Raw genomic sequence first — 111,482 nt, 5'->3', positions numbered from 1 at the left:
GCGCACCAGCTCCGGAATCTGGTTGATGCCCGGCTGCGGCTCGGTGTCCGGCGTCTGGCCGTCCGCGCGCAGCACGCCGAGCAACCGCTGCATGTCCGTGATCGCGCTGCGGGCGGCCTCGCCGACCTCGGCGAACTCCTCCTTCGCCGCGTCGGACAAGTCGGTGATCCGATAGGGAGCCGTCTCACATCGCACCACCACGTTCGACATGTGGTGCGCCACGATGTCGTGCATCTCGCGGGCGATCCGCGCCCGTTCGACCAGCGCGCCCTTCTCGGCCTTCTCCTCCTCGATCTGCTGCTCGGCACGTCCGCGCGCGCCGAACAGGTAGCCGACGACCGCGATCACCAGCACCGCGAGCATCGACCAGGTGACCACCTCCTCGGTCTCCCTGCCGCGGAACGCCAGCATGACGAGTTCGGTGAACACCAGCGTGGTGATCACCACACCGCGCGAGTAGAACAGCGCCAGCGAGGCCAGCACCGGCACGTACATGCACCACTGCCACGCCGTGAGCGGCGCCTCGTAGTAGTAGCTCAGCCCGCCCTCGACCAGCACCGCGACCGTGGCGAGCCGCCACGCGGCCAGCGGTGACCGGGTGAGCAGCACGTAGGTTCCCACGGTCAGCGCGAAGAAGAGGGGCCAGTAACCGTCGGGTTCGTCGTACTTGACGTACTCTGCGCTGCCGATGATCGCGATGATCACCCCGTACAGCAGGAACGCCCAGTTCGCGTAACGCTTGTACCGGCCGAAGAGCTGGGCGAACACGCGCGTCGGGTCCGGGAGGAGCAGGACCTGTGCCAGTGTGCGCATCACGTCCCGATGCTAGGTCGCCGCGCGGGTCCGCACATTGGACCTGGGAGTGACATACCTCGGTAGCACTCTGATCAAGATGGGGCATTGCGGCAGTGGAAGGGCAAGCGGTAGGCAGTAGGGCAGAGGATCCCGGTGTCCGGCGGAAGATGAGGCGATGCAACCGCAGCAAGATCCAGACCGCTGGTCCCGGCTCACGGCCGTGGCCGGTGAGGCGCTGGCCGCGGCCAAGGCCGGGGAGGACGCGGTCGCGGTTGACCTCGTGACCGGCTACCTGAGCGGTTCGCCCGAGGGCAACGAGGAGATCAGGGAGCTGGTCCTGCTGCTGTTCGCCGAGTGCAGCTCGATGGTCGGCTCGCTCGGCTCCGGCGGCGCGACGCCGGTCAAGATGCAGGTGTTCGACGAGGAGGGCCACGAGGTCCAGATCGACGACGCCGACCCGCCCGTCCGCACGGCCATCAGAGCTTTGCTGGCCGAGGTGCACGGCGACCAGGACGCCGCGTCCGAGCAGATCGAGATCGCGCTGGCCAACGGCGCGCCGCAGGAGCTGGCCACGGTCGTGCTCCAAGCGCTGCGGTGGACGTTGAAGCTCGCCATCGAATGTGAGACGCGTGACCTCCCGGTGGCTCCGTGGATCACTGACTCGCTGGACGACCAGCCGTAGGGTGAGATCCATGCGCACAGCTCTGGTCGGCTACGGACTCGGTGGGGCGGCTTTCCACGCCCCGTTCATCGCATCGACGCCCGGACTGACGCTGAGCGCGGTGGTCACCTCGAACCCGGCCCGCCAGGCCGAGGTGCGCGAGCGCTACCCGTCGACGGCCGTGCTGTCCTCGTTGGACGAGGTGTGGTCCGGTTCCTACGACCTGGTCGTGGTCACCACGCCCAACCGCTTCCACGCCTCGCACGCGCGGGCCGCGCTCGAGCACGGCCTGCCCGCCGTCGTGGACAAGCCGTTCGCCGGCTCGGCGGGCGAGGCCCGTGCGCTGGCCAGCATGGCGTCGCAGAAGGGCCTGATGCTGGCCCCGTTCCACAACCGCCGCTGGGACGGTGACTTCCGGACGGTCCGCAAGCTGGTCGAGGCCAAGGCGCTCGGCGACGTGCACCGCTTCGAGTCGCGGTTCGAGCGCTGGCGTCCGGAGATCAAGGCGACGTGGAAGGAGTCCGGCGACCCCGCGGACCTGGGCAGCATCCTGTTCGACCTCGGCACGCACCTGATCGACCAGGCCGTCGCGCTGTTCGGGCGGCCGTTGTCCGTGCACGCCGAGATCTCCACGCTGCGCGCCGGTGCCCGTGCGGACGACGACGCGTTCCTGTCGCTGCAGCACGAGGGCGGCGTGCGTTCCCACCTGTGGATGAGCGCGCTGGCCGCCGACCTCGGGCCGCGGTTCCGCGTGCTGGGCACCGAGTCCGCGTACGTGAAGCACGGCATGGACCCGCAGGAGGAGCTGCTGAAGGCTGGCGCCACGCCCGGCGGTCCCGGCTGGGGCGAGGAGGAGCCCGCGGCGTGGGGACGTCTCGGCGGCGAGCCCTACCGCACCGAGCCCGGCGCGTACCAGGAGTTCTACGCCTCCGTGGCGGCCGGCGTCGCGCCCGTGGAGCCGCAGGACGCGGTTACCGGCCTGGACGTCATCGAGGCCGCCCAGCTCTCCTCGATCTCGGGCAACACCGTCTCACTGCGCTGACCCTCGTGAGTGATTGGGAGTGCTATAGCGCTCCCAATCACTCACGACCTGACCAGGGGTGGGTGGAGAGTCGCGGCTGGGCCTCGGCGGTAGAGCTGTGCCGGGCGGCCGCCGTCCCGCGTGGTGGTCTCACCTGTCGGTTCCAACAGGCCCGGTACGCCGGTGACCTTGCGGTGGAAGTTGCGCGCGTCCAGCGCCGTGCCCCACACCAGTTCATAGACGCGGCGCAGCTCGGCGACCGTGAAGTCCGGCGCGCAGAACGCCGTGCCGAGCGGCGTGTACTCCAGCTTGGACCGCGCCCGCTCCACCCCGTCGGCCAGGATCCGGCCGTGGTCGAACGCGAGCTTGCCCGCCGTGTCCACGGGTGACCAGCGCGCCTCGGAGGCGTCCGTACCGGCCACCGGCACCGGCAGATCGGGCGCCAAGGCCAGGTAGGCGACGCTGACGACCCTCATCCGCGGGTCGCGGCGCGGGTCGCCGTAGCTGCCCAACTGTTCCAAGTGGACGCGGTCCAGCCCGGTCTCCTCGGCCAGCTCCCGCGCGGCCGCCGCGTCCAGCGACTCGTCCTCCCGCACGAACCCGCCCGGCAGCGCCCACCTGCCCTTGTGCGGTGCCTCGCCGCGCCGGACGAGCAGCGCGCACAGCTCGTCGGACCGCAGCGTCAGCACGACGAGGTCGACCGTGACCGCGAAGGGAGGGAAATCACTTGGCCGGTACATGGGACCCATCGTAGTGTTATCGTCAGACTGACGATAAGGAGAGATCGATGGCGGACATCAGCGGCTACCCCGGACTGCGGCACCTCAGAGGAGCACCGACGGTCCACGTGAGACACGTGCGCAACGGCAAGGTCGTCCACGAGGGAACGGGCCTGAGCTTCTGGTTCCGCCCGCGCACGGCGGTGCTGAGCGAGATCCCGGTCGACGACCGCGAGCTGCCGATGCTGTTCCACGCGCGGACGAAGGACTTTCAGGACGTCACGGTCCAGCTCACCGTCACCTACCGCTTCACCGACCCGGACACGGCGGCCGCGCGCATCGACTTCTCGATCGACCCGGACGAGGGCGACTGGCGCGGCGACCCGTTGAACCAGGTCGCGGGCCTGCTGACGGAGAGCACGCAGCAGCACGCGCTCCAGTTGCTCACCAAGACCACGCTGGAGACCGCGCTGATCGACGGCGTCGAGACGGTCAAGCAGACCGTCACCGCGGGCATGGCGGGCGACCCGCGCTTCGAGGAGACGGGGCTGCGCGTGATCGACGTCCGCGTCGTCGCGATCAGGCCGGACGCGGACATGGAGAAGGCGCTGCAGACGACCGTGCGCGAGAAGGTGCAGCAGGACGCGGACAAGGCCACCTACGAGCGCCGGGCCATGGCCGTCGAGCGGGAGCGTTCGATCAGCGAGAACGAGCTGCAGAACCAGATCGAGCTGGCCAGGCGCGAGGAGCAGCTGGTCGTCCAGCGCGGCGCCAACGCGCTGAAGACCGCGCAGGACAACGCGAACGCCGCACGCATCGCGCACGACGCCAAGGCCGAGGGCATCCGCAAGCTCGCCGAGGCCGAGGCCGCCGGTGAGGCTGCGCGTCTCGACGCCTACCGCGACCTGCCGGAGAAGGTCCTCTTCGGGCTGGCCGCGCAGGAGTTCGCCAAGAACGTGCCGGACATCAGCAGCATCACGATCACGCCGGACGTGGTGACGTCGCTGGTGAACAAGCTGACGTCATGACACTCGCACCGCGGATCGTGCTGGTGCACCGCAGGACCGAGCTGACGGACCTGCTCGCCAGGCACGGCACCAGAGGACAGGTCGAGTTCTTCCTGCGGTCGCGGGACCGCAGCCTCGAGGAAGTGGAGCACCGTGATCACCAGGCCAGGCACGCGCGCAGGGTCGTCGAAGCCGCCATCCCGATGGACTGGCGCCGCGGCGTAGTCGAACGCGACGACCTCAGCCGGTTCCTGTTCGCACCGGAGGACGTCGTTGTGATCGTCGGCCAGGACGGGCTGGTCGCGAACGTCGCGAAGTACCTCGACGGCCAGCCCGTCATCGGCATCAACCCGGAACGGGGAGTGCTCGCCCGGCACTCCCCCGAGGACGCCCGCTCGCTGCTGCACAGCAGGGAGGTCGAGGAGCGCACCATGGTCGAGGCGCGCACCGACGACGGCCAGACCCTGTTGGCGCTCAACGAGATCTACGTCGGCCACCCGACGCACCAGACCGCCCGCTACCGCATCGCCGACGAACGCCAGGCGTCCAGCGGCGTCCTGATCGGCACCGGCACGGGCGCGACCGGCTGGTGCAGCTCGGTGCACCGCGAACGGCACAGCGAGATCGCACTCCCCACCCCGACCGAACGCAGGCTCGTGTGGTTCGTCCGCGAGGCGTGGCCGTCACCGGGCACCGGCGTCACCCGCACCGAGGGCGAACTCGGCGACCCGCTCGGCATCGACGTCGAGTCCGACGGCCTCGTCGCGTTCGGCGACGGCATCGAGTCCGACGCGCTACGCCTCGGCTGGGGTCAACGGCTGACGATCGGACTCGCCACGCGCAGGCTCCACCTCGTGCGTTGACCCGATCGTGAGCAGGCACGCGACGCTCACCGCGGCACCGAAGATCAGGTACACGGCGATGGGCCACGCGCCGAGCTTGAACCCGAGCAGCCACTGCGCGACGAACGGCGACAGCCCGCCGCCCAGCACCGCGCCGAGCTGGTAGCTCAGCGCCACGCCGGTGTACCGCACGCGCGTGGCGAACAGCTCGGCGTAGTAGGCGGCGGTCGGCCCGAACAACGCGCCGGAACCGACGAAGCCGAGCACCATCGCGAGCACGACGTACCGCGCGTCCAGCAGCCAGAACATCGGGAACGCGAACACGCCGATGAAGATCGCCCCGCCGAGCATCACCGGCAGCCTGCCGATCCGGTCGGACAGCCGCGCGAACAGCGGCACGGTCAGCGCCTGCCCCAGCGAGCCGATGACCGTGGCCATCAGCATCGTGTTCGCGGGAACGCTCAACTCCCTGCGCCCGTAGGAGATCAGCCACGCCGACAGCACGAAGATGAAGATCTGGAAGCCGAAGTTCACGCCCGCCGCGAGCAGCACCCGCCGCCACGACTCCCGCAGCACCCGCGCGACCGGCAGCTTCACCGCCTCCTCGCGTTCGAACAGCGGGCTCTCGTCGACGCGCAGCCGCACGTACAGGCCGATGCCGACCAGCACGATGCTGAACAGGAACGGGATCCGCCAGCCCCACACGAGGAAGTCCGGGCCGGACCACCTGGTCGCCAGGAACATCGCGACGTTCGCCAGGATCAGGCCGACCGGCGAGCCGATGAACACCCAGCTGCCGTACCAGCCCCGGCGGCCCGGCGGGGCGTGCTCGACCGCCATCAGCGACGCGCCGCCCTGTTCACCGCCCATGAAGAAGCCCTGCAGCACGCGCAGCGCCACCAGCATGAGCGGCGCCGCGATGCCCGCCGACGCGTAGGTCGGCAGCACGCCGATCAACGCCGTCGCGAGCCCGGTCGCGGAGAGCGTGATCACGAGCATGGTGCGCCGCCCGACGCGGTCGCCGAAGTGGCCGATCACCACGCCGCCCAGCGGGCGCGCGAAGAAGCCGGCGCCGAACGTCAGGAACGCCAGCAGCACGCCGACGCGGCTGTCGAACTGCGGAAAGAAGATCTTGTCGAACACCAGGGCGGACGCCGTGCCGTAGAGCAGGAAGTCGTACAGCTCAACCGCGTTCCCCACCGAGCTCGCCACTGCCGCCTTGCGGACCCCCGTCATCCCTCCAGGGTGCCCGCAAGTATTGACAGCGCGCAATCATCCGGTCACCCTTCGTCTCACGTACCTACTCCAGAGTAACGAGGTAGCAATGACGCGCCGAGTGACTGTGGTTGCCCTGCTCACGACCATGATCGCTGCCCTGCTCGTGCCGACCGCCAGCGCCGCACCGAGGTACCGGAACTACGTCTCCCTCGGTGACTCGTTCGTCTCCGGACCGTTCATCCCCCTCCAGAGACTCGACCCGCTGAGCTGCTTCAAGTCGACGCAGAACTACCCATCGGTGCTGACCAGGCGGCTGAGGATCGAGAAGTTCACCGACATCTCGTGCGGTGGCGCCCAGACCAAGGACATGTTCGCCGCGCAGAGCGGCTTCCCCGGCCAGAGCGTCGCGCAGCTGAGTGCGCTCAGCGCGTCGACCGACCTCGTCACGGTGTCGATCGGCGGCAACGACATCGGGTTCTCCGACATCATCACGACCTGCGCGAGCAAGAGCGTCACCGACCCGCACGGCGCGCCCTGCAAGGCGGCGTTCGGCGACGAGCTCGCCCAGCGCATCGCCGCCACCGCGCCGAAGATCGCGAACGTGCTCGCGGGCATCAAGCAGCGCGCACCGAAGGCCAAGGTCGTGGTCGTCGGCTACCTGCGGGTCATGCCACCGTCGCAGGGCTGCTGGCCGGTCGTGCCCGTGGCGAAGGGCGACGTGCCGTTCCTCGACGGCGTGCAGCAGCAGCTCAACGGCATGCTCGGCACGCAGGCGCAGCTCGCGGGCGCCGCGTTCGTCAACCCGTACGACATCAGCCTCGGCCACGACGTCTGCGCGCTGCCGTGGAAGAAGTACGTCGAGGGCATCATCCCCACCTCGCTCGCGTCCCCGGTGCACCCCAACGCGGCGGGCATGGCCGCTGTGGGTAACCAGGTGGCCGGCACGCTCACGACCGGGTGATCCATGAGGGAAGGCCTTCATGGACCTCAGGTCTACAAAGGCCTCCCCTCATCGATTTCGGCGACGGTGGTTGTGCACGGGCGGTTGCACGGTGAGCGGCGAGGTACACGATCCGGTGTTACCGCTGAGTTGGCTGGAGTTTCAGGTTTTGGCCGTCCACTGTGAAGACATGGCCAGGACTCGAATCTTGTTTGCGTGCCTCATGCTGGCCGCACCGCTCATGGGCGTCATCCCGGCAGGCGCCGCCACACAGTCGTCACTGGTGCTCTCCTTGCGCCAGCAGGCACAGACGTCGCTCAGCACCGCGCAGCTGAAGTGCGAACCGCCCGGCGGTACGCACCAATCGGCCGAGGAGGCCTGCGACAGGATCGCCGAGGCCGAAGGCGACTTCAACAACCTCCCCGGCAGGTCGGACTCGGTCCTCTGCACGATGGAGTTCAACGAGACGACCGTTGCCGCACGCGGTAAGTGGCGCGGCAAGAGGGTCAGCTACCGCGAGACCTTCGCGAACCCGTGCCTCGCCCACGCGGCGACGTCCGGAGTGTTCCACTTCTCAGACTGACGTATCTGGGCAAGTGCCCCCGCCTCCGTTACAGCGGGGGGCGTTTCTGCTCGCCGGGGCCCCACCGCACCGCCGTCGCAGTGGGACCCCGGCGATGCATCACACCGGCAGACCCCACGGGGCTGCCGGGGCGCCGATGACCGGTCCGACGTTGAGGTCGGGCCGGTCGCCGCGCTTGTGGACCACGGCCGTCTCGCCGCGCCGCAGGTCGATCCTGAGATCGCCGTTGGGCAGCACGGTGAACCGCTTCGGCCGCCCGTACCGGTCGCGCACCTCCGGGTCGGTGATCGCGACGCGCAGCACGCACGGCGCGCCCGCCTCGCTGTGCACCTTGACCCACCGCGTGGTGCCGCCCTGCCGGGACGCGCTGAGCAGGAACGCGCCCTGCGTGCGGAAGTCGTCCAGCGAGATGTCGCCCCACGAGGCGGGCACGGCCGGGAACACCCGGATCACGTCGCCCCAGCTCTGGCAGAGCATGTCGTACATCGACTGCACCGCGGAGAGCGGCGTCTCGATGACCGGGCCGCTCTCCTGGTACATCGTGTTCGGCTTGATGTACCTGCGCATCAGCTCGCCGAGGTAGAACTCGGCCTTGTCGCCGCGCAGCATCTGCGCCGAGATCGACGCCGCACCCGTGAACGTGTAGCCCTGGAGCGCGCCCTCGAAGCTGATCCAGTGGTTGAGCGAGGTCTCGATCAGCTGCCGGTTCGCCGCGTTCTCCCAGGTGACCTCGTACAGCGGGTAGACCTGCAGCAGGTGCGAGTAGTGCCGGTGCGACTTCGCGAACGGCACGCCCGCGCCGATCATGTAGCCGTTCTGGTCGACCGGGTACGGCGTCAGCGTGTCGAGCACCTCGCGCCACTTGCCCGCGAGCGGGTCGTTGATGCGCAGGGTCTTCGCCGAGTCGATCAGCGTCTGGCAGCCCCAGCGGATCAGCGACAGGTCGTAGTTGCAGTCCGCCGCGTTCACGCCGTACTCGGGCGAGAACGTGAACGGCAGGTGCAGCTTGCCGTCGGCGCCCTTGGTGAGGAAGTGGAAGTAGTAGTTGATCGCCCTGCGCAGCAACGGGAACAGCACGTTGCGCAGGATCCGCTCGTCCATGGTGTGCCGGTAGCTGAGCCAGACGTTGTGCATCGTCCACGCGAGGTTGCCGACCTCGGGCGTGGGAACGTCCTTGCCGGGAATGCCGACGCCGTACCCGGAGTTGCCGATGCCGGCGCCGTTGTTGACGGTCATGTCCGTCGTGCGCGGCACACCGGCCGAGTCGTGCCGGTACTCCGCGGGCACCTGCTCGACGAGCGCGTCGCGGTACTTGTCGATCGAGTGCGTGACGGCGTCGAGCTCGAGGTGGTTGGAGCCGTGGATGAGCCAGTACTCCAGCTGCACGTTGAGGTTCCACCACGTCGCGGGCCACGGCGTGTTCTCCAGCCACGGACCGCACGTCGCCATCGCGGGCGCGTCCTTCCGCGCGGCGCTGGCGAGCTTGTAGAACTGGATCCAGTAGAAGCTCTGCAGCTTCTTGTCCGGAATGGACAGAAAGCTGTGCTGGTAGTAGTCGTGCCACCACATCCGGTGCTGCACGGCCATCGACTCGACCGAACCGCACCTGAGGTTCTGCAACGCGCGCCGCACGGACGTCTTGTCCGGGTGCGACCACGTGACGGTCGTGTAGAGCGTGCGACGTGTTCCTCGGGTGTCCTCGCGCCACGCGGTGACGTGCTCGCCGCCCGCGTTCAACGGCTGCACGGCCAGCTTCACGTCACCGCTGCTGGTGAGCTGCACCGGCGGGTTGTCGGTGAAGCCGACGGGCGGGGGCCGGTTCCACTTGGGGTCGGTGCGCGGGCTGATCGCCTTGGCGGGGTTGAAGACCCACTTGAAGGCGCGCTCGCCGTCCGTCGCCTGCACGTCGACCGCGAACACGTCGCGTCTGCTGTGGATGAACGCCCGGATGCGCAGGCTGCCCGCCGCCGTGGTGATCGTGCCCACCAGCTCGGCGTTCCACAGGTCGAGCCGCAGGTCGATCGCCGTGATCGCGCCGACCGGTTCGAGGGTGAAGTACCCGATGGGCAGCCGGGCGAGGCCGAACAGCGCACCGAACTCCGGCCGGTGGTCCTGCACCTGCGAGTGCTGGACGTTGAAGCGGATCGCGTTCTTGCCGGGCTCCTGGTAGATGCCCGACCCGAGGAAGCCGTTGCCGAGGAACGGCCCGTCGAACCAGGTCGTCGGCATCTTCTTCCAGATCATGTCGGAAGAGCCGATGAAGTCCTTCCAGCTGAAGCCGTCTCGCGCGTGCGCGAGGTCGGGCAGGAGAGCGCTTCCCGCTACACCGGCCAACGCGCCGCCGATGAGCGTGCGTCGGTTCACCTCTACCACCGTGGCTCCTCACTTCGCTGTGCAGGGCGGCGATTCATCGGATCTTTCGTGACCTGGGACACCCCGTCAAGGGGCATTCACGTACTTGAACCGAGAGGTTCGTCCGATGTATGGGACTCTCAGTAAAGGTGATCTAGCCTGCGGAAACGTGAACGACTTCCTGCTGTACACGGTCGGCGTACCTGTCACGTTCGTGTTGCTCATCCTGGGCATGGCGCTGGCCGCGCGGAGAATCCTCGGCCTGCGGATCGGCCTGGTCCGGACGGCGATCGCGTGCCTGCTCGGCCTGTCGTTCACCTCCGGAATTTTCAGTGCGACGCGGATCGAGCAGGCCGGGTCCGCGCTGGCCTCCGTGCAGCTCGGCATCACGCTGCTGATGGTGATCGGTCTGCTGACGTTCGCGGAAATCATCGTCCCAACTGGCTCCATCCCGCCGCCGACCGACTGGTGGCGCGCGTTGCGCCGGCGGATCGCGCGCACCCGCCGGTACTCGCGCATCACGTCCATCGCGTTCCAGCACGGGCTCGGCCCTTACCTGCGCGGGCGCGAACGCACGTCGTCCGGGCTGGCGCGGTCGCTGCGGCTCGCGCTGGAGGACGGGGGCGTGACGTTCGTGAAGCTCGGCCAGGTGCTGTCGACGCGGCCGGACCTGCTGGCACCCGAGTTCGTCGACGAGCTGTCGTTGTTGCAGGACAACGTTCCCGCCGCGCCGTGGGACCAGGTGCGGGAGGTATTGAAGGCCGAGCTCGGCGACGTCTTCGACGAGTTCGACGAGGTGCCGATCGCCGCGGCGTCCATCGCCCAGGTGCACCGCGCTCGGCTGAAGAGCGGCGCCGAGGTGGTCGTGAAGGTGCAGCGGCCGGGCGTCCGGCGCGTCGCCGAAGGTGACCTCGACATCGTCGACCGGCTCGCGAACACGTTGCAGCGCACCAGGTGGGGCCGCGCGATGGGCGTGCGCGACCTGGCAGCCGGGTTCGCCGTCGCGTTGCGCGAGGAGCTGGACTTCCGGGTCGAGGCGCGCAACATCGCCGCGGTGACCGCGACGTCGAGCGACGCCGTCGGACTCCCCCGCGTGCACGAGGAGCTGTGCACCGCACGGGTTCTGGTGATGGACCGGCTGGACGGCGTCCCGTTGCGCGCCGCGTCGCTCGACGACGCGGACCTCGCGCGCACGCTGCTCCAGTTCGTGCTGCGCCAGGTGATGCTCGACGGCGTCTTCCACGCGGACCCGCACCCCGGCAACGTCATGCTGCTGTCCGACGGACGGCTCGGCATGCTCGACTTCGGCTCCGTCGGCCGCATCGACAGCATGCTACGCGCGGCGCTGCAACGGCTGCTGCTCGCCATCGACCGCGGCGACCCGGCCGGACTCACGGACTCGTTGCTGGAACTGGTGAACCGGCCGGAGGAGATCGACGAGCAACGCCTCGAACGCGCGCTGGGACAGTTCATGGCGCGGCACCTGAGCGCCGGGATGCGGCCGGACGTCGAGATGTTCGGCGACCTGTTCAAGCTCGTCCACCGGTACGGGCTGAGCATCCCGCCGGAGATCGCGGCCGTGTTCCGCGCGCTGGCGACGCTGGAGGGCACGCTCGGCGTGATCGCGCCGGGCTTCAACATCGTCGTCGAGTCGCGGGCGTTCGCCGGCGCGCAGATCAGCGAGCACCTGACGCCGGAGTCGTTGCGCCGCAACGTGACCGAGGAACTGCACTCGATGCTGCCGATGCTGCGCCGGCTGCCGCGCCGGGTCGAACGCATCACCAGCGCGCTCGAACAGGGCCGCCTCGGGCTGTCCATCCGGCTGTTCTCCGACGAGCGCGACCGGTCGTTCGTCACCGGGCTGCTGCACCAGGTCATGCTCACCGTCCTCGGCGCCACCGCGGGCCTGATGGGCGTCCTCCTGCTGGGTTCGGCAGGCGGACCGCAGGTCGGCTCGGAGATCACCCTGTACCAGGTGTTCGGCTACAACCTGCTGGTCATCAGCGTGCTGCTGGGCCTCCGCGTGGTGGTCACCATCTTCCGACCGCGCGCTTGACAGCGTCAGGTTTGCAATGCAAACCTGATTGCGTCATGGCGAAGTTGGGGGATGACACATGACCGATGATCCGAAAGTGCTGCTCGAAGAGCTGTCCGGCCTGCGCAAACGTGTGCGCCACGACCGGCACGGCTACTGGTTCCCACTGCTCCTGTTCGGCGTGCTGACGTTCGCGGCCATGCCGCTGTACGCACCGAAGGAGCTCCCGGTCGGAGGCGTCCACGTCGATTACGGCGTCGGCTGGCGGCTGTTCGGCACGTACGTCGACCCGTTCCGGCTCTACTACCCGGTCATCGAACCGCTGGAGCATCCGCTGGCGCTCGGCCTGTACTGGACGGCCGTGCTGGTGCTCGGCTTCCTCGCGACCGTGCGGTGGTACCGGTGGCGCGCCCAGCGGACCGGGGTCGAGACCCCGACCCGCACGTACGCGGTGGCGACGTCGCTCGCACTCGCCGTACCGCTGGTCGGTGTGCCGGTGCTCTGGTTCGTCAGCGCGACCGTCAACATCATGGGCTGGTGGCTGAACGGCGCCCGCACGGCGGTCGCGGCACTGCTGCTGGTGGCCGTCGTCGTCGCGATCGTCGCGATGAGGCGGAACCCGTCGCGCCGGGTCGCGCTCGCGGTGTGCGTGCCCGCGGTGCTGGTCAGCACGACGTTGCTCGTCGCGCTGAGCATGGTGGGGCACGGGCAGTTCCTCGTGCTGGCCGTCGGACTGCTCGCGCTGGCGTGGGTGGAGCGCAGCACCCTGTTCGCCGTGATCGCGCTGGTGTTCACGATCAGCGCGCTGCTCACGACGCTCTACACGATGGAGAACGTGTTCTGGCGGCTCGGCCTCCCGCAGTTCGTCGGTGACGACGTCCTGCTCCCGGCAGCAGTGCTTCTGCTCGGCGGCGTCGCCGGGCTGGCCGCTCAGGCGGTGAGCCGTGAACAGCACTGATCCCAAGGGGTTGCTGGACGAGCTGGCCCGGCTGCGCGCGCGGGCCCGTGACGACCGGCACGGCTACTGGGCCCCGTTCCTGCTGTTCGCGGCCCTGATCGTGGGAGCGGTCCCGTTCTACCTGCGGCCGGAGTGCCCGCCGGGGTGCTCGTGGTCGTCGAACGGCATGCCGGAGCTGTGGCACTGGCTGCACCCGACCGGTCAGGGCATGCGGATCGGCGGGTACTTCCCGTCGCTGGCGCAGGACTTCTACTGGCTCGCCGCGCTCGCGGTGGGGTTCCTGGCGACCGTGTGGTGGTACCGGTGGCGAGCCGGGCGAGTGGGCGTCGAGACCTCGACGCGCCTCTACGCGCAGGTGACGCTGTTCGTGCTCGCGCTGCCGCTGCTCGGTGTCCCGGTGCTCAGCGAGCTGTTCTTCAACCGGCTCGGCTGGCCGCTGGCGCTGGCGGCGGTCGTGGTGGCGGTGACCGCGGCGACGCTGCTGTCCAAGCGCAAGCTCCGCACCGCGGTCGCGATCCTGCTGCTGATCCTCGTCGCGCACTTCCTCACGGTCATCCCGGCCGGGCAGCTGCTGGTGATCGTCGTGGGCGTGCTGGGGCTCGCGTGGGTCGAGCGGAGCACGCTGTGCACGGTGTTCGCGTGGCTCTTCACCGCCACGGTCGCACTCGTGGTGGTGGCGCCGATCTGGTTCTACGACTGGCCGCCGTTGCCCGCCGCGCTGTACGACTCCGCGGACCTGGTGCTGCCCGCCGCGGTGCTCGCGATCGGCGGGATCAGCGGACTGGTCGCGGCCTGGGCCCGTCGTAAGGTCTCGCCGTGACCGAGCATCCGACCGCCGGCATCGACGAGACCGTCCACCAGCGGCACCGGCTGGGCATCCTGACCATCGCGGCCGAGGCGAAGCGCGTGGAGTTCGGGTACCTGAAGTCCACTTTGGAGCTCACCGCGGGCAACCTCTCCCGGCACATCACGGTGCTGGAGGAAGCGGGCTTGCTGGAGGTCGAGAAGGGCTACGACGGCAAACGGCCCAAGACCTGGGTGAGCATCACGAACAAGGGCCGGGAGGCGCTCGCCGCCGAGATGGCGGCGCTGCGGGCTCTGCTGGACCGGCACGACCGGGGGTGAGAGAGCCGGGACGCGACCGCTGGGGGTGGCCGCGTCCCGGTTCAGTACTGGCGCAGGTAGACGGACACGTCGTCGCGCCACACCCCTTGACCGTCCGAAGCGGACTGGATGATGGTCATCTCGTTCAGGTTGCCGAGAATGCGCCACGCCCGCGCCACCGGCGTCGGGCCCACGTAGGCGATCGTGCAGAAGCGCCGCGGCTCGATGACCGTGCGCACGCGGTCGACCCGGCCGACGGTCATCGGCGTGTCGCCGTTGAGGTCCAGCGCGTAGCCGGTGCGGATGGGATCACCGGACCCGAGGATCCCTTCGATGCTGACGACCAGGCGGTCGCCGTCGAGCCTCAGGTCGTAGTGCCCGGATCTCGGTGGGACACCGCCGGAATAAGCGCTGCGTGAGGGGTCCATCACCCAGTGCCCCAGAAAGGGCACGAGATCGTCGCTCATTCGTGTCTCCTTCGCGGAAGTCCGCCATTGGCGGATTGTCCGGCGCGGACTGCCGGGCGACCATCACCCGATGAGTTATGAGACGGGAGTCCGCTGGAAGTTGCTCCCGTTCGTCGTGCTCGGCTTCGTGCTGCTGAGCTGGATCGTCTTCGAGGCGTTCGGCATCATCGACTTCGAAGGCGTGGTGCAACGGGTGCGGGCGGTCGACCCGGCGACGACAGCGGCGGTGATACTCGCGCTGCTGGTGGTGGACGTGCTGCTCCCAGTTCCGAGCACGCCGCTGATCGTGCTCGCCGGCACAGCGCTCGGCGTGCCCGGAGGGGTGGCACTCGCGGTCGCGGGATCTATGGGTTCCTCGGCCGCAGCGTACGCGCTGGGACGGTGGGCCCGCCCGTGGCTCGTGCGCAAGGTCGTCACCCTCGAGGAGCTGCACGACATGAGCCGCTGGTGGCGCACGTTCGGACCGTGGCTGTTCGGCGTCGCCCGCGGCGTGCCGATGATGGCCGAAACCGTCGGTGTGTCGGCGGGAGTCAGCCGCACCCCGTTCCACGTCTTCTTCTGGTACACGCTGCTCGGCACCGTGCCGATCTGCGTGGCGTACGTCGTCGCCGGCTCCTACGCCGAGACCGTCGAACAGATCGTGATGATCTCGGCCGTCGGCTTCCTCGCCATGGTCGGTGTTGGGTACTTGCTGCGCAGGAGGCTTCGGTGACACCAGACGCGATCTTCCAGGTGGCCTACGGGTTCACCGCCGCCAAGACGTTGCTCGCGTGCAGCGAGCTCGGCATGTTCGAGGCGCTCGCCGAATCCACGCTCACGTCGGAGGAACTGGCGGATCGGATGGGCGTTCCGGAGCGCTCGGCGTCGCTGCTGGCGAACGCCATGGTGGCGCTCGGGTTCGTCGAGCTCGCCGACGGCGGTTACCGGAACAGCCCGGTGTCGGAGAAGTTCCTCAGCGGCACCACGCAGGCGGACCTCCGGCCGATGCTGCGCTTCATGAACCGCATCACCTATCCGCAGTGGGGCGAGCTGGAGGTCGCCGCGCGCACCGGTGAGCGATCCACTGTGGACTACCCGACCGAGGTCTATTCAACGGGTATGGAAGCGATCAACGCGGGCACGGCCGCCGCGCTGACCGCCGTGTACGACTTCGCACCGCACCACCGCGTGCTCGACGTCGGCGGCGGCACCGGCTCGTTCCTCACCGCGATCATCCACCGGCACCCGCACATCCACGGCACGCTGTTCGAGAGACCGGAGGTCGTGACGCTGGCCAGACCGGGGGTCGACCTGGTGGCCGGTGACTACCTGGTCGACCCCCTGCCGTCCGGCCACGACGCGGTGATCCTGGCCAACGTCGCGCACCACCTGTCCGAGACGCAGACGGTCCAGCTGCTGGAGAACGTCCGCAGCTCGTGCTCGTCCGACGCCAGGCTGCTGCTGATCGACTTCTGGACCGACCCGACGCACACGCAGCCGATGATCGCCGCGCTCACGGGGGCCCAGTTCCTGCTGTCCAGCGAGGTCGGGCGGCTGCACAGCGCCGACGAGATGACCGGCTGGCTCGGCAGGGCGGGCTGGACGTTCGACCGGCACGTCCCCCTGAACGGCGCGACCAGCCTGATCGTCGCTCAGGCCGCCTGACGCCACCTGCGGGTGGCCTCGGCGACGCGGCGGCCGAGGTGCTCGGCCGTCGCGATGTCGGCCTTGTGCACGCCCTCAGGCCCCTCGTCGCTGTTCGTCTGCGCGCCCGCGCCGAGGAAGATGCCGAGCCGGTTGAGGTCGTTCTCGGAACCCTGGGTGCTGTTCCAGCCGGGGTGCAGGCCGAGGTTGACCCAGTTCATGCCGTGCTGCGCGGCCAGGATCGAGAAGAACTGCAGCGTGTGCACCTTGTCGCCGCTCTTGGAGCCGGAGTTGGTGAACCCGGCGGCGATCTTGTCCTTCCAGGCCTGGGAGAACCAGCGCTTCGACGACTCCTCGGCGAACGCGTGGAACGCGCCGGACGCGGTGCCCATGTAGGTCGGCGACCCGAACACGATCGCGTCGGAGGCGTCCAGGAGCTCCCACTGCTCCTCGGTCAGCTGGTCGACCGGGAGCACGTGAACGGTCGCGCCCGCGTCCGCGGCGCCGTCGCGCACGGCCTCGGCGAGCACCGCCGTGTGGCCGAAACCCGAGTGGTAGGCGATCGAAACGATCATCGGTGTGACTCCTCGTGAGGGGTGGTGTGTCCCGAACGAGTTGAGCACAAACTTTTCGAAAGCGCAAACTTCTAGTTAGCGCTATCCTTCAGACATGGAGTTCAACGTGTTCGCGAGCGGGTGCCCGTCGCGCCCCACGCTGGAGCACGTCACCGGCCGGTGGGGCAGCCTGACCGTGGGCGCGCTGCGCGAGGGGCCGCTGCGGTTCAACGAGCTGCGCCGCCGCGTCGACGGCGTGAGCGAGAAGATGCTGGCCCAGACGTTGCACGCGCTCGAACGCGACGGTCTGGTGCACCGCGACGCGCAGCCGACGAACCCGCCGCGCGTCGACTACAGCCTGACACCGCTCGGGCACGAGACGGCCGAGCGGCTGAAGGCGTTGATCGATCTCGTGGAGAGCCGGATGCCCGAGGTGCTCGAGGCGCAGGAGCGCTACGACAGCCGCTTGGCCTGACGTTCACCGACCCGAGGTGTACACCCGGCCCGCGGGGTGTCACGCTGACTGGGATGACCCAGACATTTCCCCGCCAGGGCAGCGAGTTCGCTGAGCTGTCCCGCGTGATCAAGAAGGCCGGTCTGCTCCGCAGGCGAAGCGGGCACTACATCCTGCGCATGACGCTCAACCTCGTGGTGTTCGCCGGCACCTGGGTCGCTTTCGCGTTCCTCGGGGACTCGTGGTGGCAGATGTTCACCGCGGCCGTGCTCGCGGTGATGTGCACCCAGCTCGCGTTCATCGGGCACGACGCGGGGCACAAGCAGATCTTCAGCGCTCGCCAGTGGAACGACGTGACGGGCCTGGTCCACGGTGGACTCACCGGGGTCAGCTACGGGTGGTGGGTGAACAAGCACAACCGCCACCACGCGAACCCGAACCACGAGGACGAGGACCCGGACGTCGACATCTCCGTCCTGGCCTTCACCACCCGCCAGGGCGCCGAGAAGCGCGGCCTGCTGCGCTGGATGAGCAGGCACCAGGCGTGGCTGTTCTTCCCGTTGCTGCTGCTCGAGGGCATCGCGCTGCACTGGTCGAGCATCAGCAAGTCGCGGCCGTTCGAGCGGGTGCTGATGATCGGCCACGTCGTGGTGTACCTGGCCGCGGTGTTCTACGTGCTGTCACCGGGCCTCGCGGTCGCGTTCATCGCGGTCCACCAGGGCCTGTGGGGCCTCTACATGGGCTGCTCGTTCGCGCCCAACCACAAGGGCATGCCGATCCTCACCGCCGATCACAACCTGGACTTCCTGCGCAAGCAGGTGCTGACGTCGCGGAACGTGCGCGGCGGCTGGCTGGTGGACTTCACGCTCGGCGGCCTGAACTACCAGATCGAGCACCACCTGTTCCCGAACATGCCGCGCCCGCACCTCCGGCGCGCACAGACGATCGTGCGCGACTTCTGCGCGGAACGCGGCATCGACTACGCCCAATGTGGACTGTTCAGGTCCTTCGGATACGTCCTGCAGCACCTCAGCGAGGTCAGCCGGGCGATCCCCACGCGACCCGAAGGCCGAGTGGACCACGCATGTTGAGGTTGGGCAGGTACTCGATCTCCTGATCGGGTACCAGCCTCAGCGACGGCAGCCGCCTGGTCAGCTGCTCCAGCGCCACCTTGGCCTCCATCCGCGCGAGGGCGGCACCGAGGCAGTAGTGCGCACCCGCGCCGAGCGTGAGGTGCGCCGAGGCGCCCTTGCGCGCCGGGCAGAAGGACTCGGGGTCTTCGAACACGGCTTCGTCGTGGTTCGCGGACCCGAGCAGCACCTGCACCATCTGCCCTTTGAGGATCTGCCTGCCGCCGACCTCGACGTCCTCCTGCGCCTGCCGGATCAGCGACACCACCGGCCCGTCGAACCGCAGCGCCTCCTCGACGACGGCCGGGATGCCTGACGGATCGTCGACGATCGCCTGCCAGTGCGCGCGGTCGGTCAGCAGCTCGCGCAGCGCCAGCCCGAGCAGCTTCACCGTCGTCTCGAAACCCGCCAGCAGCAACAGCTGGAGCAGGCCCGCGATCTGGTCGTCGTCGAGCGACGACTCGATCAGCGCGGTCGTCAGGTCGTCACCGGGCTCGCTGCGGCGACGCTCGACGATGTCGTAGACGTGGTTCTTGAAGTCCAGCGCGCTCTTCGCGTACGGCAGCTCCTCGTCCTCCGACATCGAGCCGAGCATCATCGCCATGATGTCGTCGGACCACCGCTGGAGGTGGTGCCAGTCCTGCTCGGGCACGCCCATGAGGTGCCCGATGACCATCATCGGGAACGGCTCGGAGAACATCTTCATGAAGTCGCCATCGCCGGACGCTCCGAACCGGTCGATCAACCGGTCGGCGAACGCCCGGATCACCGGCTCGAGCGACGAGACCCGCCGCGCGGAGAACCCCTTCATGATCGCGCCGCGCAGCTGCGTGTGGTCCGGTGGGTCGACCTCCTGCAGCGACGGCACCATGACGCTGTCGCCGAGGATCGCCCGCACCTGCTCGGACTGCTGCCGCGCGGAGAGGTTGCTCGCTGTGAAGCGCCGGTAGTCCTTCAGCACTGCGGCGGCGTCGTCGTACCTGCTGACGACCCAGTAGCCCAGCTGCTCGCTGAAGAACACGGGTTCCTGTGCGCGGGCCTCGGCGAAGAACGGGTAGGGGTTGGCGACGTGCTCGTCGCTGAACGGTGCGTAGGTGCTGCCGATTGACATGACAACGGAGTGTGCGGGCGATGCATGTGGCCGAAAGTCCTTGTCTCACCTGGAGTAGCGGTCCCACTACGCCCGAACAGGTCGTCTGCGAACTGCAGGTCCGATCTCCGCCAGACCTTCAGCCGCACGTCAGACAGGCTGTGAGACATGAACATCCTCGAAGGCAAGGCGGCTCTGGTGACCGGCGGCAGCCGCGGCATTGGAAAGTCGGTGGCGTCTCGGCTGGCCGAGCTCGGCGCCGACGTCGCCATCACGCACCGCAGCGCCGAAATCGAGCCGACGAAGGCGCTCGCCATCCGCGCCGACAGCGCGGACGCCGACGAGATCGTTGCGGCCGTTGACGAAGCCGCCGCCGCGTTCGGCCGCCTCGACATCCTCGTGAACAACGCGGCGGAGTTCATCGTCGGCCCGCTGGAAGAGCTCGGGCTCGCCGAGTTCGAGCGCACCGTCGCCGTCAACGTCCGCGCGCCGTTCCTCGCGTCCAGGAGCGCGGCCCGGCACATGACCGAAGGCGGCCGGATCATCAGCATCGGCAGCAACGTCGCCGTGCACGCACCGTTCCCCGGCTTCACGCTGTACTCGATGAGCAAGACCGCGCTCGTCGGCATGACCAAGGGACTCGCGCGGGACCTGGGACCGCGCGGCATCACGGCGAACATCGTCAACCCCGGCGCCACCGACACGGACCTGAACCCGGCGTCCGGTCCGATGGCCGAGGCGATCAACGGCATCACCGCGCTCGGCCGCTACGCCCAGCCGGACGAGATCGCCGACGTGGTCGCGTTCCTCGCCGGGCCGGGCAGCGCGTACGTGACCGGCGCCTCGTTCAATGTGGACGGTGGGTTCACCGTGTGAATCAAGTGGACACCGGGTCGTAGCCTGGACGTATGGACCTCGACCGCGTCTTCGCCGACGTGCCGCGCGTCGGCGCGGTGGACGGCTGCACGTACTGCTACGCGCAGTCGGACCTCGACGCACTCGGCGGCGACCCCGCACTCGTGCCGCGGGACCTCGTCGGCAGCTTCGCGCGCGAGGTCACGAGCCACTGGAACGCCGACCAGTACGGGTTGCTGTGGCGCGGGCTGGCACCGAGGATCCTGCGGCTCCTCGAAGAGCTGCCCGACCCGATCTTGTTGAAGGGCTTGAGCTTCGCCCGCTTCTCGACGTGGCCCGCCGACGAACAACAGGCCGTCCGCGAGGCGCTGCGCGGGATGCTGACCCGCAACCTCACGGGCGACCTGCTGTGCGCGGCCGCGCACGTGGACTCCGACCTGGGGCCGTGGCTGCGGTTCGTCGACGCGCTGCCCGACGACGAAGCGGTCGCCGGCCTCGCCCGGTACTGGGCGAACGACCTCGCGCACGGCGGTGAGCCGAGCCTCTGGTGGTTCCCGGAGGACCCGGCCGCACCGATCCGCGACTGGCTCTACAGCGATGCCCTGTGGGAGCGGCTGCGCCGCATCGGCGACGTCGACACGCAGATCGCCATCTCAGACCTCTAGCACTCGATGACGTTCACGGCGAGGCCGCCGCGCGCGGTCTCCTTGTACTTCACCGACATGTCCTTGCCGGTCTCCCGCATGGTCTTGATGACCTTGTCCAGCGAGACGAAGTGCGAGCCGTCGCCCCGCAGCGCCATGCGGGCGGCGGTGATCGCCTTGATCGACGCCAGCGCGTTGCGCTCGATGCACGGGATCTGCACGAGCCCGCCGATCGGGTCGCACGTCAGACCGAGGTTGTGCTCCATGGCGATCTCGGCCGCGTTCTCGACCTGCTCCGGCGTGCCGCCGAGCACCTCGGCGAGACCACCGGCGGCCATCGAGCACGCCGAACCGACCTCGCCCTGGCAGCCGACCTCGGCACCGGAGATCGACGCGTTCTCCTTGAACAGCACGCCGATCGCGGCCGCCGTGAGCATGAACCGCACCACACCGTCGTCGGACGCGCCCGGCACGAACCTCGTGTAGTAGTGCAGCACCGCGGGCACGATGCCCGCCGCGCCGTTGGTCGGCGCGGTGACGACCCGGCCGCCCGCGGCGTTCTCCTCGTTGACCGCCAGCGCGAACAGCGTCACCCAGTCCATGACCCGCAACGGGTCCGTGGCGAAGTGCTCGCCCTCCAACGTGCGCCGCATGTCCGCGGCACGACGGCGCACCTTCAGCCCACCGGGGAGCTCGCCGTGCTCGTTGCAGCCGCGTTCGACGCACTCCTGCATCACCCGCCAGATGTGCAGCAGCCCGGACCGGATCTCCTCCTCGGAACGCCACGCCTGCTCGTTGGCGAGCATGATCTCGCTGATCGACAGCCCGGTCTCGCGCGTGCGCGCCAGCAGGTCGTCGCCGGTGAGGAACGGGTGCGGCAGCTGCGTCTCGTCCTGCTTGATCCGGTCGGTGCCGGTCGCGGTCTCGTCGACGACGAAGCCGCCGCCGATCGAGTAGTACACCGCACTGTCCAGTGAGGACTCGCCGTCGAACGCCTCGAAGCTCATCCCGTTGGGGTGCAGCGGAAGCGACTTGCGCCGGTGCATGACGAGGTCGACGTCGGACTGGAAGGCGATCTCCTTCTCACCGCCGAGCAGCAGCCGTCCGGTCGCGAGGACCTGCTCGACCCGCAGCGCGGCGGCGGCCGGGTCGACCTCCTCGGGGTGGTTGCCCTCCAGTCCCAGCAGCACGGCCTTCGGGCTGCCGTGCCCGTAGCCGGTCGCGCCGAGCGAGCCGAACAGCTCGACGTGCACCCGGTCGGTGTGCGCGAGCAGCCCGGACGACCGCAGCCGGTCGACGAACATCACGGCGGCCCGCATCGGGCCGACCGTGTGCGAGCTGGACGGGCCGATGCCGACCGAGAACAGGTCGAAAACGCTGATCGCCACGATCAGTCCTGGGTCAGTTCGGCGTACTTGGCCGCCGTGAGCAGGCCCTCGGCCGACTCGACCTTCACCTTGAACAGCCAGCCCTCGCCGTACGGGTCGGAGTTCACCAGCGCGGGATCGGCGACGACGGCCTCGTTGACCGCGATGATCTCGCCGCTGACCGGGGAGAACAGATCGCTGACGGACTTCGTCGACTCGAGCTCGCCGCACACCTTGCCGGACACGACCTGCTCGCCGACGGTCGGCAGCTGCACGAAGACGATGTCGCCGAGCGAGTCCGCGGCGTACGAGGTGATGCCGACGGTCAGCGGGTCCTGGGTGCCCGGCGTCCAGTCGACCCACTCGTGCTCGGGCGTGTACAGGAGGTTCTCGGGGTAGGTCACGGCAGCGCTCCTAGGGAGTTCGGATGAGTCCCCCTCCGCCGTGCAGAGTTGCCTCACCCGAGAGGTCTTGCTGCCTGAGAGTGTGCGGGATTGCCCCTTCGGCGCCCCGCACGACAGGCGGGGTCTCTCCCACTCGGGTTGTGGTGCCGGTCAGCACCGCGGCCGATCTTCAGTTGGGAACGGGTGAACGCTATGTCCGGTACCGGGCAGGTGTCAACGCGACCCGTTGACACCCGATGAGGACTCCTGCTAGGCCATACATCGGATGAATCATCGTTACATCGGCCGATGAAGTCCCTTGGGCGCATCAGACATCGGAGGGCCAATGAAGAGAGCGTTCGCCACGAGCATGGTGTTGCTCGCCTCGCTCCTCACCGCCGCAGCCGCCACCGCCGCTCCAGCGCCGCACCCCCTACCTGTGGCGCTCGACCGGTACTTCGACAACGACGGCATCGACACCGCCCAACTCAAGGACGGCAACTTCGACGGGTCCGGACACACCTTCCCCAGCGAGGCGCTGCCGACCGGGCGCATCGTCGTCGACGGCATCCCCCACCAGTTCCCCGCGCATCAGGGGAAGAACAACGTCGTCGCGCTGGGACAGCGGATCGAGCTGCCGAAGGGCAACTACGTCTCGGCGCACTTCCTGCTCGCGTCCAGCTGGGACGGGGCGAGCGGCACGGCGACCGTCCACTACGCGGACGGCTCGACCACGACCGCGGGGCTCGGCGCCGCGGACTGGTACTCGGGCAGCGGCCCGGTGTCGGCGCCGTACCGCTACACGCCGACCGGGGTCGACCAGCACCCGGTGTCGATCGCGACCGCGCAGGTGTGGGCGGATCCGAAACGCGAGGCCGTCGCGATCACGCTGCCGGTCACGCACCCGGCCGAGGAGGGCAAGTCGGCCCTGCACGTGTTCGCGTTGACCATGCAGCCCGTCACGCACGGCAAAGCGCTCGCGGTGCGCGGCGCGCGGTCCACGACCAAGATCCCCGGACGCGGTGCGCAGGCGGTCGAGGCGACCGTGGTCAACCTGGGCGACACGTGGCTCGACGACGTCTCGGTGCACCTGAACGCGCCCGGCGCGATCACCGTGAAGCCCGCGTTCGTCACCAGACTGGCTCCCGGCGAGGAGGCCCGCGTCCGCATCGGCGTCACGACCACCCGCAAGTCCACGGTGGACGGCACCGTCGTTGCGCGGGCGATCGGGGCGAGAGCCGAGCAGAACGCGAAGTTCACGCTCGGCGTCGCGGACTACCAGCCGACCGACGCGTCGCTGGGCACCCACGAGTCGCCGTACTGGTTCGACGACGCCAAGTTCGGCATCTTCATCCACTGGGGCCTGTACTCCGCGCCCGCCTGGTCGCCGCCCGGTGAGCAGTACGCCGAGTGGTACTGGCAGTGGATGCAGGACCCGAAGAACGCCGTGCACCCGTACCACGCGCAGAACTTCGGCAAGGACTTCTCGTACGACGAGTTCATCGAGCAGTTCACCGCGGCGAAGTTCGACCCGAAGGACTGGGTGCAGCTCTTCGAGCAGGCAGGCGCGCGGTACTACGTGCTGACCTCCAAGCACCACGAGGGTTTCGCGCTGTGGGACTCGAAGGTGTCCGGCCGCGACTCGGTCGACCTCGGCCCGAAGCGCGACCTGGTGAAGGAGCTGTTCGACGCGTCCCGCAAGTACACGCCGCAGCTGCGCAACGGCCTGTACTTCTCGATGCCCGAGTGGTTCAACCCGGACAAGCCGTGGAGCGGCCACGGCCCGCGCAACCCGTACACCGGCGCGGCCGAGCCCTACACCGGCTACCAGGCGGGCCGCGACTTCGTGAAGGACTACCAGGGCCCGCAGATGACCGAACTGGTCGACGGCTACGACCCGGACGTCATCTGGTGCGACATCGGCGGCGCGAACGACAGCCGCCGGGTGTTCGCGGACTACTTCAACAAAGCCAAGAACCGGCCGAGGCCCAAGGACGTCACGGTCGACGACCGGTGCGGCATCCCGACGCACGACTTCACCACGCCGGAGTACGCCTCGTACCCCAACACCGTGGTGCAGAAGTGGGAGGCGAGCCGCGGACTCGACCCGCGCTCCTACGGCTGGAACCGGGCCACGCCGGACCACATGTACATGACCGCGAACGAGGTCGTGGACACGCTGGTCGACACGACGTCCAAGAACGGCAACTTCCTGCTGGACATCGGGCCGCGCGCGGACGGCACCATCCCGGAGATCATGCAGCAGCGGCTGCGCGAGACCGGGGCGTGGCTGCGGACCAACGGCGAGTCGATCTACGGCACGACGTACTGGTCGCGCATGGCCCAGCAGGGGAACCTGCGGTTCACGGTCAAGCAGAACGAGGCGTTCTACGTCACCTCGCTCGTCGACCCCGGCAGCCGGCTGGTGGTGGACGCTCCCGTGCCGATCAAGCCGGGTGACCGGGTCACGCTGCTCGGCCACGACCAGCCGCTGACCTGGGGGTGGCAGGGAGGCAAGCTGACCGTGGACCTGCCTGCCAACGCCGGGCAGCACGCCTGGGTGTTCAAAATTGGCCCAAAGCAAGGGTGATTTGTGCCAACTGAACAATAGGGAACCCCCCAGATAGTGCGATCCGCACGGTGACACACCTTTCTCACTGCCTCACCTTTGGGTAGAGACAGCCCGTCCTGAGAGGAGCCACCGTGCGGATCAGCGTTCCCCGCGAGATCAAGAACCACGAGTACCGCGTCGCACTGACCCCCGCCGGTGCCCACGAGCTGACCAGCCGCGGCCACGACGTCTTCGTCGAGGCCGGCGCCGGTCTCGGCTCGGCCATCACGGACGAGGAGTACCTGGCCGCCGGTGCCAAGGTCCTCGCGTCGGTCGAGGACGTGTGGAACGAGGGCGAGCTCGTCCTCAAGGTCAAGGAGCCGATCGCGGAGGAGTACCCGCGGCTGCGCAAGGACCAGACCCTCTTCACCTACCTGCACCTCGCCGCGGACAAGCCGCTGACCGAGGCGCTCATGAGCTCCGGCACCACCGCCATCGCGTACGAGACCGTGCAGCTGCCCTCCGGTGCGCTGCCGCTGCTCGCCCCGATGTCCGAGGTCGCCGGCCGTCTCGCCCCGCAGGTCGGCGCGTTCTCGCTGATGAAGCCCTCCGGTGGCCGCGGCGTCCTGCCCGGTGGCGTCCCCGGTGTCGCTCCGGCGCGCGTCGTCGTCATCGGTGGTGGCGTCGCCGGCCTGAACGCCGCCACGATCGCCGTCGGCATGGGCGCTGACGTGCAGATCCTCGACACGAACGTGGACCGCCTGCGCCAGATCGACGCCCAGTTCCAGGGCCGCCTGCGCACGCTCGCGTCCAACAGCTTCGCGATCGAGCAGGCCGTCAAGGAGGCCGACCTGGTCATCGGCGCGGTGCTCGTGCCCGGCGCGAAGGCGCCGAAGCTGGTGACCAACGCGCTCGTCGCCGACATGAAGCCCGGTTCGGTGCTCGTCGACATCGCGATCGACCAGGGCGGCTGCTTCGAGGACTCGCGGCCGACCACGCACGCCGAGCCCACCTACGAGGTGCACAACTCGGTCTTCTACTGCGTCGCGAACATGCCCGGCGCCGTGCCGCGCACGTCCACCTACGCGCTGACCAACGTGACGCTGCCCTACGCGGTCGCGCTGGCCGACAAGGGCTGGGAGGCCGCGCTCAAGGCCGACCGCTCGCTCGCGCTGGGCCTGAACGTCCACGACGGACACCTGACCAACGGTCCGGTCGCCGAGGCCACCGGCCTCGCGCACACCCCGCTGGAGACGTTCATCTGAGCGCTCCGACGCTGGCCCTGATGCCGGCGACGACGCACTCGAGGCCGAAGTCGAACTGCTTGTCCACGGACCACAGTTCGGCTTCGGCCATCGTTTCGGCGTAGTACGGGAACTTCTCGGCGTACAACGAATGCAGCTTCGACACGTCGATCTGGTCCACCGCGCCGTTCGCGTTGAAGTTGACCTCCGCGCCGACGAACCCGATCACGAAGCTCGACAGCGCGCTGGACGACCGGGACGCCTCGACCACGGACATGCCCGCGTCGCGCATGACCTTCAGCATCCCGTCGGCCATCGCGACCGCGTTCGGGCCCACCGTCATGTACGAGCCGACGAGCTTGACCCACCACGGGTGGCGCAGCGCGATCATCCGCATGGAGTGCATCAGCCCGCGTGCGGCGACGTCCCACGTGACGCCCTCGTCGACCGGCTCGAGCTCGCTGAACGGGTGGTCCAGTGCGAGCTCGAGCAGCGCGTCCTTCGTCGGCACGTGCCAGTAGAGCGACATCGGGGCCGCGCCGAGCTGCGCGGCCAGCTTGCGCATCGACAGCGCCCCGAGCCCGTGCTCGTCCAGCATCTCGACCGCCTTGCGGACGATCAGCTCCCGGCTGAGACCGGGGTGCTGACCGCCGCCAGACTTCGGTTTGCCGAACCACACGCTCTCCGTCACAGCGGAAATCCTAGGCGCGGCGCAGCAGCACACTCGATACGACGCCGCCCAGGAACACCGCCAGCGCACCGATCAGCAGGCTGGTCGTCATGCCGCCCGCGAACGCCTCCCGCACCACCGTGATGTCCGCGCCGCTGTGCAACGCCCCCGTCAGCGACCGCGACGGCACGCCGTCCGGCAGCGACGCGGCGAACCTCGCACTCAGCAGGGCACCCAGGACCGCGATGCCGAACGAGTTGCCCAGCTCGGTCAGCGTGCCGCTGAGCCCGGACGCGATGCCCGCTCGTTCCGGCGGGATCGAGCCCATCAGCGCGTTGACCGCCACCGGCTGCGCGATGCCGACACCCACACCGATCAGGATCAGGCCGGCGAGCGTCGGGCCGTAGCTTCCGCCGTACGCGAGCAGCACCACGCCACCGGACACGATCGTCATGCCGAGCAGCATCGCCCTGCCCGCGCCCAGCTTCATGGTGATCGGGCCCAGCACGTTGGACGTGACCAGCAGCGCGATCGCCATCGGCGCCACCCTGATGCCCGCCTCCAGCGGCGTGTAGCCGAGCACGCCCTGCAGGTGCTGGGTCAGCAGGAACAGCGACCCGCCCATGCCGAACGAGGCCAGCACGCCGGACGCCACCGCGCCGGTGAACCGGCGGTCCTTGAAGAAACCCAGGTCCAGCATGGGTTCCGGCGTGCGCCGCTCCCACAGCGCGAACGCCGTCATCGCGACCACGCCGATGCCGAGCGAGGTGAGCACCCGGACGCTTCCCCAGCCGTGCTCGGGGATCGAGATGACCGACCACACCAGCGCGACCATGCCGATGGTCGACAGCACCGACCCCAGCACGTCCGGCTTGCGCACGGTCGGGTCCTTCGACTCCGGCACCAGCAACGCCACCGCCGCGATGGCCGCGATCGCCACCGGGACGTTGATCAGGAACACCGAACCCCACCAGAAGTGGTTGATCAGGAACCCGCCGATCACCGGTCCCGCCGCGAAACCGAGGCTGGTGACCGCCGCCCAGATGCCGATGGCCTTCGGCCGTTCCTTCTCGTCGAACAGCTGCATCAGCACGGCGAGCGTGCCCGGCATCAGGAACGCCGCGCCCAGCCCCATGAAGCCGCGTGCCGCGATCAGCGCCTCGGACGAGCCCGCGTAGGCCGCGACCGCGCTTCCGGCGCCGAACAGCAGCAGGCCGCCGAGCAGCGAGCGCTTGCGGCCGAACCGGTCCGACAGCGCGCCGGTCGTCAGCAGCAGGCCGGCGAGCACCAGCGAGTACGCGTTGATCATCCACTGGATGTCCGCGGTGCTGGCGCCGAGCCCGGTGGAGATCGACGGGATCGCCACGTTGAGCACGGTGTTGTCCAGCACCACGACCATCACGGACAGGCACAGCACCCCCAGCACCGCCCAGCGCTGCGGATGCGGGTGAACCCCGACCTTCTCGTCGGTCGTCGTCATGTCGTCCCCCTTACGATGTACGAGCAACTTACACCGTACGAGAACGGAGGACAACGAGAGTCCACCGGCCGCGAAACCGAGTGGCATGGAGTGATGGCCGAGCGAAGCGACGGCCGAAGCGGGGGTCCGGGGGCGGAGCCCGCCGGCTGGGGGTCTGGGGGCTCGGCCCCCAGAAGGCGCCTTTTCTGCAAGGCGGGAGGGTGATGGCGAAGCCGAACCCGAACAGCCTCGCGGAGAAGAAAAGCGGCGACCCGCTCAACCAGCCTGGGGGTCACTGGGAGCGGGCCGCCTCCACAAGCTTAGCGGGCACTCCGGCGCCTCGCCCAGCACCCCCCGCGAATCGGGACCGAAAAGTTTCCCCGAGTGGACCACTCCCCGAGTTCAGCGGCTCAAGCAAACGAGTGAATTCGGGTCTGTGACGCTGCTCCTACCCGCGAGTTCGACCGATGAACCTGGAGTCGGGCGTACCTCGAAGGAGATCAAGTGGCTGAACCACAGGGGTGGATCCACTGTCACGACCCGTTCGGCCGGGACCGGTCCATGACCGTTCTGGTGGAGAATGACCGAGTTCTGCTCGTCGCACCGCCTGGTGAGGCGGCTGTGATGTCGGCCACCCAGACCCGTCGACTGCAGAGCCTGCTCGACCAAGCGTCGACGAAGATGTGACCGCCGTGGACCAGACGCTGCGCGACGCGGTGCTGCAGAGACTCGCGCTGCTGGACAAGGTCGCCGAGCACGGCGAGGCCGAGGCGCTGGTGCCGCTGGCCCGCGCGGAGATCCACCGGCTGGCGGACGGCTGGCGGTTGCTGCTGACCGTGCACCAGCCCGACGACGACGGCCGCTGCAAGGCGTGTCCCGGCTGGCTGCGCAGGCGCAAGTGGCCGTGCCAGGTGTGGAACATGGCGCATCAGCACCTCATCGGCGAGGGTGTGCAGCACCGCGACCGGAGGCGCCCGTTGCGCAATCCGTTCACCCGCAGCGGCGTGACGTCGGAGGTGCCCGCCGAGACGCCCGCGGAGCTGACGACCGAGCTGCCGCTGGTGCTGGACGACGCACCGCAGCTGCTGGACGAGGCGCCGTTGTCGCTGGACGACGTACCGCAGATCCCCGAGCCGATCCACCGGGCGCCGGTGGTGAATCGCCCGAAACACGCGCTTCCCGACTGATCGAGTCCGTCCGTTTGGCAGGATGGCCGGCACATGCCCGCCAACGGGAGGATCTCGTGCACGACGGCAGCGGCCGCATCGTGGTGCAGAACCTGACCAAGCAGTTCGGTCCGGTCACCGCGGTGCAGAACCTGAGCTTCACCGTGGAACCGGGCAGCGTCACCGGCTTCCTCGGCCCCAACGGCGCCGGGAAGACGACGACGCTGCGCATGCTGCTCGGTCTCGTCAGCCCGACGGCCGGTTTCGCGACGATCAACGGCAGCCCGTTCGGCAGGCTCGGGCAGCCGGGCCGGGTCGTGGGCGCGGTGCTGGAGGCGCAGGGGTTCCACCCCAAGCGCACGGCCAGAAATCACCTGAAGGTGTACGCCTCGGCGGTGGGTGTGCCGGACCAGCGCGCCGACCAGGTGCTGCAGCTCGTCGGGCTGGGTTCCGCCGGTGACCGCAAGGTCGGCGGCTACTCGCTCGGCATGAAGCAGCGGCTCGCTCTGGCGACCGCGCTGCTGGGCGACCCGCAGGTGCTCGTTCTCGACGAGCCCGCGAACGGTCTCGACCCCGAGGGCATCGCCTGGCTGCGCACGTTCCTGCAGTCCTACGCGCGCAGCGGCCGCACCGTGCTGATCTCCAGCCACCTGCTGGCGGAGGTCGAGCAGACGGTCGACCAGGTCGTGATCATCAGCCGCGGCCAGACCATGTACTACGGGCCGCTCGATCACCTGAGGCAGTCGCAGCAGAGCCGGGTGATCGTGCAGCCGTCCGACGTCGGCGCGCTGGTCACCGCACTGCGCGCGGAGGGCGTGCAGGCGATCGAGCAGCTGCCCGACGGCAGGCTCGCGGTGGCGGGCGTGACGTCCAAGTACATCGCCGACGCCGCGTTGAAGGCGGGCGTGTCGGTCTACGGCATGCAGGAGGAGCAGATCGACCTCGAGCGGCTGTTCTTCCAGCTCACCAGCGGGCAGTACGCCGCACCCGGCTACCCCGGAACTGGTTACTACGTGCAGCAGCAGCCACCTCAGCAGGGCGGATGGGCTTGATGGGCAACCTTCTGCAGTCGGAGTTCCGCAAGACGATCACGACCGGCCTGTGGTGGGGCCTGATGATCCCCACCGTGCTGCTCGCGTTCGGCTGGGGACTCGGCACCGGTTTCCTCGGCAAGGGCTTCGTCGACCTGGCCTCGCAGAGCGACGTCGAGCAGCTGTCCGACATCTTCGGCATCACGCCGGACCAGTGGCGGGTGTCGCTGTTCGGCATCGCGCGCAGCATCAACGTCGCGACGATCTTCCCGATGATCTTCGGCGGCCTGGCGATCGCGAACGAGATCAACCGCCGGACGATCACCACGACGTTCCTCACCTCGTCGTCGCGCGGGGCGGCGCTCTCCGCGAAGATGCTGGTCTACATCCTGTGGGGCGCGATCTTCGGCCTCGCGATCGTCCTGTCCGTCGCGCTCGGCGTGATCCTGTCCTCGGACAGCAGCCAGCTCCCGGACGCGTCCGGCTGGCTCGCGCTCGCCACCGCAGGGCTCGTGGCGTCGGTGCTGATGACGATGTTCGGCGTCGGCGTCGGCGCGCTGATGACCAGCGTCGTCGGGACGACCGTCGTGCTGCTGCTGTACATGCTGCTGGTCGAGAACGGCCTCAGCCTGGTGCTCAGCATCAACGGGCTCGAGCAGGTCATCGGGTTCCTGCCCAACGGGTCCGTCAACGGGATCACCGGATCGGTCGCCGCCGACCTGTTCATGAGCTCGGCCGGTGTCGTCCCGGACGAGTTGCAGCTGGCACTGCGGTACATGGCGGGTGCCGGCGGCGCGTTCGACTGGTGGCTCTCCGGTCTGATCTTCCTGTCGTGGACGGCGATCGCCTTCGTCGGCGGCTGGGCGGCAACGGCCCGCAAGGACATCACCTGAGCAGGCGTTTTCTCGAATTGTCGTAGCTCGTCCGTAGCCTGGCTCTCGTGGGGACAGGCTGGATTCGCAGACTCTCGGCAGCTTGCTGGCAGCACCGCCGTCTGGTGGTGCTGTCAGTGGTGGCCGCCGTCGTCGGCGTCGGGCTCCAGGCGGCAGGCCCGCTGCTGCTGAAAACGGCCGTGGACGACTCGGTCGGCGGCCGCACGGACCGCCTGTTGCTCGTGGTGGCGATCCTGGTCGGCCTGGAGGTGCTCGCGTTCGGCAGCGCGTTCCTGCGCCGGTACCTCGGCGGCAGACTCGCGCTCGACGTGCAGCACGACCTGCGCCGCAAGGTGTTCTCGTCGGTGCAGCGCCTGGACGGGGCGAAGCAGGACGCGATGCGCACCGGCCAGGTCGTGTCCCGGTCGATCACCGACCTGCAGCTGGTGCACTCGCTGCTGTCGATGGTCCCGCTCGCGGTGGGCACGGTCGTGTTCGCGCTGGCGGCGGTCGGCGCGATGCTGTGGCTGTCGCCCCCGCTGACGATCATCGCGTTGCTCGTGCTGCCCGCGGTGGCGTGGTTCGCGGGCCGCAGCAGGCTGACGTTGTTCCCCGCCACCTGGTCCGCGCAGCAGCGCGCGGCCGACCTCGCCCAGCACGTCGAGGAGACCGTGACGGGCGTGCGGGTCGTGAAGGGCTTCGGGCAGGAGATGCGCGAGGTCGGCAGGCTCGAGAACCAGGCCCGCAAGCTGTTCTCGGAACGCATGCGCGCGGCGCGGCTGAGCTCGAAGCCGCTCGCGACGGTGACGGCTCTGCCCGCGATCGGCCAGGTCGCGGTGCTCGCGCTGGGCGGCTGGCTGGCGCTGCACCAGCAGGTCAGCCTCGGCACGTTCCTGGCGTTCGCCACGTACGTCGCGAACCTCGTCGGCCCGACCAGGCTGCTGTCGAGCATGGTCGTGAACGCGCAGCTGGCGCGGGCGGGCATCGAGCGGGTGTACGAGCTGATCGACTCGCAGCCCGAGGTCAGTTCCGGTCCGGACGAGGTGCCGGACGGCCCGGTCGGCGTGTCGCTCGACGGCGTCACGTTCGGCTACACGCGGTCGGATCCGGTGCTGTGCGACCTGTCCGTGTCCGTCGCGCCCGGCGAGACGCTGGCGCTGGTCGGCACGGCCGGCTCGGGCAAGTCGACGGTGTCCTTGCTGCTGCCCAGGTTCTACGACGTGCACTCCGGTTCGGTCCGCGTCGGCGGTGCCGACGTGCGGACGTTGCAGCTGAGTTCGTTGCGCCGCACCGTGGGCGTGGTGTTCGAGGAGGCGTTCCTCTTCTCGGACACGGTGTTCTCGAACATCGCCTACGGCCGCCCGGACGCGTCGCTCGACGACGTCGTGCGCGCCGCGAAGTCCGCTGAGGCGCACGACTTCATCACCGCGCTGCCGGACGGCTACGACACCGTGGTCGGCGAACGCGGCTTGACGCTGTCCGGCGGCCAGCGCCAACGCGTCGCACTCGCCCGAGCTCTGCTGTCCGACCCGCGCGTGCTCGTGCTGGACGACGCGACTTCGGCCGTGGACAACGCGACCGAGGCCGCCATCCACGCGACGCTGGCGTCCGTCACCGCGGAGCGCACGACCCTGCTGATCGCGCACCGCCGGTCGTCACTGGCGCTGGCGGACCGGATCGCGGTGCTGGACCAGGGGCGTCTCGTCGACGTCGGCACGGATGCCGAGCTCCGCTCGCGGTGCGCGTTGTACCGCGACCTGCTGGCCGGCCCCGGCGAGGCGATCGAGTCCCCGGTGGCGCCGGTGTCGTCCACGAACCTGTGGCCGGAGCTGACCCAGGAGGACGCTGACCGCCAGCTGCTCTCGTCGTCGCGCCCAGGCGCACCGACGGGTGGCGGCGGCGCCAAGGGCGGTGGCGGCACGAACGCTGCGCTGATCGGCGGGCCGCCGACCCCCGAGCTGCTGGAGAAGGTCCGCGCTCTCCCACCCGCGACCGAGCAGGTACCGCTGACCGTCGAGGATCCGCGCGCACCCGATCCGGAGTTCCGCCTGCGCACCCTGCTGCGCCCGGTCCGCCGGGCGTTGCTCGTGGTGGGCGCGCTGGTCGTGCTCGACGCGCTGGTCGGCATGGGCCTGCCCGCACTCGTGCGGCTCGGTGTCGACGGCGGTGTCGTCGGTGGCCGCACGTCCGCGCTGTGGCTGGCGGCCGCGCTCGGCCTGGCGCTGGTCGCGATCGGCTGGGTCACGACGTCCGCGAGCACCGTGTTCACCGCGCGTCTCGGCGAGCGACAGCTCTACGTGCTGCGCGTGCGCAGCTACGCGCACCTGCAACGCCTCGGCCTCGACTACTACGAGCGCGAGATGGCGGGCCGGATCATGACCAGGATGACGACGGACGTGGACGCCCTGTCGTCGTTCCTCCAGACCGGCCTCATCACCGCCGTGGTCAGCCTGCTGACCGTCGTGGGCATCACGGTCGCCCTGGTGGTGACCGACCCGTCCCTGGCCGCGATCGCACTGGCCGCGTTGCCGGTGCTGCTGATCGCCACCGTGGTCTTCCAGCGCGTGTCGTCCGTCGCCTACGCCGAAGCGCGCGAACGCGTCAGCGCGGTCAACGCCGACCTCCAGGAGAACGTGTCGGGCCTGCGCGTCTCCCAGGCCTACACCCGCGAGGAGCACTCGGCCGAGGCGTTCGCCGAGCGCAGCGACGCCTACCGCCGCTCCCGCCTGCGCGCCCAGCGCTACATCGCGACCTACTTCCCGTTCGTCTCGATGCTGTCCGGCGTGGCCCAGGCCGTGGTGCTCGCGGTCGGCGCCCACCGGGTCGCGGCGGGCACGCTCACCCCCGGCGTGCTGCTGGCGTTCCTCCTCTACCTGGGCCTGTTCTTCTCGCCGGTGCAACAGCTGTCCGGCGTGTTCGACGGCTACCAGCAGGCCCGCGTCGGCCTGCGCCGCATCGGCGACCTCCTGCGCACCCCGAGCACCGTCGCCCCACCCGATGCGCCCGTCCCGGTCCCACCCCGCCTGCGCGGCGCGGTCGAACTGCGCGACGTGACCTTCCGCTACCCCGGCACCGACACCCCGGCCTTGGACCGCGTGTCCCTGACGGTCACCCCAGGCGAAACCGTCGCCCTGGTCGGCGAGACCGGCGCGGGCAAGTCGACCCTGGTCAAACTCGTGGCCCGCTTCTACGACGCCACGTCGGGCCAGGTCCTGGTCGACGGCGTGGACATCCGCACCTACGACCTGCCCGCGTACCGCCAACGCCTGGGCGTCGTGCCGCAGGAGGCCCACCTGTTCGGCGGCGACGTGGCGGAGAACGTCAGCTACGGCCGCCCCACCGCCTCGCAGCCCGAGATCGAACAGGCCGTGGCCGCCGTAGGCGCCCTGCCGATGGTCGCGTCCCTGCCGTCCGGCTTCCACCAACAGGTAGGCGAACGCGGCAACGGCCTCTCCGCGGGCCAACGCCAACTGATCGCCCTCGCCCGCGCCGAACTGGTCGACCCGGACCTGCTCCTGCTCGACGAGGCCACCGCGGCCCTGGACCCGGCCACCGAGTCCGCAGTCCTCGCCGCCAGCGACCACTTGGCCGGCTCCCGCACCACCTTCGTGGTCGCCCACCGCCTCGCCACCGCGGCCCGCGCCGACCGCATCGTGGTGCTGGCCAACGGCCGCGTCATCGAGCAGGGCAGCCACACCGACCTGCTCGAAGCGGGCGGCGCCTACGCCCGCCTCTGGCACCACGGCACCACCGAGGGCGAAGCCGCCTAACCGCGGTCGCCCGGCCCCTGCCATCAAGCGAGCTGCGCAGGACTCCGCCGCGACCACGGGCGAACTGCCCGAGCACTGACGCACGCCGCGCTCAGCGCGTGGTCTCTGCCTGCTGATCTCTGCCCCGCGGTCTCTGCCCCGCGACCCGTGGCCGCTGGCCGATCGAAGCGGCCAGAGGTGCGCAGCCCTGCGCCAGCTGGCGGCTACCGGCACCTCACGCGTGCGAAGCACTCTGGGCGCACGCACCCGCACCTTCACCCACGCAGGCCCAACCCTGTTCCCCAGCGAGCCAGCCCTTTCAGCCCAAGTCCTTCAGGCCCAGGTCCTCAGCCCTCACTCAACTCTGGCCCTGGCCTCGCCCGGCCCAGCCCCAGCCCCGAACCAACCCGGCTTTCAGCGGCGAACCCAGCCCTCAGCACCGAGCCCGGCCCAGCCGGGCTCCGCCTTGGCCCAGCCCCAGCCGAGCCCCTGTCCTGCCCTGCCGTGGCCGCACCCGCGGCCCAACCGCGACCAAGTGAGCCAGGCGTGATCAATGCCACCACTGAGCAACCGGCCCGCCACGACAACGCCCCACCCGGACACCCGGAGTGAACGGGAGAGTGCCCAACGTGCGTATGCCTCTCCGTACCAGCACCATGATCCAGAGACCAGTTGAGACAGGAACATCAAGAGATGCTCAATACCGGTTAACTAGGAGGCCGTCCTGATCGATCCTGTGACTGAGCACTCCTTGCCAGGCTGCTCCCGTGTATGAAGGTCAGCCAGCGGGGGACTAGCCTGACTAACGCATGAGTCAACACCAAGAGCGAGATGGATAGAGGCGAGCGCCAGCCGTGTCCAGCAGCAGTCCTGCGTCACAGTTCGGGCCGAACGAGTGGCTTGTCGAGGAGATGTACGAGCAGTTCCTCGCCGACCCGTCATCCGTAGACCCGGCATGGCATGACTTCTTTGCCGACTACAAGCCGACGCAGCGCGCGGCCGGCAACGGCAACACCGCCGCGGCCTCCGTCGCCGCGCCGAGCACCCCGGAGAACGGTCAGGCGGCAACCGCCACGACCACGGCTCCGAAGAAGGCTCCCGCACCCCCTGCCGCGAAGCCCGCGACGCTGCCGCAGACCGGCAAGCCCGCGCCGCAGCAGGCCGCGAAGGCCGCCCCCGTCAAGCAGGGTGCGGGTCCCGAGCAGAAGCAGCTCCGCGGCGCTGGCGCCGCCATCGCGAAGAACATGGAGCTGTCGCTCACCGTTCCCACCGCGACGAGCGTGCGCGCCGTGCCCGCCAAGCTGCTGGCCGACAACCGCATCGTGATCAACAACCACCTGAAGCGGACGCGTGGCGGGAAGGTCTCCTTCACGCACGTGATCGGCTACGCGGTGGTCCGGGCGCTCCAGGCGTACCCGAACATGAACCGGCACTACGCCGAGGTCGACGGCAAGCCGTTCGTGGTGACGCCGGAGCACGTGAACTTCGGTCTCGCGATCGACCTGCCCGGCAAGGACGGCAGCCGCACGCTGGTCGTCGCGTCGGTCAAGGCCTGCGAGAACATGACGTTCACGCAGTTCTGGCAGGCCTACGAGGACCTGATCCGCAAGGCCCGCGGCGGCTCGCTGACCGCAGACGACTTCTCCGGCACCACGATCTCGCTGACCAACCCCGGCACGATCGGCACGAACCACTCGGTGCCGCGTCTGCAGGCGGGCCAGGGCGCGATCGTCGGCGTCGGCGCGATGGAGTACCCCGCGCACTTCCAGGGCACCAGCGAGCAGGCGCTCGTCGAGATGGGCGTCAGCAAGATCATCACGCTGACGAGCACCTACGACCACCGCATCATCCAGGGTGCGGAGTCGGGCGAGTTCCTCAAGCGCATCCACCAGCTGCTGCTCGGTGAGGACGGCTTCTACGACGACATCTTCGCGTCGCTGCGGCTGCCCTACGAGCCGATCCGCTGGGTCGCGGACATCCCCGAGGGCGCGGTCGACAAGACGGCCCGCGTCATCGAGCTGATCGACGCGTTCCGCACGCGCGGTCATCTCATGGCGGACACGGACCCGCTGAACTACCGCCAGCGCAGCCACGCGGACCTGGACGTGCTGAGCCACGGCCTGACGCTGTGGGATTTGGACCGCGAGTTCCCCGTCGGCGGCTTCGCTGGCAAGGAGCGGATGAAGCTCCGCGACATCCTGGGCGTGCTGCGCAACTCCTACTGCCGCACGATCGGCGTGGAGTACATGCACATCCTCGAGCCGGAGGAGCGCCTCTGGATCCAGGAGCGCGTCGAGGTCCCGCACGAGAAGCCGCCGGCCACCGTGCAGAAGTACATCCTCAGCAAGCTCAACGCGGCTGAGGCCTTCGAGACCTTCCTGCAGACGAAGTACGTCGGCCAGAAGCGCTTCTCGCTCGAGGGCGGCGAGACCGTGATCCCGCTGCTCGACGCCGTGCTGGACAAGGCGGCCGAGCACGAGCTGGACGAGGTCGTCATCGGCATGCCGCACCGCGGCCGCCTGAACGTGCTGGCGAACATCGTCGGCAAGCCGATCTCGCAGATCTTCCGCGAGTTCGAGGGCAACCTCGACCCCGGCCAGGCGCACGGCTCCGGCGACGTGAAGTACCACCTCGGCGCCGAGGGCAAGTACTTCCGGATGTTCGGCGACGGCGAGACCAAGGTCGCGCTGACCGCGAACCCGTCGCACCTCGAGGCGGTCGACCCGGTGCTCGAGGGCATCGTGCGCGCCAAGCAGGACGAGCTGGACCTCGGCGGCGAAGCGTTCCCGGTGCTGCCGGTCGCGCTGCACGGTGACGCCGCGTTCGCCGGACAGGGTGTCGTCGCGGAGACGCTGAACCTGGCGCTGGTGCGCGGTTACCGCACCGGAGGCACGGTGCACATCGTGGTGAACAACCAGGTCGGCTTCACCACCGCGCCGGAGCACTCGCGCTCCTCGAAGTACTCGACCGACGTCGCGAAGATGATCGGTTCGCCGGTCTTCCACGTGAACGGCGACGACCCCGAGGCGTGCTACTGGGTCGCGAAGCTGGCTGTCGACTACCGCCAGCAGTTCCACAAGGACGTCGTGATCGACATGGTCTGCTACCGCCGCCGCGGTCACAACGAGGGCGACGACCCCTCGATGACCCAGCCGGCGATGTACGACGTGATCGACGCGAAGCGCTCGGTGCGCAAGACCTACACCGAGTCCCTGATCGGCCGCGGCGACATCACCGTCGAAGAGGCCGAGAAGGCGCTGCAGGACTTCTCCAGCCAGCTGGAGCACGTGTTCAACGAGGTCAGGGAGCTGGAGAAGCACCCGATCACGGTGAGCCCGTCGGTCGAGGCCGAGCAGCAGATCCCCGCGAAGCTGCCGACCGGCGTCACTCGCGAGGTGCTGGAGCACATCGCGGACGCGCACGTGAACCTGCCCGAGGGCTTCTCGCCGCACGCCCGCGTCAAGCCGGTGCTCGAGCGCCGCGCCAAGATGGCCCGCGAAGGCGGCATCGACTGGGCGTTCGCCGAGCTGCTCGCGTTCGGCTCGCTGGCCATGGAGGGCCGCCGGATCCGCCTGGCCGGTCAGGACTCGCGCCGCGGCACGTTCGTGCAGCGCCACGCGACCCTGGTCGACCGCAAGACCGGCGAGGAGTACACGCCGCTGCAGCACCTGTCCGAGGACCAGGGCAAGTTCATGGTCTACGACTCGGTGCTGTCGGAGTTCGCCGCGCTCGGCTTCGAGTACGGCTACTCGGTCGCGAACCCGCAGTCGCTGGTGCTGTGGGAAGCGCAGTTCGGTGACTTCGTCAACGGCGCGCAGCCGATCATCGACGAGTTCATCTCGTCCGGTGAGGCCAAGTGGGGTCAGCGTTCCGACGTCGTGATCCTGCTGCCGCACGGCCACGAGGGCCAGGGCCCGGACCACACGTCCGGCCGCATCGAGCGCTGGCTGCAGCTGTGCGCCGAGGGCTCCATGACCGTCGCGGTGCCGTCGACCCCGGCGAACTACTTCCACCTGCTGCGCCGCCACGCCCTCGACGGCGTCGACCGGCCGCTGATCGTCTTCACGCCGAAGTCGATGCTGCGGCTCAAGGCCGCGGTCAGCCCGGTGGAGGAATTCACCGAGGACCGCTTCCAGTCGGTCATCGACGACCCGACGATCGCGGACCCGAACGGCGTCACCAAGGTCCTGCTGTGCAGCGGCAAGATCTCCTACGAGCTCCACGCGGAGCGGGAGAAGCGGGCCAACAAGGACACGGCGATCGTCCGCGTCGAGCAGCTGTACCCGGTCCCGGCGAAGAAGCTGACCGAACTGCTCGACCGCTACCCGAACGCCAAGGACGTCCGCTGGGTCCAGGAGGAGCCGGCGAACCAGGGTGCGTGGCCGTTCTACGGTCTTGCGCTGCCGGAGCTGCTGCCGGAGCGCCTGGGCAACGTGCGCCGCGTGTCGCGCCGCCCGATGGCCGCCCCGTCCGCCGGTTCCAGCAAGGTCCACGAGGTCGAGCAGCGCGAGATCATCACCCGCGCCTTCGACTGAGACAGGGTTGTTCGCGCCGAACCGCCGGACCCACGTGGTCCGGCGGTTCGGTCGTCTCACGGAGGATTCCGATGTACTTCACCGACCGCGGCATCGAAGAGCTGGAGGATCGGCGCGGCGACGAGGAGGTCACCCTCGCGTGGCTGGCGGGCAAGCTCCGCGGCTTCGTCGACGCCAACCCCGAGTTCGAGACCGCCATCGAGCGCTTCGCGACCTACCTCGCGCGCGACGACGAGGACGATCCCGAAGACTGACGCGTAACTGACCGTGTGCGGTGCGCGATGTGCCGCACATGGGCAAGACTCTCGGCCTCGTCGGGGCGGCGCTGCTGCCGCCAGGACTCGCCTTCACGTTCCTGCAGAACTGGGCGAAGACCCACCCGATGCAAGCGGTCGCCGCGCTGATCGCGTACGAGGCCGTGGTGGGGTTCGTCGCGTTCTTCTGGAAGATCGCCGGAGGCGCCGCCGACGAGCTGGGCCAGCGCTGGAAGGTCAGCCTCGCGGACTCCACCGACAAGGCGCTGCGCCGCCGCTTCTCCCGGTTCGACAAGCAGTACCGGGACGCGGTGCTGGGCAGCCTGAGGTTCATCGACCTCAAGGGCCTCGCGACCGTCGGCTTCTACACGCCCCAGCTCGACGAGGTCTTCGTCGACGTCAGTCTCGTGTACAGCGCACCGACGCAGGTCCCGGAGGGTGTGCTCGGCCAGAAGTCGCCGGACAGGCAGAACAGGCACTTCATCGGCGACCTGCTGGGCCAGCCGCACCCCGCGGTGCTCGCGGTCGTCGGCGCGCCGGGCAGCGGCAAGACGACGCTCCTGCGGCACACCGCACGCGCGATCTGCCGGTCCCGCCGCGGCCGCCGCACCGTCCCCGTCCTGCTGTACCTGCGCGACCACGTGGCGGCCATCGCCGCCAACCCCGAAGTCTCGCTGGCCGAACTGGTCGCCAGCTCACTGGGCAAGCACGGCCCGGTCGCTCCGGCAGGCTGGTTCGAGCGGAAGCTCCGCGACGGCAGGTGCGCAGTCCTCCTCGACGGCCTGGACGAGGTGGCCGACCAGTCCAGTCGCCGCGGCGTCGCCGACTGGGTCGAACGCCAGCTCAAGCGCTACCCCGCCAACGACTACGTCATCACGTCCCGCCCGCACGGCTACCGCACGGCACGCGTCGACGGCGCGACCGTGGTGCAGGTGCGCAGCTTCACCGACGAGCAGGTGACCAGGTTCGTGCACGGCTGGTACCTCGCGATCGAGCAGCGCAGCACCGGCGTCTCCGACGCCGACGTGAAGATCCGCGCCGCGAACGAGGCCGACGACCTCCTGGAACGCCTCAACCACAGCCCGGCCCTGTACGAGCTGACCGTGAACCCGTTGCTGCTCACCATGATCGCGACCGTCCACAAGTTCCGCGGCGCGCTCCCCGGTGGACGGGTCGACCTGTACCGGGAGATCTGCGAGGTGCTGCTGTGGCGGCGCCAGGAGGCCAAGAACCTCGAGTCGCCGCTGACCAGCGACCAGAAGACGGCCTTGTTGAGCGGCCTGGCGTTCACGATGATGCGCCGCCACCTCCGGGATCTCCCGCGCGACGAGGTGATCACCGAGATCCGCCCGATGCTGCGGCGGATGGCGAAGGCCGTGGACGAGCAGGACTTCCTGGCCGACATGGGTTCCAACGGGCTGCTGATCGAGCGCGAGAGCGGGCTCTACTCGTTCGCCCACCTGACGTTCCAGGAGTACCTGGCTGCCGCGCACATCAGGGAGAAGCGGCTGGCCGACGTGCTCATCGGCGCGGTCGACGACGTGTGGTGGCGCGAAGTCACGCTGTTGTACGTGGCGCGCGGCGACGCCGACGCGATCGTGCAGGCGTGCCTTGAAACGAACGCCGTCAACTCGCTGTCGCTTGCCTTCGAATGCGCCGAACTGAGCAGCGAGGTCGATCCGGAACTGTGGCGCGAGCTGGATGCGCGGCTCGCGGTGGGGCCACGCGTCGACCCCGCACTCGTGATCGGCGTGATGCTGAGCAGACATCTCAGCAAGTTGGTGCGCACCGGTGAAGGCACCCGGATCTGCGCGCACCCGATCAAGACGAACCCCTATGGCCATTTCACGCTCCAGACCGGCGGTCCGGTGCCGGATGCCCCTGCGCTGGGGTCGGCGCCGCACCATGAACCAGTTGGAGGTGTGCGTGCGGACGACGCACGCCGATTCGTGAAGTGGGTCAACGAACTCACCGACAACCAACCAGGTTTCCGGCTGCCGAGCCGTGCCGAGGTGGAGTCGTCGCCGCTGCGCCGCACGATCACCGACCACAGCATCTGGCTGAAGGACGGCGACCTGTGGATCCCGCCGGGGCCGCATCCGCATGCCGTCAACACCGCAACGCTGTCCAACCGCCTCTACCACGACCTCCTCCACGACCCGGACCTGCTCTTCAGCGCGAAAGGGCTACCAGGGGCCGATGCAGCACAGCCTGAGCAATTGACAGTCGCTCCTGGTTCTCCGTTTCAACTAGACGACCTGGAAGGCATAGTCGGCCGGGCAGCGGCACGTGCCATGATCCGAACAACCAAGATCACAGCGGCACCGAAGGGGAACTTTCTCGGATTCGAGCGGCTGCTGGTGAACGAAGTCATCAGCCACCGCAACACCTACATCGCGCCGCCTGGCCGCTTGGTCGCCCTCCTGAGAGAAGCGAGCAACACAGAACTCACCAGGTGGGGTGACAGGCAGCTGGATGGGCTGGTCGCCGCAGGAACTCTGGTGTTCGAGCGACAGATCCCGCTCACGCAAGAACTAGCAGCACATCTTCGTCTCATGGCGATGCGCCTTGCAGTGGAAGCCGATTCCGTGGTGCCTGACACCGGCGAGGTCTTCCGCCACATCGCCGCCGGCGTCACGCTGCTCCAGCTCCGAGCCGAGGGCAAGGCACCCGCGCCGGAGACGATCGTCCTGGCGACCGACTGACCGCGCGGGTGCCCCACCGACTCACCAGGCGTAGGCCTCCGGCGCAGGCTTGGACCCGTTCGGCGCGGGAGCGGGAAACAGCTCGTCCAACTTGCCCAACACCTCGGAGTCGAGCTTCAGCTCGGCCGCCCGCAAAGACCCGTCGAGCTGCGAAAGCGTGCGCGGCCCGATGATCGGCGCCGTCACCCCTTCCTGGTGCAGCAGCCACGCGAGGCCGACGTTGGCCGGGTCCTCGCCGAGGTCGGCGCAGAGCTTCTCGTAGGCCTCGATGGTGTCGCGGTGCTTCTCCAAGGTGTCCGCGGACCGGCCGGACTTGGAGCGCGAGCCGCCGCCTTCGCGTTCCTTGCGCAGTGCGCCGCCGAGCAGGCCGCCGTGCAGCGGCGACCACGGGATGACGCCGAGGCCGTAGTGGCGGGCCGCCGGCAGCACCTCCAGCTCGATCCACCTCGTCAGCAGGTTGTAGATCGACTGTTCGGACACCAGGCCGAGGTAGCCGCGGGTGCGGGCCGCCTCCTGGGCCTGTGCGACGTGCCAGCCCGCGAAGTTCGACGAGCCGAAGTAGATGACCTTGCCCTGCTGGCGCAGGACGGAGAACGCCTCCCAGATCTCGTCCCACGGCGTCGAGCGGTCGACGTGGTGCATCTGGTACAGGTCGATGTAGTCGGTCTGCAGGCGTTTCAACGACGCGTCGCACGCGCGGCGGATGTTCAGAGCGGACAGGAAGGTGTCGTTGGGCCAGTCGCCCATGCTGCCGTACAGCTTGGTGGCGATGACGGTCTTCTCACGGCGCTGACCGCCGGTGGCGAACCAGCGGCCGATGATCTGCTCGGTGACGCCTTCGCCCTTCTGCCAGCCGTAGACGTTCGCGCTGTCGAAGAAGTTGATCCCGTGCTCGTGCGCGCGGTCCATGATCGCGTGGCTGTCGGGCTCCGTCGTCTCGGGGCCGAAGTTCATCGTGCCGAGGCACAGCCGGGAGACGGACAGGCCGCTGCGGCCGAGATGCGTGTACTCCATGGCCCCAGCCTGCCCCCGCTGACAGCTACCGGCCACGTGGATCTACTCCAGGTGTGTCCGATCTTGTATGCACCTGATCGCTACCCTGCCGCGAATGTTCACGGTCACCGAGTCGTGGAGCCACATCGACGATTGGCTCCGCAAGCACGCCCCCATCACGTACGAGCTGCTCGCGCCGCCCGCCGACCCGGCGGAGCTCGAACGCGTCCAGGACGAGATGGAGCTGAGGTTCCCGCAGGACCTCGTCGACTCGCTGCGCTGCCACGACGGGCTGCTCGACAACTCGGAGGTGTACGTCCTGCCGGAGCTCTACCCGCTGCTGTCCGTCGCGCAGATCCTCCAGTTGTGGCAGGAGATCATGCAGGTCAACAACGACCTGGGCGACCAGAGCGACCGGGAGGACCCCTGGTACCACCGGCTCTGGATCCCGATCGCGTCGGTCGACAGCGACTCGCAGATCCTCGACGTGCGTGACGGCAGCGGCCGGCTGGGCATGCACTACCACGACCAGGGCGCGGTGTTCGGCAAGAGCCCATGGACGTCGCTGCGGGGCTACCTGTCGGCCACGGCCGAGGCACTCCTCAACAACACGGACGTCCAGGGCCGCTTCCCGCACCTCGACGACGAGGGCGAGGTGCTGTGGGTCGACCTGGACAACACCGAGGGCTGGGGCAGCCCGCTGCAGCGTCTGCCCGCGGAGGTGTCGTCGTGACCGCGGTGACCGAGTCGTGGGCGCGGATCGACGCCTGGCTCCGCGAACACGCTCCCGCCACCTTCGCGAAGCTGGCACCGCCCGCTGATCAGGCCGAGATCGCACGGGTCCAGGACGAGATGGAGCTGAAGTTCCCGCAGGACCTGGTCGACTCCCTGCTGTGCCACGACGGCATGGCCGACTACTCGGACATCTACGTCCTACCGGAGCACTACCCGCTGCTGTCCGTCGCGCAGATCCTCGAGCACTGGCACGACAACGGCGTGATCAACGGTCAGCACGACGACCAGGCCTCCGAGACCCAGTGGTTCCACCCGCGCTGGATCCCGATCGCCTCGATCGAGGGTGACTCGCAGATCATCGACACCCGCGACGGCCGCCTGGGTGAGCACTTCTCGGACCAGGGCGGCTACTTCGGGCCGGGGACCTGGACGTCGCTGCGGGCGTACCTGTCGGCCACGGCCGAGGCACTCCTCAACGGAACCGACGTCAAGGGCCGGTACCCGCACGTCGACGAGAACGGCGAGGTGCTGTGGGTCGAACTGGCCGACACCGAGGGGTGGGGCAGGACGCTGAACCGCCTGCCGGCGGAGGTGTCGGCGTGACCGCGGTGGCCGAGTCGTGGGCGCGGATCGGCGCCTGGCTCCAGAAACACGCTCCCGCCACGTTCGCCCAGCTGGCACCGCCCGCCGATCCGGCCGAGATCGCACGGGTCCAGGACGAGATGGGATTGAAGTTCCCGCAGGACCTGGTCGACTCGCTGCTGTGCCACAACGGGTTGACCCGCTACTCGCGGGCGAACTTCCTGCCGGCGTTGTACCCGCCGCTGTCGGCGGAGGAGATCCTGGCGCACTGGCAGAGCAACGTCGAGATCAACGAAGACCTGAACCTCGACGGTGAACAGGAGCCGGACGACCAGTGGTTCCACCCGCTGTGGATCCCGTTCGGCGAGGCCGAGGGCGACTCGCAGGTCATCGACATGCGGGACGGCAGCGGGCAGGTCGGCATGCACCTGCACGACATGGGCGGCGTCTTCAACGGCGCGTGGCCGTCGCTGGCGGAGTACCTGTCGGCCACGGCCGAGGCGCTGGTGGAGGGCGTCGACGCCGGCGGCCGGTTCCCGTACCTCGACGAGAAGGGCGAGCTGTCCTGGGACCTGGCAGGCCGGCTCCACGAGCGGGCTCCGGCGGGGCTCTAGGCGAGCTGGATCGAGTCCCCTTGCACGGCGATCTTCTTCTCGGCGAGCGGCTGGGTGGCGGGGCCTTCCGCCACCGTGCCGTCGGCGATGTTGAACTTGCTGCCGTGGCAGGTGCAGTTGATCATCTCGCCCTGGACGTTCGCGACCGTGCAGCCCTGGTGCGTGCACGTCGACGTGAACGCCTTGAACGTGCTCTCCTGCGGCTGGACGACCACGACGCCCTTGTCCCCCAGCACGATCCCGCCGCCCGGCGGTATGTCCGCGGTCTTGGCCAGCTCGGTTCCTGCCGGCGCCTGGGTCTGCTGCGGCGTGGAGCCGCCGTAGGTGCTGCAGCCCGCGGCGGCGAGCCCGGCGCCCGCGATCACGGCTCGTCGGGACAGGCCCATCAGCGCCTCCTAGAACGTCACGCCGGTCGTCGTGAAGAACCACAACGCCGAGGTCAGCCACAGCGCGACGAGCCCGGTGAACACCAGGCCGCCGATCAGCGGCAACGCCCACCCCGGCACGCCCTTGCGGGTCAGCACCAGCATCTTCGCGGTGAACGCGCCGAAGAAGAAGCAACCTAGCAACGAGTGCGCGAGCACGCGCGGTGAAGACGGGTCGAAGCCCAGCGCGTAGAGGCAGTGCACGACGACGGGGACGGTCAGCAGCACGGCGAGGCGGCCGGACCAGCGGTGCAGCGTGCCGGACCAGCGCGGTCCCTTGATCTTGCCGTAGACCATGAGCGCGGACAGCAGCTGCACCAGCGCGAACACGAAGGCACCGGTCGTGAGCCATGACTTGACGGCCTGGGTGCTGGAGAAGCCGGAGATGTTGATCGAGTAGCCCTGCGGGGTGTGCAGGCCGCCGTAGACGCCGACGCCGACGGCCACCGCCGCGCCGACCGCGAACGGCACGAGCACGAGCGACGTACGGACCGGGGCCTCAGTGGGCACGGTGGTCACGGTGACACCTGCTGGACCGGTACGGGCTTGCCGTCCACGGTCACCGAGCTCGGGTTGAACGGCGGCGCGGCCTGCACGGCGCCGTCCTTGAGGCGCAGCCCGGTCGCGGTGCCGTCCGGCCGCACGACCCAGCCGATCCGGTCGAGCACGCCGACGTTCGCGCGGAACAGGCCGGCGGGCGGGTCGACGTTGGACGCGTTGAACGGCCTGCGCAGCACCATGCCGCTCAGCTGCTGGCCCGCGATGGTGCCGGTGAGCTCGGAGCCGTCCTTGGCGTGCAGCGTCAGCGTGCTGTCCTGAACCGTTCCCTCCAGCCACGACTCGACCTGGGCGCCGTCGCACACGTACGCGACGGCCTTGGTGTCCTTGACGGCGACCGCGATGGCCGAGCCGTCGTCGACGGCCCCGACGTACATCTCCTGCACCGGTGGCGGCGGAGTCGTCGTGGTCGTAGTAGTGGTGGTGGTTGTGGTGGACGACGCAGGTTCAGGCGCCGGCGCTGACGCGGTCGTCCTGCTCATGTTGATCCCGAACAGGACCACCGCCAGCGCCGCGACGACGAACAGCGTCACCAGCGGCCCGCGGGTTTTCACAGGTGGATTGTGAGCCTTCTTTCCGGTTTTCGCCCGGAAAAGGCCGAACTCATCTCACACGTGCGCCCTTGCGCCACACCGCGTGCGTCAACGGCACCCCCGGCCGGTACGCCAGATGCGTGACCGACGGTGCGTCCAGCACGTGCACGTCCGCTCGCGCACCCGGCCGCAGCACGCCGACGTCGTCGCGCCGCAGCGCCTGCGCACCGCCGAGCGTGGCCGCGCGGACGGCCTCCTCGACGCTCATCCGCATCTGCAGCACGGCGGTGGCGACGCAGAACGCGATGGACGACGTGTAGGACGAGCCGGGGTTGCAGTTCGACGCCAGCGCGACGGTCGCGCCCGCGTCGAGCAGCTTGCGCGCGTCCGGAAGCGGTTGCCTGGTCGACAGATCGCACGCGGGCAGCAACGTGGCGACCGTGTCCGACGACGCGAGAGCGTCCACATCGGACTGTGCGAGGTAGGTGCAGTGGTCGACCGAAGCCGCGCCCAGCTCGACCGCGAGCCGCACGCCGGGCCCCTCGCCGAGCTGGTTGCCGTGCACGCGCAGGCCCAGCCCGTGCTTCGCTGCGGCGGTCAGCACCGCCCGCGACTGGTCCTCGTCGAACGCGCCCGTCTCGCAGAACACGTCGGCCCAGCGGACGTGCGGCGCGACTGCGTCGAGCATGTCGCCGCAGACCAGCGCGGTGTACTCGTCGGCGTCGGCGCCCGGCGGCACCAGGTGCGCGCCGAGGAACGTGACCTCGTCGGCGTGCTTCGCGGCGACGAGCGCGGAGCGCAGCTCGTCCGCGACGGTCAGTCCGTAGCCGGTCTTCGTCTCGACGAACGTCGTGCCCTGCGCGACCGCCTCGGCGACGTGCCGCGCGACGACGGCCTCCAGCTGGGCGTCGCTCGCCGCACGCGTCGCACCGACCGTGACGGCGATTCCACCCGCGCGGTAAGGCTTTCCGGCCATGCGCGCGCCGAACTCCTCGGTGCGGTCGCCCGCGAAGACCAGGTGCGTGTGGCTGTCGACCCAGCCGGGCAGCACGGCCCGGCCGCCGACGTCGACCTGTTCGTCGGCCTGCGGCGCACTGGCCGCGTCGCCGACCCAGGCGACCTCCGCACCGTCGAGCACCAGCGCGTTCCCGCCGGTCTCGGGATCGTTGGTGGTCAGCTCACCGATGCTGGTGATCAGCACGCTCACGCCCACAGCTCCTCGATCGCGTCGGCCAGCAACCTGCCCGTGTCACCCAGAGTCTCGTGCACGCCCTGCGCGGCGACCACCCGGCCGCCGACGACCACGGTGTCCACATCGGACGCCGTCGCGGACAGCATCACCTGTTCCGGCAACGATCCCGCGGTGCGCGGCGAGTCCATCCGCACGGCGACGAAGTCCGCTGGCGCGCCCACCTCGATGCGCCCGGCCTCGGACCAGCCGAGCGCCTTGTGGTTCGTCAGCGCGGCCAGCAGTTCCCGCGGCGAGAACCGGCCGCGCTCGCCGGTGCGCAGGCGTTCGCCGTGCTCCAGCGCCCGCGCCTCCAGCAACGGGTCGATGACGGCGTGCTGGTCGCTGCCCAGCGACAGCGGGACCTCGGCGTTCGCCAGCTCGCGGGCCGGGCCGATGCCGTCGGCGAGGTCGGCCTCGGTCGTCGGGCAGAAGCACGCGCCGGTGCCGGACTCGCCGAGCAGCGCGATGTCGTGCGACGTCAGGTGCGTGGCGTGCACGGCGGTCGTGCGGGTCGAGAGCGCACCTTCCTCGGACAGCAGCTCGGTCGGTGTGAGGCCGTGCGCGAGCAGGCACGCCTCGTTCTCGGCCGGCTGCTCGGAGAGGTGCACGTGCAGCGGCTTGTCCGGGAACGCCCGCGCCACCACGGCGATCTCGTCGCGCGGCACGGCGCGCACCGAGTGGATCGCCGCGCCGACCCGCATGACGGCGTCGTCCTTCAGTTCGCCGACGCGCGACGCCCACGCCTCGGCGCTGCCGTCGGAGAAGCGCTCCTGCACCTCGTTGAGCGGCGTGTCGATGCCGCCGCTCAGGTAGCAGGTGTCCAGCAGGGTGAGCCGGATGCCCGCGTCCTCGGCGGCCTGGCGCAGCGCGTGGCCGAACTCGTTGGACCGGTCGTGCAGGTAGTGGAACTCGCCGACGCACGACACCCCGGCGACGGCCATCTCCGCGTAGACGGCGCGGGCCAGCCGGTAGTAGCTCTTGGGCGTGAGCTTGGCCGCGAGCGAGTACATGCCGTCGCGCCACGTCCAGAACGTGCCGCCGCCGTCGTGCGTCCGCCCGCGCAGCGCCCGGTGGAACGCGTGCGAGTGCGCGTTGGCGAAGCCGGGCAGCACGACGCCGTGCAGCCTGCGCACGCCGAGTGGAATGGTGTCCACTGTGGACACGCTCGTGATGGTGCCGTCGTCCACGCGGATCAGCACCCGGTCGGCCACGCCGTCCGGCAACCACGCCCGCTCGCACCAGAAGTTCACCACAGGGACACCTCTCGACCGCACACGTAACGGATGTCGTTGCCCAGCAGAGTGTTCCGCACTCCCCACCGGGGCGAGGGCACCGGGATCGCCGTGAACGTCACGCCGTCCCTCGACACCTCGACCTTGTCGCCCGCCGGGAGCACCGCGCGGTGCCGGTCGCGCACCTGGAGGCAGCTGCGGCCGTCCAGCTGCACCGGGTGCTGCTCGGGCTTCGCGACCTGGATCTTCGCCGGCACCGCGGTGTACCGGAACTTCGCGTTCGTGCCGTCGCTCGTCGCGACCACCGACAGCTCGCCGCTGACCTGCCACGCGGGCACGAACCGCGTCGTGGCCCGTGACGCGGCGCTGACCTGGCCGTTGTCCTTGGTGTGCACGGCGTACCGCGCGGTGCCCGACTGCTGCGGCCAGCGGATGAACAACAGGCCGCCGATCTGCCGGACGCGCGGCTGCTCCTCCCACAGGACGAGGTCCGGCACGCGCTGCCGTTCCCCGGTCTTCTTGAAGAACACCTCGGCTTCCGCACCGCTCGGGTACGACGCCACGACCGAGACGTCACCGGACTTCGCCGCGTCGTCGGGGAAGCTGTAGGTGCCCTCCGGGGTCTGCTCGACGTACTGGCCGGTCAGGCACGTCTGCCCGAGGCACGAGACGCCACCGGCGGCCGCGGTCGTGAACGCCTCCGCGGCTCGCCACCGGCGCAGGCCGACCGTCGCTTTGGACGCGGCCGTGCCCGACGGGTGCATGACCCGGCCGTAGAGCGACCCCAGCGGGGGCGGCTCCACGGCCTTGGTCGTCGGCTCGGCGTCGCGGTCGTAGCTGCCCGACGCCCCGCAGGCCGTCAAGGTGAGCACCAGCAACAACAGCACCCAGTAGCGCATGGGCGGACCGTAGCGAGCACAGTGCGGCCTCGTCCTACGAACACAGATGTTCGAGGGTGCTGGCCAGCGCCTTGGTGCCCTCGTCGCAATCGCTCTGTTCAGCGAACTCTTCTGGCGCATGGCTCACCCCGGTCGGGTTGCGCACGAACAGCATCGCGGTCGGCACGTGCGCGGCGAGGATGCCCGCGTCGTGACCGGCACCGGTCGGCAGCGCGGGCACGCCGCCGAGCACGCCCGCGAGCTCGTCGCGGAGCGCGGCGTCGAAGTGCACGGTGTCGCCGTACGACTCCTCGGTGACGCGGACCTCGCAGCCCTCTTCTTCGGCCGCGCGGGTGGCCGATTCGGTGATCTCCGCGACCATCGCGCGGGTGCGGGCGTCGTCGGCGTCGCGCGCGTCGAGCCAGACGTCCACAGTGGACGCGATGACGTTCGTGCCGCCGGGGTTGGGCACCAGCCTGCCGACCGTGGCGCGGCCGCCGTCCCGTGCCGCTTTCCGTGCGGCCAGCACGAGTTGCGACGCGGGGAGCATCGGGTCGCGCCGATCTTCGATCAGCGTGGCGCCGGCGTGGTTGCCCTCGCCGGTGAACGTGAAGCGCCATCGGCCGTGCGCGAGGATCGAGCTGGCGACGCCGACCGGCACGCTCAGCCCGCGGCCCTGCTCGACGTGCAGCTCGACGAACTTCCCGATGCGACCGAGCACCTTGTCGTCGCGGCCTGCCGTGGCCGGGTCGTAGCCGGCCTTGGCCATGGCCTCGCCGAACGTGATGCCGTCGGGGTCTTTGAGGTTGAGCGCCGTCTCGGGTGCGATCGCGCCGGTCAACAGCCGCGACCCGAGGCACGCGACGCCGAACCGGCCGCCTTCCTCCTCGGCGAACACGGCGATCGCCAGCGGCCGCTTCGGCGTGAACCCGCGCGCCTGCAACAGGTCGACGGCCTCCAGAGCTGACGTCACGCCCAGCGGCCCGTCGAACGCGCCGCCGCCGGGCACCGAGTCGAGGTGGCTGCCGGTGACGACCGCGTTCGCGCCGCGCTCGCCCCACCAGGCCCACAGGTTGCCGTTGCGGTCGGTCTCGACGTTGAGGCCGCGGCGGACGGCCTGTTCGACGAACCAGTGCCGCAGCTCCAGTTCGGGCCCGTCGAACGCGTGCCGCGAGTAGCCGCCGCGACGCGCGTCGCGCCCGACATCCGCGATGTCGTTCAGCACGAGCCCACCACCAGCCCACCGGCACGCTGACGCAAGCGTCCCCGCCGAACGAGCGCGCCCCCGTGGGAGGGGGAGCACGAGGTCCCCACTCCAATCGTCCCACGCGGCACCGACAGTTCCGGAGCTCTCGCGAGGTCAACGGCCCGTTGACTCGACGACATCAGCCCTCCATCGGGATGTGGACGCCCTTCGCCGAAGCGACAGCGCGAGCCTCGTCGTACCCGGCGTCCACGTGCCGGATGACACCCATGCCGGGGTCGTTGGTCAGCACGCGCTCGATCTTCTGCGCGGCCAGCGGAGTCCCGTCGGCCACCGTCACCTGACCGGCGTGGATCGAGCGGCCGATGCCGACGCCACCACCGTGGTGGATGGACACCCACGTGGCACCGGACGCGGTGTTGACCAGAGCGTTGAGCAGCGGCCAGTCGGCGATCGCGTCGGAGCCGTCGGCCATGGCCTCGGTCTCGCGGTACGGCGAGGCGACCGAACCGCAATCCAGGTGGTCGCGCCCGATCACGATCGGCGCGGACAGCTCACCGGACGCCACCATCTCGTTGAACTTCAGGCCCGCGAGGTGCCGCTCGCCGTACCCGAGCCAGCAGATGCGCGCGGGCAGGCCCTGGAACTCGACGCGCTCACCGGCCATCTTGATCCAGCGCGCCAGCTGCTCGTTCTCCGGGAACAGCTCGAGGATCGCGCGGTCGGTCGCGGCGATGTCCGCCGGGTCACCGGACAGCGCCGCCCAGCGGAACGGGCCCTTGCCCTCGCAGAACAGCGGCCGGATGTAGGCGGGCACGAAGCCGGGGAACGCGAACGCGCGGTCGTAGCCGCCGAGCTGCGCCTCGCCGCGGATCGAGTTGCCGTAGTCGAACACCTCGGCGCCGCGGTCCATGAAGCCGACCATCGCCTCGACGTGCGCGGCCATCGACACACGCGCCCGGTCGGTGAACTCCTCGGGCTTGGTCGACGCGTACGTCTGCCAGTCCTCCAGCGAGACACCGACCGGCAGGTACGCCAGCGGGTCGTGCGCCGAGGTCTGGTCGGTCACGACGTCGACGGCCACCCCGCGGCGCAGCAGCTCCGGCAGGATCTCGGCCGCGTTGCCCACGACGCCGACGGACAAAGCCTCACCAGCGGCCTTCGCGGCCAGCACACGCGAAAGAGCGGCGTCCAGATCGGCGGCGACCTCGTCCAGGTACCGGGTCTCGACGCGACGCTGCGCGCGGTGCGGGTCGACCTCGATGCACAGGGCGACGCCCTCGTTCATGGTGACCGCAAGCGGTTGCGCGCCACCCATGCCGCCCAGGCCGGCGGTGACGGTCAGCGTCCCCTTCAACGTGCCGCCGAAGCGCTTGTTGGCGACCGCGGCGAACGTCTCGAAGGTGCCCTGGAGGATGCCCTGGGTGCCGATGTAGATCCACGAACCGGCGGTCATCTGGCCGTACATCGTGAGGCCCTCGGCCTCGAGGCGGCGGAACTCGGGCCAGTTGGCCCAGTCCGGCACGAGGTTGGAGTTCGCGATCAGCACGCGCGGCGCCCACTCGTGCGTCCGCATCACGCCGACCGGACGGCCCGACTGCACGAGCAGCGTCTCGTCGGACTCCAACGCGGCCAGCTCACGGCTGATCGCGTCGAACGACGGCCAGTCGCGCGCGGCCTTGCCGGTGCCGCCGTAGACGACGAGGTCCTCGGGACGCTCGGCCACGTCCGGGTCGAGGTTGTTGTGGAACATCCGCAGCGCGGCCTCGGTCGACCACGACTTGGCCGTCAGCTCGGTGCCACGATCAGCGCGAACAACCATTACAGAGCTCCACTTCGAATCAGGGCCTCGGCGGCGGCGATCTCGGGTGCGAGGTGGCGGTCGGGGCCGGGGCCCTGAACGGTCTCGCGCAGCCGAGCCACCGCGGCAGCGGTCGCGGGAGCGGGCTTGAGAGGCGCCCGCAGGTCGAGAGCACGAGCAGCGGTGAGCAGCTCGATGGCCAGCACGGTCGTCAGACCGTCGACGGCCTTGCGCAGCTTGCGCGCGGCGGACCAGCCCATGGAGACGTGGTCCTCCTGCATCGCCGACGACGGGATCGAGTCGACGGACGCCGGCACGGCCAGGCGCTTGAGCTCGGACACGATCGCCGCCTGCGTGTACTGGGCGATCATGTGGCCGGAGTCGACACCGGGGTCGTCGGCGAGGAACGGCGGCAGGCCGTGCGAGCGGGACACGTCGAGCATCCGGTCCGTGCGGCGCTCGGCCATCGACGCGACGTCGGCCAGCGGGATGGCGAGGAAGTCCAGCACGTACGCGACGGGCGCGCCGTGGAAGTTGCCGTTGGACTCGACGCGGCCGTCGGACAGCACGACCGGGTTGTCCACCGCGGAGGCGAGCTCGCGCTCGGCGACCACGGCGGCGTAGGCGACGGTGTCACGGGCGGCGCCGTGCACCTGGGGTGCGCAGCGCAGCGAGTAGGCGTCCTGGACGCGCGTGCAGTCCGGGCCGCGGTGCGACGCGACGATGTCGGAGTCGCGCAGGAACGCGAGCATCCGCGCGGCGGACACGGTCTGGCCGGGGTGCGGGCGCAACGCGTGCAGCTCGGGCTGGAACACGCGGTCCGTACCGAGCAGCGCCTCGACGCTCATCGCGGCGGTGAGGTCGGCGATGTCGAGCAGCCGCTCCAGGTCGGCGATCGCGAGCACCAGCATGCCGAGCATGCCGTCGGTGCCGTTGATCAGCGCGAGGCCTTCCTTCTCGGCCAGCTGGACGGGCTCGATGCCCGCGGCCGTCAACGCATCGAGCGCCGGGACGAGGTCGCCGGCGGCGTCGCGGACCAGGCCCTCGCCCATCAGCGCGAGCGCGGACGCGGACAGCGGGGCGAGGTCGCCGGAGCAGCCGAGCGAGCCGTACTCGTTGATGATCGGCGTGATGCCCGCGTTGATCATCCCGGCCAGTGCTTCCACAGTGGACAACCGGACGCCGGTGTGGCCGGTGGCCAGCGTGCGCAGCCGCAGCAGCTGCAACGCGCGCACGACCTCGCGCTCCACCTCGGGGCCGGAGCCCGCGGCGTGCGAGCGGACCAGCGACCGCTGCAGCTGCGCGCGGCGGTCCGGCGGGATGTGCCGGACGGCGAGCGCGCCGAAGCCGGTCGACACGCCGTACGTGGGGCGCTCGGCGGTGGCGAGCTGGTCGATGTGGCGGCGGGCGGTGGTGACCGCCTCGCGCGCGGCCTCGGTGATCGTCACCGAGGCGCCGTCGCGTGCGACGGCCTGCACGTCCTCACGGGTCAGTGGTTTCGGACCCAGCTCAACCAGTTGTCGCATGGGGACATCACAGCGCCCTGGAGCCGTTCCAGCGACCCCGGGGCGCGCGATGCTGTCTGGTATCCGAGACTAGGTGTTCGACCAGACTCAGTGACCGATCCAGTCGTACCCCGGCTTCGGATCGATCTTGATGTCGTTGGCGATCTTGACGAGCTGGCCCTCGGTGAGCTGCCCGGTGACCGTCAGCCACACGCCCCGGTCCAGCACGGCGACGTACTTGCCCGGCACGTACGTGCCCTGCTTGCCGCGCACGTCGACCGGCTTGCCGCCGGTGAGGTCCGGCGGATCCGTCGACACCTGCGCGGTGAACGGGTCGACCCGGATCTCGGACGTCCACCGCGACGGCGAGGCGCCCCACACGCGCGGCAGCGACAGGCCCTGGTACTCGACGGCGGACCGCACGACGCTCTTGTCGTCCGGCTGCACGGCCCCGGCGATCTGCACGGCCGTCGCACGCACGTCCGGCACGCCGCGCACGGTCACCCGCAGCACGTCCGGCGCGCGCCAGACGATCGTGGCGCCCGGACCGGTCTGCCCCTGGGTGACCTGCACGTAGCCGGTGGCACCGTTGGCGAGCGCGACCTGTTCCCAGGTCTCGAAGCCCTCGGGGTTGCCGTCGACGCTGAGCGACACCATCGGCTTGGCGGTGGCGAACGGCGGGTCGGCGCTCGGCTCGGTCGTCCAGACGCGGACGATGCCGTCCGGTCCGGCGGACCGGTAGACCTCGACGAACCCGTCCGGCAACCAGCCGGGACTGAACTTGACGTGCGTCGACGCGCTCGGCGTCGTCGTCGGCAGCAACGCGGCCGCCCCGTTGTCCGGACTCGGCCCCTTGCCGACCAGGACACCCGCGGCGAACAGCACCGCTGCCGCCGCGACGGCCGTGCCGACCGTCAGGAACAGCGACGACCGGCTGCGCCTGCGCGCGGGGCGGCGCAACGCGGACAACGTCGGCCCCGGATGCGGCGCGCGGTCGGCCTGCCGGTTCAGCGCTTCTTTGATCAACTGCTCGGTGTCGTTCACGAAAGGCCCTCCCGCACCCGAAGCCCTGCGGCGGCAGGTTCCGGTGAATGTTCGAGACGGAGCGTGGCCAGCGCACGGGAGATGTGGCTGCGCACGGTTCCCTCGGCGCAGCCGAGCTCCCGTGCGATCTCCGAGTCGGTGTAGTGCTCGTAATAACGGAGCACGATGGCGGCCCGCTGCTTGCGGGGCAGCTGCGCGATCCGCTGCAGCATCGCCTCGCGCTCGTCGTAGTGGTGACTCGTGTCGGGGACGGCCGGGCTGATGTGTTCCAGCGTCGCCGTGGAGAGGGCCACGTTCTTCGCCTCCCGGCGCCTGCGCCAGGACAGGTACTCGTTCGTGACCATCCGCTTCACGTACGCGGCGGGCAGATCGACGGCGCCGATCCGGTCCCACCGCTGTTGAGCGCGCAGCAGAACCTCCTGGACCACGTCCTGCGCCAGGTAGGGATCGCAGGTCAGCACGGTCGCGTACCGCAGCAACGGGGTTACCTGTGCGGCCACGAAGTCATCGAAACTCGGTGTCAATCCCGACCCCCTCGTTCACTGTCACGCCGCTCCAACGCACCGGGGGCGACATTTGTTGAGTCGCCCGTTGGATGGACTTCGTCACGCCTGCAAAGTGCGAAAATCCACAGGTGGGCAGCAGCAGTGACGTACCCGCGCTGCGGCGAGGCCTCGCGGTACTGCGTCTGTTGGCGAGCCGACCAGGACCCGTGTCGGCCGCTTCCGTCGCGCGTGAGCTCAATCTACCGAGGTCGACGACCTACCACCTGCTTTCCGAACTGACCGACGCCGGGTTCGCCACGCACTTCCCGGAGGAGAAGCGGTACGGACTGGGAGTGGCGGCGTTCGAGCTCGGTTCGGCGTACCTCCGGCACGACCCGCTGGAACGCCTCGCGCGGCCACTGCTGCGCAAGCTCGTCGACCGGGCCGAGAAGACGGCGCACCTGGGCGTGCTGCACGGGGCCGAGTCGTTGTACCTGGTCAGGGAGCAGCCGCGGCAGCCGCAGACGATCGTGTCCGACGTCGGCGTGCGGTTGCCGGCGCACCTCACCGCGTCCGGCCGGGCCATGCTGGCCCACCTGCCGCCCGCCCAGGTCCGGGCGTTGTTCCCGACCGTGGACGGGTTCGTCGACCGGACCGGGCGAGGGCCGCACAACCTGCCCGCTCTGCGGCGGTTGTTGCAGGCCGAGCGACGGCAGGGGTGGGCGGTCGAGGACGGGTTCGTGACCGCCGGGTTCGCCTCCGTCGCCGCTCCCGTCTTCGACCACGGGGAACGGCCCATCGCCGCCATCACGCTCACGTTCCGGCACGTGTGCGACACGTTGTGCGGGCAGACCTGGCCCGATCTGGCCGGTGAGGTGCGCCGGTCGGCGGACGAGCTGACCACGCGCATCGGAGGGCATCCCGCGGCCGCGGAGTGAAAACCGGTGGCCCGACCAGCGCGGAGATCATCACCTTAGCCCTGCCCTAAGCACGCCCACAGCTCACCCGAAGCCCCCTGAGCAGGCTGTTTCCCCACAAGGCACCAGCCACAAAGGGGAAACCGAAGTGAGACTGCTCATCGCCATCAGCGCCGCCGCACTGGCCGCGGTCGCCATGCCCGCCATCGCCCACGCCACCCCGCACACGACGGTCTACGTGCAGAACGGCGTGATGATCGTGGAGGCCGAAGCAGGCCACACGAACAACGTCACCGTCGGCATGGACACGGTCAACCGCAAGTACACCGTCACCGACAGCGGTGACCTGCTCGCGGCAGGCGCGGGGTGCACGCTGGTCGGCACGCAGGTGCAGTGCGTCTACAAGGCACCGGCCCCGCTCAACACCCGCTTCATCAACTCCATCTCGGTGACCACCGGCGACCTCAACGACCGGGTCAACGTGCTGATGGACGCCAACTCGACCGACGACGTGCCCGCGAACGTGAGCACCGGCGACGGCGCCGACGTCATCGAGACCCGCGCCAAGGGCACGATCAACGGTGGTGCGGGCAACGACCTCCTGCGGCCCAAGCGGGGCGGCGTCGCGGTGTTCGGCGGCCTCGGCGTGGACCGGGTCGACTACCTGAACGGCAGCGCGCTGAACCCCGGCTCCGGTGTCTCGGTGACCATCGGCGCGGGCGCTGACGACGGCTACGACACGGTCGCGGCGAAGGACAACGTCCACGCCGACGTGGAGAACGTCACCGGCACGAACAACGTCGACCACCTCGTCGGCAGCGCGGGCGTGAACAGCATCTCGGCGCTGGGCGGCAACGACTTCCTGTGGGGCCAGGGCGGCGTGGACACGCTCAACGGCGGCGACGGTGTGGACACCTGCCTCGACGCCGTCGCCGGCGAGACGATCGTCAGCTGCCCCTGACCTTAATCTCGCTCTAATCCGGCTCGACATGCTCGGGTTCCGCGGGCACCGGCCCGCGGAACCCGAAGGGGCGTTCATCGTGAAGTTGTTCAGCACGGCGGTGCTGGCGTTGAGCCTGACCAGCATCAACCCCGCCACGGCGATGGCGGGCGTCGGCGAGGACGTCGAGCCGCACAGCGCCACCAGCGCGAGCACGTCGTCCGCCAAGTCGGTCACGGTCACCTGCCCGAACGGCTGGAAGGTGGTCGGGACGGGCGGTGCGGTCACGGGCGACCGCACCGCCATCACCCGCATCAAGCCGAAAGCCGACCTCAGCGGGGTCGAGGTGCACGCGACCGAGTTCGGCAGCGGCACTCCCCTGCCGTGGACCGTGACCGCCCGCGCGAACTGCGCGCCCGGCGACTTCAGCCTGGCCAGCAAGAACGGCGCGCAGACCGCCGAGGCGTCGTGCCCCACCGGCACCAAGTCGCTCGGCGTCGGCGCCGAGATCGTCGACGCCGTCAACGGCGTTCACCTCACCCACCTCGCCCCGCAGGGCAACCTCAAGGGCGCGACGGCCGAGGCCGAGGGACCCGCGGGCACCTGGAGCGTCACGGCGTACGCGATCTGCGGCAAGAGCTCCGGCGCGGTGCTGCGCAGCGGCGGCTCGTCCGTCGTGATCGGGCCGAACGGCAGCAAGTCCGTTTCCTGCCAGGGCGACGAGAAGGTCATCAGCGCGGGTGGTTCGGTCGCGGGCAAGGCGATCATCGGCGACGTGCTGCCGTACGAGTCCGCCGCGTGGCTGACCGGGCAGGCCAGGGATGCTCAGACGCAGCAGATCCGGTGGTCGATCACGCCGTACGCGGTCTGTTCGCTGTGAACGGCCGCGGATCGACCTCGATCTCGCGCATCCGCGTCACGTAGGTCTGGTAGCACCGCCGTGCCTCGCCGTGGCTCCCCGCCGCGGCGAGGACGCGCACCAGCGTCAGATGCGCGTTCTCGTCGTACGGATCGCGTTCCAGCACCCGCAGGCAGTACCGGCTCGCCAACGGGAACTCGCCGGCCCGCTCGGCGTGTTCGGCGAGCACGGCAACGACTTGCAAGTAGATCAACCGGGCCTCCTCGCGCAGCCGCACGGCCCAGTCCTCGTACGGGTCCTCCTCCAGGAAGTCACCGTGGTACGCGGACTCCGCCGCCGTCAGCAACGACAGCGCCTCGGACGACTTCCGGTGCGCCGCGGCGAGTCCAGCACGCGCATCGGCCAGGAACAGCACGACGTCGACCGGCAGCAGGGACGGATCGAGGCGCACCGCGTCGCCTTCGGCCACCACGCCCGCACCGGCGCGCAGCACGCTCCGCGCGGTCGACAACGCCACGGCCAGCCGGTTGGCGACGCGTTCGGGTTCCTCATCGGGCCACAGCAGACCGCCGAGCGCCTCACGGGTGATCGGCCGCCCGCACCGGGCGATGAGGATCTTCACCAGGTCGCGCGCCTTGCGCGACTGCCAGGCCGTCGGCGGCACGGGTTCGCCGTCGCGCAGCACGCGGAACCCGCCCAGCGTCTGGATGAACACCGCCGGACGGCTCGCGCGGCGACACGTCTCCGCCGCACCGGCCGCGGCCTCGGCCAGCAGCCGCGCGCCGAGCCCGGCCGCCTTGTGCTGCGCCTCGACCGCGAGACGCTCCCCCGCCGCTCCACCGACCAGCACCGCCTGCGCGGTCCGCACCCTGACCTCCCCGAGCGGGTCGCCCACCTCGCGCCACAACGTCAGCGCCTGGTCGAGCAGGATCCTGTCGTTCTCCAGTTGTCCCAGCAGTTCCAACGACTCCGCGAGGCCCGCGCGGTCACCGCGGCGGGTGGCGACGGCGTACGCCTCGTGGCACAGGTCCTTCGCGTCACCCACGCGCGCGGCGGCCAGCAACGCCGACACGCGGCCCACACCTTCACCCAGTTCGACGGCCTTCGCGGCGTGCTCCCGAGCGCGCTCGGGATCGTCGTGCCGGTAGAGGTTCGCGAGCCTGACGTGCGCGAGCACCAGGTGCGGCACGGTGTTCTTGGCCGACGCGAGGCGCAGTGCCTCCAGCAACGCGAAACCGGCCAGCGCGCGATCGCCCCGCAGCCGATGCACCTCACCGAGGTACACCAGTGGCGCCGCGGCGAGCCAGGAACCGGCTTTCTCAAAGGCCTTCTGCGCGGCGTGGAAGTCCGCGGCGGCCTCGTCCAGCCTGCCGAGGCCGAGCAGCGCCTCACCGCGGTTGTGCAACCCGATCGCGCGGTACGTCGCGAACCCGGTGACGTCCGCGAGCGGCAGCATCGCCTCGATCTCCGCCAGCGCGGACTCGTGCTCCCCCGCCTCGACGAGGTGCGACGCCTGGTTGGAGCGGATCCGGATCAGCCCCAGCACGTCTCCCGCGCGCTGAGCGTGGTCGAGTGCGAGGTCGTTGTGCTCGGTGAGCTCGTCACGTCTGCCGTGCGCCGCGGCGATCATGGCGAGCACCGTGTGCGCCATGCCCAGTGCCGTGTCGTCACCGGACGCGCGCTCCAACGCCTCGGAAGCGGTCGACTCGGCCGCCTTGAGATCGCCCAACGCCCAGTGCGCGCCGGCCGCCGTGCTCAGCAACAGCGACTCCGCAACGGGATCAGCACCGGTCAGCGGACACGAGTCGCAGATCCGCAGCGCGTCTTCCGGTCCGCCGCGCAGGTGCTGGATCCACGCCATGCGCCACGCCAGTTCGGCGGTGAGCCCGTCCACCGCGGCCGCGCGCTCGAACCGGTTCGCCGCGAGCCGCCAGTCACCGCGCACCTGGTGCGCGACGCCCTCCCACTGCCACACCCGCGGCGTCCGCGCGTCGTGCGGCACCTTGGCCGTCGCGGCGAGCAGCGCGTCGGCTCCCTTGGTGCGCAACAGATCCGCGAGCAGGTCCGTGATCGCGGGCCAGTTGCGCAGCACGGCCAGCGAGTCGACCGCCCTGGCGACCTCACCCCGTTCGACGAACCAGCGCGCGGCGACCGCGTGCACCTCGCCGCGCTCCCACTCGTCCATCGGCAGCCGGTCCGCGGTGAACTCGCGGGCCAGCGGCACGAGCGTGAACCAGCCCGGCGCGGACCGCACCTGCTCGACGAACAGCCCGCGCCGCACCAGATCCACCAGCACCGTGCGCGCGCTGGGATGTCCCAGCTCCTCCAGCAGTTCGGCGGTGAACCGGTCGAACGCGGTCGCGGTGCGCAACAGCTCACGAGTGGAGAACGGTTCCCTGCCAACGACTTCGTCCGCGAGGTAGTCGAACAGCGGCTCGGGCCGCGGGTGGTCGACCGCGCCGGCCTCGGCCATCAGGCGCACCGCGATCGGCCAGCCGCCGGTGATCCGGTGCACCTCACCCGGCTCGTCGAGCAGCGCGGCGGCCTCGTCCTCGGTGAACGCCAGCTGCGCCGCGGTGATCTCCACCAGCTCGTCGTCGAACCTCAAGCGCCGCAACGAGAACGGCGGCTGGCAACGGCCGGACAGCACGAGCCGCGCGGTGGGCGGCAGCTGGAGGCACAACGCCTCCAGGAGTTTCGCGGCCGGATCGCCGGACTCGATCACGTGCACGTCGTCGAGGACGATCACCACGTCGGACGGCAGCGCGTCGCACAACATGCCCGCGATGGCCTGCGCCCGCGCCGTCTGGTCGGCGTCGACGTCACCGGAGATCGCGGGCACGCGCGTCCACGTCGAGGCGAGCGCGTCGGCCATCGGCCCCAGCAGCCGGTCGCTCTCCTGGCAGGTGTGCCAGACGACCGGGCGTTCGGTCGGCGTCTGCGTGAGCAGCGTGGTCTTGCCGTAACCGGCGGGCGCGACGACCGCGGTCAGTCGCGCCGAGCACAGCAGGTCCTCGAGCCTCGGCCGCCGGATCACCGCTCCACCAGCTTCAACGCCTGCGCGAAGAGAGCGACGGCTTCGCTGTGATCGAGCGAGGCTCGCCCGGCCTCCAGCGTGTACCGCAACGCTTCCTCGGCCGAGCTGTACGGCAGCGCGGCCACGAGGTGGTGCGCGATCCGCGCGGCGTCGGCGCCGGTCGACTTGAGCACGACGGCCACGCGCCGGTGCACGCCGCAGCGGACCGCCTCGTCCAGCCCGCGGTAGAACTCGAGCCTGATCGCGTTGTCGCGGAACCGGTAGCGCGTCGCCTCCGCGCGGAGCACACCGCTGCTCGTCGCGGTGTGCAGCATTCGGTCGAGCGAGTCCTCGGCCCGATGGACCACGTGCCGCAGCAAGGGTTTCTCGAAGGACCCGCCGATGACAGCGGCGAACCGCAGCACCTGGTCGGTCTCGGTGTCGATCACCGTTCTCCTCCCCACGCACCATGATCGTGGGGAGGAAGAACGTGTTACAACTTCGAGGTCAGATTCCTGCCGACGCCAGCCACTCCTTGGCCACCTTGTCGGCCTCCGGCTTGTCCGGCGACGACAACTTGGCGTTCAGCTCCAGCAGCGTCTTGGTGTCGAGCTTCTTCGAGATCGCGTTGAGGACGCTGCGCACGTTCTCCGACGCCTTCTTCTCGTTGATCAGCGGCAGCACGTTCTGCGCGGCGAAGACGCTCTTCGGGTCCTCGAGCACGACGAACTCGTTGGCCGTGATCGCGACGTCCGTCGTGAACAGGTCAGCGGCCTGGACGGAGTTGTCCTTCAGCGCGGCGACGGTCAGCGGGCCGCCGACGTCGAGCGCCTTGAACTCCTTGAACTCGCACTTGTACTTCTCTTTGAGACCGGGCAGGCCGTCCGGGCGCTGCTGGAACTCGGGCGGGCCGCCGAACACGAGGTCCTTGCAGTACGGCACGAGGTCCTCGATCGACTTCAGGCTGTACTGCGCGACGGTCGCCTTGGTGACGACCACGGCGTCCTTGTCCTCGGCGGACGACTTGTCCAGCACGATCAGCCCGGCGGGCAGCGCCTTCTTCAGCGCCTCGTACACCTCGTCCGGGGCGACCTCGACCGCGTCCTTCTTGATGTGCTTGAGGAGCACGCCGCTGTACTCGGGGATGAGGTCGATCGACCCGTCCTGCACGCCCTTGTAGTACAGCTCGCGGTTGCCGATGTTGAGCTTCTTGGTGACCTTGACGCCCTTGGCGCTCAACGCCTCCGCGTAGATCTCGGCGATCAGCCGCGACTCCGGGAAGTTCGCGGAACCCACGACGATCGTGTCGGAGGACGACTGCCCGGAACCGCCGTTGGACAGCGGGTCGCCCCCGCAAGCCGAGAGCAGCATGACCGCCGCTACGGCCGTGGCGATGCGCTTCATGATTTTCCTCCGGTTCCCACTGGACGAAGTCCGGGCGACACCGTCAGTCGTTGCAGCCCGACGAACACCAGGTCCACGAGCACGGCGAGCACGGCGACGAGCACCGCACCACCGAGCATCTGGTCGTACTCCTGAAACGCCAGCCCGTCGAAGACGTACCGGCCAAGCCCTCCCGCACCCACGTAGGCCGCGATGGTCGCCGTCGCGACGACCTGCAGCGCGGCGCTGCGGAAACCGCCGAACACCAGCGGCAGCGAGTTCGGGAGCTCCACCTGCAGCAGGACCGCGCGCTCGCGCATGCCCACACCGCGAGCGGCGTCCACAGTGGCCGGTTCGACCGCGCGGATGCCCGCGTAGGTACCGGCCATGATCGGCGGGATCGCCAGCAGCACCAGCGCCGTGTACACCGGCAGGTCGCCGATGCCCGCCCACAGCACGACGAGGATCAGCACGGCCATGGTCGGCAGCGCGCGCAGACCGTTGGTGAGTCCCACGATCAGGAACCCGCCGCGCCCGGTGTGCCCGACGTACGCGCCGAGCGGCACCGCGATCACCGCGGCGATCAGCAGCGTCAGCCACGTGTACGCGAGGTGTTCCAGCAGCCGCACCGGAATCCCGGTCGCGCCGCTCCAGTTCTCAGCGTCGAACAGCCAGCCCATCGCTCACCTCCCCGCCCGCACCCACGGCGTGAGCACGCGTCCGGCCACCTGCAGCAGGGTGTCGGCGATCAGCGCGAGCACGATCGTCGCGATCAGGCCGGCCCACACCTTGTCCTGGTTCGACTGGTAGCCCTCGATGAACAGCTGCCCGTACCCGCCGAGCCCGACCAGCGCGCCGATGCTCACCATGCTGATGTTCGACACCATCGCGACCCGCAGGCCGGCGATCGTGACCGGCACGGCCAGCGGGAACTCGACGGTGATGAACCGGCGCAGCGGCCGGAACCCCATGGCGGTCGCGGCGGCGACGACGTGACCGGGCACCGCGCGCAGCGCGTCGGAGATGCCGCGGATCAGCAGCGCCACCGTGTAGATCGCCAGCGGGATCACGACGTTGATCTCGTCGAGGATCTTGCTGCCGATCAGCGCGGGCATGATCACGATCATCGCGAGCGACGGGATCGTGTAGAGGATGTTGGACAGCGGCAGGAGCACCGCGCTCGCGACCCGCGACCGGCTGGCGACCCAGCCGAGCGGGATCGAGATCACCAGGCCGATCAGGACCGGCACCACCGCCAGCCTCAGGTGCACGGCGGTCAGCTCCAAGAACTTGTCCCAGTTCTCGAAGATCCAGGTCACGACGGGACCTCACCCGCGGCGCGTGCGGTGGCGAGCGCCTTCAGCACGTCGTCCGCCTGCACCACGCCGACGACCGCGCCGTCGGGGTCCACCGTCACGCCGAGCGCGGACGGCGAGCTGAGCGCGGCGTCCAGCGCGGCGCGCAGCGAGCTGCCGTCGTACAGCGACCCGCCGGAGATCAGCTTGTCGGCCGTCACCTCGGTCGCACCGTCCACAGGGGACAGCCAGCCGACCGGGCGCCGGTTCTCGTCGACGGCCAGCACCCAGCCGTTCGACGTGACCGTGCTGCCCAGCGTCGCCGTGGTCACCTCGCGCACCGGAACGTCTGCGCGGAGGAACGTGAGCGTTCGGTAGCCGCGGTCGCGTCCGGCGAAGCTCGCGACGAAGTCGTTGGCGGGCGCGCTCAACAGCTCGGCCGGCTTGGCGTACTGCGCCAGGTGACCGCCCTCGCGGAACACCGCGACCCGGTCGCCGAGCTTGAGCGCCTCGTCGATGTCGTGCGTGACGAACACGATCGTCTTGCCAAGTTCTCCTTGCAGCCTCAGCAGTTCGTCCTGCAGGCCTTCGCGCACGATCGGGTCGACGGCGCTGAACGGCTCGTCCATCAGCAGCACCGGCGGGTCCGCCGCGAGCGCGCGGGCGACGCCGACGCGTTGCTGCTGACCACCGGAGAGCTGCGCGGGATAGCGCTTCGCGAAACCGGAGTCGAGCCCGACGGTCTCGAGCAGCTCAGCCGCACGCGTGCGGGCGCGCTTTCTGTCCCAACCGGACAGCAGCGGCACGGTCGCGACGTTGTCCAGCACCGTGCGGTGCGGGAACAGGCCGGCCTGCTGGATGACGTAGCCGATGCCGAGGCGCAACGTGGGCGGATCGACGGACATGACGTCCTTGCCGTCCACCAGGATGGTCCCCGACGTGGAGTCGATCATGCGGTTCACCATGCGCAGCGACGTGGTCTTGCCGCAGCCGGAGGGCCCGACGAACACCGTGATCGTCCCGGCCTCGACCACGAGGTCGAGCTCGTCGACAGCGATGGTCCCGTCCTCGAACCGCTTGGTGACGGCCCGGAACTCGATCACCCGAGATCCCTCCGGTCGTGACGGCCACTCGCCGGCCGCCCTGGATGTAGATCCCTGAGACCTTAACTCGTTCGGCGTACCCCGGCACAGCGTTCCACGATGTGGCAGGCCGTATGGTTTCCCGCTTGTGACTATCGATGAGGTGCGGCTGCTGCTCTCCGAGCGCGGCGTGCACGCGCGCAAGCTCCGCCGCGTGCTCGCCCTGCTCAGCGAGGACTGGCATCCGCTCGCCGAGCTGGTCAGGCTGCCCGCGGTGCCCCGCCGCACGGTGCAGGAGCTGCTGAAGGCCGTCGAATCCGACCTGGACGTCGACGGCGAGCGCTACCGCATCACGCCGTCGCGCGCGGCCGACTACCGCACCGCTTTCGCGCCGTCCGAAGACCTCGTCGACCCGGTCGACGCGCTGGTCTCCCGGCACACCGACGCGCTGCGCCTGATTCTTTCGTTCACAGCCGACGTGCCCGCGCCGCTGTCCGCGCTGGACCACGTCCAGGCGACGGCCGAGACGGCGCTGAAGCGCGCGCTCTGGCTCAACAACACCTACGAGCTGCGCGGCAGGCACCTGCTGTGCCTGGGTGACCACGACCTCACGTCGCTCGCGGTGTGCGCGGTCAACCCGGACGTGACGGTCACCGTGGTGGACGTCGACGACCGTTTGCTCGCTTACATCGACAAACGCGCTGCTGAACACGGCTGGCGCGTCCGCACCCTGCACGCCGACTTCCGCTTCGGCCTGCCGCCCGCCCTGGTGGAAACGGCAGACCTGGTGTTCAGCGACCCGCCGTACACGCCGGAGGGCATGGGGTTGTTCGCGGGCCGCGCGGTCGAGGCGCTGGCGGACACCTCGGCCGGCCGCGTGCTGCTGGCGTACGGCTTCAGCGACCGCACGCCCGCACTGGGCCTGAAGGTGCAGCAGGAGCTGCAGAAGCTGGGCCTGGTGTTCGAGGCGATCCTGCCCGCGTTCCACCGCTTCGACGGCGCACAGGCCATCGGCAGCGCCGCGGACCTGTACGTGTGCCGCCCCACCGCACGCCGTTCGGTGTCCGCCGGAACCCGCATCTACACGCACGGCGCGCAGTCCGTCGAGTCGTCAGGGCCGCCGCGGGAAGCGCTGTCCACGTTGAGCGACCTGGCTCCCCGCCCCGAGTCCTCGCCGCCACCGAAGCCGCGCGGCCCCGGCTGGGCCGATCCCATCGGCAAGGGTGCCGCGTCCCTCGCGCTGGACCTGACCGCGGACCCCGGCCCCTGGCTGCTGCGGTCACTGCTGGCCTCCTCACCCGCACGGCTCGCTGCATTGGTGGCCAACAACCACCCCGCCGTGTCGTCGGCCGCCGGGCAGCAGGAGCTGCAGTCCCTGGTGCGGACGCGGTTCGCGTTGAAGTTCCTGCGCAACACGCCGGACAACAAGCACACGATCGTGGTGGCGGACCAGGTGCTGGCCGGGACCTTGTCGCCCGGTGACCTCGTGGTGCGCGAGGTGCTGATGCGGGCGCACGGCAAGCTCGGCAACGTGTGGCGGGAGGCGTTGATCACCGCTTCCCAGGGTGCGGTGACCAAGCGTCAAGCGCGTGAGGTCGTCGAGGGTGCGGCACCCGATGACGAGGACCTGGAGCTGCGGTTGATCGACCTGCCGTTGCACCGGATCGCCGCACTGCTGCCGGCGATCACAGCCAGCGCGGACAGGGTGAACTAGCCGGCGCGCGGGATGTGCAAGGGGCCGAGGGCCAGCACGGCGCGGAACTCCTTGGGCGGCACCGGACGCGAGAACAACCATCCCTGATAGGCGTCCACACCGACCCCGCGCAACACGTGGAACTGCGTGGCCGTCTCAACGCCTTCGGCGACGCACTTGCGCCCCATGGCCCGAGCCATGTCGACGACGGCACGGGCGACGGCGAAGTCGGAGGAGTCGTTGCCCACGCCGGAGACGAACCGCCGGTCCACCTTGATGATCTGCGCGGGCAGGTCCTTCAAGCGGGCCAGCGACGAGTAGCCGGTGCCGAAGTCGTCGACGGCGAACTGCACGCCGCGCTGCACCAGCTCGTCCATCGACTGACGCACCCGCGACGGCAGGTCGACCAGCGCGGTCTCGACCAGTTCCAGCACGACCCGGTCCCACGGCACGCCGGACTCGATGATCGCGTTGGACACGATGTCCACGAACTCGGGGTCGCCGGGCACGAGGCCGGCGAGGTTGACCGCGACCGAAACGGGCCTGCCGTCGGGTGCGGGCCACGTCGAAGCCTCGCGCAGCGCCGTGCGCAGCACCCAGCGGTCCAGTTCGCGCATGAGGTCGCCCTGCTCGGCGACCGGCAGGAACACGTCCGGCGGCAGGAGACCGCGGTCGGGGTGCGGCCAGCGCACCAGCGCCTCGGCCGTCAGCACGGCACCGTCCACACCGACCACGGGCTGGAAGTGCAGCGTCAGGCCGTCGTTCTGAATCGCGTCGCGCAGCTGGCCTTCGAGGTGCACCTGGCGGTCGGCGGACGCGATCAGCGCGGCGGACGCCAGCGAGACGCGGCCGGCGCCGGAGCGCTTGGCCTCGAACATCGCGGCGTCGGCGAAGCGCAGCAGGTCCGCGCCGTTCGCGCGGGAGCCGTTCGGCACCGCGGCGCCGATGGACGCGGACACCCTGACCAGCTGGCCGTGCACGGGAACAGCGGTGCGCAGCAACGAAGCGACGCGCGTCGCCAGTGCGTCGACACCGCCGACCGCGTCGATGTCCGAGCAGATGATCACGTACTCGTCGCCGGACAGACGGGCCGCGGTGCAGGTCTCCGGCAGGCCGCCTTCGAGACGACGTGCGAGCGCGACCAGCAGCTCGTCGCCGGCGTCGTGGCCGAGCGAGTCGTTGACGCGCTTGAAGTTGTCGATGTCGCAGAAGAAGACGGCGACCTTGGAGCGCTTCTCGCCCTCCAGCAGCTTGGCGAGGATCTCCTTGACCAGCGAGCGGTTCGGCAGGCCGGTCAGCTCGTCGTGCGTCGCCTGGTGGCGCAGCGCCTCGGCGGTGCGGCGGCGTTCGGTGATGTCGAGGAACGCGATCAGCCAGAAGCGGCGGCCGTCGTCCTGCACGGACAACGCGATGTGCAGCTCGCAGTAGACGCGCTCGCCGTCGGGTCTGACCAGTATCCGCTGCGGGATCTTGTGCGTGCGGTCCGACGCCGCCCAGTCGACCGACCGCAGCGACGCCGACGTGTCGTCCGGGTGCGTCAGCTGCTCGGCGGTCATGCCGCGCAACTGCTCCAGCTCCATGCCGAGCAGGTCGCACAGCGCGTCGTTCGCGTCGACGAGCCGCTCGGCCTCGTCGAACAGGCCGATGCCGACCGGCGTCACGGACACCAGGTCCGCGAACCGCTGCGACGAGCGCTTCATGCGGGCCTCGGCGGCGCGCTGCTCGGTGATGTCCTGCGCGGTGCCGACGGCCAGCTGCTTGCCGTGCTTGTCGTGCACGACCATGCCGTGACAGCGGAACACGCGCACCACGCCGTCGCGGCGCACGACCCGGTGCTCGCACTGCACGGGCACCTCGTCGACGGCGAGTTGCTTCCACAGGTCGTCGACCCAGCCGCGGTCCTCCGGGTGCACGAGCGCGAGATAGGCCTCGTACCCGCCGGGCTCCTCGGGAGGCACGCCGTAGAGCTCGAAGAGCATGTCCGACCACACGACGTCGTCGGTGGCGGGGTTCCACTCCCACGTGCCCAGCCGCGCGGCCTGCTGCGCGTCCGCGAGCCGCCTGCGGTCGTCGCGCATCTGCCGTTCCAGCGCGCGGGCCTCGGTGACGTCCTGGATGGTGCCGTGGACGCGTTCGATCTGGCCGGACGACGAGAGCTCGGCGCGAGCGCGGCAGATGTACACGCGGTCGCCGAACTCGCTGCGCACCTCGGCCTCGAGCGGCGAACCGTCCTCGGCGTGCAACAGCTTGTGCCGCAACTCCTCCAGCGCGGGGCGGTCGTCCGGGTGGACGCCGGACAGCAGGTCGTTGTCCGGCGTGTGGTCGATGTCCGCGTACATCTCCATCAGCACTTCGCTGCGGTGCACGGCGCGGGTGCCGAACTCGTAGGACCAGCTGCCGATGCGCGCGATCCGCTGCGCCTCCAGCAACCTCGCCCGTTCCGTCGCCAGCTCGGTCGCGGCGCGCTTGGACTCGGTGATGTCGCGGATGTAGCCGGTGATGCGGTGCAGCTTGCCGTCGACGGTCAGCTTCGCCTCGGCGACGCCCTGGATCCAGCGCAGTTCGCCGTCCGGGCGGATCACCCGGTACTCGATGTCGATGGGGTCGCCGGTGATCTCGCGGTTCGCCCAGTAGCTCGACACCATCTCGAGGTCGTCCGGGTGCACGACGTCCAGCACGGCCTGCGCGCCGGGGACGACCGTGCCGGGACCGAGCCCGAGGAGGTCGTAGTGCGTGAGGGACCAAACAGTCGCGCCGGTCGCCGGGTCGAACTCCCAGGAGCCGATCTCCGCGACCCGCTGCACCTCGTGCAGCCTGCGCTGCTCGTCCCGCAAGGTGTCCGCGGCGGCCGAGAGGTCCGAGACGTCGATGAGCAGCACGGCCTGCAGGCTCGTGCCGGGAACGGGGTGCCTGGCGACGCGGACGGGCATCTCGGTGCCGTTGGCGCGCACCAGCCGCAGGTCGGACTGGTTGCCGACGAGCACCTCGCCGAGCGGGCGGCCGACCAGCTCCTCGGCGGAGCCGACGCCGGTGGCCTCGACGACCGCCGGGTTGGCCTGCATGACAACGCCCTTGGGGTCGACCAGAAGCGACGGCGCGTCGGGGAGTGTCACTCCGTCGAGCGTGACCGAGGCACGGCTCGCGGTCCGGCGACCGCGTCCGTCCACGACCGGAGTGCGTCCTACCCCTTTGGGCACCGGCCCACCCTCTCCCGCATTCGCCGCCCACGGCAAACGGGGTAGCCGGATTGGCGACACCCGAACGGCGGCAAATACGAACCCTCTCCTCGGGTGTTCTCCCGAGGAGAGGGACGGTAGCGCTTCAAAGCGTCATCGCCCACCCCTTGACGGGTTAACGAACAGCCACGTCCGTGGTTCCGCGCCGATGGGTGAATGTATTGCGATGGCGTTCTTAAGGTGATCTTCAGGCGACTCCGTCGTTCTTGGCGGCGGCCGCGACGGCCGCGGCGACCTCGGGACCGACGCGCGGGTCGAGAGCGCTCGGCACGATCCGGTCCGGACCGAGGTCGTCGCTGGCGACGGCCGCGATGGCCTCGGCGGCGGCGAGCTTCATGCCCTCGGTGATCCGGCGCGCGCCCGCGTCCAGCGCGCCGCGGAAGATTCCCGGGAACGCCAGCACGTTGTTGATCTGGTTCGGGAAGTCGCTGCGACCGGTCGCGACGATCGCCGCGTGGCGGGAAGCCACGTCCGGGTGAACCTCGGGGTCCGGGTTGGACAGTGCGAAGACGATCGAGTCCTTCGCCATGCTCGCGATGATGTCCTCGGACACCTTCGACGACGAGACGCCGATGAAGACGTCCGCACCGGCGAGCGCCTCGGCGATGCCACCCTTGAGCCCGCTGCCGTTGGTGGCGGCGGCGATCTGCGCCTTCACCGGGTTCAGCCCGTCGCGGCCGTCGTAGACGATGCCGCGCGAGTCGACCAGCGTGATCTCGCCCGCGCCCGCCGCGATGAGGATCTTGGCGATCGCGATGCCCGCCGCGCCGGCACCGGAGATGACTACGCGCTGGTTCGCGATGTCCTTGCCCAGCACGGTGTTCGCGCCGCGCAGCGCGGCCAGGCCGACGACCGCGGTGCCGTGCTGGTCGTCGTGCATGACCGGGCAGTCGAGCGCCTCGATGAGCCGCGCCTCGAGCTCGAAGCAGCGCGGCGCGGAGACGTCCTCCAGGTTGACCGCGCCGAACGACGGCCGCAGCCGCACCAGCGTCTCGACGATCTCGTCGACGTCGGTCGTGTTCAGCACGAGCGGGATGGAGTCGAGCCCGCCGAAGGTCTTGAACAGCGCGGCCTTGCCCTCCATGACGGGGAGCGAGGCGGCCGCGCCGATGTCACCGAGACCCAGGACGGCGGTGCCGTCGCTGACGACGGCGACGAGCCGGTGCGCCCAGGTGTACTTCGCGGCGAGCGACGGGTCGTCGGCGATCGCCCTGCTGACCTTCGCGACACCGGGGGTGTACGCGATGGACAACGCCTTCGGGTCGGCCAGCGAGGCGGTCACACCGATCTCGAGCTTGCCACCGACGTGCGCGGAGAAGATCTCCTCGTCGGTGAGCTGCGTCGGGTCGGTAGCGGCTTCGTTCAATGCGGTCACGGGGTCCCTCCTGCGGTGCGGGCGGCGGAACCCAAGGGCTCGGGTTCATCACCAGTCGGCGCACCGTTCCAGCGTTGTCGCACTGGATCCACGGGGCCTGGAAAATCGGTCAACGGCTCGGCTCGAGGTGTGCCTCACCGCCCACCGGGCGCTGCGGTGAGAGGAAGTGTGACAGGACGCGGCCCGCCTGTCTGCGGTGGGGATCACACCTATCCGCAGGTCAGAGGCGGTTTTACCAAGACGTCTGTCCGGTTTTCTGCACCGACCAGTCGGTTTCCGCAGGCAGAGAGCACCCGATCGGTCAAGATTCCGGTGCCCCTTAGGGTGATGTTCATGCAAGCGAGTGAACTGAAAATCGCCGGGGTATTCGAGTTCACTCCCCGGACGTTCCCCGACGACCGCGGCGTCTTCGTGGCCCCGTTCCAGTCGGCGGTGTTCGAGGCGGCTGTCGGCCACCCGCTGCGGCTGGGGCAGACCAACCACAGCGTGTCGCGGCGCGGCACGATCCGCGGCGTCCACTTCTCCGACGTGCCGCCGTCGCAGTCGAAGTACGTCTACTGCCCGCGCGGCGCGCTGCTCGACGTGGTCGTCGACATCCGCGTCGGCTCACCCACGTTCGGCCAGTGCGACTCCGTGGTGCTGTCCGCGGACGCGTGCAACGCCATGTACCTGCCAGAGGGACTCGGCCACGCGATGATCGCGCTCGAGGACGACACGACGATGACCTACCTGTGCTCGACGGGCTACAACCCCGGCGCCGAGCACGGGATCAACCCGCTGGACCCGGCGCTGGAGCTGCCGTGGCCGTCGGACCTCGAGTTCGTGCTGTCCGACAAGGACCGCGACGCGCCGACGCTCGCCGAGGCCGCGTCGACCGGCCTGCTGCCCCGCTACGAGGACTGCCTGGCGCTCTACGAGTCGCTCAAGGCTTGATCCTCACAGCCTGACCTTCGGCCGTGGCCAGAGCCGGCAGACGACTCTGGCCACGACCTCGGCGGCCCCGAGGTCGTGCGAGTCCGTGGTGTGGCCGAGCGGGTTGTCGCTGCGCACGAACCACCCGCCTTCCACCTCGTGAGACGCGCGCTTCACCGACAGCTGCCCCGGCCGTGATCCCCACCGCACCAGCACCACGTCGTTCTCCCGCGCGGGCGCACTCCACCTGACCAGCACGACGTCGCCGTCGTACAGCGTCGGAACCATCGACGGGCCTTTGATCAGGACGCGTCTGAACGCCGGTGTCAACGATCACCACCTGGGGTAGCCGGAGTAGGGTCCGTTACGTCGGAGCATCCACTTGTCAGGGAGGAACGATGCGACTCTTGTCGCGCATTCTCCGCCCCCGTCTCGAGGCCACCGCGCACTGCGACCTCCCCTGCGGCGTCTACGACCCCGCACAGGCTCGCATCGAGGCGGAGTCCATCAAGGCGGTCCAGGAGAAGTACCAGGCGAACGAGGACCCGGAGTTCCGGGAGCGCGCCGTTCTCATCAAGGAGCAGCGCAGCGAGCTCGTCAAGCACCACCTGTGGGTGCTGTGGACGGACTACTTCAAGCCACCGCACTTCGAGAAGTACCCCGAGCTGCACGACCTGTTCAACCGTGCCACCAAGGCCGCGGGTGCCGGTGGCACCAAGGGCTCCATGGACCCGGCTTCCGGACAGACGCTGCTCGACCTGATCGCCCAGATCGACAAGATTTTCTGGGAGACGAAGCAAGGCTGAGGTCACAGCCCTAAGAGCGGCGCTGACCTGCGAAAACTCTTCGCGATGGTCAGCGTCGCTTTTCGTTGTTTGGCGTCACCTCGCGGCCCACAGACGGCCCAATGTCGGTCACTCTGGCTGCGGGTCGTCCACCTAGGCGCGGGGTGACGAGACTGTGGCCGATGCTCGTCCGGGTGATCCAGTAACCGACGTAACGAGCCGACGACTGTATGTCGATACGTTCACCGATCAGGTGGGTTAGTGCCATCCTGGTTGTTGGAGCTGACAGCAGGCGTGAGAAGTCGAGGGGAGGCAGACGTGGAACACGACGCCATTCAGGCCGAGTTCAGTGACGACGTGCAAGTCGAGCACAAGGACGAGATCAAGATCGAGCTGCAGGGCCCCCACGGAGAGATCGACCCCCGTGCGCTCGCAGAAGCGATCGTTGCACTGGATAAGATCATCCGCAGTCTCCCTCAAGACGAACCGGTGCCAGCCAGCATCAGCAGCCTCTCTGTGGGTAGCGCGAAGGTCGGCATCCGCACGAACGAGCGTGCTGCCGCCGTGATACGCAGCGGGCTGCGTGACCTCTTCCATGAGTCTGCGGTTCCAGCAGGCTGGTCAGTGGAGACGGTCGCCGGGTTACTTGAACTCGATCAGGTGCGTAAGCGATCGGGCGTTGAAGGGATCTGGCTCCGGATCAGCGATGCACTCACTCCTGTTGACGAGCAGTTGGCTCTGCACGCGCGCGAGAGCATCCAGCCACCACCTCCATCCCTGGGGTCGGTACGAGGCGAGCTGTACCGCTACAACGGCCACCAGCACACCGCAGCGCTCCGCGATTACCGAACCGGGAAGATCGTCACGGTGACGTTCCCCGCGAAGCACGCTGCGATGGTCCGCCAGGCGCTCGATCAGGAAGTCGAAGTGTGGGGACGGGTGACCCGGAACATTTACGATCAAGTCGAGTCGATTGCGTTGGAAGGGCTCACCGCGCTCGGCGCGCCCGAGTCGAGGGTTGCGCTAGACGATGTGATCGGCTTGTTCGGTCCTGACTGGACAGAGGGAATGGACTCTGCGGACTGGATTAGGCGGCAACGTGGCTAAGACGGCGCCACCGCTGGTGGTGGTCGATAGCTGCGTGATCATCGATGTGCTTGCACCCGGCGATCCGGAGCGTCATGTCCGGTCTGTTCAGGTGTTCCGGGTTGACGGGACTAGTCACCGCGTCTTGCTCCCGGCACTGGTATTGGCTGAAGTGGCCGGGTCCGGGCAGATTCGAGGCGATGACGGTGGGGCTGCCGAACGCACGAGGCGTATCACGCTCGCGCATCAGTGGATCAAGGACAGTGAGTATCTCGTCGCCGACATCACTGAGCGGATCGCGACACAGGCTGCACGACTAGCGTCGGACTACAACCTGAAGGGGGCTGACGCGTGCATCGTGGCGGTCGCGGTCGCGTGGATGTGCCCCAAGCTATACACGTGGGATAAGGGCATCCTCAAGATCGGAGACGCCCTCCCAGGTCTGAGCATTGAAGAGCCTCCCGACCACGGCCAGACCACTATGTTCTGAGCGGCCCGCCGTCCAGCAAGCTGGAGATTGCGGGCCGCAGTGATCTTGACCGCGCTGTGGTCACTCGTCGTCTTCAGCGACGAACTCCTCACTGCACTGACCGCACGTGATCGGCGCCTCGGCGAGAGTGCTGCGGGCGACTCGAATCTTGCGGGGGCAGGCGCACTGGGCGACCGCAAGGTTGCTGCTCTTGGGCTTCGACGGCGCGTGGACCTCGGCGTGACGGTAGATCACAAGGGCGGCGGCCAGCGCCTCCAGCTCGGCTGCGTACTCGGCGGCGGTCGACGGCGGCACCGTGGTGATGCTCCAGCCGATCTTCGGGTCCTCTTCGAGGATCAGGCCCAGCTCGGTACCGACGTCCTTGAACTTGCGGTTGTGGTACCGACCCTGGCGCGACGTGTCCTTGATCCCCCGCACATGCGCCACACCATGCGCGGCCTCGTGCAGCAACGTCCCGAGCGTCGCAGCCGCGCCACGCCTTAATCCCTCCCCGGACACGAACAACTCGGGAAGCGTCTCGCCGTCGCGCTGCCACCTTGCTGCTGCGAAGTGGCCGAAGGTTGTCTGTCCGGGCTTGGCCCCCATGGTGCCCGATCCAACAGTGATCATGATGTCGGGGACGTCCGGGTGACGGCGGCAAATCCCTTGCCACACAAGGTCGATCGCACGGACCAGCTCGGTTGCCACGTTCTCCGCCTCGGCAGTTTCGGGTCGGATCGCCAGCGTAGTCATTCTCTGTTCTCACCTCTCCGTTGTACCTCCATTCTCTCAATTTGACACTTAAGTGTCAAGGCATTCTTGCAGGTAAACACCGGTTCAGAAGATCTACTAGTACGGTACTTCGTCGTTCGGCCATCGCCGTGACACGGCCTGCCTCGGCAGGAGGTGCTGCAGCCGCAGAGGGCCAACACCCGAGTTCGTCGGCAGGCTGTAGGACACGAGCGCCAACCAAGGTCCCCGACGAGAGCGGAGCCACCCGTGCAGCACGCCCGGCAGTCGCAGCGGGAAGCTCAAACCCTTCTCCTCGACCAGCACCCCAGGTGAATCTGCCTGCTTGAGCCAGGGCTTGTAGAACTTCCCGAGCTCCACCCACACGTCCAGCGGTGGATCATGCGGCCTGGCCAGTGCGCGGTGCACCGTAGTCTCGAACATGCGTGCGATTGTGCGGCGCGACCGGACAGCGCCGCAACCAATGCCAGCACGAGGCTTTCCTTTGCCCCCTTACAAGTGGGTGGCCCTTGTGACATCCCGTCGACCTGGCCCCGCCCCAACCGCGCGTGTCAAGGGGGCACTTCCGTCCACACGGGACCGTTCGCCGGGACTGCCCCCTTGACGCGTGTGGTTGCCCTCGTGGAGGTCGACGGGATGTCACACGGCCACACACGGACGCGAGTCGGCCGCATTCTCGGCATCCTGTTGATCTGCCGGGGTGCGGGGTGGCGAACGCCCGCGATCCCCAGCGACACCGCCATCCTCAACGGCACCCTGCGACGCGCAAGTAGGATCGCCAAGTGACTTACCTGAACAATCCCGCCGGGCGACTCTTGATGAACTTTCAATTGGTACGCCAACAAGCACCTGCGACGCGCGCGCTCCAAGCGTGGTCCTCAGTTTTCAACATCGATTCGGGCGACATGAACGCCTTCATGCAGAGGGTATCAAAACTATACGAGTGGGCCGAGCAGACACAAGAAATGATAAATGATTCACCCACCGCGGATCCCAGGATTCACTTGAAGCACTTTGGGGAAGTACAGAATGCCTTGAGTAACTTCCTGGCCGTGCGCGAGCTGCAGGTTGAGCAGTTCTTGACGCCGATCCATCCGAACTCTGGAGAGTACTGCTTGGAGATTTGCGCACACCTTCTACACAGTCAACGCGCAGAGCCGTCACTGGACCCAGATGAACGCGAGTCCCTGCTCAGCAGGCTGGACAGGCTGATCGATGAGGTGGTGCAGGATGGCGACCTAGATCAAGAGACAAAAGACTGGGTTCTTCGCCGACTCTCTAAGATTCGCGATACTCTGTTTAACGCACATCTTTTCAGCACCGAAGACACCGAGCACGCGCTTGACGTATTGTTGGGCGGCCTACGGCGAAAACTCAAAGTCCTACGCTCGTTGACCAAAACCGTCACAGGAAAGAACCTGATGACCTTTGTCGTAGCACTCGACTTGGCGATAAACCTGTCGGCCAACACTCACGAGCTAATCGCTGGCGATCCGCCGCGTTCTTCGCCAATCGTAATTGAGATCCAGAAGGTGATCGATCCGCCAGCACTACCGGAAGGCAAGAATGACTCGATCGAGGCGAAGTAGCAGGAGCCGCGCTCGCTCGCCGCACCGGCTGATTCAGCGGACCTACGAGTTCTACCGTCCCAGCCCGTCGTTCGCGGCGTCTGCCGGGGTCGGTCGCGCCTTCGCCCGTCGGCGGGCCAGGGTGGCGGAGCCGGGCCCCTGGGCCTTGCCGAACGGGCTCAAGCACTGCGGCGCGAGCGGCCCCGGCAGGGGCCGCCTTGATGAAGAAAAGAAACTTGGGACACAGCGAGCACGCCGAAGTGGATCAGCGTGAGGTCATCGCGGGCGACTCGCCGTGCTCGAGGTACGCGACCGCACCCGTCTGATAGGCGTCGTAAGCGCGCTGGATGCGACGAGCAAGCCGCGGAATCGTCCGGGCGGCAACCTCATCGATGGGCACCCACTCCCAGCGGTCAAGCTCGGTCTGGTCCAGGCGGATGCGCTGAGCGTCCTCACCGAGCGCTCCGCAGTCGAAGATCCACAGAACCTTGTCGCCCTCGGACTCACGTGGCGCCCAGTCGATCACCAGCGGTCTGACGGCCTGCCGGTCAAGACCGAGTTCTTCGGCCACCTCACGCTTGCACGCTGCGCCTGGCGACTCGCCGATGTCGACGTAGCCTCCCGGTAGGTCCCAGCGTTCGCCGTACGTCTTGCGCACCATCAGAACGCGGTCGCCATCAACGAACAACGCCCCGGCAGCCATGCGAGGCGTTGCGAACTTGTCTGCTGCGTTGCCCACGTCGAAGACCCTACGCGGCTAGCTGAGCTTCATCCGGTCGACCAGACCAGTGAGCAACGAACTCGGCTGACTTCGCTGGTTGCGCATCCACGTGAGGACGAGCTGGCGGCTGATGTAGTGATGCCGCACCTGCTCTGGAGCGATCCGCTCGGCATCGAGGACCACTGCAAGGGCATCGTCCGCGCGGTTCCGCAAGCTGTACGCACGGGCGAGATCGAGCGCGTGGCGCACCTGACGCTCCGTGGGCAACGCGGACGTGTCGATCTCGGGGCCGAGGTCCAACGCGAGCTGGACGTCGCCGAGCTCCATAGCCGTGTTCACGCGGTGAATCGCAACGTTGGTCGGCCCGAACGCTGTCCAGAGGTGGTTGGCGTCGCTCCCCTGCCTGTCGGCGGCGTGCTGTGCCTCGTTGAGGAAGGTCCGCGTCGTTGCACGGTCTTCGTTGCGCGAGGCCGCCATGGCCCCCGCGAGGAACAGCGACCCGTAGACCGAGAGAAGGCGACCGTCCGCGGTACTCAGCTCAGGGCGCAAGACCTCGGATGCCCGCTCCACCAGTTGCACGGCCGGCACGAACTGGCCGGTCGCCAGGAGGCTGTGCGCAACAGACCGCAGCAAGGATCCGAGGATGACTGGATCGCCAGCCACCTCGGCTTCCCGAAGGCCACGTTCGGCGGCGACCCACGCCAGGTCGGCTTCGCCCAATTTGCTCAGAACTGACGCTGCTGCCTGGTAGCAGAGAGCGAGCTGAACGCGCACAGCTTGGAGATCGGGACCGTCATAGGTGCGACTAGCAGCGATCGCATTCTTCAGCAGCTCGGGCAGGCGAGCAGTGACGTATCCGAACCGCGACCCCTGGTAGGCAGCGAAGATCTCCGCCACCTGACGCTGAAGTGTCTGCACTGCAACGGGTTCTCGGTCTACGTGCCCCGTGAACAGGACGGGCGAGAGCTGGCTGTAGTCCATGAGTGCAGCACGAAGCGCGGGCACGGTTTGGACGCTGGACTCGGCGGTCCATTCGAGCAACGTCGGCTCACCGAGCAGGTCTCCGACGGAGACGTCCAACGCTTCAGCTAGGCCTCGAATGAGCGACAGCCTGTCGAGCTGGATGCGGTTGTTTTCAGCCTTCTGCAGCCAGTCCTCGGTGCGGCCGACGAGTCCGGACAACACCTCTTGCGACATACCGCGTCGGCGTCGGTACCACGCAACACGTTCACCGATGGTCAGGGACTCCGTCATTCCGCGCATGGAACAAGCCTCCCGGACTCCGGGCGTACGACCCCGGAAGGATTTTCCGGGTAGCTCGCCAACGGCAGGGTGAGAGTTAGTGGCATGAACACCGCAGTGACCGCCATCAGGAGCTCAGCCTTCGACCCCCTCCAGCCTTCGAACCCTCTCGGTGAGGGCCTCCACTGTGCCCTGAAGGTCGTCGAGTCGCTTAACGACGGCAGCGACGTCCGTCGGCTCCGCCTCGACCGGTGGCTCGTTCACGAAAACACCGACCGCGGGCGTCGCAGTCACCCAGCCCTCGTCCTCAAGGATCTTCAAGGCCTTTTGGAGGGTCCCGAGAGCGACCGAGTGGTCGTCCGCAAGGGCGCGGTTGCCAGGAAGCTTCTCCCCCGCCACCAACCGTCTGCTGCGGATGTCGTCTTTGATCTTCTCCACTACTCGCTGGTAGGCGGCCAACCCCGGTGTCGCGTTCATGAGCCAATCCTAGGCGACTGACGCAATCTGACATAGGTCACCCGTTCGGCGCATCGCCAACTGACTCATACTGATCTATATTAGTCTATATCAGACCACCTGGAGGCACTCGTGAAGAACATGAAGATCGACCTCGGCGACCGTCGTCTGATGCTCACCGAGCTGCCGACGCTGAAGGTGCGCGAGGTGGACGGTCACACGGAGATCGTCACGGACAAGGACGGTGCTCAGCAGTTCGTGGCCGTGGTGTTTATGAAGGCCAAGGGCGAGAAGGGTGAGGAGATCAAGGTGACGCTCGGGACTGACCCCGGCGACGCTTTCGACGAGGGCGACATCGTGGACCTGGTCGAGCCGCGCGCTTCGTTCTACTCGTTCAAGAACGGCCGGGGCGAGACCGTGTCCGGCGTCGCCTACCGCGCGATGGGCTTGATCAAGGTCGCCTGATCGCGCCAACCAACACCCTTTGACACTTAAGCGTCAAGGGTTCGAATGAATTACCTCAAGCCGTTTTCGTGGGCTGTTTGTTCTTTGAGAATTCCACAGTGGGCCAATCCATGCCTTTTCCAGTGCCGACTATTCGGTACCGGGAGTTTCCTTGACCCTCGGACACGGCGTGTCCGCATACCGGGGGTCTTGGTCTCTCCCGTAGCTACGGAAAGGAAAGGGGAGGTTATGGCTGATGGCGTGGTGAATGTGAAGGCGAAAGAGAACTACGCGACGTTCCGTGCGGCGATCACGCTTCTGCACGAGGTGATCGATGAGCAGGTGCGCGGGTTCATCGACAAAGCCGAGGACGCGAAGATCCCGTCGGAGGCGTGGAGCGTGCCGAGTGCTGACGAGCTGAAGTCCTTGGCCAACAAGGCGATCCGGGAGATCGAGGAGCTGACCGAGGACGCGAAGAAGTACGAGGTCGTTCTGATCGCTCGTGGGTGGAGGGTCTGACATGGCGGTGCGCTTCGCGGTCGAGACGGTGACCGCTGACGTGGACATGGCGATGAGCCAGCTCCGGGAGGCACTGGAGCAGATGACCTTCGCTCGGCACAGGTTCAGCGGGCAGCACAAGAAGGTGACCAAGGCGATGGCTGCGCTGTTGGTCGCGATGGAAGACGTCAAACCGTACCTCGACGACTAGATCCCAATTTCGATTCTGCCGGGGGCCCGATCACGCGATTGCTGGTCGGGCCTCTGGCGTCTCATGGAAAGGAGTCAGCGATGCCGACGACTCGGAAACCAGCGCTGGAATGGCGGGCGCTGAAGTGGAGCTGCCAGCACCCCGGCATGGTCACGGTCCCGGCAGCGCTGGCGGCCTGCGTCACCAAGAGCGTCTTGGACTTCGGCTTGCCGACCACGGGTGGTGTCCTCGGCGGTGCCGTGCTCGGGCTGGCGGGCTGGTACCGGGGACACCCGGACAGCTTCGACACGGTGGCCTTGCCGCGGCTTCGTTCGCTGCATCGCCGCTGGTGGTCGTATGTGGGTGGGCGCTGGTCGGACATCCTGCTGGACTGCGAGCTGGTCAGCTTCAACCGGCGCACCGGGGACGTGATCGTCCCGCGCATCCTGGAGGTCCGAGCCGCGTCGCCGTCGATCGACACGATCCACGTGCGGATCAACCGGGGACAGACACCCTCGATGTTCGAGGACAAGGCCGACGCCCTCGCGCACGCCCTGCTGGCCGAACGCGTCGCGGTGGTCAAGGTCAAGCCCCAGGTGGTCGCTCTGGTGATCGAGCGGGAGAACCCGTTCAACGCCGACGCGATCCCGCCGATCGATCTCCCCTACGACGCGGACGAGATCGACCTGTCCGCGATCGAGCTGGGTGACACCGAGTACGGGCAGCCGTGGACCCAGTCCTTCGTGGGTCAGCACCTGTTCGTGGCCGGTGCCACCGGGTCGGGCAAGGGCTCGCTGCTGTGGTCTCCGCTGCGCGGCATGGCCCCCTTGCTGCGCGACGGTGTCGTCAAGCCGGACGTCATCGACCTCAAGGAAGGAATGGAGACCGAGGTCGGCGCGGACCTGTTTCACCGCCGCGCGACCGACTGGGACACCGCAGCGGAGATCGTGGAGGCGTTCCGCGACGAGCTCAAGGAACGCCAGGCGTTGCTACGGGGTGAGCGCAAGCGGAAGTTCTCGCCGTCGGCCGAGACGCCGTTGCGGCTGCTGATGATCGATGAGCTGGGCATGCTCACCGCCTACGGTCCCTCGGCCGAAGTCCGCTCGGTGCTCAAGCTCCTCGCCGAGATCATGACCCAGGGCCGTGCGGCGGGGTTCGGCGTCTGCGGGTACGTGCAGGAACCGACCAAGGACACCGTCCCGATCCGCGAGCTGTTCACCGCCCGCGTCTGCCTCTCGGTCACCTCTCAAAGCCAGGTGGACATGACCCTCGGCGACGGGATGCGGCTACGCGGTGCGCTGGCCGACGAGATCCCGCTGGACCCCGCGCACGCCGGTATCGGGTTCGTCGCGGAGCAAGGCTCCCGCTCCCCGCTGCGTGTTCGCGCCAGCTACCAGTCCGACGAGGACATCCGCGAACTCGTCGACTTCGTCACCAAGGGCCGCCGCCCGCTGCGCTCGGTCGCCTGACCGCGCCACAAAGTCATTACACAGCAAGGAAAACACGTCCAACTCTGGGAGGTCTGTCATGTGGAACTTGGGAATCCGGCTGTGGGCGGCGTGGCGGTTCACGCTGTTCCTCGCGCTGGCCGGTGGCGTGCTCTACGTCATCTACCGCGTCGACGGCATCGGCAAGGTCTTCGGCTGGGCCCTGCTCATCCTGCTCGGCTGCACGGTCGCCGTGTACTGGGCACTGCGTGACCTCGTGCGCCGCGAGATCGGCCACCGCGCGATCGGGAGGCTGTGATGGTCACCGACACGAGGACCGCCGCCTCCCGGGAGAAGTGGATGGCGGTGTGCCGTGAGCTGGACCCGGCTGTGGTTCTGGAGCTGCTGGACCAGGTCGACGCCGACCAGTGGGCGTACTCCACCACCCTGGACCGCGCGTACTGCCTGGAGACGACCAAGACCGCGCACCGCGGCAACCCCGACCAGCAGCACGCGATCACCGCTCTGGTCGGCGCGCGGATCGTGATGTACGGCCACTTCCGCTACCTCGCGGTGGACGGCTGGCCGCCTCGGCTGTACGTCCCGATGCTGTTCATCACCTCGGTCACCGGCCGCACGTTCCGCGATGAGCTGCGGGGTGATCGGTGATGAGCCGCCGACGCACGAGCCCCGGCCAGCTCGACTTGTTCACCGCCGACTCCGTCGCTCCGGCGCCAGCGACCCCGGAATCGCGCAAGGAGATCAGCGCAGGGTTCGGCGGGCAGGTCGACACCGTCGCCGAAGTCCTCGGCGAGATCCACGACGGCCGCTATGGGCGGCTGGACGCGACGGATCGCATCGTCTGGCTGGACGGGGACGGGCACTGCCGCCACGCCCCGGACGGGGACGCTGAGGCCGTGGAATCGTTGCTGGCGCAGCGATACGCGATCCTCGGCCCCGTCACCACCCAACTGCAGGGCGTGATCCGCAAGGACGTCTACCTGATCAAGCTGACGCCCGGTGGTGACGGACTGCGCATCCGCTGGTCGCGGCTCAAGGTCGTGAAGCGATGACCACCGCGCACCGCGTCGACACCGACGTCCAAGCCCGGCACCTGCACGACGAGTACGACGACCTCGTACGCCGCCACGCGGACCACAACGGCGTCCTGGCCGACGGCAAAGCAGTCGACGCGGCCGAACTCGCACACCGCATCTACGAACACCACGCCGAGCTGGCCGACCACTACCAACGCCTGTCGCGCGAACACCGAGAAGGAAGGTGAGCCCGGTGCCTCAAGAGGAGCTGAACCCGATGTGGGAAAACGACTCTGACCTGTCCACGTGGGAGATCGCAGACCGCCTCACCGAGGAGTACCTGACCCTCGTCTACCGGTACGGATCGAATACGCGGACCCCGGAGCAGAAGGCCGAGATCGCCGATGTCTGCGACCGGCTCGTCCGCGCACACGAGGACCTGGCCGACTTCCACCGCACCCGTGCGGGTCAGCTACGCGACTGACTCGCTCCGGACCCACGAAAGGAGCTGAGAACCCCATGCAGGGACACGACTCCGATGAGATCAACGAAGAGGCTGGGGTCACGAAACGAGTCGTAGACCTGCGCCGTAAGAAGGCCGAATCCGCCCACCTGCGCGGCCTGGTCGACGACCCGGACATGCTGGCGGTGCGGATCGAGTCCCAACGCCGCGTGATCACGCGCGGCATGTGGTTCTTCCTCGCCCTGGGCCTCGGCTTCACCACCGCCGGGGTTCAGGAGTTCCTGGCCGGACACCGCGCCGTCACCGACCCGCTGTGGTGGGCGGCGTGGTTGGCCGAACCGATGCTCGCCGGAATCCTCATCATGCTGCTGATGTTCGAAGCGGAGATCCTCTCGCGCGGTATCGCGATCACCGACCGGTGGGTGCGCCGCCTTAAGAAGATCCTGCTGACCTCCACGCTCGTGATGAACGTGTGGCCCGCGCTCGCACCATGGCTGAGCGGACGCGAACGGTTCGACGGCGGCAACCTCGCCATCCACCTCATCGTCCCAGTGGTCGTGTTCGGCGTCGCGGAAGTCATGCCGGTGATCCATCAGAAGTTCAACGAAGCAGTCACCCGCGCCTACCGCGACGCCAACCAGGTCGCCCAGAAACAGCCGGCCGAACCCGCACCCCCGACTCCCTCGGCCCCGCGTACCTCCGCGACGACAACGGCGGCACTGGCCACCGGCGTGCGGCTGCCCGAACCGGTGCTCGAACAGATCCGCGCCAAGGCCGCCGACGCCGCCCGCGACGGCCGCGAACTGACCGCCGACGACGTCCGCGCAGTCGTGCGGGTCTCCCCCGAGATCGCCACCCAGATCGTCACCGACCTGTACACGCGCAACGGGCACGCACTCACCTGACTCGCTTTGACGCTTAAGCGTCAACACCTCCCTGACTCCGGGCGGCACCTGCCGCCCCACATGAGCGGGGCGTGGCCACTCCCCTGAGCCGCGCCCCGCTCCTCGTTGTCCCGCAAGGAAAGGAGGTACGCCCGTGGCGCGAGCCGACTACTACCAGCCCGGCACGCTCGAAGACCGCATCGTCCGCAAGCTGCGCTCGGTCGACTACCGCGACTGGCGCGACCGCGTGGCAGCGATCGGCGGCTGTGCCCAGCCCATCCACATGTTCGGCGCCTGGCAGCTCCACAGTCCCTCCGGCGTCGTCCTGGAGCACCACGGCGGCGACATCCTCGTCCCCTGCGGTAACCGCCGTCAGAGCGTCTGCCCGGCCTGCTCCGACCGCTACGCGGCCGATGCCTACCACCTGATGCACGCCGGTCTCGCAGGCGGCGCCAAGGGCATCCCCGAGACGGTCACCGAGAAGCCCCGGACCTTCACCACGGTCACCGCACCCTCGTTCGGCAAGGTCCACAGCGCCCGCCAAAGCAGCCGCGGTAAGACCATCCCGTGTTCCTGCGGCGCCTGGCACCACCCGGACGACCCGCGCATCGGCACCCCGGTCGACCCCGGCACCTACGACTACGTCGGCGCGATCCTCTGGCAGGCCAACGCGGGCGAGCTGTGGCACCGGTTCATCACCAACCTCAAGCGCGAGCTGATGAAGGCGGCCCGGCTGCCGGTGCGGGCCTTCACCGACCACGCCCGCCTGTCCTACGCCAAGGTCGCCGAGTACCAGCGGCGCGGCCTCGTGCACTTCCACGGCGTCATGCGCGTCGACGGACCCGACGGGCCGACTGATCCCACACCCCACTGGGTCACCGCCGAGCTCCTCGAGTCAGCGATTCACGCAGCGGCACGCTCGGTACACCTGGAGGTCGTCCGGCCGGACGGCACGCCGCTGGTGCTGCGCTGGGGCGACCAGATCGACTGCCGCTCGATCCGGCCCAGCAACGCGCACGAGGTCGAAGAGGACGGCGAGATTAGTGAGGCGCGCCTGGCGGGCTACGTGGCCAAGTACGCCACCAAGGGCACCGGCAAGAGCGAAGCGGCCGACCGTCGCATCCTCTCCCAGCTCCACCTCGATCACCTGAAGGTCTCCGACCATCACCGACGCATGATCCAAACCGCGTGGGACCTCGGCGGCCGCGACGAGTACGAGTCGCTGAACCTACGGAAGTGGGCGCACATGCTCGGCTTCCGTGGCCACTTCCTCAGCAAGAGCAAGTACTACAGCACCACGTTCAAAGCGATCCGCGAGGAACGGCGCGCGTTCCGCACGCTCGAAGTCCTCGATCGCCTCGGCTACGCCCCCGACGCCGTCACGGTCGTCAACGACTGGGCCTACACCGGCTCCGGCTACAGCACTGACGCAGAACGCGAACTGGCCCTCGCCATCGCAGAAGGACACAAGGAACAACGACGACGCAGGTACGAACAGGAGGTAGCGGCATGAACGAGTCGCTTTGGAACATCGACCAAGTTGCCGCGTACCTCGGCGTCGCGGTCGCGACGATTTACACCTGGCGGACCAAAAAGTACGGACCGGTGGGACGCCGTGTCGGCAAGCACGTCCGTTGGGACCCGCAGGTGGTCAAGGACTGGTTCGCTGCGCAACCTGCGGAGGTGGCCTGATGGGGCACGTCCAGGACCGATGGTTTCGCAAGGTGCCGGACCCGAGCAAGCCCGGCAAGCACCTGCTCGAACCGACAGCCCGCAACGGCGTCGGGAAGCGTTACCGCGCTCGGGTAATCGGACCGGATGGCGGTGAGATCTCTGAGAGCTTCGCAGACGGGCAGGACAAGGCTGCCCAGAACTGGGTCGACACAACTGAAGCCAAGATCACCCTTGGTATCTACGTGCCCCCGAAGGCCGCGAAGGCACGCGCCGTGGTCTTCCTGGAGCCATTCGGGAAGACGTACCTCGAAGATCTCGATGTCGACGAGGCGTCCCGCGAGATCATGGAAATGCGGTTCCGCAAGCACATCTTCCCGCACCTCGGTCAGGAAGAGATACCAGAGATCAAGGCGTCTCATCTGCGCTCGTGGGACAGCAAGCTCCGCAAGGCGGATCTGTCCGACCAGTATCGCCACACGCTGTTCATGAATCTGCTGGCCGCACTCAACGCGGCAGTCGACGACGGCCTGATCGACAAGAACCCGTGCGAGGGCAAGTCAGTCAAGAAGCCAAAGCCGACCAAAAAGAAGATCATCCCCTGGCCTGAGGCGCGTATTTGGTCGGTACGGAGTCACCTGCCTGACCGGTTCCAGGTGCTCACCGACCTGGGTGCGGGGCTCGGGCTGCGGCAGGGCGAGTGCCTTGGACTGGGCGTGGAGGACCTGGCCCCTGATCGCGGCAAGGTGACCGTGTGTCGCCAGATCAAGACTGTCCGGAATCAGCTTGTGTTCGCACTGCCGAAGTACGAGAAGGAGCGCGACGTACCGCTTGGTGACCACGTGCTCGCTGCGATCAAGGACCACATGGAGCTGTTCCCGCCGGTGAAGGTCACGCTGCCGTGGGGAAAGCCGGGCGGCAAGCTCGTGACCGCGAGCCTGATCGTCACCTCCGTTCGCGGCCTCGCCGTCCGCGCGAACGACTTCGACCGGAACTACTGGAAGAAGGCGCTTAAGGCGGCTGGCGTGCCGTGCGGCCGGTACGAGAACGGCATGCACGATCTACGGCACTTCTTCGCCTCGGTGCTGCTCGATCAGGGCGAGTCGATCAAGGCGGTTGCTGAGTGGCTGGGTCACGCGGATCCGGCGTTCACGCTCGGGACCTACACCCACCTGATGCCCAGTAGCGACAGCCGCACGAGAGGCGTTATCGACGGCCTCTACTCGCGGCGCAACGGCCCAGAGACGGCCCATGAAGATCCAACGGCCTGAAAGGCCAGGTCAGAAGCCACTTGTGGACAAATCGACAAGATTTTCTGGGAGACCAAGCAGGGCTGAGCCTTGCCGCGAAACGGCGCCGACCCCACGCGGGTCGGCGCCGTTTTTCGTGTCCTTTTGGGCATGAACGAATAGCTGGTGCCGTGCCGGTTTCTCCTGGATCTTGATGTGGCAGGTGAACAACGAACAAGGGGGAAATCATGCGCGGTCGCGCAATCGCGGTTTTGGCTCTGGTGTCCGCAGCCTTCGTCTCACTGGTGCCCGCGGCATCTGCGGGTACGAGCACCGAGGAGGGTTACTGGCAGGCCTGTACGCCGATCAACGACCCATCGGGCCGGTACGCGGGCGACGTGTGCATGGACGTTCGCGGCAACATCGGCGGCCAGGGCACGATCGGCACGGCGTACTTCCACCACAGCCCTTCACCGAGGGCGCTCACCCTGGCCAACGACTACGTGGGCAACCCGAACCCGCCCGTGGCGGTGTGGAACGGCGTTCTGTCCAACGGGGAGAACACCGGAACGCAGCTTCGGTCCTCGTGGATCGGTCGTGGCTGTGTCGCCTACCCGGTGGTCATCTGGCGGCAGTCGAGCGGCAACGTGCGGCGCAACGGCAAGTGCGTCAACGTGCAGTAGTCGACCCCAGCGGTCCAACGAATCGGCGCCGACCCCACGCGGGTCGGCGCCGTTTTTCGTGTCAGACGCCCTTGATCTCCGCAGCGCCGATCACCGCGCCGCCCATCTTGACGATGACGTAGTCGTGCATGACCTCTTCGAGGGTGAACCCGTCGAAGTCGGCCTGGAAACCGGACGTGCCCGGAACGTTGATCGAGTAGTTCGGCTCGATGAACGGCGTCAGATCAGCCCGAACCGCGTTGGTGCTCGGGTCGACGATCTCGAACGTGTACAGACTGGTGTCGGGGTTGTTGAAGCCGGTGTTGAACACGCCCGTGATCTTGTCCGGGAGCAGCGGCAGATGGGTGAAGGCGAGCTCGCCCGTGACCCCGCTGAGGAAGGTCGCCGAGCCGAGCACGGCGGCGGAAGCAGCGGGAGGCGACAGGATCATCAATGAGGCCACGAGACATCCGACGGACGTGGTGGCGGCGATTCTTCGGCGCATGACCTTCTCCGTTTCGTTTGGACGCGACCAAACTGTACGCCTGCGATTCCAGACCGAATGGCCATGAGAAACGGACGCGGCCCAACGGCGAAACCGGCACGTACCCAGGGAGCACCGCCCAACCGGCAGGTACCAAGCGAGCACCGCCGAAACCGGCAGGCACCAAAAGAAAGGAGCGCCCGCCACACTCCCAACCCCCGCACTGCCCAACGGGCGCGGCCCCCGAGCACAAACCGGCGGCCGAACGATCCCGAGCAAACTTTCCCGGAGGGCAGGGGGTGGGGAGGGGCTCACTGATCAGGCGAAGCCTTGCCACATCGAAAATGCCTTGTCAAGGCGGAAAAGCTGCCTTGACAAGGCATTTTCGATGTGGCGACCTCTGGTGATCAGCGAGGACCTCCCCGCCCCACGAACCCCAAACCGCACACGAAAGCACGAAACACGTCAGCCCCAGCACAGCGAAACGGCGCCGACCCACGCGGGTCGGCGCCGTTTCGTGCCGGGTGGTTCCCGACAGAGCAGGTGGGTACCCCCAAGTCAGGTGTCAGGCGGATCTCTCGCTCTTGTCCTCGTCACCGTGCTCACCCTCGACCTGGCGCAACTTGTTCCAGGTCGAGGTCAGCTCAGCGCGGATGCGGGCGATGCGCACTCCGAAGGCTTCGCGGATCTCACGGGCGTCCACCTCGTCGGGCGCTCCGTGATCGGGGTGATCGGCGGTCATAACCGGCGGTATACCTCCGATCAGGTGGCGCCCAAACGTGAACGCGGCAACTTCCTAGACTCAGAACGTGAGCACTCACCTCTACCTGCTGCGACACGGCCAGACCGAGTGGTCGGAAAGCGGCAGGCACACGGGCCGGACCGACATCCCGCTGACGGAAGAGGGTGAGCAGCAGGCGCGGAGAGCGGGCGCCGTGCTCGCCAGGCTGCGCGCCACCGACGTGCCGCCCGTGCTGGTCATGACCAGCCCTCGGACGCGGGCGAAAAGGACCGCCGAGCTCGCCGGGCTCGAGATCACCGAGACCAGCGAGCTGTTGTCGGAGTGGGACTACGGCGACTACGAGGGCATCACCACGCCGGAGATCAGGGAGACCGTTCCCGGTTGGACGGTGTGGAGCCACCCGGTGCCGAACGGCGAGACGGCCGCGCAGGTCGCCGAACGGGCGCGCGCGACGCTCGGCCGGGCCAGGAAGGCGTTGGAGGGTGGTGACGTCGTGCTGGTGGGGCACGGTCACTTCAGCCGCGTGCTGATCGCGGCGTGGCTCGAGCTCTCACCGGAGAACGGGGTCCACTTCGGACTCGACCCGGCAGGCATCTGCGTGCTGGGTGACGAACGCGGCGATCCGCAGGTGCGCAGGCTCAACGTGCCCGCGTGGGAGGTGTGATGATCAGGCGTATCCGGGAGAGCGACGTCGAGGCGGTCGTGCAGCTCGTCTACGACCTCGCCGAGTACGAGAAGGCGCTCGACGAGTGCCACCTCACCGAAGCGCAACTGCGAGAGGCGCTGTTCTGCGAGCACCCGGCGCTCTTCGGGCACGTGGCCGAAGTGGACGGCCGGGTCGTGGGCATGGCGTTGTGGTTCCTCAACTTCTCGACCTGGGGCGGGGTCCACGGCATCTACCTGGAGGACCTGTACGTCCATCCGGACCAGCGCGGCGACGGGCTGGGCAAGGCGCTGCTCGCCGAACTGGCCGCCGAATGCGTGCGCCGGGGCTACACGCGGCTGCAGTGGTGGGTGCTGAACTGGAACGAGCCGTCGATCGGTTTCTATCGCTCGCTGGGCGCTGTGCCGATGGATGAGTGGACCGTCATGCGGCTCTCTGACCAGGCCTTGAAGGAACTGGGTCACCCGCAAGGTTGACAACTGATCTCGAAAGGCTCACGAAACGGGCATTCCTCAACGGGCGGGTCCACCGTACTGGCAGCGTCCCGCGCCGGGCCTGGTAGCGGGACCCCGACCGCGGACGAGCAGCGTCCGCGTTCCTGCTGACCGGGTAATTTCGGAAGGACCCACTGTGGACACGACGACTGCACCTGACGCCTCGATCGGCGTCTTCCCGATCATCATCAGCCTGGCGTTCGCCGTGCTGGTGATCGCGGGTCTGTGGAAGATCTTCAGCAAGGCCGGTCAGCCGGGCTGGGGCGCGATCATCCCGATCTACAACGTCTACCTGATGCTGAAGGTCGCGGGCCGCCCCGGCTGGTGGCTGATCCTGTTCATCATCCCGATCGTCAACATCTTCGTCTCGCTGATCGTTGCGATCGACATGGCGAAGTCCTTCGGCAAGGGCGCCGGCTTCGGTGTGCTCGGCCTCTGGCTGTTCACCTTCGTCGGCTACCCGATGCTGGGCTTCGGCGACTCCCGTTACCAGGGCCCCGCGGCCGCCTGATGACGTGATGTGGGGCCGCCCTGTGCACCGGGGCGGCCTCACCGCATTTCGTTCTCACAGCACGTCGTTGGCCAGTCCGTACCAGACCGACAGCGCCAGCACGGCGGCCGAGACGGCCGCCCAGTTCCACCGCCGCACGACCAGCGCCACCACCAATGCCGCCGCCGGGCACACCAGCCCGCACGCGTACACCACGAGCCACAGGTATCCGAGCGAGAGTTCGTCCGCCGTCGGGTCCTGCTCCGCGTAAGGCATCAGCCAGACCACCGGCAGCGCGGTCGCCCACGTGCCGAGCAGGCCCAGGATCGCCATGAACGGCAGCTCGCCGCGCTTCTTCGTCTCCCCAGTCACGCCCGCAGCGTAGGTCCGCCTGTTGACGGGTCGGTTAGAGTCGGCACTGAAACCGTTTTCAGTGTGTTTCACGTCGCCGAGCTCCGCCGCCTCGACGCACACGAGGAAGGACCTCTCAACGATGAGGCGTCGAACGACGGGAGCGCTGATCGCGCTCATCACGGGTGCGGCTCTGTGCGTTCCCGGCGTCGCCAGTGCGGCGACGTTCAACGTCAAGGACTACGGTGCCAAGGGCGACGGCAAGGCCGTCGACTCGACCGCGATCGACAAGGCCATCGCGGCCGCGAGCGCGGCGAACGGTGGCACCGTCGAGATCCCGGCAGGCAACTACCTCTCGCGCTCGATCCACCTGAAGAGCAACGTCACGATCAACATCCAGGAAGGCGCGCGGATCATCGCGTCCGGCAGCGGCATCGACGCGCCGGAGTCCAACTCGAACTCCAAGTACCAGGACTTCGGGCACAGCCACTTCCGCAACGCCCTGCTGTGGGGCGAGAACGTCGAGAACATCAACTTCACCGGCAAGGGCGTCATCGACGGCGCCAACAAGCTCGAGACCGGCGAGAACATCCCGGCGGGCAAGGGCGACAAGATGCTGTCGCTGAAGTTCTGCAAGAACGTCAACATCAGCGACGTGACGTTCCGCGAGGCGGGCCACTTCGCGATCATCGTCAACGGCTGCGACGGCATGAAGCTGAACCGCATCAAGGTCGACAGCCCGGACGACCGCGACGGCATCAACTTCATCAACAGCTCGAACATCGAGCTGGCCGACTCGACGATCATCGCCAGCGACGACGCGGTGGCGTTCAAGAGCGACTACGCGACCGGCAAGACGTTCCTGAGCCAGAACAACGTCGTGCGCGACTCGACGATCCAGTCGACCGAGAACAACGCCATCCAGTTCGGCTCCGAGACGTGCGGCAGCTTCAAGAACATCAAGTTCCTGAACCTCAACGTCACGGGTGCCTCGAAGGCCGGTCTCGGCATCGTGTCCATGGACGGCGCGATCATCGAGGACATCACCTACGAGAACATCAAGCTGACCAAGACGGCGTCGCCGATCTTCCTGCACATCGGTGACCGCGGCCGGTGCCCCGGCAGCCCGAAGGCCGGCAAGATCCGCAACGTCTCGTACAAGAACATCACCGGCACGAACCTCACCGCGCCGCGCGACATCCCCGGTGACCCGGAGTACGCGACGACCATCAACGGTCACAACAACTCCGACATCGAGAACATCACGTTCGACAACGTGAAGCTGACGGTGCCCGGTGGCCACAAGGAGTCCGACGCGTCGAAGTCGCCGCCGGAGGTCACCAAGGAGTACCCGCCGCGCATCTTCGCCGTGCGGCCCGCGTTCGGCTTCTGGCTGCGCCACGCGGCGAACATCAAGTTCCTCAACAGCGAGATCCAGTACGACAAGGCCGACGGCCGCCCCGCGTTCGTCACCGACGACGTGCAGGGCGTCACGCTCGACGGCGTGAAGGTCGAGCGCAGCACCGGTGCGAACGACGTGCTGTGGCGGAAGAGCAGTGGTCAGCAGATCACGAACAGCTCGTCCACGACCGGCCAGGCGCTGAGGGTCAAGGCGTCCTAGCGGATCTCGGCGACTGTTCCGTAGCTGGTCGCGTCAGCGGCGGCGCTGGCACCGGGGACCTCCCCGTCTGCCCGCCACTGCGCGGCCAGCACCAGTCCCGGGTCGAGCAGCTCGAGGCCGTCGACGAACTCCTCGATGTCCTTTTTGGACCGGGGCATGATGGGCGTCTCGGTGAGGGCCGCCAGCGTGATGAGCTTGTCGACGAGCTCGGGCTCGACGTCCTTCGTCAGGTGCGTGAGCGCGATCAGGCTGCCGGGCGCGATGAGTTCCCGGTACGCGGCGATCACGTCGCCGGGCTCACCGGGTTCGAGCAGGTACGGCAGCACGCCGATCATGAACACCGCGACCGGCTGGCTGAAGTCGATGAGACTGCACGTCTCCGGCGCGTTGACGACCTTCTCGGCGTCGCGGAGGTCGGCCTCGACGATCGTCGCGGAGAGGTTGTCCCGCAGCATGGTGCGGGCGTGCGCCACGGCCACCGGGTCGAAGTCCACGTAGACCACGCGGCACGTCGGGTCCAGCTGGAGCGCGATCTCGTGCACGTTGCCCGCGGTCGGGATGCCGCTACCCAGGTCGAGGAACTGGCGGACGCCCTGGTCGACGCAGACCTTCACCACGCGCCGCAGGAACGAGCGGACACCGCGGATCATCTCGGCCACCGGGAAGTCCTGACCGGACTCCTCGGCCAGCTTCCGATCCACGGCGAAGTTGTGCGCGCCACCGAGGAAGTAGTCGTACAACCGGGCGACATTCGGGCGCTCGGCATCGCCATTCGTCGTCACCCGCTTCGGGCGGTCCTGCACTGCGCACCTCACCCTGCTCCCTGAGCGGCGCGAACGCTGGCAAGACGGTAGCTGGCTACTCCGTTCGTGTCCATCCACCATTAGTGAACACGCAGGGTGATTGAGACAGGGAAATTTCCGTTTTGGGCGCTCTTGCGGACGCGAGGTCCGCAAGAGCGCCCAAGACGGCCTAGGTCAGACGCCGGCCAGCGAACGGATCCACGGGCGGTAGCGGGTGATGTTGGTGTACGCGGAGCGGGTCGCGCGGTCCGAAGTCGACGCGACGCCGACCTGCCTGCCGGACGCGAACATCGGGCCGCCCGAGTCGCCGCCCGCCGCGATGCCGTCACCGCGGCGCACGCACACCGCGATGCCGCCGCGGTAGTCGCTGCAGCCGACCGACGTCACCGTCGTGTTGGCGTACTTGAGGTACCGCGACTGGCACTGGATCTCAGGACGATCGGTGCACGTCGCGCCCCAGCCGAACAGCTGCACGTTCTGGTTCACGCGCACGTCGGTCGTCGTGCCGAGCGGGGAGTAGGTCGTCGAGACGGAGCGGTTGATCCGCACCAGCGCCAGGTCCGCCGACGGGTGCGTGGTGATCTGCGTGGCGTTGACGAGCGTGCCCGCGGTCTGGTCGATGCTGCCGACGCGGAACGTGTACGTGCCCTGTGACGCGACGCAGTGCTGTGCGGTCAGGATCCACGTGGGCGCGATGATCGTCGCCGAGCAGTTCTCCCGCCCGTTGACGAACAGGCGGGCCGCCCACGGGGCGCTGGAAGCGAATCCGCCGCCGATGATGTACGGCTGCAGGTCGCCGTCCGGGGTGGATGCCGGGGCCGCGTTCGCGGCCGGTGTGAGTGCGAGCGCCGCCAGGAAGGCGCCCGCGATCGCGGTCAGTACGCGCATGAATGGTCACCTCATGAGTGCAGGGAGTGGTGAAGCCACCACGCACAGCTTCACTCGAAGGAGTGACCTGGACCACCCGCCGTTAGTCGGCTTCGTCCGTCAGTCCCAGTGCCCACGCGCGTGCGTCCCTTGTGAACAGCAGGACGAGAACGGCGGCGCAGTAGAAGCCCGCGAGCGAGCCGATCAGCTGCTGTCCCGAAGGGCCGTAGGCGTACCAGGCGCAGCCGAGCAGCAGCAGCTGCGTGACGATCACCGGACTGCGCGCCGCGTGTTGTCCGCGCCACAGCAGGGAAGCAGCGAAGATCACGCCCGCGAACAGCAGCACGAGCACACCGGCGGCGCCGAGGATCTTGTTGCCGGACGGCACGCCCTGCACGACCCGGACGACGAGGGCGACGGCGAGAGCGATCCCTGCCGCTCCCTGCAGAACGGTGAGAGCCGCCGCGATCCGCACAGCACGGGGAACCTGCACGAGAACGGCCCTTCCTTCACGTTGCGTACCGGTCACGGATCGTAGGCCACCCGGTTGGTGGTCTCACTTCGCACGTCGCTCGGGGGAAGATCAAGGGGCCTTCAGCGAGCCGGCGGTCGGGCCGGGGTGCACTCGCCTCGAGGCGCGAGCAGGACCGAGCGGAAGGGAGACTTGCGCCACTTTCGTGAGGGACGAGCCACCCTGAGGGAGGACATGCGGGGCGCGAACGGTCACGCACTGTCCTACTCTTCGGTAGTGCGCGCTCTACTAGTGGTCAACCCGCAGGCGACAACGACTACGCCCGCGGGCCGTGACGTACTTGCGCACGCCCTCGCGAGCGACGTGAAGCTCGAGATCGTCGAAACCTGCTACCGCGGGCACGCGGCCGATGCCGCCGCCCAGGCGGTCGAGGACGGCTTCGACCTGGTCGTCGCCCACGGCGGAGACGGCACGGTCAACGAGGTCGTCAACGGTCTCCTGCGCGAAGGCATCAGCCCGCGCGTCCCGATGATCGGGGTGGTCCCCGGCGGCTCGGCGAACGTGTTCGCCGGCGCGCTCGGACTCCCTCGCGACCCCGTCGAGGCCACCCACCGGCTGCTCCAGGCCATCGAGCACGGCACCAGCCGCCGGATCAGCCTCGGCCAGATCGCCACCGACCAGGAACAGGTCAGCGGCCGCTGGTTCACGTTCAACGCGGGCATCGGCCTGGACGCGGACGTCGTCGCCGGTGTCGAGCACAAGCGCGCGAAAGGCCGCGAGGCCAGTCCCGCTCTCTACCTGCGGACCGCGCTGAAGTCGTACGCGAAGCTCCTGCGGACTCCCGCGCACTTCACCGTTGAAATTCCAGGTGAGGAACCCTTCACCGATCTCGGCATGGTGTTCGTCTCGAACACCGATCCGTGGACGTACTTCGGTGACAAGGCGATCCAGCTGAATCCGAGCACCGGCTTCGACGGCGGACTCGGGCTGTCCGCACTGCGCACGCTGCGCGTCCCGACCGTGGCGAGGTACATCACGCAGGTCCTGGCGCACGGGAATCCAAAGGGCGGGAATCTCGTTCGGCGTGACGACGTTTCCTATGTCAGAGTGACGTGCGAGGAACCCGCCAACCTGCAGGTGGACGGTGACTTCCTCGGCACGACGACAGCGGTGGAGTTCCGGGCGGTTCCCGAGGCGCTGACAGTCTGTGTGTGACTGTTCGTGATCGGTGCGTGACCGTCTCGCTACCCATCCGGGATGTTCGGCTCTCGACCGACAGCGCAGCGTGAAATCGCTGGTGAACACCGTCGATCGTTTGGGTGAGTTCACTCACCGGGTTAGTGCGAACCCCTTGACATCCCAGCCGTTCGTGAAAGCATTCACAAGCACCCCAAAACCGACCGCTGACAACCGGCGTGCCCATGAGCGCGCCTAGCTGAGGAGTAGTTCTAATGGACTGGCGCCACACGGCGATCTGCCGCGACGAGGACCCCGAGCTGTTCTTCCCCGTTGGGAACAGCGGTCCTGCGCTCCTGCAGATTGCCGAGGCGAAGACCGTCTGCCGTCGCTGCCCCGTCGTTTCCGACTGCCTCGCGTGGGCGCTCGAGAGCGGCCAGGACGCCGGCGTCTGGGGCGGGATGAGCGAAGACGAGCGACGCGCACTCAAGCGCCGCAACGCCCGTACGCGGGCCCGCAGCAACGCCTGACCTCCCGTCAGGCGGTCTGCCGCGCACAGCTGAACATAAGAAGGGCCCGACACCGTGCCAGGTGTCGGGCTCTTCTGTTTGCACACCCTCCCGCATGACCACGTGACTACCGCTGAGGCAGGTCATCACGTGTGCACGGCGTTAGTTTAGCGTCGGCCTCTCAGGGGCACGCGCAGGACCGCCTCAGTACCGCCTCGAGGCCTTCTCCGCAAGCTCAACGAGCCCCTGAGTTCCGAGTCGACGAGGGTGCGGACGATCTGCAGCCCGAGCCGTTCGGTGCGCTCCAGCGAGAAGCCCGGCGGCAGGCCGCGGCCGTCGTCGGAGATCGTCACGTCGAGCCACTTCGCGGACCGCTCGGACTGCACGACGACCTCGCCGCGCTGGCCGGGGGCGTAGGCGTGCTCGAACGCGTTCTGCACGAGCTCCGTCAGCACCATCACCAGCGGGGTCGCGATCTCGGCCGACACGATGCCGAACTCGCCCTCGCGGCGGACGACGACCTGGGTCTCGGTGACGGCCACGTCGCCCATCATCGGAATGACCTTGTCCACCACGTCGTCGAGGTCGACGCGCTCGTCGACGGACATCGACAGCGTCTCGTGCACGAGCGCGATGGACGTCACCCGGCGCACCGACTCGGCGAGCGCCTCCCGTGCCTCCGGGTTGGTCATCCGGCGCGACTGCAGCCGCAGCAACGCGGCCACGGTCTGCAGGTTGTTCTTCACGCGGTGGTGGATCTCGCGGATCGTCGCGTCCTTGGACATCAGCGCGCGGTCGCGGCGGCGGACGTCCGTGACGTCGCGGCACAGCACCAGCGCGCCGGCGGCCTGGCCACGTGGCCGCAGGGGCAGCGCGCGGAACAGGACTGCCGCGCCACGCCGCGACTCGGCCTCCATGCGCATGGAGGCCTGGCCGTCGAGCGCGGCCCTGATGCGCTGGGCGACCTCGGTGGCGTCGAACGGGTCGCCGATGAGCGAGCGCGTCAGCGGGGCCAGGTGCACGCCGACCAGGTCGGACGCGTGGCCCATGCGGTGGTAGGCGCTCAGCGCGTTCGGCGAGGCGAACACCACGGCGCCGGACGGGTCGAGCCGGATCAGCCCGTCGCCGACGCGCGGGCTGGTGTGCACGTCCGGCGACGGCTCGGCCGTCGGGAACGTGCCGTCCGCGATCATCTGGCACAGGTCGGCGGCGCTGCCGAGGTAGGAGATCTCCAGCGGGCTGGGCACGCGCGGGACCGCCAGGTTCGTGCTGCGGCTCAGCACGGCGATGACCTGGGTGCCGAGTCGCACCGGGATCGTCTCGCGCCGCACCGGCACGCCCAGGTGCCAGCGCGGGTCCTCCTCGCGGCAGATGCGCGACTCGTCGACGGCGCGCCGCAGCTGCGGGTGCTCCTCCACGGTCATGGTGCTGCCGACCACGTCCTCCGGGTGCGCGGTGGGCGCCGTCGTCGGACGGGCCTGCGCGACGCACAGGAAGTGACCGTCGTCGAGCGGGACCCACAGGTTGAAGTCCGCGAACGACAGGTCCGACAGCAGCTGCCACTCGGCGACGACCAGCTGCAGGTGGTCCACCGCCGCGCCGGAGAGCTTGGTGTGCTCGGCCAGCAGATCCGTGAGCGTGCTCAGGTGCTACTCCTCAACGACCGCGATCACGTCGCCCTCCTGGACGACGTCGCCGGGGTGCACCCTGATGTCGACCAGCGTTCCCGGGTACTCGGACCGTACGGGAATCTCCATCTTCATCGACTCCAGGATCACCAGGTCCGTGTCGAGTGTCACGACGTCACCCTTGTGGGCGAGCACCTTCGTCACGTTGCCCACGATCTCCGCCAGCACCTCTTTGGACATCGGCCCCGCCCTCCATGTCACACTGGGATGAAGCAGTTCAAATTCAAGGAGATACCGATGTCGAAGCGTGCCCGCAAGCGCCGCGACCGCAAGAAGGGTGGCGCGAACCACGGGAAGCGCCCCAACGCCTGACAAGAAAGGCCTGGTCACCAGCGGTGACCAGGCCTTTTGTTTCAGCTGGGTTCAGTTCTGATCTCGACGATCGTCGCCCTGATCCGTTGCTTCAGGTTCTCCGGCGCGTGCTCGCCGCCGCACTTGCGGGCCAGCAGCGTCTTGAGGTGCTCCTCCAGCCCGAACTGCTCGAGGCACGGGTGGCACTCGTCGAGGTGCGTCTGCAGCGCCTCGCGCCGCGTCTGGTCGCACTCCTGGTCGAGGAACAGCCACACCTCGGACAGCACTTCGGAGCAGTCGGTCTCGTGGGGTTCGCCGCAGTTCATGACGACGCCTCCCCGTTGTTGCGCAGGAAGCCGCGCTCCCGCGCGACGTCGGCGAGCTGGTCGCGAAGCTGGCGGCGGCCCCGGTGCAACCGGGACATCACGGTGCCGATCGGGGTGCCCATGATGTCTGCGATCTCCTTGTAGGCGAAGCCTTCGACATCGGCGAGGTAGACCGCGATCCGGAACTCCTCCGGCAACCGCTGCAGTGCTTCCTTGACGTCGGTGTCGGGCAGGTTGTCCATGGCCTCGACCTCGGCGCTGCGCAGCCCGGACGAGGTGTGGCTCTCCGCCTGCGCCAGCTGCCAGTCCGTGATCTCCTCGGTCGGCTGCTGGATCGGCTGGCGCTGCTTCTTGCGGTAGCCGTTGATGTAGGTGTTGGTCAGGATCCGGTACAGCCAGGCCTTGAGGTTCGTGCCCTCCGAGAAGGACGCGAACGCCGCGTAGGCCTTGAGGTACGTCTCCTGGACCAGGTCCTCGGCGTCCGCCGGGTTGCGCGTCATGCGCAGGGCGGCCGAGTACAACTGGTCCAGCATCGGCATCGCGTCGCGCTCGAACCGCGCGGCGCGCTCCGCCGAGGTCTCCGTCTGCGTGGCGGGCACCGCGCTCCTTTCCCGCCGGGTCAGGGTCGGCACCGAGGATACGCGGGGGCGCTCGAGCAACGTTGTCACCACGTGCGGTTTCAACTTCTCGGGGCTGGTAGGAATTCCCACCATGGCCGGACGTGGGACGCCCGCCACAGCTCTGCTGGAGAAGCAGCGCGTGGCGCACACCTTGCACTCCTACTCGCACGACCCTCGGCACGAGTCGTACGGCCACGAGGCCGTCGAGGCTCTGGGGCTCGTGCCTGGGCGCGTGTTCAAGACGCTGGTGGCCGAAGTGGACGGGAAGCTCGCCGTGGGGGTGGTGCCGGTCACCGGGCACCTGGACCTCAAAGGACTCGCTGCCGCGTTGAAGGGCAAGAAGGCGCGGATGGCCGAGGTCGCGGCCGCTGAGCGGGCCACCGGGTACGTCGCGGGCGGGATCTCGCCGTTGGGGCAGAAGAAGCGGTTGCCCGTGGTGATCGACGCTTCTGTTGTTGGGTTTGAGACCGTCTTCTGCAGTGCTGGGCGGCGGGGGCTCGAGGTGGAGATCGCGCCCGATGACCTGATCAGGCTCACCGGTGCCGTGGTGGCCCCGATCAGCGCTTAGTCGCGGCCGATGACGTATCGGAGCACGCCGAGCACGGTGATGCCGCCGACGACGGCCAGGCCGATCGCGGGCTTGAGGTAGATGAGGACAGCGACGCCCGCCGCCGCTCCCAGCAGCACGAAGGCACGCAGGCTGAGGAGCGGCTGCTCTCCGGCGGATTTCTTGGACACGAAGCCCTCCTCTGCCTAGGCGACGGTGCGGGCGGCCTGGCGCGCGAGGACCTGGTGCTTGCGCTCGTTGACCTTGTGCTTGATCCGCACGCCGTCGCGGGCGTCACGGCCGCACGCGACCGCGGCCTCTTCCCAGGTGAGCGAGTAGTGGGCCTTCGCCAGCACGACGACCCGGTCCTCGATGCTGAGGAACGACAGGACCGACGTGATCCTGGGGTCCCACGTGCAGTTCTTGAGATCGGCGGCGAAAGCGGTCAACTGCTCGACCACGAGGTCTTCGGGCGATTCGGTGGATCCGGCGGTGTCAGCCCAGGTCTCGGCGAGAGGGCGCCACGCGCGAGACTGGACTCTGGCCTCCGCCTTGCGCCGCCGCTCGAACTCCCCGTCGTCCGGCAGGTCACCGAGAGGCATGGTGAGCAGGACGTGCTTCATGGTCTGCACAGCGAGCCGGGTGGGCTGCATGCCGAGGTCACCTACGAACTCCGCCACGGCCTTCTGGGTCTCAGCCGAGTCCGGTCCCTTCACGATCCGGCTCCGGACCGTCAACGCCTGACAGGCCGCACCTCGTGCGGCCCGGACGGCCACCTGCGCTGCCGGCTGGTCCCACGCGAGCGAGGCAGGTGCATCGCGCAGTCGAAGCCAGTGCCGGATGAGGTCGCCGACAGCGTCGCCCGCTTCATCAGGGTCAACTGCGAACGAGTGCCACCTGGCGTAGACGTGACGCCATGGGCGCCTTGGCTGAGCTATCGACGGCCTCAACAACCAGTCGAACAGATCGGCCTTTCCCGCGGACCATCCATCTGCGTAGACGCGCAAGGTGCGATCGTTCGACGCGAACCAGCCGCTCAACCGGACGGTGCTCGGCAAGTCCGCCAGCGTGTAGCGCACAGCTCCACGCACGTGGTCGCGGTTGCGGCGCCATGCCGGCTGGTACGGCTGGAAAAGACCAACTCCCACAGGGACGTGGTCGTCGGCGAAGTGCGCGGCACCGGCGAAACCCGTCCGCACCAGCCAGGTCGCGGTGGCGTTCGGCAGCGGGTCGTCCACGAGGGACGGCGGCCAACCACACGAGGTCATCATCGTTCTGTCCTTCTCACGCAGAAGTGCTTCTACCTTCTAGGCGTGAGAACCGGCCAGATGTCGGATCAAAATTTGTGATCTGAGCCACGCAGGCCTCAGTCGAGGGGGCGCAGGACGCGGTCCAGCCACTCCCCGACCGCCCGCCCGACGTCGTCGATCGACGCCTTCAACGAGTGGTCACCCTTGAGCAGCACGAGCTCACGGTGATGAGCGGGCGAGGGCCGACCGAACGGGTCGGTCTCCCCCTGCACCACCAGCGTCGCGACCTCGACCCCGTCCAGCTCGGGCATCCGCGACTTCTCCGGCTTGCCGGGAGGGTGCACGGGAAAGGCCAGGCACAACACCGCGACGGCCTGTCCCTCGGAGGCGGTCCGGCACGCCACCCGAGCCCCGGACGACCGGCCGCCGAACACGAGCGGCAACCCGTCGAACCACCGTTCGCCGAGGTCGTCGACGACGGCCAGCCAGGCGGCGTCGAGCTGGGCGGCGGGAGCGGGTGCACGCCGTCCGGCGACGCGGTACGGCTGCTCGACCAGCGCCACGTGCACTCCGACGGCGTTGGCGGCGTGGCAGGCCGCCACCAGGTCGGGTGCTTCGACGCCACCGCCGGCGCCGTGGCCCAGCAGGAGTGCGGCGCGCGGCTCGTGGGCGCAGTGCAGCGCGGCCCGCGCGGGGCCGTGCGGCGTCTCGACCAGGATGGACGTCACGACAGCTCGAACAGCGTCGGCGCGGGTTTCTCGTCCTCCGCGAGCCCGACGCGCTCCATCAGCGACGGCTTGTTGTTCTTGACGCTGTTCACGTCGGTCGACACCGGCCGCAGCTCGAGCGCGTCGACCAGCGACGGCTCCGAGGCCAGCAACGCGGACGGGTCCTGCGACGTCGGGTCCAGCCACGCCGACCAGCGGTCCTGCGGCAGCAGGAGCGGCATGCGGTGGTGGACCTCGGTCATCGCGCCGATCGCGTCGGTCGTCAGCACGGCGCACGTGATGGTCGGCTGGTCGTCCTTCCACCACACCGACCAGATGCCCGCCATGGCGAGCGTGGCACCGTCGCCGAGGGTGATGAAGTACGGCTGCTTGCGCCCCTCGCCCGGCTGCCATTCGTACCAGCCGTCGGCGGGCAGGATGCAGCGCCGCTTCATCGCGGACTGCTTGTACGCGGGCTTCTCCAGCACGCTCTCGGAGCGGGCGTTGATCATCTTGGCGGCGCCCGAGAGGTCCTTCGCCCAGTGCGGGACGAGGCCCCAGCGCATCACGCGGATGCTGCGCTCGACGTCGTCTTCTTCCGCCGGTTTGCGTTCGACCACCGCGAGAACGTGCTTGGTGGGAGCGATGTTGTAGTCGGCTCCCGGCGCTTCCTCGCCGGTCCCGTCCACCGCGTCGAACTCGGCAGCGAGCAAGGCCGGGTCCTTGGTGGAGGCGTACCTACCGCACAAGTCCGATCACCTCCGAAGCAGTCATCGTCGCACGTCATCAAGGCCGGTGCGAGCCGCCCTACGGTCGATGCGGGATCATTCGGGGCATGACTTCGCAGTGGTCCGCCCCCAGCGCGCCCGGTCCTGTCCGCGCGACGGTACCCGTGCCCGGCTCCAAGTCGATCACCAACCGGGTGTTGGTGCTGGCGGCGCTCGCCGACGAACCGTCCACGGTGCACGCCCCGCTGCGCAGTCGCGACACGGTGCTCATGGCGGAGGCGCTGGCGAGTCTCGGCGCCGAGATCGCCGACGGGCCGGACGGCAGCTGGCTGGTGCGTCCCGGCGCGCTGCGCGGACCGGTCGACGTCGACTGCGGCCTCGCGGGCACGGTCATGCGCTTCCTGCCGCCCGCCGCGGCGCTGGCGGACGGCGAGATCCGGTTCGACGGCGACCCGCACGCGCGCGCGCGTCCGATGAGCACGGTGCTCGGCGCGCTGCGCGGGCTCGGCGCGGACGTCACCGGCGACGCGCTGCCGTTCACGTTGCACGGCAAGGGATCGCTGCCCGGCGGCGAGGTCACGATCGACGCGTCCGGCTCGTCGCAGTTCGTGTCCGGGCTGCTGCTGTCCGGCGCGCGGTACGACGACGGCGTGACGGTGCGCCACGTCGGCAAGCCCGTGCCTTCCTTGCCGCACATCGACATGACGGTCGACGTGCTGCGGTCCGCGGGCGTCACCGTCGAGACGGAGCAGGACGTCTGGCGCGTGCTGCCCGGCCCGATCGCCGGGCGCGAGTGGCACGTCGAGCCGGACCTGTCGAACGCGACGGTGTTCCTGGCGGCGGCCGCGATCACCGGCGGCGAGGTCACGATCCCCGGCTGGCCGTCGCACACGACGCAGGCAGGCGACGCCGTGCGCACGATCCTCGAACGCATGGGTTGCACGGTCACGTTGTCCTCCAACGGACTGACTGTGCGCGGCCCGGATCGACTGTCCGGTGTGGACATCGACCTGCACGACGAGAGCGAGCTGACGCCGACCGTGTGCGCGCTGGCCGCGCTGGCGGACGGGCCGTCGCGCATCCGCGGTGTCGCGCACATCCGCGGCCACGAGACGGACCGCATCGCCGCGCTGGTGAACGAGATCAACGGGCTCGGCGGCGCGGCGACGGAGACCGAGGACGGCCTGACCATCGACCCGAAGCCGCTCACGAGCGGCGTGTGGAAGGCCTACGCGGACCACCGCATGGCGACCGCCGGTGCCATCATCGGCCTGGTGGTGCCTGGCGTCTCGGTCGACGACATCGGCAGCACCACCAAGACGATTCCGGATTTCCCTGGGATGTGGACGCGGATGCTTGCCAAAAAGGATGGATGAGGCCTGAAGTGGCTAAGCGGGACTGGCGCAAGCTCGACGAGACCGACGTCCGGGTGCGCCCCGGCAAGGGCACGAGGCCGCGCAGCAAGCGCCGCCCCGAGCACGCCGACGCCGAGACCGGGATGGTCATCGGCGTCGACCGCGGCCGCTGGACGTGCGCGATGGACACCGGCGCCGTCGTCACCGCGATGCGCGCCCGTGAACTGGGCCGCACGCCGGTCGTCGTCGGTGACCAGGTCGGCCTGGTCGGCGACGTGTCCGGTCAGACGGACACGCTGGCCAGGATCGTGCGCGTCGAGGAGCGCACGTCCGTGCTGCGCCGCACCGCCGACGACACGGACCCGTTCGAGCGGGTCGTCGTCGCGAACGCCTCGCAGCTCGTGATCGTCACCGCGCTCGCGGACCCGCAGCCGCGCACCGGTTTCATCGACCGCTGCCTGGTCGCGGCGTTCGCGGGCGGCCTGGAACCGCTGCTGTGCCTGACGAAGTCCGACCTGGCGTCGGCGGACGAGCTGCTCGCGCTCTACACCGAGCTCGACGTGCGGGTGGTCGTGACGCGCTTCGACGAGCCGCCGTCCGAGCTGGAGGCGACGCTGACCAACCGGGTGTCCGCGTTCATCGGCCACTCGGGCGTCGGCAAGTCCACGCTGGTCAACAAGCTGGTCCCGGACGCCAACCGCGCGGTCGGCGTGGTCAGCGGCGTCGGCAAGGGACGGCACACGTCCACGCAGGCCGTCGCGCTGCGGCTGCCTGCGGGCGGCTGGGTCGTCGACACGCCGGGCATCCGTTCGTTCGGGCTGGCGCACATCACGCCGGACGACATCGTGAAGGCGTTCCAGGACTTCGCCGAGGCCGCCGAGGAGTGCCCGCCGGGCTGCGGCCACCTCGGCGCGCCGGAGGACCCGGACTGCATGCTGGACGAGGTGACCACGTCGACGCCGGGCAGGCTGGCGTCGCTGCGCAGGCTCCTCGCGTCGCGGGCGGGTATCGACGACCACGGGGACTGACGCGATGCGGGCGGTGCCTGGCGAGATCCTCAGGCTCAAGATCGCGAGTTGTGCACAGTGGCCGAGTTGTCCACAGATCGCCGAACGGCCGCTTGACCTGCGGATTTACCGGTAGACTGGAGCGGGGCGCACCCCCCGGGACGGGTGGGGGCTGCCCTGCCGCGCTTTCGCGCTTGCGCGTGGTCGTCGAGCCCTGTCAGCTGCTCAAACCCGACGACTTCGCGGGTACGGGCCCGTTCGCCTCCACGCCGGTTTGAGCCCGCAGGATCAGTTGGCGTGCCGAGTGCTCGCCAACCTCCCCGCGGCCTGGCTTCGCCGAAACGACGGCGTGACGCGCGTGCTGACCGCACAATCGTCCGGAAGTACGAGGACGTGGTCTTCCGGGAGCCGAAGGGGTCGGAGGAGATCGTCGACGGCCACTCGGTCTGGTCGTCGTGCGAGCCCGCCGACCGGGAGTTGTGGTGCATGTCCACCACCGCGGTGACCGAGAAACACGTGCTCAGCGTCTCGGTGCGGCGGGCGAAGGCACCGGCGGAACGCGTCCAGCCGCTTGCGCAGGAGTGGCTGCCGAAGATGTTGAAGCGGCTGCCTGTCACGTAGTTCCGCGCTGTCTCGTCCACTGGTCATGAAGGTTTTCGTGATCGGTGCGACCGGTGTCATCGGACGAGAGGCCGTGCCCCAGCTGCGCGCGGCGGGACATGAGGTCGGTGTGCTCGATCGGCACACCACCAGCATGTTCGACGAGCAGGCGATGGTCAGCGCGCTGACCGGGTACGAGGCTGTCATCAACCTCGCGACCCGCATCCCGCTCGGCCTGAAGATGCTGCGCGCGAGCGGCTGGGCGGACAACGACCGCATCCGCACGGAGGGCACCGCCGTCCTGGCGCGCGCCGCGGAACAGGCGGGCGTGCGCGTGGTCGTGCAGGAGGGCATCTCGTTCGTCTACGCCGACGGCGGCGACGCCGAGCTGGACGAGACGGCGCCGATCGACGCCATCGGACCGACCCGGTCGTCCGTCGTGGCGCAGGAGAACGTGCTGCGGCACCCCGGTGGCGTGTTCCTGCGCATCGGGATGCTGCTGGGCGGCGCGGCCGCGCCGCCGCCGGTGTTCGTCGGCAACGGCTGGATGTCGGCCGTGCACCCCGCGGACGCCGCCGCTGCCGCGGTGGCCGCACTCGGCGCGTCACCCGGCGTCTACAACGTCGGCGCGGACCCGGTGCGCAAGCACGACATGCGGCGGCCGCACCTGCCGCAGGTGTTCGCGAGGTTCGCGTTCGTGTTCGGACGGTCCCAGCGGGTCGTGACGCACAAGCTGACCGCTGAAACGGGGTGGCGGCCGCGGCACGAGGCGACCGAGCTGTTGTGAGGTCTGCTAGGTTCTGCGCTTCTTCCGATCAGCGCAGAGATCTCATGGCGGATCGCCCATGGCTGAGAACCAGTTCTCCGGAATCGCCGAGTACGTCGTCCAGACCGACCACGTCGACACCATCCACATCCGCCGCGGCGTGTCGCGACGAACGGCACTGTCCTTCATCGGCGTCGCACTGGCCGCCGCTGCGGGGGCCGGCATCTGGTCCGTCGCCTCCGACAGCGACTACGAGCAGGCGCTGGACGAGTTGGATGACCCGGATCTGGGCGTGCGCGGCGAAGCGGTCAAGAAGCTCGGGGTGATCGCCCGCGAACGTCCAGGCCTGCACCGGCCCGGCATGGAGTCGCTCGCCGCGTTCATCCGCAAACGCAGTCCAGCCGTTCTGAGGGAAGACGGCCTACCGGTCGACCAGAACAAGGAGCCGGACAAGGATGTCCTCGACGCGGTCGCCGTCATCGGCGGCCGCGACGTGTCCCACGACAACGGCCTTGTGCTCGACCTGTCCGGAGCCAGCCTGCCGGGTGTGCAGTTGCAGCACGCGCATCTGCCCAACGCGAACTTCCGCAAGGCCAACCTCACCGGCACCCGCTTCGAGGATGCCCACCTCCAGGGCGCTGTCTTCGAGCATGCGTGCCTGAACGGCGCGCACCTGGAGCGAGCAGTGGCGTGGGGTGCGCAGTTCCCTGGTGCGAACCTGTGGTCCGCCGTCCTGAACGAGACCAAGCTGGACGGCGCGAACATGGACGGGTTCATCGGTCTCATGGAGGTCAAGGGCACCGACCTCCGAAAGACCGAGAATCTTCCCGCCCGCGGGCTCGCCGAGCCGACAGAGCACGCCCGGTACATCAGTGACGACTGGACGCGGTGGCCCTAGCCCATGTGCGGATAGGTGTGGTCGGTCGGCGGCGCCAGGGTCTCCTTGATCGAACGCGGGCTGACCCACCGCTGCACGTTGAAGATCGCGCCGGCCTTGTCGTTGGTCCCGGACCCGCGCGACCCGCCGAACGGCTGCTGCCCCACGACGGCGCCGGTGGGCTTGTCGTTGACGTAGAAGTTGCCGGCGGCGAACCGCAGGGACTTCTGCACCTCCAGCACCGCGGACCGGTCACGGGCGAACACAGCCCCGGTGAGCGCGTACGGCGTGGAGTTGTCGACGGTCTCCAGCACCGACCCGAACGAGGCGTCGTCGAACACGTGCACGGCGAGGATCGGCCCGAAGAACTCCTGCGTGAAGATCTCGTGGTGCGGGTCCGTGCCGAGCAGCACGGTCGGGTCGACGAAGTAGCCGACCGAGTCGTCACAGGTCCCGCCGGCCAGCACCTCGACGGACGTCGAAGCGCTCGCCATCAGCATGGCGCCGCGGTGCTTCTCGAACGCCCGCGAGTCGATCACGGCACCGCCGAAGTGCGAGAAGTCGGTGACGTTGCCGTAGGACAGCGACTTCGTGACGTCCAGCAGCTGCTCACGCACCCCGCCCTCCCACAAGGACCGCGAGACGTAGGCGCGCGACGCGGCCGAGCACTTCTGCCCCTGGTACTCGAAGGCGCCGCGCACCAGTCCGGTCACCAGCGCCGCGGGGTCGGCGGACGCGTGGGCGACCACGAAATCCTTGCCGCCGGTCTCGCCGACGATGCGCGGGTAGGCGCGGTAGTGGTCGAGGTTCGCCGCCATGGTCTGCCACAGCATCTTGAACGTGCGGGTCGACCCGGTGAAGTGCAGCCCGGCGAAGAACCGGTCGGTCAACGCCACCTCGGACACCGCGTGGCCGTCGCCCGTCACCATGTTGATCACACCCGGCGGCAGGCCCGCCTCCTCCAGCAGCCGCATCGTGAAGTGCGCGGCGAGCTGCTGCGTCGGCGACGGCTTCCACACGACGGTGTTGCCCATCAGCGCGGGCGCCAGCGGCAGGTTGCCCGCGATGGCGGTGAAGTTGAACGGCGTGATCGCCACGACGAACCCGTCCAGCGGACGGAAGTCGAGCCGGTTCCACACCCCCGGCGACGAGATCGGCTGCTCCTCGAGCAGCCTGCGGGCGAAGTGCACGTTGAAGCGCAGGAAGTCGATCAGCTCGCACGCCGAGTCGATCTCGGCCTGCTGCACGGACTTCGACTGGCCGAGCATCGTGGCCGCGTTCAGCGTGTCGCGCCACGGCCCCGCGAGCAGGTCGGCGGCGCGCAGAACAACGGCGGCGCGCTCGTCGAACGGCAGCTCCTGCCAGGCGGGCGCGGCGTGCTGTGCGGCGCGCAGTGCGTCCGCCACGTCGGCGGACGTGGCCTGGGCCGACGTGCCCAGCACGTGGTGGCGGTTGTGCGGCTGGACGACGGTGATCGGGTCACCACCGGCCATGCGCTCGACGCCGCCGATGGTGGAGGTGAGCTCGTACCGAGTGCCTTCGAGCTCGGCGATGCGCCGCTGGAGGCTCGCGCGTTCCGCGCTTCCCGGCGCGTAGGTCCGCACAGTTTCGTTGACCGGTTCGGGTACAGACGTTACGGCGTCCATTCCCCCATGGTGGCACGCGCCACTATGGTCTGTCGGATGGCGCAGGTGACTGGAATCGGGGGCATTTTCCTTCGTTCCAGAGACCCGGCACGGTTAGCGGCCTGGTACCGCGAGAACCTCGGCGTGCCGATGAGCGACAAGGGCACGGTCACCTTCCACTGGGTCGACCACATGAGCGAGGACAACCCCGGCACCACGACGATGGCGTTGTTCGCGAACGACACCGAGTACTTCGGCGAACCCGGCCAACGAGCCATGCTCAACTTCCGCGTGGACGACCTGCGTGCGCTGCTCACCAAGCTCAAGGCGCGCGGCGTCGAGGTGCTGCCCGAGCTGGAGGACTCCGAGTTCGGCCGGTTCGGCTGGTGCGTCGACCCCGAAGGCAACCGCATCGAGCTCTGGGAGCCCGCCGACGGCATGTGACGGCCTGCGCCACACCCCTGGGCCGAGCGGCACGCGAAGCGATGCCAGCGCGCCAGGCTCTCGCAGGCGTCCCCTGCGCAGAGAACCCCCCGAATCGATGCTTCCAGCCGCCTCCGACAATTCCGGCCCATTTGCCGCGCCAATCCACGAAACCGGCGAGCAAGTAGCGAGCAGCAGCCAACCGGCACGTGCGTAGCCAGCACCAGCGATCCGGCAAGCGAGTAGCGAGCACCAGCCCGACCAGCAGCAGCGTGGCGGCCTGGGGTTGCGGTCATGCTCACGCAGGCGTCCCCCGCGCGTGAGAACCCCCGATCCATGCTCGCAGCCAACACCGACAATCCCCGGCCGCGAAGCGGCCTCAGCCATGAAACCGGTGTGCGAAAGCCAGCACTTCTGCGGCGCGGCGGAGACCCCGCGAGCGAAGCGAAGCCAGCACGCCGAGCAACCCTGAGGTTCCCCCGAACCGGCAGATACCAAGAGAGCACCGCCGAAACCGGCGCGAACCAAGCGAGCACCGATCAAACCGGCAGGTACCAAGAGAGCCGATCGAAAACCGGCAGGCACCAAGCGAGCACCAGCCAAACCGGCAGGCACCAAAAGAAAGGAGCGCCCGCCGCACTCCCAACCCCCGCACTGCCAACCGGGCGCGGCCCCCGAGCACAAACCGGCAGCCGAACGATCAGAACAAACTTTCCCGGAGGGCAGGGGGTGGGGAGGTCCTCGCTGATCAGGCGCAGCCTTGCCACATCGAAAAGCCCCTGTCAAGGCAGCTTTTCCGCCTTGACAGGGGCTTTTCGATGTGGCGACCGTGAGGTGATCAGCGAGGACCT

General features: G+C 68.8%; 118 protein-coding genes and 1 riboswitch (1 of these 119 running past the window's edge). Of the genes, 66 read left to right on the top strand and 52 right to left on the bottom strand.

Going from position 1 to position 111,482, the window contains the following annotated elements:
* Positions 1 to 813 carry the 5' portion of a sensor histidine kinase gene (locus tag FKR81_RS04780; protein WP_235921339.1) on the bottom strand. Its footprint begins 327 nt before the window's first position, so the window shows 813 of its 1,140 coding nt (coding positions 1-813); its start codon is at positions 811 to 813; its stop codon lies beyond the left edge, outside the window.
* Between the two features lie 157 nt (positions 814 to 970).
* On the opposite strand from FKR81_RS04780, the gene FKR81_RS04775 reads away from it, so the two are divergent.
* Positions 971 to 1,477 carry a hypothetical protein gene (locus tag FKR81_RS04775; RefSeq protein ID WP_146349698.1) on the top strand — a complete coding sequence of 169 codons (507 nt, stop codon included), beginning with the start codon at positions 971 to 973 and terminating at the stop codon, positions 1,475 to 1,477.
* 10 nt (positions 1,478 to 1,487) lie between these two features.
* The gene (locus tag FKR81_RS04770; protein WP_146349697.1) at positions 1,488 to 2,498 is read left to right on the top strand and encodes a Gfo/Idh/MocA family protein; all 1,011 of its coding nucleotides are present in this window, start codon (positions 1,488 to 1,490) and stop codon (positions 2,496 to 2,498) included.
* 41 nt (positions 2,499 to 2,539) lie between these two features.
* Here FKR81_RS04770 and FKR81_RS04765 read toward each other — a convergent pair whose 3' ends face one another.
* A complete protein-coding gene (locus FKR81_RS04765) occupies positions 2,540 to 3,217 on the bottom strand; it encodes an NUDIX hydrolase (RefSeq protein WP_146349696.1) in 678 nt (225 codons plus the stop codon).
* A gap of 47 nt (positions 3,218 to 3,264) precedes the next feature.
* Between FKR81_RS04765 and FKR81_RS04760 the strand changes: the two genes are divergently transcribed.
* Both FKR81_RS04760 and FKR81_RS04755 read left to right on the top strand, forming a co-directional pair.
* Complete coding sequence (locus FKR81_RS04760) at positions 3,265 to 4,224, top strand: SPFH domain-containing protein (RefSeq protein ID WP_146349695.1); 960 nt, start codon at positions 3,265 to 3,267, stop codon at positions 4,222 to 4,224.
* Entirely contained in the window at positions 4,221 to 5,066 is an 846-nt protein-coding gene (locus FKR81_RS04755; RefSeq protein WP_146349694.1) for an NAD(+)/NADH kinase, read from the top strand. The genes FKR81_RS04760 and FKR81_RS04755 overlap by 4 nt, the downstream gene beginning before the upstream one ends.
* On the opposite strand, the gene FKR81_RS04750 is transcribed toward FKR81_RS04755, so the two are convergent.
* The gene (locus FKR81_RS04750) at positions 4,998 to 6,281 is read right to left on the bottom strand and encodes an MFS transporter (protein WP_146349693.1); all 1,284 of its coding nucleotides are present in this window, start codon (positions 6,279 to 6,281) and stop codon (positions 4,998 to 5,000) included. The genes FKR81_RS04755 and FKR81_RS04750 overlap by 69 nt on opposite strands.
* Positions 6,282 to 6,369: 88 nt before the next feature.
* Here FKR81_RS04750 and FKR81_RS04745 point away from each other — a divergent pair, with 88 nt between their 5' ends.
* Positions 6,370 to 7,224, top strand: coding sequence for an SGNH/GDSL hydrolase family protein (locus FKR81_RS04745; protein ID WP_146349692.1), 855 nt, complete (start codon positions 6,370 to 6,372; stop codon positions 7,222 to 7,224).
* A gap of 169 nt (positions 7,225 to 7,393) precedes the next feature.
* Positions 7,394 to 7,786, top strand: coding sequence for an SSI family serine proteinase inhibitor (locus FKR81_RS04740; RefSeq protein WP_186762770.1), 393 nt, complete (start codon positions 7,394 to 7,396; stop codon positions 7,784 to 7,786).
* Positions 7,787 to 7,885: 99 nt separating this feature from the next.
* Here FKR81_RS04740 and FKR81_RS04735 read toward each other — a convergent pair whose 3' ends face one another.
* Entirely contained in the window at positions 7,886 to 10,159 is a 2,274-nt protein-coding gene (locus FKR81_RS04735) for a glycosyl hydrolase family 95 catalytic domain-containing protein (RefSeq protein WP_146349690.1), read from the bottom strand.
* Positions 10,160 to 10,370: 211 nt separating this feature from the next.
* Between FKR81_RS04735 and FKR81_RS04730 the strand changes: the two genes are divergently transcribed.
* The 4 genes from FKR81_RS04730 to FKR81_RS04715 are packed head-to-tail and all read left to right on the top strand — an operon-like array spanning position 10,371 to position 14,256.
* On the top strand, positions 10,371 to 12,194 hold the full coding sequence (locus FKR81_RS04730) for an ABC1 kinase family protein (RefSeq protein ID WP_235921338.1): 1,824 nt from the start codon (positions 10,371 to 10,373) through the stop codon (positions 12,192 to 12,194).
* A 58-nt stretch (positions 12,195 to 12,252) separates the two neighbouring features.
* Positions 12,253 to 13,131 carry a hypothetical protein gene (locus FKR81_RS04725; RefSeq protein WP_146349688.1) on the top strand — a complete coding sequence of 293 codons (879 nt, stop codon included), beginning with the start codon at positions 12,253 to 12,255 and terminating at the stop codon, positions 13,129 to 13,131.
* Positions 13,118 to 13,951: a hypothetical protein gene (locus FKR81_RS04720; protein ID WP_146349687.1), complete on the top strand. Its 834-nt coding sequence runs from the start codon at positions 13,118 to 13,120 to the stop codon at positions 13,949 to 13,951. The genes FKR81_RS04725 and FKR81_RS04720 overlap by 14 nt, the downstream gene beginning before the upstream one ends.
* A complete protein-coding gene (locus FKR81_RS04715; protein WP_146349686.1) occupies positions 13,948 to 14,256 on the top strand; it encodes a transcriptional regulator in 309 nt (102 codons plus the stop codon). The genes FKR81_RS04720 and FKR81_RS04715 overlap by 4 nt, the downstream gene beginning before the upstream one ends.
* Before the next feature lie 41 nt (positions 14,257 to 14,297).
* On the opposite strand, the gene FKR81_RS04710 is transcribed toward FKR81_RS04715, so the two are convergent.
* Positions 14,298 to 14,702 (bottom strand): hypothetical protein, encoded by a 405-nt coding sequence (locus FKR81_RS04710; protein WP_146349685.1) that lies wholly within the window; start codon positions 14,700 to 14,702, stop codon positions 14,298 to 14,300.
* A gap of 70 nt (positions 14,703 to 14,772) precedes the next feature.
* On the opposite strand from FKR81_RS04710, the gene FKR81_RS04705 reads away from it, so the two are divergent.
* Both FKR81_RS04705 and FKR81_RS04700 read left to right on the top strand, forming a co-directional pair.
* A complete protein-coding gene (locus FKR81_RS04705) occupies positions 14,773 to 15,414 on the top strand; it encodes a TVP38/TMEM64 family protein (RefSeq protein ID WP_146349684.1) in 642 nt (213 codons plus the stop codon).
* Positions 15,411 to 16,346, top strand: a complete 936-nt coding sequence (locus tag FKR81_RS04700; protein ID WP_186762769.1) for a methyltransferase — start codon at positions 15,411 to 15,413, stop codon at positions 16,344 to 16,346. Before FKR81_RS04705 ends, FKR81_RS04700 begins: the two co-directional genes overlap by 4 nt.
* On the opposite strand, the gene FKR81_RS04695 is transcribed toward FKR81_RS04700, so the two are convergent.
* Positions 16,334 to 16,900: a flavodoxin family protein gene (locus FKR81_RS04695; protein WP_146349682.1), complete on the bottom strand. Its 567-nt coding sequence runs from the start codon at positions 16,898 to 16,900 to the stop codon at positions 16,334 to 16,336. The genes FKR81_RS04700 and FKR81_RS04695 overlap by 13 nt on opposite strands.
* Positions 16,901 to 16,994: 94 nt before the next feature.
* On the opposite strand from FKR81_RS04695, the gene FKR81_RS04690 reads away from it, so the two are divergent.
* Positions 16,995 to 17,354 (top strand): winged helix-turn-helix transcriptional regulator, encoded by a 360-nt coding sequence (locus FKR81_RS04690; protein WP_146349681.1) that lies wholly within the window; start codon positions 16,995 to 16,997, stop codon positions 17,352 to 17,354.
* Between the two features lie 53 nt (positions 17,355 to 17,407).
* A complete protein-coding gene (locus tag FKR81_RS04685; protein ID WP_146349680.1) occupies positions 17,408 to 18,424 on the top strand; it encodes a fatty acid desaturase family protein in 1,017 nt (338 codons plus the stop codon).
* On the opposite strand, the gene FKR81_RS04680 is transcribed toward FKR81_RS04685, so the two are convergent.
* A complete protein-coding gene (locus FKR81_RS04680) occupies positions 18,372 to 19,574 on the bottom strand; it encodes a cytochrome P450 (RefSeq protein WP_146349679.1) in 1,203 nt (400 codons plus the stop codon). The genes FKR81_RS04685 and FKR81_RS04680 overlap by 53 nt on opposite strands.
* A gap of 147 nt (positions 19,575 to 19,721) precedes the next feature.
* On the opposite strand from FKR81_RS04680, the gene FKR81_RS04675 reads away from it, so the two are divergent.
* Entirely contained in the window at positions 19,722 to 20,429 is a 708-nt protein-coding gene (locus FKR81_RS04675; RefSeq protein WP_146349678.1) for an SDR family NAD(P)-dependent oxidoreductase, read from the top strand.
* Positions 20,430 to 20,461: 32 nt separating this feature from the next.
* Positions 20,462 to 21,073 carry a hypothetical protein gene (locus FKR81_RS04670; protein ID WP_146349677.1) on the top strand — a complete coding sequence of 204 codons (612 nt, stop codon included), beginning with the start codon at positions 20,462 to 20,464 and terminating at the stop codon, positions 21,071 to 21,073.
* Here the strand turns inward: FKR81_RS04670 and FKR81_RS04665 are convergent.
* Both FKR81_RS04665 and gcvH read right to left on the bottom strand, forming a co-directional pair.
* Positions 21,070 to 22,440 (bottom strand): L-serine ammonia-lyase, encoded by a 1,371-nt coding sequence (locus tag FKR81_RS04665; protein WP_146349676.1) that lies wholly within the window; start codon positions 22,438 to 22,440, stop codon positions 21,070 to 21,072. The two genes, FKR81_RS04670 and FKR81_RS04665, sit on opposite strands and share 4 nt — an antisense overlap.
* Before the next feature lie 2 nt (positions 22,441 to 22,442).
* Entirely contained in the window at positions 22,443 to 22,823 is a 381-nt protein-coding gene (gcvH, locus tag FKR81_RS04660) for a glycine cleavage system protein GcvH (protein WP_146349675.1), read from the bottom strand.
* A 52-nt stretch (positions 22,824 to 22,875) separates the two neighbouring features.
* Positions 22,876 to 22,965, bottom strand: a riboswitch (glycine riboswitch).
* Between the two features lie 183 nt (positions 22,966 to 23,148).
* Here gcvH and FKR81_RS04655 point away from each other — a divergent pair.
* Complete coding sequence (locus tag FKR81_RS04655; protein WP_146349674.1) at positions 23,149 to 25,392, top strand: alpha-L-fucosidase; 2,244 nt, start codon at positions 23,149 to 23,151, stop codon at positions 25,390 to 25,392.
* A 113-nt stretch (positions 25,393 to 25,505) separates the two neighbouring features.
* Entirely contained in the window at positions 25,506 to 26,618 is a 1,113-nt protein-coding gene (ald, locus tag FKR81_RS04650; protein ID WP_146349673.1) for an alanine dehydrogenase, read from the top strand.
* On the opposite strand, the gene FKR81_RS04645 is transcribed toward ald, so the two are convergent.
* Both FKR81_RS04645 and FKR81_RS04640 read right to left on the bottom strand, forming a co-directional pair.
* Positions 26,611 to 27,288: a TetR/AcrR family transcriptional regulator gene (locus FKR81_RS04645; RefSeq protein ID WP_146349672.1), complete on the bottom strand. Its 678-nt coding sequence runs from the start codon at positions 27,286 to 27,288 to the stop codon at positions 26,611 to 26,613. The two genes, ald and FKR81_RS04645, sit on opposite strands and share 8 nt — an antisense overlap.
* Positions 27,289 to 27,298: 10 nt before the next feature.
* A complete protein-coding gene (locus FKR81_RS04640; protein ID WP_328593123.1) occupies positions 27,299 to 28,747 on the bottom strand; it encodes an MFS transporter in 1,449 nt (482 codons plus the stop codon).
* A gap of 540 nt (positions 28,748 to 29,287) precedes the next feature.
* Here FKR81_RS04640 and FKR81_RS45575 point away from each other — a divergent pair.
* The 8 genes from FKR81_RS45575 (at position 29,288) to FKR81_RS04605 (ending at position 43,038) form a co-directional block, all read left to right on the top strand.
* A complete protein-coding gene (locus FKR81_RS45575; RefSeq protein ID WP_268891520.1) occupies positions 29,288 to 29,413 on the top strand; it encodes a hypothetical protein in 126 nt (41 codons plus the stop codon).
* A 5-nt stretch (positions 29,414 to 29,418) separates the two neighbouring features.
* On the top strand, positions 29,419 to 29,913 hold the full coding sequence (locus tag FKR81_RS04635) for a hypothetical protein (protein WP_235921297.1): 495 nt from the start codon (positions 29,419 to 29,421) through the stop codon (positions 29,911 to 29,913).
* Between the two features lie 56 nt (positions 29,914 to 29,969).
* A complete protein-coding gene (locus tag FKR81_RS04630) occupies positions 29,970 to 30,944 on the top strand; it encodes an ABC transporter ATP-binding protein (RefSeq protein ID WP_146349670.1) in 975 nt (324 codons plus the stop codon).
* Positions 30,944 to 31,816, top strand: a complete 873-nt coding sequence (locus FKR81_RS04625; RefSeq protein WP_186762768.1) for a hypothetical protein — start codon at positions 30,944 to 30,946, stop codon at positions 31,814 to 31,816. Before FKR81_RS04630 ends, FKR81_RS04625 begins: the two co-directional genes overlap by 1 nt.
* Before the next feature lie 47 nt (positions 31,817 to 31,863).
* Positions 31,864 to 35,565 (top strand): ABC transporter ATP-binding protein, encoded by a 3,702-nt coding sequence (locus FKR81_RS04620; protein ID WP_407936500.1) that lies wholly within the window; start codon positions 31,864 to 31,866, stop codon positions 35,563 to 35,565.
* Between the two features lie 833 nt (positions 35,566 to 36,398).
* Positions 36,399 to 40,079, top strand: a complete 3,681-nt coding sequence (locus FKR81_RS04615) for a multifunctional oxoglutarate decarboxylase/oxoglutarate dehydrogenase thiamine pyrophosphate-binding subunit/dihydrolipoyllysine-residue succinyltransferase subunit (protein ID WP_146349667.1) — start codon at positions 36,399 to 36,401, stop codon at positions 40,077 to 40,079.
* Between the two features lie 71 nt (positions 40,080 to 40,150).
* Positions 40,151 to 40,333, top strand: coding sequence for a DUF6104 family protein (locus FKR81_RS04610; protein ID WP_146349666.1), 183 nt, complete (start codon positions 40,151 to 40,153; stop codon positions 40,331 to 40,333).
* 38 nt (positions 40,334 to 40,371) lie between these two features.
* Positions 40,372 to 43,038 (top strand): NACHT domain-containing protein, encoded by a 2,667-nt coding sequence (locus FKR81_RS04605; protein WP_146349665.1) that lies wholly within the window; start codon positions 40,372 to 40,374, stop codon positions 43,036 to 43,038.
* A gap of 21 nt (positions 43,039 to 43,059) precedes the next feature.
* On the opposite strand, the gene FKR81_RS04600 is transcribed toward FKR81_RS04605, so the two are convergent.
* Positions 43,060 to 44,052: an aldo/keto reductase gene (locus FKR81_RS04600; RefSeq protein ID WP_146349664.1), complete on the bottom strand. Its 993-nt coding sequence runs from the start codon at positions 44,050 to 44,052 to the stop codon at positions 43,060 to 43,062.
* Between the two features lie 94 nt (positions 44,053 to 44,146).
* On the opposite strand from FKR81_RS04600, the gene FKR81_RS04595 reads away from it, so the two are divergent.
* From FKR81_RS04595 to FKR81_RS04585, 3 genes are read left to right on the top strand one after another with little or no spacing between them, the layout of a single operon-like run.
* Positions 44,147 to 44,764 carry an SMI1/KNR4 family protein gene (locus tag FKR81_RS04595; protein ID WP_186762767.1) on the top strand — a complete coding sequence of 206 codons (618 nt, stop codon included), beginning with the start codon at positions 44,147 to 44,149 and terminating at the stop codon, positions 44,762 to 44,764.
* Positions 44,761 to 45,369, top strand: coding sequence for an SMI1/KNR4 family protein (locus FKR81_RS04590; protein WP_146349662.1), 609 nt, complete (start codon positions 44,761 to 44,763; stop codon positions 45,367 to 45,369). Before FKR81_RS04595 ends, FKR81_RS04590 begins: the two co-directional genes overlap by 4 nt.
* Positions 45,366 to 45,962, top strand: coding sequence for an SMI1/KNR4 family protein (locus FKR81_RS04585; protein WP_222598175.1), 597 nt, complete (start codon positions 45,366 to 45,368; stop codon positions 45,960 to 45,962). The genes FKR81_RS04590 and FKR81_RS04585 overlap by 4 nt, the downstream gene beginning before the upstream one ends.
* Here FKR81_RS04585 and FKR81_RS04580 read toward each other — a convergent pair.
* The 11 genes from FKR81_RS04580 to FKR81_RS04530 form a co-directional block, all read right to left on the bottom strand.
* Positions 45,959 to 46,348 (bottom strand): Rieske (2Fe-2S) protein, encoded by a 390-nt coding sequence (locus FKR81_RS04580; protein ID WP_146349661.1) that lies wholly within the window; start codon positions 46,346 to 46,348, stop codon positions 45,959 to 45,961. The two genes, FKR81_RS04585 and FKR81_RS04580, sit on opposite strands and share 4 nt — an antisense overlap.
* 9 nt (positions 46,349 to 46,357) lie before the next feature.
* Entirely contained in the window at positions 46,358 to 46,897 is a 540-nt protein-coding gene (locus tag FKR81_RS04575; RefSeq protein WP_146349660.1) for a DUF6529 family protein, read from the bottom strand.
* 5 nt (positions 46,898 to 46,902) lie between these two features.
* Entirely contained in the window at positions 46,903 to 47,499 is a 597-nt protein-coding gene (locus tag FKR81_RS04570; RefSeq protein ID WP_146349659.1) for a hypothetical protein, read from the bottom strand.
* Positions 47,500 to 47,548: 49 nt separating this feature from the next.
* A complete protein-coding gene (hutI, locus tag FKR81_RS04565; RefSeq protein ID WP_146349658.1) occupies positions 47,549 to 48,685 on the bottom strand; it encodes an imidazolonepropionase in 1,137 nt (378 codons plus the stop codon).
* Positions 48,682 to 49,962: a formimidoylglutamate deiminase gene (locus tag FKR81_RS04560; RefSeq protein WP_146349657.1), complete on the bottom strand. Its 1,281-nt coding sequence runs from the start codon at positions 49,960 to 49,962 to the stop codon at positions 48,682 to 48,684. Before FKR81_RS04560 ends, hutI begins: the two co-directional genes overlap by 4 nt.
* Positions 49,956 to 50,840, bottom strand: coding sequence for a hypothetical protein (locus tag FKR81_RS04555; RefSeq protein ID WP_146349656.1), 885 nt, complete (start codon positions 50,838 to 50,840; stop codon positions 49,956 to 49,958). The genes FKR81_RS04560 and FKR81_RS04555 overlap by 7 nt, the downstream gene beginning before the upstream one ends.
* Before the next feature lie 34 nt (positions 50,841 to 50,874).
* The gene (locus tag FKR81_RS04550) at positions 50,875 to 52,044 is read right to left on the bottom strand and encodes an allantoate amidohydrolase (protein WP_146349655.1); all 1,170 of its coding nucleotides are present in this window, start codon (positions 52,042 to 52,044) and stop codon (positions 50,875 to 50,877) included.
* A 160-nt stretch (positions 52,045 to 52,204) separates the two neighbouring features.
* A complete protein-coding gene (gene hutU / locus FKR81_RS04545; protein ID WP_146349654.1) occupies positions 52,205 to 53,845 on the bottom strand; it encodes a urocanate hydratase in 1,641 nt (546 codons plus the stop codon).
* A complete protein-coding gene (gene hutH / locus FKR81_RS04540) occupies positions 53,845 to 55,350 on the bottom strand; it encodes a histidine ammonia-lyase (RefSeq protein WP_146349653.1) in 1,506 nt (501 codons plus the stop codon). Before hutH ends, hutU begins: the two co-directional genes overlap by 1 nt.
* 87 nt (positions 55,351 to 55,437) lie before the next feature.
* Positions 55,438 to 56,373 (bottom strand): hypothetical protein, encoded by a 936-nt coding sequence (locus tag FKR81_RS04535; RefSeq protein ID WP_146349652.1) that lies wholly within the window; start codon positions 56,371 to 56,373, stop codon positions 55,438 to 55,440.
* Entirely contained in the window at positions 56,370 to 56,897 is a 528-nt protein-coding gene (locus FKR81_RS04530; protein WP_146349651.1) for a SigE family RNA polymerase sigma factor, read from the bottom strand. The genes FKR81_RS04535 and FKR81_RS04530 overlap by 4 nt, the downstream gene beginning before the upstream one ends.
* A gap of 110 nt (positions 56,898 to 57,007) precedes the next feature.
* Between FKR81_RS04530 and FKR81_RS04525 the strand changes: the two genes are divergently transcribed.
* From FKR81_RS04525 to FKR81_RS04515, 3 genes are all read left to right on the top strand, one after another.
* Positions 57,008 to 57,796: an IclR family transcriptional regulator gene (locus tag FKR81_RS04525; protein ID WP_146349650.1), complete on the top strand. Its 789-nt coding sequence runs from the start codon at positions 57,008 to 57,010 to the stop codon at positions 57,794 to 57,796.
* Between the two features lie 127 nt (positions 57,797 to 57,923).
* A complete protein-coding gene (locus tag FKR81_RS04520; protein WP_146349649.1) occupies positions 57,924 to 58,736 on the top strand; it encodes a calcium-binding protein in 813 nt (270 codons plus the stop codon).
* Between the two features lie 79 nt (positions 58,737 to 58,815).
* Entirely contained in the window at positions 58,816 to 59,595 is a 780-nt protein-coding gene (locus tag FKR81_RS04515) for a hypothetical protein (RefSeq protein ID WP_186762766.1), read from the top strand.
* Here the strand turns inward: FKR81_RS04515 and FKR81_RS04510 are convergent.
* The 6 genes from FKR81_RS04510 to FKR81_RS04485 are packed head-to-tail and all read right to left on the bottom strand — an operon-like array spanning position 59,567 to position 66,371.
* A complete protein-coding gene (locus FKR81_RS04510; protein ID WP_146349647.1) occupies positions 59,567 to 62,611 on the bottom strand; it encodes a BTAD domain-containing putative transcriptional regulator in 3,045 nt (1,014 codons plus the stop codon). The genes FKR81_RS04515 and FKR81_RS04510 overlap by 29 nt on opposite strands.
* On the bottom strand, positions 62,608 to 63,039 hold the full coding sequence (locus FKR81_RS04505) for a hypothetical protein (RefSeq protein ID WP_146349646.1): 432 nt from the start codon (positions 63,037 to 63,039) through the stop codon (positions 62,608 to 62,610). The genes FKR81_RS04510 and FKR81_RS04505 overlap by 4 nt, the downstream gene beginning before the upstream one ends.
* A 58-nt stretch (positions 63,040 to 63,097) precedes the next feature.
* A complete protein-coding gene (locus FKR81_RS04500) occupies positions 63,098 to 63,994 on the bottom strand; it encodes an ABC transporter substrate-binding protein (protein ID WP_146349645.1) in 897 nt (298 codons plus the stop codon).
* Positions 63,991 to 64,653: an ABC transporter permease gene (locus tag FKR81_RS04495; RefSeq protein WP_146349644.1), complete on the bottom strand. Its 663-nt coding sequence runs from the start codon at positions 64,651 to 64,653 to the stop codon at positions 63,991 to 63,993. Before FKR81_RS04495 ends, FKR81_RS04500 begins: the two co-directional genes overlap by 4 nt.
* Positions 64,654 to 64,656: 3 nt before the next feature.
* Positions 64,657 to 65,292, bottom strand: coding sequence for an ABC transporter permease (locus tag FKR81_RS04490; RefSeq protein ID WP_146349643.1), 636 nt, complete (start codon positions 65,290 to 65,292; stop codon positions 64,657 to 64,659).
* On the bottom strand, positions 65,289 to 66,371 hold the full coding sequence (locus FKR81_RS04485; RefSeq protein WP_146349642.1) for an ABC transporter ATP-binding protein: 1,083 nt from the start codon (positions 66,369 to 66,371) through the stop codon (positions 65,289 to 65,291). The genes FKR81_RS04490 and FKR81_RS04485 overlap by 4 nt, the downstream gene beginning before the upstream one ends.
* Positions 66,372 to 66,498: 127 nt before the next feature.
* Here FKR81_RS04485 and FKR81_RS04480 point away from each other — a divergent pair, with 127 nt between their 5' ends.
* Positions 66,499 to 68,064, top strand: coding sequence for a bis-aminopropyl spermidine synthase family protein (locus tag FKR81_RS04480; RefSeq protein ID WP_146349641.1), 1,566 nt, complete (start codon positions 66,499 to 66,501; stop codon positions 68,062 to 68,064).
* Here FKR81_RS04480 and FKR81_RS04475 read toward each other — a convergent pair.
* Positions 68,061 to 71,240, bottom strand: coding sequence for a bifunctional diguanylate cyclase/phosphodiesterase (locus FKR81_RS04475; RefSeq protein ID WP_407936499.1), 3,180 nt, complete (start codon positions 71,238 to 71,240; stop codon positions 68,061 to 68,063). The genes FKR81_RS04480 and FKR81_RS04475 overlap by 4 nt on opposite strands.
* A 226-nt stretch (positions 71,241 to 71,466) precedes the next feature.
* On the bottom strand, positions 71,467 to 72,654 hold the full coding sequence (locus FKR81_RS04470) for an NAD(P)-dependent malic enzyme (protein WP_186762765.1): 1,188 nt from the start codon (positions 72,652 to 72,654) through the stop codon (positions 71,467 to 71,469).
* A 333-nt stretch (positions 72,655 to 72,987) separates the two neighbouring features.
* On the opposite strand from FKR81_RS04470, the gene FKR81_RS04465 reads away from it, so the two are divergent.
* The gene (locus FKR81_RS04465) at positions 72,988 to 73,587 is read left to right on the top strand and encodes a dTDP-4-dehydrorhamnose 3,5-epimerase family protein (RefSeq protein ID WP_146349640.1); all 600 of its coding nucleotides are present in this window, start codon (positions 72,988 to 72,990) and stop codon (positions 73,585 to 73,587) included.
* A 3-nt stretch (positions 73,588 to 73,590) separates the two neighbouring features.
* On the opposite strand, the gene FKR81_RS04460 is transcribed toward FKR81_RS04465, so the two are convergent.
* On the bottom strand, positions 73,591 to 73,896 hold the full coding sequence (locus FKR81_RS04460) for a S24 family peptidase (protein ID WP_268891519.1): 306 nt from the start codon (positions 73,894 to 73,896) through the stop codon (positions 73,591 to 73,593).
* A gap of 68 nt (positions 73,897 to 73,964) precedes the next feature.
* Between FKR81_RS04460 and sodN the strand changes: the two genes are divergently transcribed.
* From sodN to FKR81_RS04445, 3 genes are all read left to right on the top strand, one after another.
* Positions 73,965 to 74,372, top strand: coding sequence for a superoxide dismutase, Ni (gene sodN, locus FKR81_RS04455; RefSeq protein ID WP_146349638.1), 408 nt, complete (start codon positions 73,965 to 73,967; stop codon positions 74,370 to 74,372).
* A 297-nt stretch (positions 74,373 to 74,669) separates the two neighbouring features.
* Positions 74,670 to 75,458, top strand: a complete 789-nt coding sequence (locus FKR81_RS04450; RefSeq protein ID WP_146349637.1) for a hypothetical protein — start codon at positions 74,670 to 74,672, stop codon at positions 75,456 to 75,458.
* The gene (locus FKR81_RS04445) at positions 75,451 to 75,927 is read left to right on the top strand and encodes a type II toxin-antitoxin system VapC family toxin (RefSeq protein WP_186762764.1); all 477 of its coding nucleotides are present in this window, start codon (positions 75,451 to 75,453) and stop codon (positions 75,925 to 75,927) included. The genes FKR81_RS04450 and FKR81_RS04445 overlap by 8 nt, the downstream gene beginning before the upstream one ends.
* Before the next feature lie 60 nt (positions 75,928 to 75,987).
* Here FKR81_RS04445 and FKR81_RS04440 read toward each other — a convergent pair whose 3' ends face one another.
* Together FKR81_RS04440 and FKR81_RS04435 are read right to left on the bottom strand one after the other, a co-directional pair.
* Positions 75,988 to 76,659, bottom strand: a complete 672-nt coding sequence (locus tag FKR81_RS04440) for a hypothetical protein (protein WP_146349635.1) — start codon at positions 76,657 to 76,659, stop codon at positions 75,988 to 75,990.
* 96 nt (positions 76,660 to 76,755) lie between these two features.
* Positions 76,756 to 77,079 (bottom strand): hypothetical protein, encoded by a 324-nt coding sequence (locus FKR81_RS04435; protein WP_146349634.1) that lies wholly within the window; start codon positions 77,077 to 77,079, stop codon positions 76,756 to 76,758.
* A 359-nt stretch (positions 77,080 to 77,438) separates the two neighbouring features.
* On the opposite strand from FKR81_RS04435, the gene FKR81_RS04430 reads away from it, so the two are divergent.
* Positions 77,439 to 78,245, top strand: a complete 807-nt coding sequence (locus FKR81_RS04430) for a hypothetical protein (protein ID WP_146349633.1) — start codon at positions 77,439 to 77,441, stop codon at positions 78,243 to 78,245.
* A 244-nt stretch (positions 78,246 to 78,489) separates the two neighbouring features.
* On the opposite strand, the gene FKR81_RS04425 is transcribed toward FKR81_RS04430, so the two are convergent.
* From FKR81_RS04425 to FKR81_RS04415, 3 genes are all read right to left on the bottom strand, one after another.
* Complete coding sequence (locus FKR81_RS04425; RefSeq protein WP_222598174.1) at positions 78,490 to 78,963, bottom strand: NUDIX domain-containing protein; 474 nt, start codon at positions 78,961 to 78,963, stop codon at positions 78,490 to 78,492.
* Between the two features lie 18 nt (positions 78,964 to 78,981).
* Positions 78,982 to 80,199 (bottom strand): helix-turn-helix domain-containing protein, encoded by a 1,218-nt coding sequence (locus FKR81_RS04420; protein WP_146349632.1) that lies wholly within the window; start codon positions 80,197 to 80,199, stop codon positions 78,982 to 78,984.
* A gap of 123 nt (positions 80,200 to 80,322) precedes the next feature.
* On the bottom strand, positions 80,323 to 80,664 hold the full coding sequence (locus FKR81_RS04415) for a GntR family transcriptional regulator (protein ID WP_146349631.1): 342 nt from the start codon (positions 80,662 to 80,664) through the stop codon (positions 80,323 to 80,325).
* 120 nt (positions 80,665 to 80,784) lie between these two features.
* On the opposite strand from FKR81_RS04415, the gene FKR81_RS04410 reads away from it, so the two are divergent.
* From FKR81_RS04410 to FKR81_RS04345, 14 genes are all read left to right on the top strand, one after another.
* Positions 80,785 to 81,108, top strand: a complete 324-nt coding sequence (locus tag FKR81_RS04410; RefSeq protein ID WP_328593125.1) for a hypothetical protein — start codon at positions 80,785 to 80,787, stop codon at positions 81,106 to 81,108.
* A gap of 228 nt (positions 81,109 to 81,336) precedes the next feature.
* On the top strand, positions 81,337 to 81,606 hold the full coding sequence (locus FKR81_RS04405; RefSeq protein WP_146349629.1) for a hypothetical protein: 270 nt from the start codon (positions 81,337 to 81,339) through the stop codon (positions 81,604 to 81,606).
* Between the two features lies 1 nt (position 81,607).
* Entirely contained in the window at positions 81,608 to 81,796 is a 189-nt protein-coding gene (locus FKR81_RS04400) for a hypothetical protein (RefSeq protein WP_146349628.1), read from the top strand.
* 80 nt (positions 81,797 to 81,876) lie between these two features.
* Positions 81,877 to 83,244, top strand: coding sequence for an FtsK/SpoIIIE domain-containing protein (locus FKR81_RS04395; RefSeq protein ID WP_146349627.1), 1,368 nt, complete (start codon positions 81,877 to 81,879; stop codon positions 83,242 to 83,244).
* 58 nt (positions 83,245 to 83,302) lie between these two features.
* Complete coding sequence (locus tag FKR81_RS04390) at positions 83,303 to 83,521, top strand: hypothetical protein (protein WP_146349626.1); 219 nt, start codon at positions 83,303 to 83,305, stop codon at positions 83,519 to 83,521.
* Complete coding sequence (locus FKR81_RS04385; protein ID WP_146349625.1) at positions 83,521 to 83,871, top strand: hypothetical protein; 351 nt, start codon at positions 83,521 to 83,523, stop codon at positions 83,869 to 83,871. The genes FKR81_RS04390 and FKR81_RS04385 overlap by 1 nt, the downstream gene beginning before the upstream one ends.
* Positions 83,871 to 84,275, top strand: coding sequence for a hypothetical protein (locus tag FKR81_RS04380; protein ID WP_146349624.1), 405 nt, complete (start codon positions 83,871 to 83,873; stop codon positions 84,273 to 84,275). The genes FKR81_RS04385 and FKR81_RS04380 overlap by 1 nt, the downstream gene beginning before the upstream one ends.
* Complete coding sequence (locus FKR81_RS04375) at positions 84,272 to 84,487, top strand: hypothetical protein (protein ID WP_146349623.1); 216 nt, start codon at positions 84,272 to 84,274, stop codon at positions 84,485 to 84,487. Before FKR81_RS04380 ends, FKR81_RS04375 begins: the two co-directional genes overlap by 4 nt.
* Positions 84,488 to 84,492: 5 nt before the next feature.
* Positions 84,493 to 84,723 carry a hypothetical protein gene (locus FKR81_RS04370; protein ID WP_146349622.1) on the top strand — a complete coding sequence of 77 codons (231 nt, stop codon included), beginning with the start codon at positions 84,493 to 84,495 and terminating at the stop codon, positions 84,721 to 84,723.
* Positions 84,724 to 84,758: 35 nt separating this feature from the next.
* The gene (locus tag FKR81_RS04365) at positions 84,759 to 85,607 is read left to right on the top strand and encodes a hypothetical protein (RefSeq protein ID WP_186762762.1); all 849 of its coding nucleotides are present in this window, start codon (positions 84,759 to 84,761) and stop codon (positions 85,605 to 85,607) included.
* Positions 85,608 to 85,740: 133 nt separating this feature from the next.
* Complete coding sequence (locus tag FKR81_RS04360; RefSeq protein ID WP_146349621.1) at positions 85,741 to 87,099, top strand: replication initiator; 1,359 nt, start codon at positions 85,741 to 85,743, stop codon at positions 87,097 to 87,099.
* Positions 87,096 to 87,278, top strand: a complete 183-nt coding sequence (locus FKR81_RS04355; protein WP_146349620.1) for a helix-turn-helix transcriptional regulator — start codon at positions 87,096 to 87,098, stop codon at positions 87,276 to 87,278. Before FKR81_RS04360 ends, FKR81_RS04355 begins: the two co-directional genes overlap by 4 nt.
* Positions 87,278 to 88,528, top strand: a complete 1,251-nt coding sequence (locus FKR81_RS04350) for a site-specific integrase (protein WP_146349619.1) — start codon at positions 87,278 to 87,280, stop codon at positions 88,526 to 88,528. Before FKR81_RS04355 ends, FKR81_RS04350 begins: the two co-directional genes overlap by 1 nt.
* A 206-nt stretch (positions 88,529 to 88,734) precedes the next feature.
* Positions 88,735 to 89,169, top strand: a complete 435-nt coding sequence (locus tag FKR81_RS04345) for a hypothetical protein (RefSeq protein WP_146349618.1) — start codon at positions 88,735 to 88,737, stop codon at positions 89,167 to 89,169.
* A gap of 61 nt (positions 89,170 to 89,230) precedes the next feature.
* Here FKR81_RS04345 and FKR81_RS04340 read toward each other — a convergent pair whose 3' ends face one another.
* Both FKR81_RS04340 and FKR81_RS43310 read right to left on the bottom strand, forming a co-directional pair.
* A complete protein-coding gene (locus FKR81_RS04340) occupies positions 89,231 to 89,653 on the bottom strand; it encodes a hypothetical protein (protein ID WP_146349617.1) in 423 nt (140 codons plus the stop codon).
* A gap of 544 nt (positions 89,654 to 90,197) precedes the next feature.
* Complete coding sequence (locus FKR81_RS43310; RefSeq protein ID WP_186762761.1) at positions 90,198 to 90,374, bottom strand: hypothetical protein; 177 nt, start codon at positions 90,372 to 90,374, stop codon at positions 90,198 to 90,200.
* Positions 90,375 to 90,441: 67 nt separating this feature from the next.
* Between FKR81_RS43310 and FKR81_RS04335 the strand changes: the two genes are divergently transcribed.
* From FKR81_RS04335 to FKR81_RS04325, 3 genes are all read left to right on the top strand, one after another.
* Complete coding sequence (locus FKR81_RS04335) at positions 90,442 to 91,038, top strand: acid phosphatase (protein ID WP_146349616.1); 597 nt, start codon at positions 90,442 to 90,444, stop codon at positions 91,036 to 91,038.
* Positions 91,038 to 91,514: a GNAT family N-acetyltransferase gene (locus FKR81_RS04330; protein ID WP_146349615.1), complete on the top strand. Its 477-nt coding sequence runs from the start codon at positions 91,038 to 91,040 to the stop codon at positions 91,512 to 91,514. Before FKR81_RS04335 ends, FKR81_RS04330 begins: the two co-directional genes overlap by 1 nt.
* A gap of 154 nt (positions 91,515 to 91,668) precedes the next feature.
* Positions 91,669 to 92,043, top strand: a complete 375-nt coding sequence (locus FKR81_RS04325) for a DUF5684 domain-containing protein (RefSeq protein ID WP_146349614.1) — start codon at positions 91,669 to 91,671, stop codon at positions 92,041 to 92,043.
* Between the two features lie 54 nt (positions 92,044 to 92,097).
* On the opposite strand, the gene FKR81_RS04320 is transcribed toward FKR81_RS04325, so the two are convergent.
* A complete protein-coding gene (locus tag FKR81_RS04320) occupies positions 92,098 to 92,394 on the bottom strand; it encodes a hypothetical protein (protein ID WP_146349613.1) in 297 nt (98 codons plus the stop codon).
* A gap of 121 nt (positions 92,395 to 92,515) precedes the next feature.
* Between FKR81_RS04320 and FKR81_RS04315 the strand changes: the two genes are divergently transcribed.
* Positions 92,516 to 93,994 (top strand): glycoside hydrolase family 28 protein, encoded by a 1,479-nt coding sequence (locus FKR81_RS04315; RefSeq protein ID WP_146349612.1) that lies wholly within the window; start codon positions 92,516 to 92,518, stop codon positions 93,992 to 93,994.
* Here FKR81_RS04315 and FKR81_RS04310 read toward each other — a convergent pair.
* The 3 genes from FKR81_RS04310 to FKR81_RS04300 form a co-directional block, all read right to left on the bottom strand.
* A complete protein-coding gene (locus tag FKR81_RS04310) occupies positions 93,991 to 94,809 on the bottom strand; it encodes an SAM-dependent methyltransferase (RefSeq protein WP_146349611.1) in 819 nt (272 codons plus the stop codon). The two genes, FKR81_RS04315 and FKR81_RS04310, sit on opposite strands and share 4 nt — an antisense overlap.
* 162 nt (positions 94,810 to 94,971) lie before the next feature.
* Positions 94,972 to 95,685: a S1 family peptidase gene (locus tag FKR81_RS04305; RefSeq protein WP_146349610.1), complete on the bottom strand. Its 714-nt coding sequence runs from the start codon at positions 95,683 to 95,685 to the stop codon at positions 94,972 to 94,974.
* Between the two features lie 82 nt (positions 95,686 to 95,767).
* Positions 95,768 to 96,157 (bottom strand): hypothetical protein, encoded by a 390-nt coding sequence (locus FKR81_RS04300; RefSeq protein ID WP_235921292.1) that lies wholly within the window; start codon positions 96,155 to 96,157, stop codon positions 95,768 to 95,770.
* A gap of 255 nt (positions 96,158 to 96,412) precedes the next feature.
* On the opposite strand from FKR81_RS04300, the gene FKR81_RS04295 reads away from it, so the two are divergent.
* Positions 96,413 to 97,351, top strand: coding sequence for a diacylglycerol/lipid kinase family protein (locus FKR81_RS04295; RefSeq protein WP_146349608.1), 939 nt, complete (start codon positions 96,413 to 96,415; stop codon positions 97,349 to 97,351).
* Between the two features lie 236 nt (positions 97,352 to 97,587).
* A complete protein-coding gene (locus FKR81_RS04290; protein WP_146349607.1) occupies positions 97,588 to 97,842 on the top strand; it encodes a WhiB family transcriptional regulator in 255 nt (84 codons plus the stop codon).
* Positions 97,843 to 97,988: 146 nt separating this feature from the next.
* Here FKR81_RS04290 and FKR81_RS04285 read toward each other — a convergent pair whose 3' ends face one another.
* Complete coding sequence (locus FKR81_RS04285; RefSeq protein ID WP_146349606.1) at positions 97,989 to 99,467, bottom strand: sensor histidine kinase; 1,479 nt, start codon at positions 99,465 to 99,467, stop codon at positions 97,989 to 97,991.
* A 3-nt stretch (positions 99,468 to 99,470) separates the two neighbouring features.
* A complete protein-coding gene (locus FKR81_RS04280; protein WP_146349605.1) occupies positions 99,471 to 99,689 on the bottom strand; it encodes a biotin/lipoyl-binding carrier protein in 219 nt (72 codons plus the stop codon).
* Between the two features lie 57 nt (positions 99,690 to 99,746).
* Here FKR81_RS04280 and FKR81_RS45940 point away from each other — a divergent pair, with 57 nt between their 5' ends.
* Positions 99,747 to 99,821 carry a 50S ribosomal protein bL37 gene (locus FKR81_RS45940; protein WP_096498094.1) on the top strand — a complete coding sequence of 25 codons (75 nt, stop codon included), beginning with the start codon at positions 99,747 to 99,749 and terminating at the stop codon, positions 99,819 to 99,821.
* Positions 99,822 to 99,862: 41 nt separating this feature from the next.
* On the opposite strand, the gene rsrA is transcribed toward FKR81_RS45940, so the two are convergent.
* Both rsrA and FKR81_RS04270 read right to left on the bottom strand, forming a co-directional pair.
* Positions 99,863 to 100,126, bottom strand: coding sequence for a mycothiol system anti-sigma-R factor (gene rsrA, locus FKR81_RS04275; RefSeq protein ID WP_146349604.1), 264 nt, complete (start codon positions 100,124 to 100,126; stop codon positions 99,863 to 99,865).
* Positions 100,123 to 100,839, bottom strand: a complete 717-nt coding sequence (locus FKR81_RS04270; protein WP_407936498.1) for a sigma-70 family RNA polymerase sigma factor — start codon at positions 100,837 to 100,839, stop codon at positions 100,123 to 100,125. Before FKR81_RS04270 ends, rsrA begins: the two co-directional genes overlap by 4 nt.
* Here FKR81_RS04270 and ybaK point away from each other — a divergent pair.
* Positions 100,838 to 101,314 carry a Cys-tRNA(Pro) deacylase gene (gene ybaK / locus FKR81_RS04265; RefSeq protein WP_146349602.1) on the top strand — a complete coding sequence of 159 codons (477 nt, stop codon included), beginning with the start codon at positions 100,838 to 100,840 and terminating at the stop codon, positions 101,312 to 101,314. The genes FKR81_RS04270 and ybaK overlap by 2 nt on opposite strands.
* Here the strand turns inward: ybaK and FKR81_RS43305 are convergent.
* The 4 genes from FKR81_RS43305 to FKR81_RS04250 form a co-directional block, all read right to left on the bottom strand.
* On the bottom strand, positions 101,311 to 101,484 hold the full coding sequence (locus FKR81_RS43305) for a hypothetical protein (RefSeq protein WP_186762759.1): 174 nt from the start codon (positions 101,482 to 101,484) through the stop codon (positions 101,311 to 101,313). The genes ybaK and FKR81_RS43305 overlap by 4 nt on opposite strands.
* Positions 101,485 to 101,499: 15 nt before the next feature.
* A complete protein-coding gene (locus tag FKR81_RS04260; RefSeq protein WP_146349601.1) occupies positions 101,500 to 102,564 on the bottom strand; it encodes a hypothetical protein in 1,065 nt (354 codons plus the stop codon).
* Positions 102,565 to 102,659: 95 nt separating this feature from the next.
* On the bottom strand, positions 102,660 to 103,271 hold the full coding sequence (locus FKR81_RS04255; protein WP_146349600.1) for an alpha/beta hydrolase family protein: 612 nt from the start codon (positions 103,269 to 103,271) through the stop codon (positions 102,660 to 102,662).
* On the bottom strand, positions 103,268 to 103,999 hold the full coding sequence (locus tag FKR81_RS04250; RefSeq protein WP_146349599.1) for an SOS response-associated peptidase: 732 nt from the start codon (positions 103,997 to 103,999) through the stop codon (positions 103,268 to 103,270). The genes FKR81_RS04255 and FKR81_RS04250 overlap by 4 nt, the downstream gene beginning before the upstream one ends.
* Before the next feature lie 86 nt (positions 104,000 to 104,085).
* On the opposite strand from FKR81_RS04250, the gene aroA reads away from it, so the two are divergent.
* From aroA to FKR81_RS04225, 5 genes are all read left to right on the top strand, one after another.
* Positions 104,086 to 105,354: a 3-phosphoshikimate 1-carboxyvinyltransferase gene (gene aroA / locus FKR81_RS04245; RefSeq protein ID WP_146349598.1), complete on the top strand. Its 1,269-nt coding sequence runs from the start codon at positions 104,086 to 104,088 to the stop codon at positions 105,352 to 105,354.
* An 8-nt stretch (positions 105,355 to 105,362) separates the two neighbouring features.
* Complete coding sequence (rsgA, locus tag FKR81_RS04240) at positions 105,363 to 106,361, top strand: ribosome small subunit-dependent GTPase A (protein WP_146349597.1); 999 nt, start codon at positions 105,363 to 105,365, stop codon at positions 106,359 to 106,361.
* Positions 106,362 to 106,733: 372 nt separating this feature from the next.
* Complete coding sequence (locus FKR81_RS04235) at positions 106,734 to 106,961, top strand: hypothetical protein (RefSeq protein ID WP_146349596.1); 228 nt, start codon at positions 106,734 to 106,736, stop codon at positions 106,959 to 106,961.
* 25 nt (positions 106,962 to 106,986) lie between these two features.
* Positions 106,987 to 107,727: an NAD-dependent epimerase/dehydratase family protein gene (locus FKR81_RS04230; protein WP_146349595.1), complete on the top strand. Its 741-nt coding sequence runs from the start codon at positions 106,987 to 106,989 to the stop codon at positions 107,725 to 107,727.
* A gap of 58 nt (positions 107,728 to 107,785) precedes the next feature.
* Positions 107,786 to 108,604, top strand: coding sequence for a pentapeptide repeat-containing protein (locus tag FKR81_RS04225; RefSeq protein ID WP_146349594.1), 819 nt, complete (start codon positions 107,786 to 107,788; stop codon positions 108,602 to 108,604).
* Here FKR81_RS04225 and pruA read toward each other — a convergent pair.
* A complete protein-coding gene (pruA, locus tag FKR81_RS04220) occupies positions 108,601 to 110,229 on the bottom strand; it encodes an L-glutamate gamma-semialdehyde dehydrogenase (protein WP_146349593.1) in 1,629 nt (542 codons plus the stop codon). The two genes, FKR81_RS04225 and pruA, sit on opposite strands and share 4 nt — an antisense overlap.
* A 6-nt stretch (positions 110,230 to 110,235) precedes the next feature.
* Between pruA and FKR81_RS04215 the strand changes: the two genes are divergently transcribed.
* The gene (locus tag FKR81_RS04215) at positions 110,236 to 110,652 is read left to right on the top strand and encodes a VOC family protein (protein WP_328593122.1); all 417 of its coding nucleotides are present in this window, start codon (positions 110,236 to 110,238) and stop codon (positions 110,650 to 110,652) included.
* Positions 110,653 to 111,482: the final 830 nt, after the last annotated feature.

This window comes from Lentzea tibetensis (assembly GCF_007845675.1).
GTDB classification, from domain to species: Bacteria; Actinomycetota; Actinomycetes; order Mycobacteriales; family Pseudonocardiaceae; genus Lentzea; species Lentzea tibetensis.
Note: the sequence above shows the minus strand (reverse complement) of the source record. Positions and strands in the feature narration are given on the sequence as shown.

Excerpts from the sequence above, each read along its gene's own strand:
- ybaK (WP_146349602.1), top strand. The coding sequence starts at position 100,838 with ATGGCCGGACGTGGGACGCCCGCCACAGCTCTGCTGGAGAAGCAGCGC.
- sodN (WP_146349638.1), top strand. The coding sequence starts at position 73,965 with ATGCGACTCTTGTCGCGCATTCTCCGCCCCCGTCTCGAGGCCACCGCG.
- FKR81_RS04290 (WP_146349607.1), top strand. The coding sequence starts at position 97,588 with ATGGACTGGCGCCACACGGCGATCTGCCGCGACGAGGACCCCGAGCTG.
- FKR81_RS04690 (WP_146349681.1), top strand. The coding sequence starts at position 16,995 with ATGGAGTTCAACGTGTTCGCGAGCGGGTGCCCGTCGCGCCCCACGCTG.
- FKR81_RS04695 (WP_146349682.1), bottom strand. The coding sequence starts at position 16,900 with ATGATCGTTTCGATCGCCTACCACTCGGGTTTCGGCCACACGGCGGTG.
- rsrA (WP_146349604.1), bottom strand. The coding sequence starts at position 100,126 with ATGAACTGCGGCGAACCCCACGAGACCGACTGCTCCGAAGTGCTGTCC.
- FKR81_RS04345 (WP_146349618.1), top strand. The coding sequence starts at position 88,735 with ATGCGCGGTCGCGCAATCGCGGTTTTGGCTCTGGTGTCCGCAGCCTTC.
- FKR81_RS45575 (WP_268891520.1), top strand. The coding sequence starts at position 29,288 with ATGACCGTTCTGGTGGAGAATGACCGAGTTCTGCTCGTCGCACCGCCT.
- FKR81_RS04395 (WP_146349627.1), top strand. The coding sequence starts at position 81,877 with ATGCCGACGACTCGGAAACCAGCGCTGGAATGGCGGGCGCTGAAGTGG.
- FKR81_RS04500 (WP_146349645.1), bottom strand. The coding sequence starts at position 63,994 with ATGAAGCGCATCGCCACGGCCGTAGCGGCGGTCATGCTGCTCTCGGCT.
- FKR81_RS04415 (WP_146349631.1), bottom strand. The coding sequence starts at position 80,664 with ATGAACGCGACACCGGGGTTGGCCGCCTACCAGCGAGTAGTGGAGAAG.
- FKR81_RS04680 (WP_146349679.1), bottom strand. The coding sequence starts at position 19,574 with ATGTCAATCGGCAGCACCTACGCACCGTTCAGCGACGAGCACGTCGCC.
- FKR81_RS04355 (WP_146349620.1), top strand. The coding sequence starts at position 87,096 with ATGAACGAGTCGCTTTGGAACATCGACCAAGTTGCCGCGTACCTCGGC.
- FKR81_RS04405 (WP_146349629.1), top strand. The coding sequence starts at position 81,337 with ATGGCTGATGGCGTGGTGAATGTGAAGGCGAAAGAGAACTACGCGACG.
- FKR81_RS43310 (WP_186762761.1), bottom strand. The coding sequence starts at position 90,374 with ATGACCGCCGATCACCCCGATCACGGAGCGCCCGACGAGGTGGACGCC.
- FKR81_RS04270 (WP_407936498.1), bottom strand. The coding sequence starts at position 100,839 with ATGGTGGGAATTCCTACCAGCCCCGAGAAGTTGAAACCGCACGTGGTG.
- FKR81_RS04580 (WP_146349661.1), bottom strand. The coding sequence starts at position 46,348 with ATGGGCCTGTCCCGACGAGCCGTGATCGCGGGCGCCGGGCTCGCCGCC.
- FKR81_RS04730 (WP_235921338.1), top strand. The coding sequence starts at position 10,371 with ATGGCGCTGGCCGCGCGGAGAATCCTCGGCCTGCGGATCGGCCTGGTC.
- FKR81_RS04305 (WP_146349610.1), bottom strand. The coding sequence starts at position 95,685 with ATGCGCGTACTGACCGCGATCGCGGGCGCCTTCCTGGCGGCGCTCGCA.
- FKR81_RS04340 (WP_146349617.1), bottom strand. The coding sequence starts at position 89,653 with ATGCGCCGAAGAATCGCCGCCACCACGTCCGTCGGATGTCTCGTGGCC.
- FKR81_RS04740 (WP_186762770.1), top strand. The coding sequence starts at position 7,394 with ATGGCCAGGACTCGAATCTTGTTTGCGTGCCTCATGCTGGCCGCACCG.
- FKR81_RS04600 (WP_146349664.1), bottom strand. The coding sequence starts at position 44,052 with ATGGAGTACACGCATCTCGGCCGCAGCGGCCTGTCCGTCTCCCGGCTG.
- FKR81_RS04315 (WP_146349612.1), top strand. The coding sequence starts at position 92,516 with ATGAGGCGTCGAACGACGGGAGCGCTGATCGCGCTCATCACGGGTGCG.
- FKR81_RS04280 (WP_146349605.1), bottom strand. The coding sequence starts at position 99,689 with ATGTCCAAAGAGGTGCTGGCGGAGATCGTGGGCAACGTGACGAAGGTG.
- FKR81_RS04605 (WP_146349665.1), top strand. The coding sequence starts at position 40,372 with ATGGGCAAGACTCTCGGCCTCGTCGGGGCGGCGCTGCTGCCGCCAGGA.
- FKR81_RS04385 (WP_146349625.1), top strand. The coding sequence starts at position 83,521 with ATGGTCACCGACACGAGGACCGCCGCCTCCCGGGAGAAGTGGATGGCG.
- FKR81_RS04710 (WP_146349685.1), bottom strand. The coding sequence starts at position 14,702 with ATGAGCGACGATCTCGTGCCCTTTCTGGGGCACTGGGTGATGGACCCC.
- FKR81_RS04760 (WP_146349695.1), top strand. The coding sequence starts at position 3,265 with ATGGCGGACATCAGCGGCTACCCCGGACTGCGGCACCTCAGAGGAGCA.
- FKR81_RS04675 (WP_146349678.1), top strand. The coding sequence starts at position 19,722 with ATGAACATCCTCGAAGGCAAGGCGGCTCTGGTGACCGGCGGCAGCCGC.
- FKR81_RS04705 (WP_146349684.1), top strand. The coding sequence starts at position 14,773 with ATGAGTTATGAGACGGGAGTCCGCTGGAAGTTGCTCCCGTTCGTCGTG.
- FKR81_RS04420 (WP_146349632.1), bottom strand. The coding sequence starts at position 80,199 with ATGACGGAGTCCCTGACCATCGGTGAACGTGTTGCGTGGTACCGACGC.
- FKR81_RS04410 (WP_328593125.1), top strand. The coding sequence starts at position 80,785 with ATGAAGATCGACCTCGGCGACCGTCGTCTGATGCTCACCGAGCTGCCG.
- FKR81_RS04750 (WP_146349693.1), bottom strand. The coding sequence starts at position 6,281 with ATGACGGGGGTCCGCAAGGCGGCAGTGGCGAGCTCGGTGGGGAACGCG.
- hutH (WP_146349653.1), bottom strand. The coding sequence starts at position 55,350 with ATGCGACAACTGGTTGAGCTGGGTCCGAAACCACTGACCCGTGAGGAC.
- FKR81_RS04725 (WP_146349688.1), top strand. The coding sequence starts at position 12,253 with ATGACCGATGATCCGAAAGTGCTGCTCGAAGAGCTGTCCGGCCTGCGC.
- FKR81_RS04390 (WP_146349626.1), top strand. The coding sequence starts at position 83,303 with ATGTGGAACTTGGGAATCCGGCTGTGGGCGGCGTGGCGGTTCACGCTG.
- aroA (WP_146349598.1), top strand. The coding sequence starts at position 104,086 with ATGACTTCGCAGTGGTCCGCCCCCAGCGCGCCCGGTCCTGTCCGCGCG.
- FKR81_RS04685 (WP_146349680.1), top strand. The coding sequence starts at position 17,408 with ATGACCCAGACATTTCCCCGCCAGGGCAGCGAGTTCGCTGAGCTGTCC.
- FKR81_RS04380 (WP_146349624.1), top strand. The coding sequence starts at position 83,871 with ATGAGCCGCCGACGCACGAGCCCCGGCCAGCTCGACTTGTTCACCGCC.
- FKR81_RS04260 (WP_146349601.1), bottom strand. The coding sequence starts at position 102,564 with ATGATGACCTCGTGTGGTTGGCCGCCGTCCCTCGTGGACGACCCGCTG.
- FKR81_RS04365 (WP_186762762.1), top strand. The coding sequence starts at position 84,759 with ATGCAGGGACACGACTCCGATGAGATCAACGAAGAGGCTGGGGTCACG.
- FKR81_RS04655 (WP_146349674.1), top strand. The coding sequence starts at position 23,149 with ATGAAGAGAGCGTTCGCCACGAGCATGGTGTTGCTCGCCTCGCTCCTC.
- FKR81_RS04770 (WP_146349697.1), top strand. The coding sequence starts at position 1,488 with ATGCGCACAGCTCTGGTCGGCTACGGACTCGGTGGGGCGGCTTTCCAC.
- FKR81_RS04225 (WP_146349594.1), top strand. The coding sequence starts at position 107,786 with ATGGCTGAGAACCAGTTCTCCGGAATCGCCGAGTACGTCGTCCAGACC.
- FKR81_RS04230 (WP_146349595.1), top strand. The coding sequence starts at position 106,987 with ATGAAGGTTTTCGTGATCGGTGCGACCGGTGTCATCGGACGAGAGGCC.
- FKR81_RS04465 (WP_146349640.1), top strand. The coding sequence starts at position 72,988 with ATGCAAGCGAGTGAACTGAAAATCGCCGGGGTATTCGAGTTCACTCCC.
- FKR81_RS04765 (WP_146349696.1), bottom strand. The coding sequence starts at position 3,217 with ATGTACCGGCCAAGTGATTTCCCTCCCTTCGCGGTCACGGTCGACCTC.
- FKR81_RS04610 (WP_146349666.1), top strand. The coding sequence starts at position 40,151 with ATGTACTTCACCGACCGCGGCATCGAAGAGCTGGAGGATCGGCGCGGC.
- pruA (WP_146349593.1), bottom strand. The coding sequence starts at position 110,229 with ATGGACGCCGTAACGTCTGTACCCGAACCGGTCAACGAAACTGTGCGG.
- FKR81_RS04755 (WP_146349694.1), top strand. The coding sequence starts at position 4,221 with ATGACACTCGCACCGCGGATCGTGCTGGTGCACCGCAGGACCGAGCTG.
- FKR81_RS04640 (WP_328593123.1), bottom strand. The coding sequence starts at position 28,747 with ATGACGACGACCGACGAGAAGGTCGGGGTTCACCCGCATCCGCAGCGC.
- FKR81_RS04400 (WP_146349628.1), top strand. The coding sequence starts at position 81,608 with ATGGCGGTGCGCTTCGCGGTCGAGACGGTGACCGCTGACGTGGACATG.
- FKR81_RS04745 (WP_146349692.1), top strand. The coding sequence starts at position 6,370 with ATGACGCGCCGAGTGACTGTGGTTGCCCTGCTCACGACCATGATCGCT.
- FKR81_RS04670 (WP_146349677.1), top strand. The coding sequence starts at position 20,462 with ATGGACCTCGACCGCGTCTTCGCCGACGTGCCGCGCGTCGGCGCGGTG.
- FKR81_RS04215 (WP_328593122.1), top strand. The coding sequence starts at position 110,236 with ATGGTGGCACGCGCCACTATGGTCTGTCGGATGGCGCAGGTGACTGGA.
- FKR81_RS04555 (WP_146349656.1), bottom strand. The coding sequence starts at position 50,840 with ATGCGCTACTGGGTGCTGTTGTTGCTGGTGCTCACCTTGACGGCCTGC.
- FKR81_RS04775 (WP_146349698.1), top strand. The coding sequence starts at position 971 with ATGCAACCGCAGCAAGATCCAGACCGCTGGTCCCGGCTCACGGCCGTG.
- FKR81_RS04350 (WP_146349619.1), top strand. The coding sequence starts at position 87,278 with ATGGGGCACGTCCAGGACCGATGGTTTCGCAAGGTGCCGGACCCGAGC.
- FKR81_RS04330 (WP_146349615.1), top strand. The coding sequence starts at position 91,038 with ATGATCAGGCGTATCCGGGAGAGCGACGTCGAGGCGGTCGTGCAGCTC.
- FKR81_RS04375 (WP_146349623.1), top strand. The coding sequence starts at position 84,272 with ATGACCACCGCGCACCGCGTCGACACCGACGTCCAAGCCCGGCACCTG.
- FKR81_RS04595 (WP_186762767.1), top strand. The coding sequence starts at position 44,147 with ATGTTCACGGTCACCGAGTCGTGGAGCCACATCGACGATTGGCTCCGC.
- FKR81_RS04625 (WP_186762768.1), top strand. The coding sequence starts at position 30,944 with ATGGGCAACCTTCTGCAGTCGGAGTTCCGCAAGACGATCACGACCGGC.
- FKR81_RS04495 (WP_146349644.1), bottom strand. The coding sequence starts at position 64,653 with ATGGGCTGGCTGTTCGACGCTGAGAACTGGAGCGGCGCGACCGGGATT.
- hutU (WP_146349654.1), bottom strand. The coding sequence starts at position 53,845 with ATGGTTGTTCGCGCTGATCGTGGCACCGAGCTGACGGCCAAGTCGTGG.
- FKR81_RS04440 (WP_146349635.1), bottom strand. The coding sequence starts at position 76,659 with ATGACTACGCTGGCGATCCGACCCGAAACTGCCGAGGCGGAGAACGTG.
- FKR81_RS04435 (WP_146349634.1), bottom strand. The coding sequence starts at position 77,079 with ATGTTCGAGACTACGGTGCACCGCGCACTGGCCAGGCCGCATGATCCA.